Origin of the sequence: Mycobacterium sp. 1245111.1 (assembly GCF_001673405.1) — a bacterium.
In the GTDB taxonomy this organism is placed as follows: Bacteria; Actinomycetota; Actinomycetes; order Mycobacteriales; family Mycobacteriaceae; genus Mycobacterium.
On sequence record NZ_LZLV01000136.1, the window covers coordinates 113,263 to 217,978 of the forward strand.

General features: G+C 66.2%; 106 protein-coding genes, 4 tRNA genes and 1 pseudogene (1 of these 111 cut by a window edge). 49 read left to right on the forward strand and 62 right to left on the reverse strand.

What is annotated here, in order from left to right:
- The 4 genes in view from A5658_RS21610 to A5658_RS21625 are tightly spaced (each overlapping or abutting the next) and all read right to left on the reverse strand, a layout consistent with a single transcriptional unit that may run on beyond the window.
- Window positions 1–161: the 5' end (the start) of an FAD-binding protein gene (locus A5658_RS21610; RefSeq protein WP_067339928.1), read on the reverse strand. 1,567 nt of this gene lie to the left of the window's left edge; only the first 161 of its 1,728 coding nucleotides appear in the window; the start codon lies at window positions 159–161; its stop codon lies off the left edge, out of view.
- Window positions 158–1,075, reverse strand: a complete 918-nt coding sequence (locus A5658_RS21615) for a 3-carboxyethylcatechol 2,3-dioxygenase (protein WP_067339930.1) — start codon at window positions 1,073–1,075, stop codon at window positions 158–160. The genes A5658_RS21610 and A5658_RS21615 overlap by 4 nt, the downstream gene beginning before the upstream one ends.
- Window positions 1,020–2,729, reverse strand: a complete 1,710-nt coding sequence (locus A5658_RS21620) for a bifunctional 3-(3-hydroxy-phenyl)propionate/3-hydroxycinnamic acid hydroxylase (RefSeq protein WP_156751590.1) — start codon at window positions 2,727–2,729, stop codon at window positions 1,020–1,022. Before A5658_RS21620 ends, A5658_RS21615 begins: the two co-directional genes overlap by 56 nt.
- Window positions 2,726–3,589, reverse strand: coding sequence for an alpha/beta fold hydrolase (locus A5658_RS21625; protein ID WP_067340159.1), 864 nt, complete (start codon window positions 3,587–3,589; stop codon window positions 2,726–2,728). Before A5658_RS21625 ends, A5658_RS21620 begins: the two co-directional genes overlap by 4 nt.
- Before the next feature lie 143 nt (window positions 3,590–3,732).
- Between A5658_RS21625 and A5658_RS21630 the strand changes: the two genes are divergently transcribed.
- Both A5658_RS21630 and A5658_RS21635 read left to right on the forward strand, forming a co-directional pair.
- On the forward strand, window positions 3,733–4,422 hold the full coding sequence (locus tag A5658_RS21630; protein ID WP_067339934.1) for an IclR family transcriptional regulator: 690 nt from the start codon (window positions 3,733–3,735) through the stop codon (window positions 4,420–4,422).
- A 24-nt stretch (window positions 4,423–4,446) separates the two neighbouring features.
- Window positions 4,447–6,057, forward strand: a complete 1,611-nt coding sequence (locus A5658_RS21635; RefSeq protein ID WP_067339936.1) for an FAD-dependent oxidoreductase — start codon at window positions 4,447–4,449, stop codon at window positions 6,055–6,057.
- A gap of 16 nt (window positions 6,058–6,073) precedes the next feature.
- Here A5658_RS21635 and A5658_RS21640 read toward each other — a convergent pair whose 3' ends face one another.
- A complete protein-coding gene (locus tag A5658_RS21640) occupies window positions 6,074–6,916 on the reverse strand; it encodes an SDR family oxidoreductase (protein ID WP_067339938.1) in 843 nt (280 codons plus the stop codon).
- Window positions 6,917–7,018: 102 nt separating this feature from the next.
- Between A5658_RS21640 and A5658_RS21645 the strand changes: the two genes are divergently transcribed.
- Window positions 7,019–7,783 (forward strand): SDR family NAD(P)-dependent oxidoreductase, encoded by a 765-nt coding sequence (locus A5658_RS21645; protein ID WP_067339940.1) that lies wholly within the window; start codon window positions 7,019–7,021, stop codon window positions 7,781–7,783.
- Between the two features lie 75 nt (window positions 7,784–7,858).
- On the opposite strand, the gene A5658_RS21650 is transcribed toward A5658_RS21645, so the two are convergent.
- The 4 genes from A5658_RS21650 to A5658_RS21665 are packed head-to-tail and all read right to left on the reverse strand — an operon-like array spanning window position 7,859 to window position 11,989.
- Complete coding sequence (locus tag A5658_RS21650; protein WP_067339942.1) at window positions 7,859–8,626, reverse strand: enoyl-CoA hydratase/isomerase family protein; 768 nt, start codon at window positions 8,624–8,626, stop codon at window positions 7,859–7,861.
- Between the two features lies 1 nt (window position 8,627).
- On the reverse strand, window positions 8,628–9,716 hold the full coding sequence (locus tag A5658_RS21655) for an acyl-CoA dehydrogenase family protein (protein ID WP_067339944.1): 1,089 nt from the start codon (window positions 9,714–9,716) through the stop codon (window positions 8,628–8,630).
- Window positions 9,703–10,608 carry an acyl-CoA dehydrogenase family protein gene (locus tag A5658_RS21660; protein ID WP_067339946.1) on the reverse strand — a complete coding sequence of 302 codons (906 nt, stop codon included), beginning with the start codon at window positions 10,606–10,608 and terminating at the stop codon, window positions 9,703–9,705. Before A5658_RS21660 ends, A5658_RS21655 begins: the two co-directional genes overlap by 14 nt.
- Window positions 10,586–11,989: a class I adenylate-forming enzyme family protein gene (locus tag A5658_RS21665; protein WP_067339948.1), complete on the reverse strand. Its 1,404-nt coding sequence runs from the start codon at window positions 11,987–11,989 to the stop codon at window positions 10,586–10,588. Before A5658_RS21665 ends, A5658_RS21660 begins: the two co-directional genes overlap by 23 nt.
- A gap of 72 nt (window positions 11,990–12,061) precedes the next feature.
- Between A5658_RS21665 and A5658_RS21670 the strand changes: the two genes are divergently transcribed.
- Both A5658_RS21670 and A5658_RS21675 read left to right on the forward strand, forming a co-directional pair.
- Window positions 12,062–13,078 carry a ferredoxin--NADP reductase gene (locus A5658_RS21670; RefSeq protein ID WP_067339950.1) on the forward strand — a complete coding sequence of 339 codons (1,017 nt, stop codon included), beginning with the start codon at window positions 12,062–12,064 and terminating at the stop codon, window positions 13,076–13,078.
- Window positions 13,079–13,114: 36 nt separating this feature from the next.
- A complete protein-coding gene (locus A5658_RS21675) occupies window positions 13,115–13,567 on the forward strand; it encodes a TIGR03618 family F420-dependent PPOX class oxidoreductase (protein ID WP_067339952.1) in 453 nt (150 codons plus the stop codon).
- Here A5658_RS21675 and A5658_RS21680 read toward each other — a convergent pair.
- The gene (locus A5658_RS21680; protein ID WP_067340161.1) at window positions 13,564–14,457 is read right to left on the reverse strand and encodes an SDR family oxidoreductase; all 894 of its coding nucleotides are present in this window, start codon (window positions 14,455–14,457) and stop codon (window positions 13,564–13,566) included. The two genes, A5658_RS21675 and A5658_RS21680, sit on opposite strands and share 4 nt — an antisense overlap.
- Window positions 14,458–14,621: 164 nt before the next feature.
- Here A5658_RS21680 and A5658_RS21685 point away from each other — a divergent pair, with 164 nt between their 5' ends.
- A complete protein-coding gene (locus A5658_RS21685; RefSeq protein ID WP_067339954.1) occupies window positions 14,622–15,509 on the forward strand; it encodes a LysR family transcriptional regulator in 888 nt (295 codons plus the stop codon).
- Here A5658_RS21685 and A5658_RS21690 read toward each other — a convergent pair.
- The 4 genes from A5658_RS21690 to A5658_RS21705 all read right to left on the reverse strand — a co-directional run bounded on the left by A5658_RS21690 (window position 15,506) and on the right by A5658_RS21705 (window position 18,481).
- On the reverse strand, window positions 15,506–16,462 hold the full coding sequence (locus A5658_RS21690; protein ID WP_067339956.1) for an LLM class F420-dependent oxidoreductase: 957 nt from the start codon (window positions 16,460–16,462) through the stop codon (window positions 15,506–15,508). The genes A5658_RS21685 and A5658_RS21690 overlap by 4 nt on opposite strands.
- A gap of 90 nt (window positions 16,463–16,552) precedes the next feature.
- A complete protein-coding gene (locus A5658_RS21695) occupies window positions 16,553–17,365 on the reverse strand; it encodes a class I SAM-dependent methyltransferase (RefSeq protein WP_067339958.1) in 813 nt (270 codons plus the stop codon).
- Window positions 17,366–17,452: 87 nt separating this feature from the next.
- Complete coding sequence (locus A5658_RS21700) at window positions 17,453–18,109, reverse strand: M15 family metallopeptidase (protein ID WP_067339959.1); 657 nt, start codon at window positions 18,107–18,109, stop codon at window positions 17,453–17,455.
- 24 nt (window positions 18,110–18,133) lie between these two features.
- Entirely contained in the window at window positions 18,134–18,481 is a 348-nt protein-coding gene (locus tag A5658_RS21705; protein ID WP_067339960.1) for a hypothetical protein, read from the reverse strand.
- 138 nt (window positions 18,482–18,619) lie between these two features.
- Here A5658_RS21705 and A5658_RS21710 point away from each other — a divergent pair, with 138 nt between their 5' ends.
- Window positions 18,620–19,846: a cytochrome P450 gene (locus A5658_RS21710; protein WP_067339961.1), complete on the forward strand. Its 1,227-nt coding sequence runs from the start codon at window positions 18,620–18,622 to the stop codon at window positions 19,844–19,846.
- Here A5658_RS21710 and A5658_RS21715 read toward each other — a convergent pair.
- Entirely contained in the window at window positions 19,843–20,643 is an 801-nt protein-coding gene (locus A5658_RS21715; protein ID WP_067340164.1) for a PPOX class F420-dependent oxidoreductase, read from the reverse strand. The genes A5658_RS21710 and A5658_RS21715 overlap by 4 nt on opposite strands.
- A gap of 167 nt (window positions 20,644–20,810) precedes the next feature.
- On the opposite strand from A5658_RS21715, the gene A5658_RS21720 reads away from it, so the two are divergent.
- Window positions 20,811–22,247 (forward strand): TIGR00366 family protein, encoded by a 1,437-nt coding sequence (locus A5658_RS21720; RefSeq protein ID WP_067339963.1) that lies wholly within the window; start codon window positions 20,811–20,813, stop codon window positions 22,245–22,247.
- Between the two features lie 23 nt (window positions 22,248–22,270).
- On the opposite strand, the gene A5658_RS21725 is transcribed toward A5658_RS21720, so the two are convergent.
- The 6 genes from A5658_RS21725 to A5658_RS21750 all read right to left on the reverse strand — a co-directional run bounded on the left by A5658_RS21725 (window position 22,271) and on the right by A5658_RS21750 (window position 24,366).
- A complete protein-coding gene (locus tag A5658_RS21725) occupies window positions 22,271–23,011 on the reverse strand; it encodes an SDR family NAD(P)-dependent oxidoreductase (RefSeq protein ID WP_067339965.1) in 741 nt (246 codons plus the stop codon).
- A 63-nt stretch (window positions 23,012–23,074) separates the two neighbouring features.
- Window positions 23,075–23,437, reverse strand: coding sequence for a nuclear transport factor 2 family protein (locus A5658_RS21730; protein ID WP_067339967.1), 363 nt, complete (start codon window positions 23,435–23,437; stop codon window positions 23,075–23,077).
- Window positions 23,438–23,475: 38 nt separating this feature from the next.
- Window positions 23,476–23,985 (reverse strand): MarR family winged helix-turn-helix transcriptional regulator, encoded by a 510-nt coding sequence (locus tag A5658_RS21735; protein WP_231997407.1) that lies wholly within the window; start codon window positions 23,983–23,985, stop codon window positions 23,476–23,478.
- An 81-nt stretch (window positions 23,986–24,066) separates the two neighbouring features.
- Window positions 24,067–24,140, reverse strand: a tRNA-Phe gene (locus A5658_RS21740).
- 37 nt (window positions 24,141–24,177) lie between these two features.
- A tRNA-Asp gene (locus tag A5658_RS21745) sits at window positions 24,178–24,254 on the reverse strand.
- Window positions 24,255–24,293: 39 nt separating this feature from the next.
- A tRNA-Glu gene (locus A5658_RS21750) sits at window positions 24,294–24,366 on the reverse strand.
- A gap of 112 nt (window positions 24,367–24,478) precedes the next feature.
- Between A5658_RS21750 and A5658_RS21755 the strand changes: the two genes are divergently transcribed.
- Window positions 24,479–24,554, forward strand: a tRNA-Lys gene (locus tag A5658_RS21755).
- Here A5658_RS21755 and A5658_RS21760 read toward each other — a convergent pair.
- On the reverse strand, window positions 24,527–25,117 hold the full coding sequence (locus tag A5658_RS21760; protein WP_082993346.1) for a TetR/AcrR family transcriptional regulator: 591 nt from the start codon (window positions 25,115–25,117) through the stop codon (window positions 24,527–24,529). The two genes, A5658_RS21755 and A5658_RS21760, sit on opposite strands and share 28 nt — an antisense overlap.
- A 40-nt stretch (window positions 25,118–25,157) precedes the next feature.
- On the opposite strand from A5658_RS21760, the gene A5658_RS21765 reads away from it, so the two are divergent.
- Both A5658_RS21765 and A5658_RS21770 read left to right on the forward strand, forming a co-directional pair.
- Window positions 25,158–25,577: a nitroreductase/quinone reductase family protein gene (locus A5658_RS21765; protein ID WP_067339971.1), complete on the forward strand. Its 420-nt coding sequence runs from the start codon at window positions 25,158–25,160 to the stop codon at window positions 25,575–25,577.
- Window positions 25,578–25,704: 127 nt separating this feature from the next.
- Window positions 25,705–26,181 carry a nucleoside deaminase gene (locus A5658_RS21770; RefSeq protein ID WP_067340166.1) on the forward strand — a complete coding sequence of 159 codons (477 nt, stop codon included), beginning with the start codon at window positions 25,705–25,707 and terminating at the stop codon, window positions 26,179–26,181.
- Here the strand turns inward: A5658_RS21770 and A5658_RS21775 are convergent.
- Entirely contained in the window at window positions 26,178–27,164 is a 987-nt protein-coding gene (locus A5658_RS21775) for an oxygenase MpaB family protein (protein ID WP_067339973.1), read from the reverse strand. The two genes, A5658_RS21770 and A5658_RS21775, sit on opposite strands and share 4 nt — an antisense overlap.
- Window positions 27,165–27,202: 38 nt before the next feature.
- Here A5658_RS21775 and A5658_RS21780 point away from each other — a divergent pair, with 38 nt between their 5' ends.
- The 5 genes from A5658_RS21780 to phoU all read left to right on the forward strand — a co-directional run bounded on the left by A5658_RS21780 (window position 27,203) and on the right by phoU (window position 33,283).
- A complete protein-coding gene (locus A5658_RS21780) occupies window positions 27,203–27,817 on the forward strand; it encodes a TetR/AcrR family transcriptional regulator (RefSeq protein ID WP_369830555.1) in 615 nt (204 codons plus the stop codon).
- A 111-nt stretch (window positions 27,818–27,928) separates the two neighbouring features.
- Complete coding sequence (locus tag A5658_RS21785; RefSeq protein WP_067339977.1) at window positions 27,929–28,948, forward strand: acyl-ACP desaturase; 1,020 nt, start codon at window positions 27,929–27,931, stop codon at window positions 28,946–28,948.
- A gap of 6 nt (window positions 28,949–28,954) precedes the next feature.
- Window positions 28,955–30,088, forward strand: a complete 1,134-nt coding sequence (gene dusB, locus A5658_RS21790; RefSeq protein WP_067339979.1) for a tRNA dihydrouridine synthase DusB — start codon at window positions 28,955–28,957, stop codon at window positions 30,086–30,088.
- 285 nt (window positions 30,089–30,373) lie between these two features.
- On the forward strand, window positions 30,374–32,521 hold the full coding sequence (locus A5658_RS21795; protein ID WP_067339981.1) for an LCP family protein: 2,148 nt from the start codon (window positions 30,374–30,376) through the stop codon (window positions 32,519–32,521).
- A 93-nt stretch (window positions 32,522–32,614) separates the two neighbouring features.
- Window positions 32,615–33,283: a phosphate signaling complex protein PhoU gene (phoU, locus tag A5658_RS21800; protein WP_067339983.1), complete on the forward strand. Its 669-nt coding sequence runs from the start codon at window positions 32,615–32,617 to the stop codon at window positions 33,281–33,283.
- Window positions 33,284–33,289: 6 nt separating this feature from the next.
- Here phoU and pstB read toward each other — a convergent pair whose 3' ends face one another.
- The 6 genes from pstB to A5658_RS21830 all read right to left on the reverse strand — a co-directional run bounded on the left by pstB (window position 33,290) and on the right by A5658_RS21830 (window position 38,801).
- Entirely contained in the window at window positions 33,290–34,066 is a 777-nt protein-coding gene (pstB, locus tag A5658_RS21805; protein ID WP_067339984.1) for a phosphate ABC transporter ATP-binding protein PstB, read from the reverse strand.
- On the reverse strand, window positions 34,059–34,991 hold the full coding sequence (pstA, locus tag A5658_RS21810; protein WP_067339986.1) for a phosphate ABC transporter permease PstA: 933 nt from the start codon (window positions 34,989–34,991) through the stop codon (window positions 34,059–34,061). Before pstA ends, pstB begins: the two co-directional genes overlap by 8 nt.
- Window positions 34,988–35,965, reverse strand: coding sequence for a phosphate ABC transporter permease subunit PstC (gene pstC, locus A5658_RS21815; RefSeq protein WP_082993347.1), 978 nt, complete (start codon window positions 35,963–35,965; stop codon window positions 34,988–34,990). The genes pstA and pstC overlap by 4 nt, the downstream gene beginning before the upstream one ends.
- An 88-nt stretch (window positions 35,966–36,053) precedes the next feature.
- Window positions 36,054–37,151, reverse strand: a complete 1,098-nt coding sequence (gene pstS / locus A5658_RS21820) for a phosphate ABC transporter substrate-binding protein PstS (protein ID WP_067340169.1) — start codon at window positions 37,149–37,151, stop codon at window positions 36,054–36,056.
- Between the two features lie 16 nt (window positions 37,152–37,167).
- Window positions 37,168–38,043 (reverse strand): mycothiol synthase, encoded by an 876-nt coding sequence (gene mshD, locus A5658_RS21825; protein WP_067339990.1) that lies wholly within the window; start codon window positions 38,041–38,043, stop codon window positions 37,168–37,170.
- Window positions 38,040–38,801 (reverse strand): response regulator transcription factor, encoded by a 762-nt coding sequence (locus tag A5658_RS21830; protein WP_067339992.1) that lies wholly within the window; start codon window positions 38,799–38,801, stop codon window positions 38,040–38,042. The genes mshD and A5658_RS21830 overlap by 4 nt, the downstream gene beginning before the upstream one ends.
- 157 nt (window positions 38,802–38,958) lie before the next feature.
- Here A5658_RS21830 and lmeA point away from each other — a divergent pair, with 157 nt between their 5' ends.
- The 6 genes from lmeA (at window position 38,959) to A5658_RS21860 (ending at window position 42,796) form a co-directional block, all read left to right on the forward strand.
- On the forward strand, window positions 38,959–39,765 hold the full coding sequence (lmeA, locus tag A5658_RS21835; RefSeq protein WP_067339994.1) for a mannan chain length control protein LmeA: 807 nt from the start codon (window positions 38,959–38,961) through the stop codon (window positions 39,763–39,765).
- The gene (locus A5658_RS21840) at window positions 39,762–40,169 is read left to right on the forward strand and encodes a thioredoxin family protein (protein WP_067339997.1); all 408 of its coding nucleotides are present in this window, start codon (window positions 39,762–39,764) and stop codon (window positions 40,167–40,169) included. Before lmeA ends, A5658_RS21840 begins: the two co-directional genes overlap by 4 nt.
- Window positions 40,170–40,371: 202 nt before the next feature.
- On the forward strand, window positions 40,372–40,833 hold the full coding sequence (locus A5658_RS21845; RefSeq protein WP_067339998.1) for a DUF4395 domain-containing protein: 462 nt from the start codon (window positions 40,372–40,374) through the stop codon (window positions 40,831–40,833).
- Between the two features lie 21 nt (window positions 40,834–40,854).
- On the forward strand, window positions 40,855–41,688 hold the full coding sequence (locus A5658_RS21850) for a sulfurtransferase (RefSeq protein ID WP_067340000.1): 834 nt from the start codon (window positions 40,855–40,857) through the stop codon (window positions 41,686–41,688).
- 2 nt (window positions 41,689–41,690) lie between these two features.
- A complete protein-coding gene (locus A5658_RS21855) occupies window positions 41,691–41,993 on the forward strand; it encodes a DUF1416 domain-containing protein (protein ID WP_067340002.1) in 303 nt (100 codons plus the stop codon).
- 122 nt (window positions 41,994–42,115) lie between these two features.
- Window positions 42,116–42,796 (forward strand): FABP family protein, encoded by a 681-nt coding sequence (locus A5658_RS21860; protein WP_082993349.1) that lies wholly within the window; start codon window positions 42,116–42,118, stop codon window positions 42,794–42,796.
- A gap of 262 nt (window positions 42,797–43,058) precedes the next feature.
- Here A5658_RS21860 and A5658_RS21865 read toward each other — a convergent pair whose 3' ends face one another.
- Window positions 43,059–43,940 carry an aminodeoxychorismate lyase gene (locus tag A5658_RS21865; protein WP_067340004.1) on the reverse strand — a complete coding sequence of 294 codons (882 nt, stop codon included), beginning with the start codon at window positions 43,938–43,940 and terminating at the stop codon, window positions 43,059–43,061.
- A gap of 260 nt (window positions 43,941–44,200) precedes the next feature.
- Between A5658_RS21865 and A5658_RS21870 the strand changes: the two genes are divergently transcribed.
- On the forward strand, window positions 44,201–45,283 hold the full coding sequence (locus A5658_RS21870; RefSeq protein ID WP_067340007.1) for a folate-binding protein YgfZ: 1,083 nt from the start codon (window positions 44,201–44,203) through the stop codon (window positions 45,281–45,283).
- Window positions 45,284–45,418: 135 nt separating this feature from the next.
- Window positions 45,419–45,586, forward strand: a complete 168-nt coding sequence (locus A5658_RS27735) for a DUF3073 domain-containing protein (RefSeq protein WP_082993350.1) — start codon at window positions 45,419–45,421, stop codon at window positions 45,584–45,586.
- Window positions 45,587–45,622: 36 nt separating this feature from the next.
- On the opposite strand, the gene purM is transcribed toward A5658_RS27735, so the two are convergent.
- The 6 genes from purM to A5658_RS21900 form a co-directional block, all read right to left on the reverse strand.
- Window positions 45,623–46,705, reverse strand: a complete 1,083-nt coding sequence (purM, locus tag A5658_RS21875; protein ID WP_067340009.1) for a phosphoribosylformylglycinamidine cyclo-ligase — start codon at window positions 46,703–46,705, stop codon at window positions 45,623–45,625.
- Window positions 46,706–46,771: 66 nt separating this feature from the next.
- Window positions 46,772–48,331: an amidophosphoribosyltransferase gene (gene purF / locus A5658_RS21880; RefSeq protein ID WP_067340011.1), complete on the reverse strand. Its 1,560-nt coding sequence runs from the start codon at window positions 48,329–48,331 to the stop codon at window positions 46,772–46,774.
- A gap of 164 nt (window positions 48,332–48,495) precedes the next feature.
- Window positions 48,496–48,900, reverse strand: a complete 405-nt coding sequence (locus A5658_RS21885; RefSeq protein WP_067340013.1) for a sterol carrier family protein — start codon at window positions 48,898–48,900, stop codon at window positions 48,496–48,498.
- 3 nt (window positions 48,901–48,903) lie between these two features.
- Window positions 48,904–50,601, reverse strand: coding sequence for an alpha/beta-hydrolase family protein (locus A5658_RS21890; RefSeq protein ID WP_067340015.1), 1,698 nt, complete (start codon window positions 50,599–50,601; stop codon window positions 48,904–48,906).
- Window positions 50,598–52,871 carry a phosphoribosylformylglycinamidine synthase subunit PurL gene (purL, locus tag A5658_RS21895; protein ID WP_156751597.1) on the reverse strand — a complete coding sequence of 758 codons (2,274 nt, stop codon included), beginning with the start codon at window positions 52,869–52,871 and terminating at the stop codon, window positions 50,598–50,600. Before purL ends, A5658_RS21890 begins: the two co-directional genes overlap by 4 nt.
- A gap of 48 nt (window positions 52,872–52,919) precedes the next feature.
- Entirely contained in the window at window positions 52,920–53,270 is a 351-nt protein-coding gene (locus tag A5658_RS21900) for a VOC family protein (RefSeq protein ID WP_067340018.1), read from the reverse strand.
- A gap of 102 nt (window positions 53,271–53,372) precedes the next feature.
- On the opposite strand from A5658_RS21900, the gene A5658_RS21905 reads away from it, so the two are divergent.
- Window positions 53,373–53,768 (forward strand): nuclear transport factor 2 family protein, encoded by a 396-nt coding sequence (locus A5658_RS21905; RefSeq protein ID WP_067340020.1) that lies wholly within the window; start codon window positions 53,373–53,375, stop codon window positions 53,766–53,768.
- Here A5658_RS21905 and A5658_RS21910 read toward each other — a convergent pair.
- A complete protein-coding gene (locus A5658_RS21910) occupies window positions 53,765–55,024 on the reverse strand; it encodes a M18 family aminopeptidase (RefSeq protein WP_067340022.1) in 1,260 nt (419 codons plus the stop codon). The two genes, A5658_RS21905 and A5658_RS21910, sit on opposite strands and share 4 nt — an antisense overlap.
- A 49-nt stretch (window positions 55,025–55,073) precedes the next feature.
- Between A5658_RS21910 and A5658_RS21915 the strand changes: the two genes are divergently transcribed.
- Together A5658_RS21915 and A5658_RS21920 are read left to right on the forward strand one after the other, a co-directional pair.
- Complete coding sequence (locus tag A5658_RS21915) at window positions 55,074–56,087, forward strand: Dyp-type peroxidase (RefSeq protein WP_067340025.1); 1,014 nt, start codon at window positions 55,074–55,076, stop codon at window positions 56,085–56,087.
- Window positions 56,084–56,881, forward strand: a complete 798-nt coding sequence (locus A5658_RS21920; RefSeq protein ID WP_067340027.1) for a family 1 encapsulin nanocompartment shell protein — start codon at window positions 56,084–56,086, stop codon at window positions 56,879–56,881. The genes A5658_RS21915 and A5658_RS21920 overlap by 4 nt, the downstream gene beginning before the upstream one ends.
- Before the next feature lie 10 nt (window positions 56,882–56,891).
- Here the strand turns inward: A5658_RS21920 and A5658_RS21925 are convergent, their stop codons facing one another.
- Window positions 56,892–58,604: an MOSC and FAD-binding oxidoreductase domain-containing protein gene (locus A5658_RS21925; protein ID WP_067340029.1), complete on the reverse strand. Its 1,713-nt coding sequence runs from the start codon at window positions 58,602–58,604 to the stop codon at window positions 56,892–56,894.
- Window positions 58,605–58,928: 324 nt separating this feature from the next.
- Between A5658_RS21925 and A5658_RS21930 the strand changes: the two genes are divergently transcribed.
- The 10 genes and pseudogenes from A5658_RS21930 to A5658_RS21975 all read left to right on the forward strand — a co-directional run bounded on the left by A5658_RS21930 (window position 58,929) and on the right by A5658_RS21975 (window position 66,811).
- Window positions 58,929–59,801, forward strand: a complete 873-nt coding sequence (locus A5658_RS21930; protein WP_067340031.1) for an alpha/beta fold hydrolase — start codon at window positions 58,929–58,931, stop codon at window positions 59,799–59,801.
- A 70-nt stretch (window positions 59,802–59,871) separates the two neighbouring features.
- Window positions 59,872–60,558 (forward strand): TetR/AcrR family transcriptional regulator, encoded by a 687-nt coding sequence (locus A5658_RS28970; RefSeq protein ID WP_067340034.1) that lies wholly within the window; start codon window positions 59,872–59,874, stop codon window positions 60,556–60,558.
- Window positions 60,551–61,210: a TetR/AcrR family transcriptional regulator gene (locus A5658_RS28975; RefSeq protein ID WP_231997408.1), complete on the forward strand. Its 660-nt coding sequence runs from the start codon at window positions 60,551–60,553 to the stop codon at window positions 61,208–61,210. Before A5658_RS28970 ends, A5658_RS28975 begins: the two co-directional genes overlap by 8 nt.
- A gap of 89 nt (window positions 61,211–61,299) precedes the next feature.
- A complete protein-coding gene (locus tag A5658_RS21945; protein ID WP_067340037.1) occupies window positions 61,300–62,334 on the forward strand; it encodes a zinc-binding dehydrogenase in 1,035 nt (344 codons plus the stop codon).
- 18 nt (window positions 62,335–62,352) lie between these two features.
- Window positions 62,353–63,051 (forward strand): haloacid dehalogenase type II, encoded by a 699-nt coding sequence (locus A5658_RS21950; protein WP_067340040.1) that lies wholly within the window; start codon window positions 62,353–62,355, stop codon window positions 63,049–63,051.
- A 29-nt stretch (window positions 63,052–63,080) separates the two neighbouring features.
- Complete coding sequence (locus A5658_RS21955; RefSeq protein WP_067340042.1) at window positions 63,081–63,608, forward strand: methylated-DNA--[protein]-cysteine S-methyltransferase; 528 nt, start codon at window positions 63,081–63,083, stop codon at window positions 63,606–63,608.
- Window positions 63,609–63,610: 2 nt separating this feature from the next.
- Window positions 63,611–64,105, forward strand: a complete 495-nt coding sequence (locus A5658_RS21960; RefSeq protein ID WP_067340044.1) for an RNA polymerase sigma factor — start codon at window positions 63,611–63,613, stop codon at window positions 64,103–64,105.
- Window positions 64,092–64,694: a methylated-DNA--[protein]-cysteine S-methyltransferase gene (locus A5658_RS21965; protein ID WP_067340047.1), complete on the forward strand. Its 603-nt coding sequence runs from the start codon at window positions 64,092–64,094 to the stop codon at window positions 64,692–64,694. Before A5658_RS21960 ends, A5658_RS21965 begins: the two co-directional genes overlap by 14 nt.
- The gene (locus tag A5658_RS21970; RefSeq protein ID WP_067340049.1) at window positions 64,691–65,299 is read left to right on the forward strand and encodes a hypothetical protein; all 609 of its coding nucleotides are present in this window, start codon (window positions 64,691–64,693) and stop codon (window positions 65,297–65,299) included. The genes A5658_RS21965 and A5658_RS21970 overlap by 4 nt, the downstream gene beginning before the upstream one ends.
- Before the next feature lie 40 nt (window positions 65,300–65,339).
- Window positions 65,340–66,811, forward strand: a pseudogene (locus A5658_RS21975) (NAD(P)/FAD-dependent oxidoreductase).
- Window positions 66,812–66,901: 90 nt separating this feature from the next.
- Here the strand turns inward: A5658_RS21975 and A5658_RS21980 are convergent.
- Entirely contained in the window at window positions 66,902–69,583 is a 2,682-nt protein-coding gene (locus tag A5658_RS21980) for an adenylate/guanylate cyclase domain-containing protein (RefSeq protein ID WP_231997409.1), read from the reverse strand.
- Window positions 69,584–69,634: 51 nt separating this feature from the next.
- The gene (locus tag A5658_RS21985; protein WP_067340052.1) at window positions 69,635–70,693 is read right to left on the reverse strand and encodes an NAD(P)-dependent oxidoreductase; all 1,059 of its coding nucleotides are present in this window, start codon (window positions 70,691–70,693) and stop codon (window positions 69,635–69,637) included.
- A gap of 105 nt (window positions 70,694–70,798) precedes the next feature.
- On the opposite strand from A5658_RS21985, the gene A5658_RS21990 reads away from it, so the two are divergent.
- Together A5658_RS21990 and A5658_RS21995 are read left to right on the forward strand one after the other, a co-directional pair.
- On the forward strand, window positions 70,799–71,614 hold the full coding sequence (locus tag A5658_RS21990; protein WP_067340176.1) for a lysophospholipid acyltransferase family protein: 816 nt from the start codon (window positions 70,799–70,801) through the stop codon (window positions 71,612–71,614).
- Window positions 71,615–71,680: 66 nt separating this feature from the next.
- Window positions 71,681–73,117: a wax ester/triacylglycerol synthase family O-acyltransferase gene (locus tag A5658_RS21995; RefSeq protein ID WP_197503182.1), complete on the forward strand. Its 1,437-nt coding sequence runs from the start codon at window positions 71,681–71,683 to the stop codon at window positions 73,115–73,117.
- Here the strand turns inward: A5658_RS21995 and purQ are convergent.
- From purQ to A5658_RS22010, 3 genes are all read right to left on the reverse strand, one after another.
- Entirely contained in the window at window positions 73,114–73,788 is a 675-nt protein-coding gene (gene purQ, locus A5658_RS22000) for a phosphoribosylformylglycinamidine synthase subunit PurQ (RefSeq protein WP_067340057.1), read from the reverse strand. The two genes, A5658_RS21995 and purQ, sit on opposite strands and share 4 nt — an antisense overlap.
- Window positions 73,785–74,024, reverse strand: coding sequence for a phosphoribosylformylglycinamidine synthase subunit PurS (gene purS / locus A5658_RS22005; protein WP_067340060.1), 240 nt, complete (start codon window positions 74,022–74,024; stop codon window positions 73,785–73,787). The genes purQ and purS overlap by 4 nt, the downstream gene beginning before the upstream one ends.
- Before the next feature lie 66 nt (window positions 74,025–74,090).
- Window positions 74,091–74,765, reverse strand: a complete 675-nt coding sequence (locus A5658_RS22010) for an ATPase (RefSeq protein ID WP_369830556.1) — start codon at window positions 74,763–74,765, stop codon at window positions 74,091–74,093.
- 33 nt (window positions 74,766–74,798) lie between these two features.
- Here A5658_RS22010 and A5658_RS22015 point away from each other — a divergent pair, with 33 nt between their 5' ends.
- Window positions 74,799–75,437 carry an MBL fold metallo-hydrolase gene (locus A5658_RS22015; protein WP_067340062.1) on the forward strand — a complete coding sequence of 213 codons (639 nt, stop codon included), beginning with the start codon at window positions 74,799–74,801 and terminating at the stop codon, window positions 75,435–75,437.
- Between the two features lie 76 nt (window positions 75,438–75,513).
- Here the strand turns inward: A5658_RS22015 and A5658_RS22020 are convergent, their stop codons facing one another.
- From A5658_RS22020 to A5658_RS22030, 3 genes are all read right to left on the reverse strand, one after another.
- A complete protein-coding gene (locus tag A5658_RS22020; protein WP_067340064.1) occupies window positions 75,514–77,166 on the reverse strand; it encodes an FAD-binding dehydrogenase in 1,653 nt (550 codons plus the stop codon).
- A gap of 27 nt (window positions 77,167–77,193) precedes the next feature.
- Window positions 77,194–77,898 (reverse strand): DUF2334 domain-containing protein, encoded by a 705-nt coding sequence (locus A5658_RS22025; protein WP_067340067.1) that lies wholly within the window; start codon window positions 77,896–77,898, stop codon window positions 77,194–77,196.
- A gap of 79 nt (window positions 77,899–77,977) precedes the next feature.
- A complete protein-coding gene (locus tag A5658_RS22030) occupies window positions 77,978–78,466 on the reverse strand; it encodes a glutathione peroxidase (protein ID WP_067340070.1) in 489 nt (162 codons plus the stop codon).
- A 75-nt stretch (window positions 78,467–78,541) separates the two neighbouring features.
- Between A5658_RS22030 and A5658_RS22035 the strand changes: the two genes are divergently transcribed.
- Entirely contained in the window at window positions 78,542–80,128 is a 1,587-nt protein-coding gene (locus A5658_RS22035; RefSeq protein ID WP_067340072.1) for a DHA2 family efflux MFS transporter permease subunit, read from the forward strand.
- A 111-nt stretch (window positions 80,129–80,239) separates the two neighbouring features.
- Here the strand turns inward: A5658_RS22035 and A5658_RS22040 are convergent, their stop codons facing one another.
- Together A5658_RS22040 and A5658_RS22045 are read right to left on the reverse strand one after the other, a co-directional pair.
- Entirely contained in the window at window positions 80,240–82,387 is a 2,148-nt protein-coding gene (locus A5658_RS22040) for a S9 family peptidase (RefSeq protein ID WP_067340075.1), read from the reverse strand.
- On the reverse strand, window positions 82,384–83,277 hold the full coding sequence (locus A5658_RS22045) for a phosphoribosylaminoimidazolesuccinocarboxamide synthase (protein ID WP_067340077.1): 894 nt from the start codon (window positions 83,275–83,277) through the stop codon (window positions 82,384–82,386). The genes A5658_RS22040 and A5658_RS22045 overlap by 4 nt, the downstream gene beginning before the upstream one ends.
- A 63-nt stretch (window positions 83,278–83,340) precedes the next feature.
- On the opposite strand from A5658_RS22045, the gene A5658_RS22050 reads away from it, so the two are divergent.
- Window positions 83,341–83,961 (forward strand): hypothetical protein, encoded by a 621-nt coding sequence (locus A5658_RS22050; protein ID WP_067340081.1) that lies wholly within the window; start codon window positions 83,341–83,343, stop codon window positions 83,959–83,961.
- Here the strand turns inward: A5658_RS22050 and A5658_RS22055 are convergent.
- On the reverse strand, window positions 83,958–85,178 hold the full coding sequence (locus A5658_RS22055) for a cytochrome P450 (RefSeq protein WP_067340083.1): 1,221 nt from the start codon (window positions 85,176–85,178) through the stop codon (window positions 83,958–83,960). The two genes, A5658_RS22050 and A5658_RS22055, sit on opposite strands and share 4 nt — an antisense overlap.
- A complete protein-coding gene (gene purB / locus A5658_RS22060; protein ID WP_067340183.1) occupies window positions 85,175–86,602 on the reverse strand; it encodes an adenylosuccinate lyase in 1,428 nt (475 codons plus the stop codon). Before purB ends, A5658_RS22055 begins: the two co-directional genes overlap by 4 nt.
- Before the next feature lie 53 nt (window positions 86,603–86,655).
- Here purB and A5658_RS22065 point away from each other — a divergent pair, with 53 nt between their 5' ends.
- Entirely contained in the window at window positions 86,656–87,513 is an 858-nt protein-coding gene (locus A5658_RS22065) for a DUF429 domain-containing protein (protein ID WP_067340086.1), read from the forward strand.
- Between the two features lie 35 nt (window positions 87,514–87,548).
- Here the strand turns inward: A5658_RS22065 and A5658_RS22070 are convergent, their stop codons facing one another.
- Complete coding sequence (locus A5658_RS22070; RefSeq protein ID WP_067340185.1) at window positions 87,549–88,172, reverse strand: TetR/AcrR family transcriptional regulator; 624 nt, start codon at window positions 88,170–88,172, stop codon at window positions 87,549–87,551.
- 201 nt (window positions 88,173–88,373) lie between these two features.
- Here A5658_RS22070 and A5658_RS22075 point away from each other — a divergent pair, with 201 nt between their 5' ends.
- Window positions 88,374–89,273: an alpha/beta hydrolase-fold protein gene (locus A5658_RS22075; RefSeq protein ID WP_067340089.1), complete on the forward strand. Its 900-nt coding sequence runs from the start codon at window positions 88,374–88,376 to the stop codon at window positions 89,271–89,273.
- A gap of 89 nt (window positions 89,274–89,362) precedes the next feature.
- Window positions 89,363–90,073, forward strand: coding sequence for a TetR/AcrR family transcriptional regulator (locus A5658_RS22080; RefSeq protein WP_067340188.1), 711 nt, complete (start codon window positions 89,363–89,365; stop codon window positions 90,071–90,073).
- Here the strand turns inward: A5658_RS22080 and A5658_RS22085 are convergent.
- The 3 genes from A5658_RS22085 to A5658_RS22095 form a co-directional block, all read right to left on the reverse strand.
- A complete protein-coding gene (locus A5658_RS22085) occupies window positions 90,056–91,654 on the reverse strand; it encodes an NAD(P)/FAD-dependent oxidoreductase (protein WP_067340091.1) in 1,599 nt (532 codons plus the stop codon). The two genes, A5658_RS22080 and A5658_RS22085, sit on opposite strands and share 18 nt — an antisense overlap.
- Window positions 91,647–92,123, reverse strand: coding sequence for an SRPBCC family protein (locus A5658_RS22090; protein ID WP_067340190.1), 477 nt, complete (start codon window positions 92,121–92,123; stop codon window positions 91,647–91,649). The genes A5658_RS22085 and A5658_RS22090 overlap by 8 nt, the downstream gene beginning before the upstream one ends.
- A gap of 163 nt (window positions 92,124–92,286) precedes the next feature.
- Entirely contained in the window at window positions 92,287–93,462 is a 1,176-nt protein-coding gene (locus A5658_RS22095) for a thiolase family protein (protein ID WP_067340094.1), read from the reverse strand.
- 121 nt (window positions 93,463–93,583) lie between these two features.
- Here A5658_RS22095 and A5658_RS22100 point away from each other — a divergent pair, with 121 nt between their 5' ends.
- Window positions 93,584–95,164, forward strand: coding sequence for a gamma-glutamyltransferase family protein (locus A5658_RS22100; RefSeq protein ID WP_067340097.1), 1,581 nt, complete (start codon window positions 93,584–93,586; stop codon window positions 95,162–95,164).
- 19 nt (window positions 95,165–95,183) lie between these two features.
- On the opposite strand, the gene A5658_RS22105 is transcribed toward A5658_RS22100, so the two are convergent.
- The 3 genes from A5658_RS22105 to purD all read right to left on the reverse strand — a co-directional run bounded on the left by A5658_RS22105 (window position 95,184) and on the right by purD (window position 97,984).
- Window positions 95,184–96,008 (reverse strand): hypothetical protein, encoded by an 825-nt coding sequence (locus A5658_RS22105; protein WP_067340099.1) that lies wholly within the window; start codon window positions 96,006–96,008, stop codon window positions 95,184–95,186.
- Window positions 96,005–96,631, reverse strand: coding sequence for a TetR/AcrR family transcriptional regulator (locus tag A5658_RS22110; RefSeq protein ID WP_067340102.1), 627 nt, complete (start codon window positions 96,629–96,631; stop codon window positions 96,005–96,007). The genes A5658_RS22105 and A5658_RS22110 overlap by 4 nt, the downstream gene beginning before the upstream one ends.
- A gap of 84 nt (window positions 96,632–96,715) precedes the next feature.
- A complete protein-coding gene (gene purD, locus A5658_RS22115) occupies window positions 96,716–97,984 on the reverse strand; it encodes a phosphoribosylamine--glycine ligase (RefSeq protein WP_067340104.1) in 1,269 nt (422 codons plus the stop codon).
- Between the two features lie 175 nt (window positions 97,985–98,159).
- Here purD and A5658_RS22120 point away from each other — a divergent pair, with 175 nt between their 5' ends.
- Both A5658_RS22120 and A5658_RS22125 read left to right on the forward strand, forming a co-directional pair.
- Window positions 98,160–99,338 carry a cytochrome P450 gene (locus tag A5658_RS22120; protein ID WP_231997412.1) on the forward strand — a complete coding sequence of 393 codons (1,179 nt, stop codon included), beginning with the start codon at window positions 98,160–98,162 and terminating at the stop codon, window positions 99,336–99,338.
- A gap of 17 nt (window positions 99,339–99,355) precedes the next feature.
- The gene (locus tag A5658_RS22125; protein WP_067340107.1) at window positions 99,356–99,961 is read left to right on the forward strand and encodes a TetR/AcrR family transcriptional regulator; all 606 of its coding nucleotides are present in this window, start codon (window positions 99,356–99,358) and stop codon (window positions 99,959–99,961) included.
- Window positions 99,962–100,000: 39 nt separating this feature from the next.
- On the opposite strand, the gene A5658_RS22130 is transcribed toward A5658_RS22125, so the two are convergent.
- Complete coding sequence (locus tag A5658_RS22130; protein WP_067340109.1) at window positions 100,001–100,402, reverse strand: MarR family winged helix-turn-helix transcriptional regulator; 402 nt, start codon at window positions 100,400–100,402, stop codon at window positions 100,001–100,003.
- Between the two features lie 82 nt (window positions 100,403–100,484).
- On the opposite strand from A5658_RS22130, the gene A5658_RS22135 reads away from it, so the two are divergent.
- Window positions 100,485–101,570 (forward strand): aldo/keto reductase, encoded by a 1,086-nt coding sequence (locus A5658_RS22135; protein WP_067340111.1) that lies wholly within the window; start codon window positions 100,485–100,487, stop codon window positions 101,568–101,570.
- Window positions 101,571–101,580: 10 nt separating this feature from the next.
- Here the strand turns inward: A5658_RS22135 and A5658_RS22140 are convergent, their stop codons facing one another.
- The 4 genes from A5658_RS22140 to A5658_RS22155 form a co-directional block, all read right to left on the reverse strand.
- Window positions 101,581–102,009: a carboxymuconolactone decarboxylase family protein gene (locus tag A5658_RS22140; protein ID WP_067340113.1), complete on the reverse strand. Its 429-nt coding sequence runs from the start codon at window positions 102,007–102,009 to the stop codon at window positions 101,581–101,583.
- The gene (locus A5658_RS22145; protein WP_067340115.1) at window positions 102,009–102,866 is read right to left on the reverse strand and encodes an NAD(P)-dependent oxidoreductase; all 858 of its coding nucleotides are present in this window, start codon (window positions 102,864–102,866) and stop codon (window positions 102,009–102,011) included. The genes A5658_RS22140 and A5658_RS22145 overlap by 1 nt, the downstream gene beginning before the upstream one ends.
- The gene (locus A5658_RS22150; RefSeq protein ID WP_067340118.1) at window positions 102,863–103,615 is read right to left on the reverse strand and encodes an SDR family oxidoreductase; all 753 of its coding nucleotides are present in this window, start codon (window positions 103,613–103,615) and stop codon (window positions 102,863–102,865) included. The genes A5658_RS22145 and A5658_RS22150 overlap by 4 nt, the downstream gene beginning before the upstream one ends.
- A gap of 80 nt (window positions 103,616–103,695) precedes the next feature.
- On the reverse strand, window positions 103,696–104,716 hold a 1,021-nt coding region (locus A5658_RS22155), incomplete at its 5' end, for an aldehyde dehydrogenase family protein (protein ID WP_067340120.1).

Below are 104,716 nucleotides of genomic sequence, written 5' to 3' on the forward strand. Positions count from 1 at the left end.
ACCCAGATGCCGCCGCCGGACAGTGCGGTGGAACCGCCGAATTGGCTGGACTTTTCGACGATCAGCGTCGTCAGCCCGGAGGCCTGCGCGGCCAGCGCCGCCGTCATCCCACCGCCGCCGGAGCCGATCACCAAGACGTCGACCGTGCTATCGAAAGTCATGCCGGCACCGCCGTTCGGACCGCGAAGCCCGCGATCAACTCGGGAGCGGGCCGGTAGTACCGGATGCCTGTCTTATAGGGACCGGCGGCCGCCAGCGCGCCGAAAGCCGCTACCCAGGTGCGGATTTCGTGGGCGGAGTTGCCGCCCTCGCCGGCGATGAACGCATTCGACCACTTGTCCAATTCCTCGAGATCTCCGCTGTCGACGATCTCGAGGAATTTCTGGTCGAATTCGGGGTTGAGCGGTTGCAGCGGGCTCTCGCCGCCGGCGAAGGCTTTGGCCGCCTCGATCACCGCCGACTGTCGTGCCGAGCGTTGATCGGCAGTCATCGGCTGGCCGTGCACGATCCGCTCGACGACCTGCGGTGTCGCGGTCGCCAGGGTCGGAACCGGCGGATCATGGGACAGCCCACCGGATCCCACCACCAGGACTCGCTTGTTCAGCGTGGCCAGGTAGCTGCCGACCGCCCTGCCGAGGGTGCGGCAGCGGTGCAGTGGGCCCAGCGGGGTGGCGACCGAGTTGATGAAGATCGGAATCACCGGGCGCGCCGTAGCTTTGCCGAACAGCTTCTCCAGCGGTTGCACGGTGCCGTGGTCAACATCCATGCTCGCCGAGATTGCGACGTCGACCCCGGCCGATAGCACCGCTTTCGCACACCCGACCGCGGTGGCTTCGGGCACATCGAGCGGACCCTTATGGGTGCCGTAGTCGCCGACGCCTTGGGCCTCGGTGCCGATGCAGAACGGCGGCATCGTCCGATAGAAGAAGCCGTTGTAATGGTCGGGGGCAAAGATGGCGACGATCTCGGGGTTGAAGTCCGCGACGAAATCCCTTGCCTGCGTGAGGACGGCGTCGATGTCATTGAGAAGGTCCTGCGACAGCCCGGGCAGATTGAGTAGTGGGCTGTGAGACATACAGCACAGGGCGAGTGGCACTTTGAGAATCACCGCCTCCCGCTGTCAAGGTGAGGACCTCGAAGAGCGAGGCGCTCAGTTCGGGGGCGAGTTGAGCGATGCAGGCACCTGCGATGCATCGATCGGGGCGCAGAAACAGCACGGATTCGCGGTGCCCGTCGAAGAAGGCCTTGAGCTGGCCGGTCCGGTCGCCGACGACGACCACGTCGGGATCGTCGTCGCCGTCCCAGTGCAGCTGGGTCAACGGGCGGGCCGCGACGAGCTTCGCCCCCAGCGCCTGCCAATCAGCAAATGCCTTGGCGCCGAGGATCTCCCGCGGTTTGTTGTTCCAGCACATGACGGCGAACCCGTTACCCAGTACATCGTCGAGCAGGACGTCCTGCTGCTCGCGGGTATCGACTCTCGGCTGTAAGAACAGCGTTCCGACCGGCGAATCGGCCCGCCGCGGCTCGGGATGCACGACCGCGCCCTGCTCATATCGCGGCATCGGCTTGAACCGCATCTCCAGCACATATCGCTTGAGCGAAGGCACAATTGACGCCGAACGCACCAACAGGTCGCGGGCCGCCGCGATCCGTCGATTGGTCGGCGAGATGACACGGCCGACCATCGTCGACAGGTCGATCATGGCCCGGGCGTGCTTGCGGCGCTCGACGTCGTAGGTGTCGAGGAGGGCTTCACCGGCGTAACCGTTGACCACGGCGGCGAGCTTCCAGCCCAGGTTGGCCGCATCGCGGATACCGCTGTTGTAACCCTGCCCCTGCCACACCGGCATCAGGTGCGCGGCATCGCCGGCCAGCAGCAGGCGGCCCTTGCGGAACGCGCCGGCGATCCGGGAGTGATGGGTGTAGAGCCGGTGACGGATCACGTCGACCCGGTCGGGATTCGGCACCATCGACGCCAGCATCTGGGTGAGGAATGCCGGGTCTTCGGCCTGCTCGTCGGTCTCGTCGGCGTGAATCATGAATTCGAACCGGCGAATTCCGTGCGCGATCGAGATCGAGGCGTAGGGGCGGGCCGGGTCGGCGCCGACTTCGCTGTTGGGGTGTCCGAGCGGATCGTTGGCGATGTCGACCACCAACCAGCGCGTCGGCGAGGTGGTGCCGTCGAAGGACACCCCCATCAGTCGTCGGGTGGCACTTCGGCCGCCGTCGCAGCCGACGACGTACTGGGCCCGGACGCTTTTACGTCCACCCTCGCCGTCCAGGTCGACGGTGACCGCGTCAGGCGCTTCGGTGTAGGACGCCATGGTGCTGCTCCACTGCACCTCGACGTGCTCGAATCTATCGAGGCCGCGCAGCAATTCGGCGTCGACCAGCGGCTGGACGAAGCCGTTACGTTTCGGCCAGCCGAAACGTGCGTCGGGCGGCGCCATTTCGGCGAGTATCCGGTGTTTGGCGTCGACGAATCGCAGGATCTGGTTGGGCACGGTGTGCGGCAGCACGTGGTCGACCAGTCCGATCGCCTGGAACGTGCGCAATGACTCATCGTCGAGCCCGACCCCGCGGGGATAGTCGATCAGCGTGTCGCGCTCCTCGACCACCAGAGTGCTGACCCCTTGCAGGCCAAGGATATTGGCAAGCGTCAGGCCGACCGGTCCCGCGCCGACGATCACGACGTCGACATCCACCTCCTGGTCGCCTTCCACAGTCAACGGCCCAGCAGAAAGTCGATGTGCAGACGGTCGAACGTCTTGGTGTCCTCGTACTGCGGCCAGTGGCCACAGCCGGACATCACCTCGAAGCGCGCGCCCGGGATCATCGACGCGATGCGTCGGCCCTCGGTGACGTCGGCGGTCGGGTCGTCGCTGGTCCACAACACCAGGGTGGGCGCGGTGATCGATCCATAGTCTTTGGCGCCCAGTAGGTTACGGGCCCGGATCTCGGGATCCTGCAAGGCCATGATGTCGCGCATCGCGGAAACGAAGCCCGGCTGGCGGTACACCCGCTGCCGGCTCGCGACGAGGTCGTCGTAGTCCTTGGTCTTGTCGGCCATCAGCCATTTGATTCGTGCCTGCACGGTTTCCCAGGTCGGGTTCTCCGCGGCCGCCATCGACAGCGCGATGATCCGCTTCATCACCTCGGGGTCGGCCTGCGAGCCTCCGGCGGTGTTGAGCACCAACCGGTCGACTTTGTCAGGGTGATCGGCGGCGGCGCGCGAAACGACCCAGCCGCCCAGCGATTCGCCGGACAGGTGAGCGCGTTGGACGCCGATCGCGTCCATGAACGCGAACAGGTGATCGACGTAATGATGAATCTCCAAGGGGTGGCCGGGTTTATCGGTGTAGCCATGCCCCAGCATGTCGATCGACCAGGTCGAGAAGTGCTCGGCGTGGGCCTCGAGGTTGCGGACGTACGCCTCGGCGTGGCCGCCGGATCCGTGCAGCAGGATCAGGGGCGGCCTACTCTCGTCGCCGGCCTGCAGGTAACGAGTTCGTACACCGCCGGCGTCCAGGTAGCCCTGCACGAACGGCACACCCTGCAGATCACTCCAGACGCTCTCGTGCTCGGCCACCTGATCCTCTCTTGCCGTGTGCGCGGAAATTTGGTTCTCGTATTGCGTCAACAATGTGTGCTAAAATCGCACACTAATGTGCACTATCTATAAAGCATCACTCTCTGCGGGGTGTCTGTCAAGCAAGATCGTGGGCCACTGACGTGGGCGAGGTCCCGACCACCACCGCCCCGGGGTCGCAAACGCTGGCCCGCGGGCTCACCGCGTTGCAGCTGGTGGCCGACTCTCCGGCGGGCATGACCGTGCAGCAGGTCGCCGACGGTGTCGGCGTGCATCGGACCATCGCGTATCGCCTGTTGTCCACGCTGGCGCAGTTCCGATTCGTCGCGAAGGGCGAGGACGGCCGGTACCGCCCGGCCGCCGGTCTGGCGCTGCTCGGTGCGTCGTTCGATCGCAATCTGCGACAACTCAGCGTGCCGATCCTGCGGGCCCTGGCCGAGGATCTCGGCACCACGGTCTCGCTGCTGGTGGCCGAGGGCGACCAGCAGGTGGCAATCGCGGTGATCGTCCCGACCCAGGTCCCCTATCAGTTGGCGTTCCACGAAGGCAGCCGTTACCCGCTCGATCGCGGTGCCGCGGGCATCGCGTTGCTGGCCAGTCTGCCGCCGCGTCCGGACGAACGTGATCTCGTGGCCAGCGCCCGTGCGCAGGGTTGGGTGATCACCCATGGCGAAATCGAGCCCAACACATACGGCTTGGCGGTGCCGGTACACCGCGATCCGCCGTCGCCGCCGGCGTGCATCAACCTGATCTCGCACCGCGAGGACGTGGTGATGAAAGGTAAGGACGCAGTTGTCAAGGCGGCCAAGGAATTGTCGGCGGTCCTCGGCTGACCCGGCAGAAAGGAATTCAGAGCTATGCCGTCTTGGGACGATGAGGTCGACGTCGTCGTGCTGGGCAGTGGCGGGGCCGCCCTGGCGGCCGCACTGACGGCCGCCGCCAGCCGAGCCTCGGTGGCGGTCTACGAGAAGGCCGCGACTGTCGGTGGCACCACTGCGGTTTCGGGTGGCGTGGTGTGGATACCCGCGCACGACCGCTCCCCCGACGGCGAACTGTCGGTCGATGATGCACTGCGCTACCTCAGCGCGCAGGCACTCGGATCGATGGACGACGCCCTCGTCGAGACTTTCGTGCGAACCGGTCCGGCGATGCTCGATTTCATCGAGGCCCACAGCGGTCTGCGATTCGAAATTGCCGCCGGGTTCCCGGATTACAAGCCGGAACTACCCGGCGGCCAGCCGGGCGGCGGGCGCTCGTTGAGCGCGGCCCCCTTCGATCTCAACCAGCTCGGTGAGTGGAGCGACCGGATCACCGCCTTTCCACAGGACTGGTCGAATGTCGGGTTCGACGCCGAGACGCGGGCCCGGCTGTACGCCGGCGGCGATCCGAATGCCGACCTGTGCGTGGCAGGCACGGCGCTGATCGCCGGGCTCCTCAAAGGGTTGCTCGACGCGGGCGTCATCCCACACACGAATGCCCGGGCCGAGGAACTGATCGTCGAAGACGGCCGCATCGTCGGGGTTCGAATCTCGTCCGCCGGCGGACAATTGGCCGTGCACGCCCGCCACGGGGTCATTCTGGGAACCGGCGGATTCGAGTGGGATCCGGTTCTGGTCAACGCTTTTCTGCGCGGACCGATGCACGGCGCGGTCTCGCCGCCCAACAACACCGGCGACGGGCTGCGCATGGCGATGGCTCACGGCGCCGACCTGGCCAACATGGGCGAGGCATGGTGGGTGCCGATCGTGCAGATCCCCGGCGACACCATCGACGGCCATCAACGCAGCCGCAGTGTGCGGCTGGAACGCACCCGGCCACGAAGCATCATCGTCAACCGGCTCGGCCGGCGATTCGTCAACGAAGCCTGTGACTACAACTCGATGGCCGGCGCCTTCCACTACCTCGATCCGCGCGAGGGCTACGTCAACGACCCGGCCTGGATGGTGTTCGACTCCCAGCATCTCAAGCGCTACGGGTTTTTGGGGATCGACCCCGACGGTCCGGTGCCGGACTGGTTCTGCGAATCCGCGGACCTGGCCGAGCTGTCCGCCAAAACCGGGATCGCCCTCGACGGGCTCAACCGCACTATCGAGGCCTGGAACCACAACGTCGGCGACGGCGTCGATCCCGACTTCGGCCGTGGCTCAAGCGCTTACGACGGCTACTGGGGCGACGAGCACGCGACCACGCCGGCCGGCAAAACGCTCGGCCCCATCGACACCGCGCCGTTCTACGCCGTTCCGGTGTCGGTGGGCGCGATGGGCACCAAGGGTGGGCCACGAACCGACCGCGACGGTCGCGTCCTGCACGTCAGCGGCGAGCCGATCCCGGGCCTGTTCGCCGCCGGCAATGCGATGGGCGGGGTGACCGGGCGGGCGTACGGCGGCGCCGGCGGGACCATCGGCCCGGCAATGGTTTTCGGCTACCGCGCGGGTTATGCCGCTGCGACCGGGAAGTCGGTCGACTAGCCGGGGCAGGCCGGCCTCAGCGCTCGGCGAGTGCTTTCGCCAGATCGATTGTGCCGGTGCTGATCGCGGCGACCACGCCGCCGTCGACCAGCAGGTCGGCGCCGGTGATGAATGACGCGGACGGCCCGAGCAGGAACTCGGTGGCGGCGGCGATGTCCTCGGGTGTGCCATATCGCCGAGTTCCGGAGTTGGCGACCATCGCCCTCATCAGCGCGCCCGATTCGCTCTCGAGTTCGAGGCGTCCCATCGCCGTCGAAATGACACCGGGGCTGATCGAGTTGATCCGGGCGCCACGCTGCCCCCAGGTCGCGGCCGCCGCGGCAACCCGAATCTGGTTGGCCCGCTTGGCAAACGGATAGGCCATCTGACTGCTGGTGATGCTCGTGCACGCTTCGAGGCCGAGCAGCTCCTCGGCGGGCAAGCTCGCCAGCTGGCGCGCGACCTCGGGATCCGGTAGCGGCATCATGTGGCCGGCCATGCTGGCGATGACGACGCCCGCGCCGCCGGGCTCGATCACCTTGCCGAATTCGTCGAGACTCAGCGCGACGCCCAGCAGATCGACAGCCAGGACCGCCTCCGTGGATGCCTGTTGGGGCGAGAGCCCCGCGGTGTGCACCACCGACATGACGCGCCCCGCGACCCTCGCGGCCTCCGCCACCGTGGCCACCGAACTGCGTGAGGTGACGTCAACCTGTCGGGTCAGCACCTGATGACCGTCGTCGGTGAGCGCCGCGGCCGTCGCCTCGAGACCCTCGGCATTGATGTCGGCCAGCACGATGGTGCGGCCCGCCCCACAACGGCGGGCCACCGAGACCCCCATGCCGCCGGCCCCGATGATGACCAGAACGTCGTTGCTCACCGCTGACTCCAATTCGGCAAACAGGGGCCCGGGGCGCCTGAGGCGATATGAGAACATTATTCTCACAGATCGAGAGTAAGAGTTGCAAGAAGGGAAATAGCGATGCAGATCAGCGGGAGTTCGGCCGTAGTCGTCGGCGGCGCGGGCGGCCTTGGTGAGGCCACTGTCCGCCGACTGCACGCCGCGGGAGCGAAAGTAGTGATCGCCGACCTTGCCGACGAAAAGGGCGCGGCGCTGGCCAAGGAGCTCGACGCCCGCTACGTCCGCACCGACGCGACCAAGACCGAAGACGTCAACGCGGCCCTGGCCGAAGCGGAATCGCTTGCTCCGCTACGCATCTCAGTGGACGCGCACGGTGGGCCCGCCAGCGGTGGACGGCTGATCGGCAAGGACGGCTCACCGCTGGACCTGGACGGCTTCAAAACGACCATCGACGTGTACCTGACCGGTGTGTTCAACGTACTGCGGCTGGCCGCAGCGGCCATCGCCCGGCAGGAGCCGATCGACGAGGGCGCCCGCGGCGTCATCATCAACACCGCGTCGATCGCCGCCTACGAGGGCCAGATCGGCCAGCTGCCGTACGCGGCGGCCAAGGGCGGGGTCGTCGGTATGACGCTGGTGGCGGCCCGCGACCTGTCGCCGCTCGGCATTCGGGTCGTCACCATCGCGCCCGGTACGTTCCTGACGCCGGCGTACGGCAAGGCCGGCGACCAGCTCGAGGCGTACTGGGGCCCGCAAGTTCCGTTCCCGAAGCGAATGGGCCGCTCCTCCGAGTACGGCGCATTCGTGCAGAGCATCGTCGAAAACGACTACCTCAACGGCGAAGTCATCCGGTTGGACGGCGCACTGCGCTTCCCGCCGAAGTAGACGGGCCAGGCCGAGCGTGACGCCAGCGTCACGCTCAGGGCCGAACGTGACCGCAGTGTCACGCTCGGGGCGGGTTTAGTTCTTGCCCGCCGACAGCTTGGCAACGATGGCGCGGAAATCCTCGGTCTGCATGGTCTGGCTTTCCGCCGTCAACGCGTAGTCGATGGTGTCTAGCACCGCCCGTTCCAGATGCAGGTTGAGGACGCGCTTGGTGCTCTCGACGGCCTGTTGAGGTAGCTGAAGAATCTTCTTCGCCGCATTCACCGCCTCGGCAACCGGATCGGCCACCACATGGTTGGCCAGGCCCAATTCGACGGCTTTCGCGGCGGGAATCCGCGCACCGGTCAGCGCGTATTCCTTGGCCAGCAGCAGGCTGATGTGCAGCGGCCAGGTCAGCGGTCCACCATCGGCGGCGACCAATCCCACCTGCACATGCGGGTCGGCCAGGTAGGCGTCTTCCGCGATGTAGACGATGTCACTCAATGCGACCAGGCTGCAGCCCAACCCGACGGCCGGACCATTCACCGCGGCCAGCACGGGAATTCGGCACCGGGCCATGCCCAGCACGATCTCGCGCCCGTCGATGATGGTCTTGGCGCGCAGCTGAGCATCCCCGGCCAGCTCGTTGAGATAGACGAAGTCGCCACCAGCCGAAAACGCCCGTCCAGCACCGGTTATCACCGCAACGCGGGCACTCAGGTCATCGCTCAGCCGTTGCCACAGCTTGGCCAGACCGTGGTGCAGCGAGTCGTTGACCGAGTTGAGTGACTCGGGACGGTTCAATGTGATGATCCGCAGCGGACCGTCGGCCTGGACGTCGATTTCCTTTGGCATGTCGTACATGTCAAGCTCCCAGTCCGAGGATTCGTGAGGCGATGATGTTTTTCTGGATCTGCGATGTGCCGCCCATGACGCTTTGCGCGCGGCTGTAGAGGTAGGCGCTCAGCAGGTTCGGGTCATCGATGCCGCCCACCGCCAGCGCGGCATGTCCGACGGACTGTTCGACCCAGGTCATCAGCAGTTTGTCCAGCGAGCCATCCGAGGTATGGGTAACGCCGTCGAGTTGCTCAGACAACCGCCGCCGAACGTGATGCGTCAGCATCTCGGTTTGCACTGCGGCCCAGGCGAGTTCCTCATTCACCGATCCGCCGGCGCGGGCGGCGAGCTGACGGACGAGCTTGCCGTAGCGCGCCGCGTAGCCCAACGTCGACGGCTCCCGCTCGTGGCCGACCACCGTCATCGCCAGCGGCCACCCCTCACCGGGTTCGCCGACCATGTTTTCGGCCGGCACGGTCGCGCCGTCGAAAAGCACCTGGCCAAATTCGGTGGTGACGCCATTGATCATCTGGAGCGGACGCTGTTGCACCCCAGGCTGTTTCATCGGGATGATGAAAGCCGAGATGCCGCGGTGCCGTTTGGCCTCGGGGTCGGTGCGCGCCAACAGCAGGCACCAGTCCGCGACGTCGGAGTAGCTGGTCCAGATCTTGTGCCCGTTGATGACGTAGGTGTCGCCTTCGCGGGTGGCGGTGGTGGTCAGTGACGCGAGATCGGAGCCGGAGCCCGGTTCGCTGAAGCCCTGACACCACCGCTCGGTGCCGTTGATCATCCCGGGCAGGAAACGGGTGCACAGCTCCTTGCTGCCGTGCCGGCTCAGACCCGCGACCAGATAGCCGAGGCTGGGCCGCGGCGGGGCCTCGGCACGCGCCAGCTCCTCGTCGAGGATGACGTCGTAGACCGGTGGTAGTTCTTGGCCGCCGTATTCGCGGGGCCAGGACAGCCCGAAGAAACCGCCCTCGTACAGCGCGCGGTGCCACTCACCTTGGCGAGCCCAATACTCGTCGCCTGAGCTGGGAAACTCCTTGGCGTGCACCGAAAGCCACGATCGCAGACGATCCCGGAAGGCGGCTTCGTCAGTGGAGTCACGGAAGTCCAACGCTGATCTCCTCCAGCTTGACGGGCCACAGTTGAGTGGAGGTGAGCGCGCGGCGCAGGAAGACGTGAGCCAAGCACTCCCAGGTGTTGCCGATGCCGCCGTGCACCTGAATCGCGGTCTCGCAGACGGTCCGCGCGGCGCGCGCGCAATAGACCTTGGCGAACCGTCCGGCCCGGATCGCGTCGGCCGGGTCGAGCTCGTCGACCGCCCAGGCGGCGTGCCGCAGGATGCTGACCGACCCCTCGATCAGGGCCAAGCTTTCGGCGAGCAGGTGCGCGATGGCCTGATACGAGCCGATCGACTTGCCATACTGCTCACGGATTTTCGCGTATTCGACGGCGAGGGTGTGCGCGCCGCGGGCGGCGCCGACCAGGTCGGCCGACGTGGTAGCCAGCGCGAGGGCCAGCCAGCGCTGCGCAGCGTCGGCGTCCAAATCGGCTAGGGTCGCGGCGTTTCCGCCGAGGTCTGCGGCGCTGCGGGTGAGGTCGACGGAGTCGCGAGAATCGCCGACGTCGACGGCCGAGACCGTCACGCCGTCCAGCGTGAGGGCGCGTCGATAGCCGCGCGCATCGACCGCCCGACCGTCGACGGCGATGGTCGACCCGGAGCCGTCGTCACCGATCCGCCGGGCGAGATCGTCGGCCAGCACGGGGCCCAGGAAGGGGGCGTCGACCAATCCGCGACCGAATTCCTCTGCGACGATCGCCACCTCGACGGCCGACGCTTCGTCGGAGCGCAGCGATCGCCACCCGGTCAGCTGAATCTGCTTGTCGAGCCTGGCGATTCGTTCGCCGTCGTCGAGGTCTTGCACTGACCCCGGGCCGAGATCGTCGGCCAGTTTCGCTGCCGCGTCCCGCAGTTGTTGTTGTTCAGCTGTCAGACGTACATCCATAGCGCTCCTTGAGAGCTCGGCGCAGCACCTTTCCCGAAGGCAACCGAGGTATTTCAGGCACGAACACGACACGACTCACACGCTTGTACGACGCCAGGCGGTCACTGACCTGAGCCGCGAGCTCGGCGGCGTCGACCGGCTCACGCGTCGCCACGGCGGCCACCACCAACTCCCCGTCGGCTTCGTCGGGAACGCCGAATACCGCGCAGTCCTGCACGGCTGGGTGCTCGTGCAGCACGGTCTCGATCTCCGCGGGCGCGACCTGAAACCCACGTACCTTGATCATCTCCTTGGACCGGTCGGTGATCCGCAACCAGCCGCCGGCATCCAGGTAGCCGATGTCACCGGTGCGATACCAGCCGTCGCACAAGACATCTCGCGTCGCCTCGGCGGGGAGGTAGCCGGCCATCAGCGACTCGGCCCGCGCCTGGATTTCGCCGACCTCACCCGGACCAACCGGCTCGCCGGTCTGCAACGACGTCACCCGCACCTGCACACCGGGCACCGGTCGGCCAACGGAGTCGAGCCGCGCGCCATCGAGCGGGTTGCAGGCGATGACCGGCAACTCCGTGGTTCCGTAGGCCGGAACCCACCCGACGCCGGTGCGACGGGTGACGGTCTCGGCGATACTGGCACTGACCGGGGTCGCGCCCCACATGATGAACCTCAGCGACGACAGGTCGTACGACTCCAACGTCGGATGCGCGGCGATGGCCAAAGCGATTGGAGCGACAGCCATTTCGACGGTGATCCGGTCGTCCTGGATGTGCTGCAGCATGCGGTCGATGTCGAAACGGCGGTGCAGGCGCATCCAGACGCCGGTCTGCAACGCCGTCACGATGTTGAGCAAGCCGAGGATATGCGACGGCGGCGTGGCGATCTGAATGCGGTCGTTGGCCGTCAAACCCATCGCGTCGCGCCAGTGCCCCACCGCGGCCTGCAGCGAACGATGGGTGTGCCGAACGGCTTTCGGCAGACCGGTGGTTCCGGAACTGAAGGCCAGCACCGCATCGGCATCCGTCGGCGGCTGCGGGAACGCCCCAGACGCCCCGGGCAGGATCGGCTCGTCGAGATGCAGCATCGGCATCAGCTCCGACAGCACGTCGTGGTCGCCGACGGCGTGCGACGGGTTCGTCAACGCCAAGGCGTGCTCGACTTCCTGGCGCTTCCACGCCGGGCTGATCAACACGGCGACGGCGGCCAGCCGCCAGATGGCGTGCAGCGCGACCACGAACTCAGGACGGTTGGACGACATCAACGCCACCCGCCCGCCGGCCCTCACCCCCCGCTCCCGCAAGCTGGTTGCCAGGCCGTCGGCCAACGCCTCGAGCTGCGGCAACGTGTAGTGCCGCTCCTCGAAGACGAGCGCCGTCGGAGACATTGAGAAGATCCTATCGTTTTGAGAGAATAGTATTCTCTCAAGCGAAGAACGCAAAGTGTGGAAGGTATGGGGATGGCGGAACGCCACGTGTTCCAGCGGGCCACGGTGACTCGGATCATCAAGGAGACCGCAGACAGCCGTACCTACGTGCTCGCCCCCGAGGAGCAGCCGTTTACCTACCGCGCCGGGCAGTTCTGCACGTTCAAGGTCACCGTCGACGGCGAGGACCTGTACCGGTCGTACTCGATGTCGAGCGCGCCGGAGACCGACACCGAACTGATGACCACGGTCAAGCGGGTCACCGGCGGCAAGGTGTCGAACTGGCTCATCGACAACGTGGTCGAGGGCGACGAGCTGACCATGACCAGGGCCGCGGGGACGTTCGTACTGGGTACGGCGACGGGCCCGCTGCTGGCGTTCGCGGGCGGTAGCGGCGTCACGCCGATCCTGTCGTTGGCCAAGAGCGCGTTGGCGAGCACCGGGCGCACGGTGCGCCTGCTGTGCGCCGACCGTGACCGGGGTTCGGCGATCTTCGACGCGGTTCTCGACGACCTGGTCGAGCGTTTCCCCGGCCGGCTATCGGTGCTGCGCCACCTCGACGACCAGCACGGCCTGCTGGATGCGGCGGGCGTGGCGAAGTTCGTCGGCGCGGACGGCAACGCGGACTGCTACGTCTGTGGGCCGGAGGGATTCATGACCGTCGTGCGGGCAGCGCTGCCGGATACCGCGCATGTTCTCGTCGAGGATTTCGATGCGTCGCCGTCGGTCAAGGCTCCGGCCCCGGCGGTCTCCGAGTCGGCCGGCGACGTGGATGCCGGCGGCACGGTGACCATCCGGCTGGACCGCAAGAAGGCGTCGGTGCCGCGAGTGCCCGGGGAGACGCTGCTGGAAAGCGCACGACGGGCCGGCCTGTCACCACCATTCAGCTGCGAGGCCGGCAATTGCGGGACCTGCATGGCCAAGCTGATCGACGGCGAGGCCACCATGCGGACCAACGACGTGCTCGAGGACGACGAGATCGCCGACGGCTACATCCTCACCTGCCAGGCCGTGCCGGACACGGCGTCGATCACGGTGGAGTACGAGTAGGGGAATGTAACGCGGCTTTTGTGGGCTAAAGCACACATGACCGATCTTCCTGCTTTCGAGAAACTTGCCTCCGCCGATCAGGGGCTCGTTGTCTTCACCACGCTGCGGCGCGACGGCAGCGCCCAGTCGTCCGTCGTCAACGCCGGGGTGCTCCCCCACCCGCTGACCGACGAGCCGGTCGTCGGGCTGGTGGCCATCGGCGGCGCACGCAAACTCGACCACCTGCGCGCCGACCCGCGGACCACCGTCACCGCCCGCAGCGGATGGCAGTGGGCCACCGTCGAGGGGACCGCGCAGCTGATCGGACCCGACGACCCACATCCAGACGTGGACGCCGAGCGGCTGCGGGTGATGCTTCGCGAGATCTTCACCGCGGCCGGCGGCACCCATGACGACTGGGACACCTACGACCGGGTGATGCGCGAGGAACGCCGCACCGCGGTGCTGATCTCGCCGACCCGCGTCTACACGAACCCGTCGCGGGGCTAGACGTCGAAGTAGTGGCCGGCTTCCAGGTCGGCGAGCAACCCCGGGTGCTCCGGCTTCCAGTCGAGGATTTTTTGGGTCAGTTCGCTGGAGGTCGCGTTGTCCAGTGTGGCGAACGGGGCCAGGAACCCGAAGTGGTCGGGCGCCTGCTCGACAGTGATGCTCGTGACCGGCAGGTCCAGGTGGCGACCGACGACCTCGGCGATCTCGCGGAACGGCACGCCTTCGTCGGCGATGCCGTGCAGCCGCGTGCCCGCGGGCGCGGATTCCAATGCCAGCCGGTACAGCCGCGCGGCGTCGAGCGTGTGCAGAGCCGGCCAGCGGTTCGCGCCGTCGCCGATGTAGGCGGACACCCCGGCCTTGCGGGCGCAGTCGATGATGTGGTGGGCGAAGCCGTGGTGGTCCAGGTCGCTGTGCACCAGCGGCGCCAACCGCACGACAGACGAGCGAACGCCGCTGTCCGCCAACGCAATTGCGGCATTCTCGGCGTCGATGCGCGGACCGGCGGGCAGCGTGTCGTTCTCGGTGGCAAGTCGGCCCTCGACAAACGCGACCATGAGCGTGCCCGATGTGCCGACGAAGGGCTTGCCCGATCCGACCAGTGCCTCGCCGATCGCCTCGACGGCTCGCCGGTCAGCTTCGACCGAGCCGAGGAAGTCGTCGAAGTTGTGCTTGAAGGCCAAGTGGATCACGCCGTCGGAGGCGGCAGCCGCCTCGCGCAGACCGTCGAGGTCGTCGAGGTCGCCGCGATGCACCTCCACGCCCAGGGCCGCCAGGGCGGCAGCACCGTCGTCCGAGCGGGCCAAGCCGACGACCTGGTGTCCGGCCTGCAGCAACTCGGGTACGACGGCCGACCCGATGTGGCCCGTCGCCCCGGTGACGAAAACTCGCATGATGAACTCCCTGAGATAGCGGTGAAGCGGTAACACCACCCTGCGTCGCGGCCTCGAATGCGTCCAAGACTCGTTTCGAATGGCTCAATACCGATCAGGCATCACCGCAGGACAGCTCGCAATGGGAAGCGCTGTGTCCTCCCGAATGTGATTACCATTCGGGTATGGACGACACCTCAGCCGATCTCGACCTGCGGCTGGTGCGCTATTTCGTCGTCGTCGCCGAACACCGGCACTTCGGCCGCGCCGCCACCGCGCTACGGGTGGCGCAGCCGTCGCTGAGTCGCCAGATCCGCCGCCTGGAACAACAATTGGGTGCCCGGCTGCTGGACCGCACCCCGCAAGGCACCCAGCTGACCGAAGCCGGCGAGGTCTTCTTGACGTCGGCCAAGGCACTGCTGCGTTCTGCGGGCCGGGCCGCCGCGCAGACCCGCGCGGCCGCCCAACCCAGTCGGATCACCATCGGTTACACGACTGGGCTGATCATCACGCCAGCGGTGCGCGAGATGCGGCGTCAGCACCCGGACGCCGACGTGAAAGCCGTGCACCTGGACTGGGACGAGGCCCGCCACTCGCTGCTCGATCATCGGGTCGACGCGGTAGTGACGCGCTTGCCGTTTCCGACCGACCAGCTGCACGTCACGATCTTGTACGACGAGCCACGGGTGCTGATCGTGCCGCATGATCATCGGCTGGCCGGGAAGGAGTCGATCACGATCGACGACATCGCCGACGAGCCGATGCCGCAGATCCGCGACTCGGATCCGACGTGGAATGCGTTCTGGCGCATCGATCCCCGTCCGGACGGACGACGCGCCCCCGGCGGGCCGTTCATCGAGGCGCTCGAGGACAAGTTCGAAGTGATCGCGGCCGGGCAGGCGGTGGCAATCTCCGCGGGCTCGCACATCAGCGCCTTGCGCCCGGATCTGACCACGATTCCGCTCGAAGGCGTGGAACCCTGCCACGTCGTAGTGGCGTGCCGGGCCGACGATCGCAGCCGACTGGTGGCGGCCTTTCGTAAACTCGCCCAGCAGCACCTCACCGCGCCTTAGCGAAGCTGGGCGCCCAGCTCCGAAATCACCTCGCGGGTGCGACGTTTCGAGGCGATCAGCTCGTCGCGGTTGTCGCCGATCGGCAGCAGCCGCACCGACAGGTCGGTCACCCCGGCATCGGCGAACCGGCGCATCCGCGCCAGGATGGCATCTTCGTCGCCGGCCGCGCAGATGTCACCGACATCGCGGGCGTCGCCGTAATCGAGCAGCCGCTGGTAGTTCGGCGACACCTCGGCCTCACCCAGGATCCGGTTGGCACGCTCCTTGGCCGCATCGACTTCGCTTGCGGCGCAAAGACATACCGGGATTCCGGCGACGATGCGCGGCGCCAGGCGGCCGGCATTGTCGGCGGCCTTGGTGATACGGGGAACCACGTGGTTGGCGACGGCACGCTCGTCGGCCATCCACAACACGGTGCCGTCGGCGTGTTCGCCGGCCAGCGCCAGCATCACCGGGCCGAGCGCCGCGACCAATACCGGCAGCGGCCCGACCGGGGCGAGGTCGTTGGGATTGTGGACGGTGAAGTGGTCGTTCTCGACGTCGATCTGCCCCGGGCCGGCGAACGCGGCGTGCAACACCTCGAGGTAGTCGCGGGTGTAGGCGGCCGGTTTCTCGTAGGGCAGCCCGAGCATGTCTTGGATGATCCAGTGGTGCGACGGTCCGACGCCCAGTGCCAACCGACCTCCGGTCGCGGCATGCGTCGACAACGCCTGGCGCGCCAGCGCGACCGGGTGCTGCGCCTGCAGCGGCACGACGGCGGTGCCGAGTTCGATGCGGGTGGTGCGGGTACCCATCAGCGCGACGGCCATCAGCGCATCAAAGTCGTTGGGCACCTGCGGAATCCAGGCGGTGTCCATGCCGGCGTTCTCGGCCCACTGGATATCGGCGAGCAACCTGCTGACCTTGCGCGCGGAATCACCGCGCTCGGCGCCGATCATTACTCCGAGACGCACGGCTCCTCCAAAGTATCGTTATCCATCATCGATAACGTACTTGCCAAAAAAGAGAATGCCAATACCGTATTGTTGACCAGCGGAAATGCGTCAGGCGCGACAGAGGATCTCGCCGTGCGGGATGCCGATCCAGCCGTCGGGCGCGGCAGCCCACTCCCGCCACGCCGCCGCGATGTCGTCCAGCTCGGCAGCAGTGGCCATCCCGCTGTCGACCAACTGCAAGGCCAGGGCGGACTCGACGATCCGGTCCGCCCACATGCCGCCCCACCAGTCACGGGTTTCCGGCGTGGCGAAGCACCACAGGCCACCGCTCGGCGTCACGTCGTCGAATCCGGCGTGCTGCGCCCACGACAACAGTCGACGGCCCGCGTCGGGTTCGCCGCCGTTCGCTCGCGCGGCCGCGGAGTAGAGCACCGCCCAGCGATCCAGCCCCGGAAGCTGCGGGTACCACGTGAATCCCGCGTAGTCGGCATCCCGCGCGGCGACGAGGCCGCCCGGCTTGCACACCCGACGCATCTCGCGCAGGGCCTGAACCGGGTCGGCGACGTGCTGCAACACCTGGTGGGCGTGCACGACATCGAACGTGTCGTCGTCAAAGACCAGAGCGTGGACGTCCGACGTGACGAAATCGATGTTCGACTGGCCGCGTGCCTGCGCCTCGGCGCGAGCCAAATCCAGGGCGGCATCGGTCATTTCGACTGCGGTTACCCGTCCGGGCTCGATCCGCGCGGCCAGGTCGACCGTGATCGTCCCGGGCCCGCAGCCGACGTCGAGCAGTGCCATTCCGGCCCGAAGATGCGGCAGCAGATAGCCCGCCGAGTTTTCTGCCGTGCGAACCCGATGACCCCGCAACACCGACTCGTGATGCCCATGGGTGTAGACGGCCTGATATTCACTGGACATACGCGGACTCCCTTGAATCTCGTTCGTCGCCAAGGCTACCGCCGCTTGTTTCAGGATGCGAAATAGATATCTTATATTTTGAGATGACTAATTGACCGGAACGTTGAGGATGGGTCGTTGCACGCCGGCCCCGGCGCCGTCGAAATGCCACCACTCGCCCGAGTACACCGACAACCCGCCGGCGCTCATCGCGTCGCGCAACCGTCGCCGGTTCGCCTGCTGCGCCGCGGTAACCCCGTCGGTCGCGAAAGCCGTTGCATGCGGCGAGAAGTCGTCGAAGTCGGTACCCATGTCGACCAGACAGCGGGGGCACTGCTGGGACGGGTCGGCCAGCGTCACGTCCACGGAGCGCCCTGACTCGTGGCTCTTGGCGAAGTTCCCGGGCCTGGCTACCCAGGCCGGGTTCGGAACGAGGTCGAACATCTTGACCTGAACGTCATGTGGTCGATAGCAATCCCAGAAGACGAGAACATTGCCCTGCGCCGCCAACGCCTGGGCCGCGGAGGCCAATCCCGGTGCCATGGATTCGTGGACCAGACAGCGGGCGTCGGCGGGATAGAGCTGGGCGTGGGTGAAGTTGTTCGGCGTCGCGTAGCGCAAGTCGATCAGCGCGTTCGGGACGACCGAGCGGACATCGACGAACCTCGCCGCGCGTGCCTCGGGGCTCAGCGGCGGCACGTCGGCGTTGGCCACCGCAGCGCAAGTCGAGGCGAGCAGAACGACGGAGGTCAGGAACCGAAGCATGGCTTCAGTATGCGGCGGCGATGGTCAGCTCCAGTCGATGGCCGCGGCGCGCTGCTGGACGCCCTCGACACGGGCCGCGACCTGCGCGGCGACCGCGCGCTGTTCGTGTTCCATTGTGCTGGCTAATGTTTCGGCCTCGGCGACGATCTGCTTGAGTAGGTCGCGATGGTCCTCGATCATCGTGATGGTCGCGTTTCGGATCGCCACCACCGCCGAGCCGCGGGCCTCCGACGGGGAGAAGCCGCAGGTGAGCAGTGGTGGCAGCATCTGCCGCTCGAAGTCGGTCATGTCGCGGGAGAGGTGCACCTCGAAGGTCGCCAGGAACGGATCCCGGTCGTCGAATTCCACACTGCAAATCTTCAGCTGCTCCATGGCGTTCCTTCTGCCGGCGAGGGCGCGTTGCCCGCGTCACCGCGAATTACATGTCTGTAGTTTACCGGCGTTCCCGAGTGGGCGGCGATGACGGATTTATGCTGGCAACGATTGTCGGGCGCGTCAAAGGAGACCGTCATGACCGCCAGTACCGCCGCACGACGGCTCGCCGACGCCGATCTGCCGACGCTGGACTACAGCGCCGACGACCACCCGGCACAGGTCTATCCGCGCTTCCGGGAGGCTCAGGAACAGGCGCCCATCGCGATCGGCCCGTTCGGGCCCGAAGTGCTCTCCTACCACATGGTCCGAGCCGTGTTGCGGGACAAGCGATTCGAAGTACCACAGGGTATTGCGCTGCAGGCGCAGGGCGTCACCTCCGGCCCCTTGTGGGACAAGGTGACCGCCAGCCTGCTGTGCCTGGAGGGCGACGCGCATCGGCGGTTGCGCGGCCTGTGCTCCAGGGCGTTCACGCCGCGAACGGTCGCGCGGCTGCACGACACGATGATCGGGGTGCTGGACGAGCTCGTCGATCGGGTCGCCGACCAGGGACACTGCGATGTCGTCGACGACATCGCGCGCCCCTATCCCGTCCCGATCATCGCGGCGCTACTGGGCGCACCGCGGCAGGATTGGCAGCGATTCGCGTCCTGGGCCGACGTGATCTTCCAGGCGTTCGACTTCACCGCCGACATCCCCGCGCTCGAGGGGAGCGTGATGCGGGCCTGGGGCGAACTCGACGACTACGTCGACGACATGATCGCGCAGCGCCGGCACAGCCTGTCCGACGACTTGATCTCCGACCTGATTCGGGCCGAAGACGACGAGGATCGACTCGACGCCGCCGAGTTACAGATGCTGGCGGGCGGCTTGCTGTTGGCCGGCACCGACACCACGCGCAACCAGGTGGCCGCGTCGGTGCAGGTGCTCTGCGAGCATCCCGATCAGTGGAAGTTGTTGCGCGACAACCCCGACCTGGCCATGCAGGCGGTGGAGGAGACGATGCGGCATTCCCCGATCGCGGGTGGTGTGCTGCGGCTGGTGGCCGAGGACGCGGAGCTCGACGGCTACATCTTTCCGGCCGGGTCGATGGTGTTGGTGAATACCTTTGCGGCCAATCGTGATTCGAGTGTCTACGACGATCCCGATCGCGTCGACATCACGCGCGAGGGAGTGCCGCCGATCCTGACCTTCGGCGGCGGCGTGCATTACTGTCTGGGCGCCAACCTGGCCCGGCGTGAGATCGCCGAGGCGCTCCACGTGCTGACGGCCCGGCTGCGCAACCCGCGGATCGCCGGGCCGGTGCCGTGGAAACCGATTGTCAGTCTGAGCGGACCGAAAAGCCTGCCCATCGAATTCGACTAGCTGCCAGACGGAATCAACTCGGCATGCACCGTGTGTCCGTATTTGGACGGCATAAGGCGATGGATCGAGGGCACCACCACACCGTGAAGCACCGGATACTTGCGCCGCAGCAGACGCGCTGCGTGGCGATACTCGGCTCCCTCCAGTAGGCGCGCCTGTGCCGGCAGCATCGGCCCGATCGGCTTGCCCGACATGGTCGCCGAGCCGAACTCGACGTTCGGGTTTCGACGTATCCGGCGTGCCTTGATCGCGCTTTCGTATGTGCGGAAGTACGCACGCTCTCCGTCCACCGCGATGCTGACAGGACTGGTCCCAGCGGTTCCATCCTTGCGAAATGTGGTGAGCCTGATCGTTTTCTGCCGAACGAACGGGACAAACAGCGGGTCGGTCGCCACGCTGACGTTGCCCAGGACGTAGCCGAGCTGGCGTAACCGCAGCAACAACGCGACGATCAACAACACTGACGCCGCGCCGAGCGCCCACGCTTGGAGGGCCGAACCGCCTAGGTCGAGGTCGACGACGTGGTTTGCGGTGTGCACGGTGTTCGCCACGATGTATCCCACAAGTACGGTCGCCATCGCATCCGACCAGATCAGTGCGAGCAGCAGCATGATGCCAAGGCCCACCTGGAACGCGCCGACGTCATGCACGAAGTGCTCATGCGCGGGAAACGCGACCACCCGCGCGAACGAACGGGGATCGATCAGACACCACACCCCTATCGCGGTATTGAGCAATCCGATCAGTGCGGTAATCGTGACCACGTACACCCGCGCCGGAGTCCCAATGGGAATCATGTGCCGTCCTCCACTCTTCTCGTCTTCGATTGCTAGACGAGACTGCTCACCGATGTGTGACACGGAGGCGTCCGACGCTTTGCAGCGATCGTCAAACAACACGTGAACAGACGGAATCATCGGCCGAAGCCGGGGTGTCAAGCGGTGCCGTGAGCGAGGGTAGGCCCATGACGACGCATGAAGACCAGAAGACCGCGAACGAGGGCGCGGAAACTGAGCCCAAACGCCGCGGCGTGATGCAGTCCCTCACCGCTCTATGTGTCCGGTACGTCGAGCGTCTGATGCCGGACCCGTACCTGTTCGCCGTCATCCTGACCCTCATCGTCGCCGCGCTGGTCGCCGCCTTGGTCAGCGGCGCCTCGCCCAGCGGCATGCTCAAGGCGTGGTACGGCGGGGTGTGGGGATCGCAGAACATCTTCACGTTCGCGTTCCAGATGGTGCTGATCCTGGTGACGGGGTACACGCTCGCCGAAGCACCGGTCCTGAAGCGGGGCATCGTCTACATTGCCGGCAAGCCAGCGAACCAGATCCAGGGAGCCCTGCTCTGCTTCGGCGTGAGTGCTGGTCTCTCCCTGCTGAATTGGGGACTCGGGCTGGTCGCCGGCGCGCTGGTCGCCCGGCAGGTCGCCAAGCGCTTCACCGACGCACATTTCGGCTACCTCATCGCGGCCGCGTTCATGGGCTTTATCGTTTGGACGCAAGGACTTTCGTCGTCGATTGCGCTGGCGAACACGGACAACGGCAGCCCGATCAACGTGATTCACAAGCTGACTGGCATCACGGTGCCGCTGAATTTGACAATTTTCCAGCCGTACAGCTGGCTGTCGGCGATCGTCGTGCTGGCACTGCTCGCGTTGGCGATCTGGCGCATGGCGCCGGCGGAGAGCCTTGCGCCCGATCCCGCGGTGTTCGAAGACGAGGACCAGCCGGAGGCAAAGGCCGAGGGCGGCAAGACATTTGCCGAATGGCTAGAGAACCTGTGGGTCCTCAATGTGCTCGTGTTCGCGGCGGGCATTGCGTATTTCTGTATCAGCGGTTTCGCGCTGAACATCGCGTCGATGATCATGCTGTTCACGATCACCAGTGCGTTGCTGCACCGCACGCCGATCCGCTTTATCCGCGCCTTCACCGGCGCCGCGAAGGTGTCCGGTCCATTGCTATTGCAATATCCGCTCTACGGCGGCCTGGTCGGCTTGCTGGGTTACGCGCCCTCGCATGCGGCCAAGCCGCTGCAGACCGTCCTGGCACAGGCGCTCGTCGACGGCGCGACGCAGTACACGCTGCCGTTCCTGACCTTCGTCGGCTCGTTGATCATCAGCCTGTTCGTGCCGTCGGGCGGCGGGCACTGGGCCGTGCAGGGCCCGATCGCGGTCGACTCGGCGCTGGCGCTCGGTCAGCGCTCGCCGGCCTATCTGGGGTTGATCTCGATGGCGGTCGCCGTCGGCGAGGGGGTGGCGAACATGATTCAGCCGTTCTGGTTGCTGCCCCTGCTTGCGATCGCGAAGCTCAATGTCCGTCAGGTGATGGGCTTTACGATCGTCGCGTTCGTGATCGGGTTGGTGGTTTTGGGTGCTACCACTCTGATCGCGCCTTACGTGATTTGACGCCGAATGCCACGCCCGAGAACCTAGAGCTGTATCTGCCCGCCGTCGACAGCCAACTCGGCCCCGGTCATGAAGCTGCTCTGATCCGAGGCCAGGAACAGCACCGCGGATGCGATTTCATCGGGGCGGCCCAGCCGCTTCATCGGAACCTGGGCGGCCATGCCGTCCAGCAGGTCCTGCTTCTGGTCGGCAGGCGCCAGACCGGTGAGACCGGGGGTTTCGACCGGGCCGGGAACGATGGTGTTGACCCGGATCTTGCGGTCGGCGAGCTCGGCGGCCCACGTCCGGCCGAGCGAGCGGATGGCAGCCTTGGACGCGGCGTAGAGCCCGAATGCCGGTACTCCTTCGGACGCGGCGGTGGATCCGGCCAGCACCACGGAGGCGCCGTCATTGAGCAACGGCAGCGTTTTCTGCACGGTGAACACCGTGCCCGCCACGTTGCGGTCGAAGTTGTCCCGGTAGTGCTGTGGCGTCACATCGGCGAGGGTGGCGAAATCGCCGCCGCCCGCGTTGGCGAAAAGTACGTCAAGACCCTTACCGTGCTTGGCGATCTCGGCGGCCAGGCTATCGAGTTCTTCGGGCTTGCTCATGTCGCTCTGCACACCGTGGGCGCCGATGGACACCGCCGCTTCGTCCAGGCGAGTGCGATCGCGACCGGTGATGAAGACGTACGCGCCTTCATCGGCCAGCCGCCGGGCGGTCGCCAGGCCGATGCCTGATGTGCCTCCGGTGACCAATGCTGTCTTGCCGTCGAGCTGTCCCATGGTCGCGCCCCGTTCTGGTGTGGTTCGTGCGATTCACCCTCTACAACCTAGGTGATGTATCACCTATTCCGGCGCGTTCAGCACCGTCCACATCCGGGTGATGCGTTCGTCGGCTATCTCGGCGACATCGAAGCCGGACGCCACTGTGACGTCGTCGGGGGTCCGGACCTCCCAGGCGAGGAAACCCAGGCCGCGGGTCTGGCGCACCGGGCTTGCCTTGACGAAGTGCATGCCGGGCAGCTTTTCCTGCAGTTCAGCAGCCTTGGCGTTCAACGCGTCATGCCCGGTGGCCGTGCCTTCGTCATCAATCCACTCCACGTCATCCGCGTAGGTCACGGCGATCGCAGCGGCGCGCCGGTGCGGATCCCGTTCGTCAAATACGGCGAGCAGATTGGCTTCCATCAGGCGGGTGATGACTTCGCTCATTGTCCCTATCCACATTTAGGTGATAATTCACCTAAATACTACCTTGGCGCGGGCGGGAGTGAGCTGTGGTGATCGAGGTTTACGTGAATGTGCTCCAGCGCGGCAGTGAAGGAGGGGAGCAGATTCTCGGGCAGCGGGTCGAAGAACAGGCTGCGCACCAGGTCGACATGCCCGGGCGCGGCATCGGCGATCGCCTGCCGCCCCTTCGCGGTGAGCACGACGTTGCTCGTGCGGCCGTCCTCAGTGCTGGGGCGACGCCCGGTGAGACCACGTTCTTCCATGCGCCGCAACTGATGTGACAGCCGGCTACGTTCCCAGCCGATTTCCGCGGCCAGGTCGCTGACACGCAAGCCCTCGTCGTTGTCGCCGCTGAGCGCCACCAGCACGTCGTAGTCGGACAGCGACAAACCCGACTCGGCCTGCAGCTGACGGTTCATCTCGTAGCTCATACGTAGCTGCACTCGCATATAGGCGACCCAGGCGCGATGCTGTTTCGGCGTCAGCCATCCCCGCTTCGGTGATGTGTCCCGCATTTTTCTGGGCGTCACGTTTGTCAGTATGACAACCGCCCGCCGGGACGCGATTGAGATTGACTCACCGAAGACCGGACAAGAACCGAACGAACTCGGTGGCCAGGGCCGGGATCGAACCGGCGACCTTCCGCTTTTCAGGCGGACGCTCGTACCAACTGAGCTACCTGGCCGGAAGACACCGTCTGTAACTGAAGTGCCTCACAACGATGGCGACCCTGACGGGACTCGAACCCGCGACCTCCGCCGTGACAGGGCGGCGCGCTAACCAACTGCGCCACAGGGCCTTGCTCTACTGCTCGCTCCGGCGTTGCCGCCGCCGCGCGTACCCCCAACGGGATTCGAACCCGTGCTACCGCCGTGAAAGGGCGGCGTCCTAGGCCACTAGACGATGGGGGCCAGAACCGAATTTCTTCGGGGGTACTCACGACGTGGTTCGTCGGAGCCTCGCTAGCTTAGGGCACCGGGGGCCGAATCCTCAAACGAGCACCCAGTATCCTGATGCGTCGCCGCCCCTATAGCTCAGTTGGTAGAGCTACGGACTTTTAATCCGCAGGTCCTAGGTTCGAGTCCTAGTGGGGGCACCAGTAACCGATAGGTGTAACTCGATCACTTCAGCCAGGTGACGTCCGACGTCGTCGAGCGCATCCGTCGATCCGTTGGCCAGCGCGACAATGACAGCGCCTTCGATGGCCGCGACAATCAGCGTCGCGAGCGAACGGGCGTTGTCCCGTGCGGCACCGGAATCGACCAATCGTTGGGCCAGGATCCGGCGCCAGTCATCGATCGCCTCGGCCGCTGCGTCCGCGGCTGCCGGAGCTTCCGAACGGCCCAGGATCGCCGCGACGATCGGGCAGCCGGCTTCTATCTCGGTCGCGCGCAGCTGGACTTTCCACTGGTCGATGAAGGTCTGGACGACCTGGATCGGGTCTGCCCCGTCATCGGCCGACCGGATCACGTCGCTGAGTCCCTGGCCGGCGATGCGGGTCGCTTCGGCCACCAGCTCGGCTTTCCCGCCTGGGAAGTTCAGATACACCGTCCGGCGCGCGACGCCGCTGTCCTCCAGCAGTGCGCTGAGGCCGGCTCCGGCCACACCGCGTCGCTGCATCAATCCCGTGATGCTGGCAATGAGAGCTTCGCGGGCAGTCATGGGTTGAACTATACCGATTGGTCTACTACCGTGGGCATCCATGACGAACACCGACAAGACGTTGCGGAAGTTTCGGCGAGAACGTGCGGTCGGGCGCATCCTCAATCCGGCCGTCGCATGGTTGGGCAAACTCGGGCTGCGCACTGCGATGGCCACCGAACTGGAAACCACCGGCCGCAAGACCGGACAACTGCGCCGCGTGCCAGTATCGGTGCAGTTCGACCATGACGGGGCGTGGGTCATCTGCCAGCACGGCACCCGCTCCGGGTGGGGTAGCAATATTCTCGCCAACCCCAACGTGCGTGTCCGACAAGGGAATCAGTGGCGCACCGGTGTGGCGAAATTCCGACCCGACGATGACGTCGTGGCCCGCGGTCGCAAGTTCGGGTTGGTCGGGTCCAAAGTCGCCAAGGCCTTGGAGACGACTCCGGTGTCGGTCCGGATCGACTTCACCGACTGACGTCTCGGCGCCGGCCAACTCCGCGCCGACTGTGTAGCTTGTGCCTGCGAAACGGCCGGCTTCGCGCACATAACCCGCACAGTCGACGCGCTAGTTATCTGCCCGGCTTTCGGATGGAGGACCCGTGATCGACTTCGCCCAGCGGACCATCGACCTGGCACGCCAAAACGTCGAAGAGGGCGGCCGCCCGTTCGCGACGGTGATCGTCAGGGACGGCGAAGTCCTCGCCGAGAGCGCCAATAAAGTTGCGCAGAGCCATGATCCGACGGCCCACGCCGAGATCCTCGCCATCCGCGAGGCATGCATCAGACTAGGCACCGAGCATCTGACCGGCGCCACCATCTACGTGCTGGCCCATCCGTGCCCGATGTGCCTGGGCTCGCTGTACTACTGCTCACCGGATGAGGTCGTGTTCCTGACGCAGCGCGACCAGTACGAGCCGTATTACGTCGACGACCGCAAATACTTCGAGTTGGCGACGTTCTACGACGAATTCGGCAAAGACTGGCAACGGCGGCGATTGCCGATGCGCTACGACCGGCGCGACGACGCCATCGACGTGTACCGGCTGTGGAACGAACGCAACGACGGCAAAAGGCCTTAGACGTTGGGGCAGTAGTGCTTTGGATCGCCCCGCTCGTCGAGCGGCGGCAGGTTGCGGGCCGGCGTCTGCACCAGCGGAGTGTCGGCGGGAATCCGGCCGTTGGCCCGGTCGAAGCCGGCCCGGGCGCGTGGATGCTTACGGTATCGCGGGGGCACGACGGCGAAAACCAGCCGGACCAGGTCGCCGAAGCGGCGGTGCAGCCACTCGTCGCGGCGTGACCAGGTGTAGCCCATCAGCTTTCGCACCGCCGGGTGGTACAGGCCGACCGTCAGCCAGACGAAGAACGGGGAGAGCAGTTTGCGCTGCAACGCCCAGAGCGGGTCCGGAATCCATTCCGCGAAAGGCGGTTTCGGCAATTCCGTCAGGTTGAGTACCTCGCGGGCGGCGTAGTTGTTCTCCAGCACCTCGCTGCACATGTGGTCCCAGTAGACCTGGAAGTCCTCCCAGGTCTTGGGGACCGGGCGCATGCTCATGCCATACATCCGGTACCAGTCGACGTGTTCGTCGAACAGCTGGCGCTTCTGCGCTTCGGTGATCCCGCCGCAAAACCGTTCTGCCACATGGATTGTGCCCATGAAGAACGTCGAGTGGGCCCAGTAGAACACATCGGGGTTCAGCGCGTGATAGCGCCGCCCCTGACTGTCGGTGCCCTTGATCTCGATGTGGTAGTCGCGAACCTCGGCCCCGGTGGTCGGCGCGCGGTCGCCGTCGAACACCACACCGCCGATCGGGTACAGCGACCGCAGCAACCGCGGCCAACGCTCACGGAAGAACGTCGAGTGATCTTCGACCGCCGCGCCGAGTTGTGGGTGCATGTTCTGCATCGAGCCGGCCCACGGGCCCTGCAGCATGCCACGCCAGTCGCCGAAATACCGCCAGGTCAGCGAGTCCGGGCCAAGCGGCCGCGGCGGGGACTCGTATCCCAGCGGCGAAACCGGGCAACCGGACGCAACCGGGGACGCCTCAGACGTATCTTGAGTCACTAGCGAAAGTTCCTGTCCATATCAGGCAAACTGACTACATGCGTTGTCAAGAGCAGTCTAGGAGGGCCGTGCCGTCCGGTCAACGTGCGCGCCGATGGTCCGGCGTCCCCTTGCAGGACCGCCAGGCCCTGCGGCGCGATGAACTCGTCGCCGCCGGCGTGCAACTGCTCGGCGAGGCGAGTGGTCCGGCCGTCACCGTGCGCGCGGTGTGCCGGCAGGCCGAACTGACCGAACGCTACTTCTACGAGAGCTTCAGTGACCGCGACGAGTTCGTGCGGGCCGTCTACGACGACGTGTGTTCCCGGGCGATGTCGGCGTTGATGTCGGCGGCGACGCCGCGCGAGGCCGTCGAGCGATTCGTCGCGCTGATGGTCGACGACCCCGTCCGCGGGCGGGTGCTGCTGTTGGCCCCAGCGGTCGAGCCGGTGCTGGTCCGCTCGGGCGCGGAGTGGATGCCGAACTTCATCGACCTGCTGCAGGGCAAGCTGACCCAGATCGGCGACCCGGTGCGGCAGAAGATGGTGGCCACCAGCCTGATCGGCGGTCTGACCGCACTGTTCACCGCCTATCTGGACGGCCGTCTGGCGGCCACCCGCGAGCAGTTCATCGACTACTGCGTCGACATGCTCCTCAGCAGGGCTGCGGCGGGCTAACACCACCGCCCTTGGGACACGTAGTGTCTAGACGGCAAGAAACTTGATGTCACCGACGTACACAGATATATTGACTGAAACCGTCAGACACAGATAACTGGGAGGTGTGCTGTGCCGGATCCTAGGGACCTGGACCTGCTACGTGAACTCGAGCCGGTTGTCGAGAAGTACATGAACCGGCACCTGAGCGTGCACAAGCCGTGGAACCCCCACGACTACATCCCGTGGTCCGACGGTAAGAACTTCTACGCCCTCGGCGGCCAGGATTGGGAACCCGGACAGTCCAAGCTGACCGACGTCGCGCAGGTCGCGATGGTGCAGAACCTGATGACCGAAGACAACCTGCCGTCGTATCACCGCGAGATCGCGATGAGCATGGGTATGGACGGAGCCTGGGGTCAGTGGGTCAACCGCTGGACCGCGGAGGAGAACCGGCACGGCATCGCACTGCGCGACTACCTCGTGGTCACCCGCGCCGTCGACCCCATCGAGCTGGAGAAGCTGCGTATGGAGGTGGTGAACCGCGGCTTCAGCCCGGGCCAGAACCGCCAGGTGCGCGACGACCTGTTCTGCGACAACCTCTTCGACTCGATCGTCTATGTCACGTTCCAGGAGCTGGCCACCCGCATCTCACACCGCAACACCGGCAAGGCCTGCAACGAGACCATCGCCGACCAGCTGCTGGCCAAGATCTCGGCCGACGAGAACCTGCACATGATCTTCTACCGCGACGTCACCGAGGCCGGCTTCGAGATTGAACCGGACAAGGCGATGCGCTCGCTGCACAAGGTGCTGCACAACTTCCAGATGCCCGGCTACCAGGTGCCTGAATTCCGCCGCAAGGCCGTGATGATCGCGGTGGGCGGTGTCTACGACCCGCGCATCCACCTCGAAGAGGTGGTGATGCCGGTGCTGAAGAAGTGGCGCATCTTCGAGCGCGAAGACTTCCGCGGCGAGTCCAACCGGTTGCGCGACGAGCTGGCGGTGCTGATCAAGGAGCTCGAGGTGTCCTGCGACAAGTTCGAGATCTCCAAGCAGCGCCAACTCGACCGCGAGGCCCGCACGGGCAAGCGGGTCACCGCCGAGGAGCTGCACCAGACTGCGGGCACGCTCACCCTCAGCCGGCGGTAGCCCGCCGTGCGGATAGGACCCATCGAGCTGGCCAGCCCGGTGGTGCTGGCGCCGATGGCCGGCGTCACAAACGTCGCCTTCCGGACGCTGTGCCGGGAACTCGAGCAGGAGCGCGTCGGCACCGTCAGCGGACTGTACGTCTGCGAAATGGTGACCGCGCGGGCCCTCGTCGAGCGGCATCCCGTCACCATGCACATGACGGCGTTCTCCGCCGACGAGACGCCGCGGTCGCTGCAGCTCTATACCGTTGACCCCGCCACCACCTACGCGGCGGTCAAGATGATCGCCGACGAGGGGCTCGCCGACCACGTCGACATGAACTTCGGCTGCCCGGTGCCCAAGGTCACCCGCCGCGGCGGCGGCGCCGCGCTGCCCTACAAACGGCAGCTGTTCGGCCAGATCGTCGCGGCCGCGGTCCGCGGCACCGAAGGCACCGACATCCCAGTGACGGTCAAATACCGGATCGGCATCGACGACGAGCACCACACTCACCTCGAAGCGGGCAAGATCGCCGAATCCGAAGGCGCCGCGGCGGTCGCGCTTCATGCCCGCACGGCCGCGCAGCGCTACTCGGGGACCGCCGACTGGGAGCAGATCGCCCGGCTCAAGCAGCACGTTCAGACCATCCCGGTGCTCGGCAACGGCGACATCTTCGAAGCCAACGACGCGCTCACCATGATGGCCATGACCGGCTGCGACGGCGTCGTCATCGGTCGCGGTTGCCTGGGCCGGCCGTGGCTGTTCGCCGAACTGTCCGCGGCGTTCACCGGCACCCCGGCGCCCACGCCGCCGAATCTGGGCGAGGTCGCGAACATCATCCGGCGGCACGGCGAGCTGCTCAGCGCACACTTCGGCGAAGACAAGGGCATGCGCGACATGCGCAAACACATCGCCTGGTATCTACACGGCTTCCCGGCCGGCTCGGATCTGCGGCGGGCGCTCGCCCTGGTCAAGACCCGCGAGGAACTCGACCGGCTACTGGATCAGCTCGACGGCGATACGCCGTTCCCGACCGCGGCGAACGGTCCGCGCGGCCGGCAAGGATCGCCGGCCAAGGTGGCTCTGCCCGACGGCTGGCTGGCCGATCGCGACGACTGCACGGTTCCATCCGGCGCCGACGTCATGCACTCGGGCGGCTAGCCTCCGGCGGCGATGCAGGCCGGACGGGCCTGAGGGGGTACCGCCCAGCCGCGCAGCGGCGAGGGGGCAAGCCGGACAGTCGATCGATACTGTCCTGAGATCGCGTTTCCGGTGCCGTCTCTATACGATGTGGAACTTGTTGCATCATGCGCCGGTGGCCGAGACCAAAGCCATCATCGCGGTACGGCTGTACTGGCACAACACGACCGCAACGTTGCGGCTATACGTTGCGATGCGTCGACGAGCGTGCCTGAGCGACATCTGAGATTCGGAGGCCGGTAGGACATGAGTGACGGCGATTCAGCCACTCACGGCCCCGACGCCGACGACATAGGGCTTACCGGCGCGCCGCCGGGATCGCGAAGCACCGCGCCGTGGGAACGGTTCGGCACCGCGCAGACCGCCACCATTGCCCACCGCTGGGTCGGGCCGTCAGCGACGCCCGAGCGCCACGAAACGCCCCCGCCGGTCGAACGCGCCGGCAACGGTAATGGCCGCGGCAACGGCGACGGCGGCAGCCACGCCGAGGGTGGACTCAGCGTCGCCGATCTGATCGCCAAGATCGGCGGACCGGTCGCCGACCGCCCGCGCCATCATCACGCCGCCCCGGAAGACAGCGAGACGCTGCGCCCCGCGCCCTCGCCCCCGGCCGGGGAGCCCGCGGACTACGACGCGTTCGAGTTGCTCAGCCCGGCGGACTACGCCGACGAGACGCCCGACCTTGACGCCATTCGCCGCACGGCGCTGTTCGGCGACGCCGACGTCGAGCAGACCACGGTGCTGCGGCCCGCCGCGGCGCGCCTAATCGACCCCGCCCCGCCCGAACCCGATGAGGACGACCACCTCAAGCCCAAGCCGAAACGTCGCCGGCACGGCGGGATGATGGTGGCCGGCCGCATGCTGGTCGCCACGATTGCGGCGGCGGCGCTGGCGATGACCGGCGGGGCGTACCAGTGGAGCACGTCGAAAAACCACCGGCTCAACAAGATCAGCGCGCTCGACATGAGCTCACGCGACATCGTCGACCCGAACGCGCAGTTCGGCGACGAAGACTTCCTGATCGTCGGCATGGACTCGCGCGCCGGCGCCAACGCCAACCTGGACGTCGGCACCACCGAGGACGCCGGCGGGGCCCGCTCGGACACCATCATGCTGGTCAACATTCCGGCGAACCGCAAACGTGTTGTCGCAGTGTCGTTTCCGCGGGACCTGGCCATCACGCCGATCCAGTGCGAAGCGTGGAACCCCGACACCGGCGAGTACGGCCCGCTCTACGACTCCGACACCAAAAAGTGGGGGCCGAAGAACGTCTACACCGAGACCAAATTGAACTCGACGTTCTCGTTCGGCGGTCCGAAGTGTCTGGTGAAGGAAATCCAGAAACTGTCCGGGTTGAGCATCAACCGCTTCATCGCCGTCGACTTCGCCGGCTTCGCCAAGATGGTCGACGCGCTCGGCGGCGTCGAGGTGTGCAGCACCACCCCGCTGAAGGACTACGAGCTGGGGACCGTGCTGGCGCACGCCGGCCGCCAGCTGATCGACTCGAAGACCGCGCTGAACTACGTGCGGGCCCGCAACGTCACGACCGAGAACAACGGAGACTACGGCCGCATCAAACGTCAGCAGCTGTTCCTGTCCTCGCTGCTGCGATCGCTGATCTCCAAGGAGACGTTCTTCTCGCTGAGCAAGCTCAACAGCGTCGTGAACATGTTCATCAGCAACAGCTACGTCGACAACATCAGGACCAAGGACCTCGTCCAACTCGGCCAGTCGGTGCAAGGCATGAACGCCGGCCACGTCTCGTTCGTGACCGTGCCGACCGGCGTCACCGACGAGAACGGCGACGAGCCACCACGCACAGCGGACATGCGGGCGCTCTTCGACTCGATCATCAACGACGACCCGCTGCCGGGCGAGAACAACATGAACGCGACCTCGAGCCCGCCGACCAAAGCCCCGACCGGCGAGACGGGCCGAGGCACCCAAACCAACCAACAGGCCGACACGCACCCGCAGCACGTGCAGGCCGCGGCTGCCGCACCCCAGAACGTCACCGTGCAGGTGTCCAACTCGACCGCCAAGTCGGGGCTGGCCGGCACGGCCAGCGGCCAGCTGAAGCGCCGCGGATTCCGGGTCAAGTCGCCCGACGACTACCCGAGCCCGCTCAAGACCACCAAGGTGCTGTTCTCCCCGGGCAATGAGGGAGCCGCCGCCACCGTCGCGGCGTCCTTCCCGAACTCCACGGTGGAGCGGATCACCGGGACCGGCAACGTGGTGCAGGTGGTCCTCGGATCGGACTTCAGCACCGTCGCCGCTCCCCCGCCCGTCGGCTCACAGGTCACTTTGCAGGTCGAGCGCAACGCGAGCAGCCCACCCAGCAAGCTGCCGGACGACCTGTCGGTGACCAACGCCGCCGACACCCACTGCGAGTAGCGCGTAGCAGGTCAACCCGCATTCACCCCGAGTTCATGCGTCACTTCGGGCCGGTTCACGCCCCTTGCCGGATTCGGAACGTACCCTTGCGATATGCGCACCGCCTACCATGAGCAGCTCGCTGAGCTCTCCGAACAGCTGGGAGCGATGTGTGGGCTGGCCGGTGCCGCGATGGAACGGGCAACCCAAGCGCTGTTGCAGGCCGACCTGGTTCTCGCCGAACAAGTCATCTCCGACCACGAGAAGATCGCCGAACTGAGCGCGCAGGCCGAGGAGAGCGCGTTCGTGCTCCTGGCCCTGCAGGCCCCGGTCGCCGGCGACCTTCGCTCGATCGTGAGTGCCATCCAGATGGTCGCCGACATCGACCGGATGGGGGCGCTGGCCCTGCATGTCGCCAAGATCGCCCGCCGACGTCATCCACAGCACACGCTGCCCGAGGAAGTCAACGGCTACTTCGCCGAAATGGGCAGGCTCGCAGTCGAATTGGGCAATAGTGCGCAGGAAGTGCTGCAGTCGCGCGACCCGGAGAAGGCCGCTCGCATCCGCGAAGAAGACGACGCGATGGACGACCTGCACCGCCACCTGTTCACCGTGTTGATGGATCGGGAGTGGAAGCACGGCGTGGCCGCGGCCGTGGACGTGACGTTGCTGGGCCGGTTCTACGAGCGCTTCGCCGATCACGCCGTGGAGGTCGCGCGCCGAGTGATATTCCAGGCGACCGGCCACCTGCCCGAAGACGAGACCGTCGCGCAGTCGGGCTAGGTCGGCTCAGCCGAAGCGGCCCGAGATGTAGTCCTCGGTGGCCCGCTGGGTCGGGTTGGAGAAGATCTTCTCGGTGTCGTCGATCTCAACCAGCCGACCCGGCTTGCCGACCGCTTCAAGGTTGAAGAACGCGGTGTGATCGCTGACCCGGGCCGCCTGCTGCATGTTGTGGGTGACGATCACGATCGTGTATTCCTGCTTCAACTCTGCGATGAGGTCTTCGATCGCCATCGTCGAGATCGGGTCCAGCGAGGAACACGGCTCGTCCATCAGCAGCACGTCGGGCTGGACGGCGATCGCCCGCGCGATGCACAGCCGCTGCTGCTGACCTCCGGACAGGCCACCACCGGGCCGGTCCAATCGATCCTTGACCTCGTCCCACAGGTTGGCGCCGCGCAGCGCGTACTCGGCGGTGTCGTCGAGCAGTTTGCGGTTGCGCACACCCTGCAACTTCAGGCCGGCCACCACGTTGTCGCGAATCGACATGGTAGGGAACGGGTTTGGCCGCTGGAACACCATGCCGATCGCCCGCCTCACACCGACCGGGTCGATACCGGAGCCGTAGATGTCGTCGTCGTCGAGTAGCACGCTGCCCTGCATACGCGCACCGGGCGTCACTTCGTGCATTCGGTTGAGCGTCCGCAGCACGGTGGTCTTGCCGCAACCCGACGGCCCGATGAACGCCGTCACGCTGCGCGGCAGGACTGTCAGCGAGACATCGGCGACCGCCTGGAAAGCGCCATAGAAGATGTTGACCTCTTTGAGGTCCAACCGCTTAGCCACCGGAACTCCTGCCTAACCTCTCGGGAGCAAAGACTTTCGAGACGATCCTGGCCACCAGGTTAATGACGGCGATCAGCACGATCAGCGTCAGGGCGGCGCCCCACAGCCGATTAGTAGGAATCGGACTGGTGCCCGCCCCGGCCGAGTTCTGGTCGTACATCATTCCCGGCAGCGAACCCATGAAACCGCCGAAGATGTTGAAGTTCATCGCCTGCGAGTAGCCGACCAGGATCAGCAGCGGCGCCGTCTCGCCCATCACCCGGGCCAGGGCCAGCAGGATGCCGGTGATGATGCCGGACATGCCGGCCGGAAGCACGATCTTGGTGATGGTCCGCCAGGTCGGCACGCCCAGCGCGTAGCTGGCTTCGCGCAGTTCCACCGGGACGATGTGCAGCATCTCCTCGGTGGTGCGGACGATCACCGGGATCATCAGCAGCACCAGCGCCAGCGATACCGCGAGGGCGGATCGCGGAAGGCCGAACGTGGCGACGAACAACGCATAGATGAACAAGGCGGCCACGATCGACGGCACCCCGGTCAGGATGTCGACCATGAAGCTGGTCAGCTTGCCCATCGTGCTGTCGCCGCCGTACTCGACCAGGTAGATCGCGACGAAGACACCGATCGGAATGGAGATCGCCGCGCACACCAGGCCTTGCAAGACTGTCCCGACGATCGCGTGGTAGGCGCCGCCGCCGGCCATGAATGCCGTCATATCGGCTTGCGAATGTGTCCACCACACAGTGGATTTGACCGTGTCGAAGCCCTTGGCCACCACCGAGTACAGCAGCCAGATCAACGGTCCCAGAGCCACCCCGACCGACAGCGTCACCAATACGGTCGCCACGGCATTGGCGGCCCGGCGGCGCAGACTCAGCCCGGTGAACCTTCGCGCCTTCAGCGGGCGATCGAGTATCGACGTCATCGTCGAGCCCTGCCCGTGACGGCGGCGCGCGCCATCGCGTTCACCAGCAGCGTGAGCAAGAACAACACCAAACCGGCGGCGATGTAGGCGCCGGCCCTGTACTCGTCGTTGAAGTCGTATGCCGTGGCCGCGATCTTGGTGGCGAAGGTGTAGCCGCCGTCGAACAGCGACCAACGGAACGGTGACTGGGTGCCGCGCAGGATGATCAGCAACGCAATCGTCTCGCCCAGCGCACGGCCCAGACCCAGCATCGCGCCGCTGACGTAGCCGGACCGTCCGAACGGCAGCACTGCGGTCTTGACCACCTCCCAGCGGGTGGCGCCGAGCGCCAGCGCCGCCTCGATCTGACCCTGCGGCGTCTTCATGAAGACCTCGCGGGTGACCGCGGTGATGATCGGCAGGATCATCACCGCCAGCACGATCCCGCCGGTGAAGATCGTGCCGCCGCCGGACACCGACGCGTTGCCCGTCGCGAATAGGAACACCCCGCCCAGATGCTGGTTGAGCCACGTCGCGACCGGTCTCAGCCGCGGCGCCAGCACGAAAAGACCCCAGACGCCGTAGATGATCGACGGGACCGCCGCGAGCAGTTCGACGATGTAGGCCAGCGGTCCGGTGATTCGCCGCGGTGAGTACTGGGCCAGGAAGATCGCGATTCCCAACGAAATAGGCATCGCCAGGATCAAGGCGAACAGCGCCACCATCATCGTCACCTGAACCAGGTCGAACACACCGAACCACATCGACTCGGTGTTCGAGGTGTCCCAGTTGCCGCCGTAGGTGAAGAAGTTGGCCCGGTTGCGCGACAGCGCGGGGATTGCGCGCATCAGCAGGAACAGCCCGATCGCGGCGATCAACACGACGATCAGGGCCCCGGAGCCCTCCGACAAACCGCGGAACAGTCGATCACCGCGGCTGTGTTTGACCACTCCCCAGCCCAGCGGGGCCGAGCTGCGAGACGATTCGACGACCATCGCTCCCGAGCCGGTATCGGCTGGATTCGGTGTCGTCACTGTTTCCCCATCGGTCGGCAGCCCTCGGACAAAAGGGTAATTCGTCCGATCACCGGATCGCGTTGATAGCCGTGAGCAGCCGCCTTTTGAACTTGTCCGGCAGGGGAACGTAGCCCGCGCTGGACAGGCCGGCCTGGGCGTCGTCGGCGGCGACAGTCAGCAGCGACTTGATCGCGGCGCTGGTCGCGGGGTCATAGCCCCGCGAGCAGACGATCTCGTAGGTGGCCAATACCAGCGGATAGGCGCCGGCGGCCTGGGTGCGGTAAATCGACTTCATGTTGAGTCTCAGATCGTCGCCGACCCCGGCGAAGGTGGCGCCGTCGATGGCCTTGCGGGCCGAGTCCTCGCTGAGCGCGACTGCACCCGCGCCGTCGTTGAGCTGCGCGTACGGCATTCCAGCTTGATCCGCGAAGCCCTGTTCGACGTAGCCGATCGCGCCGGGCGCGGCGTGCACGGCCTGGATGATGCCGGCGGACTTCTGCGCGCCCTCGCCGACGCCGCCCTGAAACTCACTGCCGGTGCCGCGGGTCCAGCTGCCGGGGGCGGCCGTGGCGAGGTATTTCTGGAAGTTGTCCGTGGTGCCCGAGGAGTCCGAGCGGTAAATCGGCGAGATCCGGGTGTTCGGCAGCGACGTGCCGGGATTGAGTTGGGCGAGCGCCGCGTCGTCCCATGCGGTGATCGAGCCGCTGAAGATCTTGGCCAGCACGTCAGCGTTGACGACGAGCTTGTTGATCCCCTCCAGGTGGTAGACGATCGCGATCGGGCCGAACACCATCGGCAGGTGCCAGGCGGGATTTCCGTTGCAGCGCGCGGCAGCCGGACCGATCTGCTCTTGGGTGAGCGGCGAGTCCGACCCGGCGAAGTCCACGTGCTTGGCGATGAACTGCTCGCGTCCAGCGCCCGACCCGGTTGGGTTGTACGCCAGCTGCTTGCCGGGGCACAGCTGTGACCAGGCCATGTTGAACAGTGCGATGGCGTTCTGCTGAGCAGTCGAACCCTCGGCGGTCAGATCGGGTTTACCGGCGCAGTCCACCGGGCCGGACGGCGCCGCCAGCCCGTGCAGGTTGTTGTCGCTGCCGCAGCCGGTGGCCAGGGTGCCCGACACCACGACGGCCGCCAGTGCGCCGCGCAGCGGGTGGAGCTTCACACGGCAGGGGAACACGTTAGCCCTGCGCGTAGGCGGTGTCGACGCGGTACTGGGAGAACCCAAGCCGGGCATACGTCCGCAGCGCTGCGGTGTTGTCCGACTCGACGTAGAGCATCACGGTCGGATGCGGCTCGCCGGCCAGCCTCTGCGACAGGTGGGCGACGCCGACCGCGGTCAGCACGCCGCCCAGCCCCCCTCCTTGGGAGGCCGGGTCGACGCCGACGACATAGACCTCGCCAAGACCTTCCGCGTCGGGATGCACCTTGGTCCAGTGGAACCCCAGCAGGGCGCCGGTCTGTTCGCTGAAAGCAAGAAACAGGCCCTCGGGATCGAACCAGGCCTCGGCGCGCCGCTCGGCGAGATCGGCTTCGGTCCAGCCGCCCTGCTCTGGGTGTGTCGCGAAGGCAGAGTTGTTGACCCGCAACAGCTCTGCGTCGTCGGCGGTGCCGGCGTAGGTCCGGATGCGCACGCCGTCTGGCACTACGGGCTCGGAGATCCCGTCGAGGCTGCGGCGCATCTGGACGAGTTCGCGAACGCTCGACAACCCCAGCGCCGACGCGGTCGCGCGCGCCGGCTCCAGGGTGCCGTGCGCCCAAAAGTGGCTCTTGCCATCGGTTTTCGACAGTGCAGCGTTGATCATTGCCGCGCCGATGCCTTTTCGGCGGGCAGCGGGGTGGACAACCAGTTCCGCTATCGCAGCGAGGTTCAGATAGCCGACGATGGCGCCACGGTCGGTAACCAGCAGATGTTCCGTACGATCGTGCGGCAACTCACGCAGCACCTGCTCGCCGACGGGCGCTACGGTATCGAATTCGGTTGCAGCAGTGATAAGTTCGCGAATCTGGTGCTGCTCGTCGGCCGCCAGCGCCGCGCGCCATTGCGGCGCCGTCACTGGCTGTGCAGCGGATCGGCCAGCGGCTCTGCGTGAGAGTCCGCGTCGTCCTCGTCGTCGTCAGCCGTCTCCGGGCTCGGCGGCCGACCCCTGGTCGGGCGCACCGCCTTGTAGCCCACATTGCGGACCGTGCCGATCAGGGCCTCGTACTCCGGCCCGAGTTTCGCGCGCAGCCGCCGCACGTGCACGTCGACGGTACGGGTGCCACCGAAGAAGTCGTAACCCCATACCTCGTGCAGCAATTGGGCCCGGGTGAACACCCGACCCGCGTGCTGGGCGAGATACTTCAGCAGCTCGAATTCCTTGTAGGTGAGATCGAGCGGACGGCCGCGCAACCGGGCGGTGTAAGTGCCTTCGTCGATCACGAGTTCGCCGAGGCTGATCTTGCCGACGCCTTCCTGATCCTGCAGGTTGCCTCGCCGGCCGACGAGCAGCCGCAGCCGGGCATCGAGCTCGGCGGGCCCGGTGCCGGGCAGCAGGATCTCGTCAAGCCCCCAATCCGCGTTGACGGCCACCAGACCGCCCTCGTTGACCACTACCACCACCGGGATCGACCGGCCCGTGGAACCCAGCAGGCGGCACAGTCCCCGCGCGGCCGGCAAGTCCAGACGCGCGTCGACGATCAAGATGTCAGCGCTGCCGGCCTCCAGCAGCGACGACACATCCGGCGGCGCGGTGCGCAGGGCGTGTGCGAGCAGCGACAAGGACGGCAGAACCACATCCGGATTCGGCTCGGCGGTCAACAGCAACAGGTCCAAGCAAGCCCCTCCAGCTTTCGTGGGAAAGGCGTCTCCCAAAATTCATGGCGAGATACGAAGTTTAACGGCCAGGTCATTAAACGATAGCTTGCAACCAGGTCTTTCGCGCGCCGACGCCGGTGACGATGCACACCCGAGGCCGCGCGTAGGCCACAATATGCGGATGCGTAAGGCGCTGGTCGGAGCGACGGCCGTGCTGTCGGCTGTGGTGGTCGTGGTGCTGGCGGCCGTCGGCACCGACTTCGGGACCAGCATCTATGCCGAGTATCGACTGGCACGGACGGTGCGCGAAACGGCCCACCTGGGCTTCGACCCGTTCGTGGCGATCATCGCGTTCCCACTGATCCCGCAGGCGATGCGCCACCGCTACGAGGATGTCGAGATCAAGGCCGGCGGGGTCGAGCGCCCGGTGATCGGCAAGGCCACGTTGGAAGCCACGATGCACTCGGTCGACCTGACCGACGCGTCATGGCTGATCAGGCCGAATGCCAAGCTGCCAGTCGGCAAGCTGGAGAGCCGGATCATCATCGACTCGCTGCATCTGGGCCGTTACCTGGGCATTCGGGACCTGATCGTCGAAGCGCCCGCCAAAGACACCAACACCGCCAGCGGCGGCACCACCGAGTCCGGGATCTCAGGCAGCAACGACCTGGTGTTCAGCGGCACGCCCAAAGCCTTCGGCAAGCGCGTCAGCGTCGCGGTGGACCTGTCGATGACCGGCGATGACGACTCCACGCTGGTATTCACCCCCACCGGCGTCCTGACCGGCCCTAACACCGCCAACGAACCGGTGCCGGACGACAAGCGTGATGCGGTGCTCGCAGCGTTCGCCGGCAAGCTGCCCGACCAGAGATTGCCGTTCGGGGTGGCACCGACCACCGAGGGCGCCCGCGGCTCTGACGTGATCATCGAGGGCATCACCACGGGATTAACGATCACCCTTGACGGGTTCAACCGGGCATGACTTCGGCTGTAGTCGCGGTGCTCGTGGCGTTGGCCGCCGCCGCGCTCATCGGCTGGCTGATGACCCGCCGGTCCGGTGCCGTTCGCGCGGCGGCCGACGACGTCGACACCACCGACCTCGGCCTGTCGTCCCAGGGTCCGACCGTCGTGCATTTCAGCGCATCGTGGTGCGGACCCTGCGCTCAGGTGCGCCGCGTGGTCAACCAGGTGTGCGACGGCCTCGAGCAGGTCGCGCACGTCGAGATCGACATGGACGCCAATCCGGCCGCCGCGCGCCGTCTTTCGGTGCTGTCGCTGCCCACGACCTTCATCTTCGACGCCGAGGGCCGGCAGCGTTATCGCACCTCGGGTGTGCCCAAAGCCGACGACCTGCGGTCGGCCCTGACGCCGCTGTTGGCTTCATGACGTCGGCATTGGGTAAGCTGCATGGCGTGTCCGCCCGCGTCGAGCTCATGCTCACCAACCGCCGCTCAGTCGTACTGTGCCGCGTCGCAGGCTGCTGCTGTTGTTGTAGCTGCTGAGTAGCCGCGCCTTCTCGCGCCGCGCTCGGAGCAACCAGAACCCCGTGGCGCGTCGCCACATAAGTCGTGCAATCAGGAGCAGCATCATGTCGGACACCACGAACCCCGATCAGGTGGACGTCCGGGGACCGCGCTTCGCGGCCTGGATCACCACCGCCGTCCTCGTCATCACCCTGCTGGTGTCCGGCGTCAGCCCGTTCGCCGCCGCCCAGATCCTCGGGCTGCAGTCCGTCGTGTTCGCGATCGGGGCGCTGGCTGGACCGCGACGCCACCCCTACGGCCAGGTGTTCGCCAAGCTGGTCGCGCCGCGACTGAGCCCGGTGCGTGAGCGGGAGCCCGTTCCCCCGCTGAAGTTCGCTCAGCTGGTCGGCCTGATTTTCGCCGCCCCGGCCGCGATCGGGTTCGCCAACGGCGCTGTACTCTTCGGGGTCGTGCTCACCGGGGCGGCCCTGGTAGCCGCCTTCCTCAACGCAGCCTTCGGCATCTGCCTGGGCTGCCAGCTCTACCCGCTCGTGGCGCGCTTGAAGCCGGTCCACAGCACCTCATAGCGATCGAAAGGAACTTCCCCTATGGCCCGCTCCGACGTCCTGGTCTCCGCCGACTGGGCCCAGAGCAACCTTGACGCTGACCACGTGGTCTTCGTCGAGGTCGACGAAGACACCAGTGCCTACGACGACGGACACATCGCCGGCGCGGTCAAGCTGGACTGGCGAACCGATCTGCAAGACCCGATCCGCCGCGACTTCGTCGACGCCGCGCAGTTCTCCAAGCTGCTCAGCGAGCGTGGCATCGGCAACGACGACACCGTGGTGCTCTACGGCGGCAACAACAACTGGTTCGCCGCCTACGCCTACTGGTACTTCAAGCTCTACGGCCATGAGGACGTCAAGCTGCTCGACGGCGGCCGCAAGAAGTGGCAGCTCGACGGCCGCCCGTTTTCCACAGAAAAGGTGAGCCGGCCCGCCACCAGCTACACCGCGAAGCCCGCGGACAACACGATCCGCGCCTTCCGCGACGAGGTGCTGGCCGCGATCAACGCGAAGAACCTGGTCGACGTGCGCTCACCCGATGAGTTCTCCGGCAAGATTCTGGCGCCCGCACACTTGCCGCAGGAACAGAGCCAACGGCCCGGTCACATTCCCGGCGCGATCAACGTGCCCTGGAGCAGGACCGCCAACGACGACGGCACGTTCAAATCGGACGAGGAGCTGGCCAAAATTTACGCCGACGCCGGCCTCGACGGTTCGAAGGAGACGATTGCTTACTGTCGAATCGGGGAACGGTCGTCGCACACCTGGTTCGTCCTGCAGGAACTGCTGGGACACCGGAACGTCAAGAACTACGACGGCAGTTGGACGGAATACGGCTCCCTGGTTGGAGCCCCAATCGAGTTGGGAAGCTGATTATGTGCTCTGCGCCAAAGCAAGGACAGACTCTGCCGGCCAGCGTCGACCTGGAGAAGGAAACGGTGATCACCGGCCGGGTCGTCGACCGTGACGGCCAGGTCGTGGGCGGCTCTTTTGTGCGACTGCTGGATTCCTCGGGCGAGTTCACCGCCGAGGTAGTGGCTTCGGCCACCGGCGACTTCCGTTTCTTCGCGGCCCCCGGGTCGTGGACACTGCGGGCGCTGTCGGCCGCCGGCAACGGCGACGCGATCGTCGAGCCCAAGGGCGCCGGCATCCACGAGGTCGACGTCAAAATCGCGTGATCGGTCCGCCGAACTAGACTCGTCATCGTGGTTCTGTTCTTCGAGATCATCCTCGTCGCGTCCGTCGTGGTCATCTCCTGGTTCGCGCTGTACACGCTGTATCGCCTGATCACCGACGAATCGTGACGTCCTCCCCCGACGACGACTCCGACGCCATCGACTCGGGCCGGGTGCCGGGCTCCGGTGATCGCGCGGTAGCCGCAGCGGCGCAACGCGCCAAGGAGACAGCGACGCGCAACGTCCCGGTCTTCGACGACCTGCCGATCCCCGCCGACACCGCCAATTTGCGCGAGGGCGCCAACCTGCACGACGCGCTGCTGGCATTGCTTCCGTTGGTCGGCGTGTGGCGCGGCGAGGGCGAAGGGCGTGGAGCCCACGGCGATTACCGGTTCGGCCAGCAGATCGTCGTCTCCCACGACGGCGGCGACTACCTGAACTGGGAGTCCCGTTCGTGGCGGGTCAGCGAGGCCGGTGAGTACGAGGCGCCCGACCTGCGCGAGACGGGCTACTGGCGCTTCGTCAACGAACCCGACGACCCCTCGGAGTCGCAGGCCATCGAACTGCTGCTGGCGCACTCCGCGGGCTACATCGAGCTGTTCTACGGCCGCCCGCTCAACCAATCGTCGTGGGAGCTGGCCACCGATGCGCTGGCCCGCAGCCGCTCGGGCGTGCTGGTCGGCGGGGCCAAACGGCTCTACGGCATCGTCGAGGGCGGTGATTTGGCGTATGTCGAAGAGCGGGTGGACGCCGACGGCGGGCTGATTCCGCACCTGTCGGCGCGGCTGTCTCGTTTCGTCGGCTGATCCGATACCGACTGCCGGACAACGCATTTGCGGGCTGCCCTAGAAATGGGCAGCCCCCGAGCCGTAGTTCCAGGTTGGACAAACCGGAGGCTCGGGGGCCGGGTGGCTGCGGGGAATTCGCCAGCGCGCGCAGGTGATTCCTCGCCTGGTACTGCTAGCGGGCAGCCACCTCACAAGTCCAATAAGCTATCAATTTCTCGGACCACCTCCTCTCCTGTGTACTGGCGAAGGTACCCGCTGCGCGCCACGCCGACAACCGATTTCAGCGATCGCTGACGATCGCGGCGTCAACTAGCGCCGCGAATTCAGCCGTCAGCGAAGCGCGCGGCAGTGGCTGGCCGTCGAGGGTGTGCACCCGCGCCGCCAGCGTCATACTCGAGACCAGCCAAATTCCTTGCGCGGCAAGCAGATCTGCGATGCGCAATGCGCGGTAGTCGCAGTCGTAACCTTTAGCGCGAGCTACGGCGAACAGGGCCTGCTGCGTCGTGCCGCGCAGGATCGGATACCAGGGCGGCGGAGTCAGCAGGCACACGTTGCCGTCGTCCCCGGCGGTGGCGATCACCACCGTCGAGCGAGGTCCTTCGAGGATGTAGCCGTCGGCGCTGAAGAATATGACGTCGCCCGCGCCGTGGTGGTCGGCATACCGCAGCGCGGCCATGTTGATGGCGTACGACAGGGTCTTGGCGCCGGCCAGCAGCCAGGGCATGTTCTCGACGCCGGACGAGGGCAGTTCGCGGGGCAGTGTGATCGCGGCCAGCCCGTCGCGGCGAACCGTCGCGATCCGGTCGGCAACCGGATTGACCATGACGTATGCCGTTGGCGCCGAGCCGCGCTCACGGCCGCGGCTGTAGACCAGCCGCATCATGGCCTCGTCGCTGGTGTCGCCCACCCACTGCTCGGTCGCTAGGTCGATCGCGTGCCGCCACGCGGACAGGTCCGGCTCCGGCAGCTCGACCAGCTTCGCCGAATGGGTCAACCGGCCCAGGTGCGCGTCGACCAGACAAGCACGGCCGTCGCGGACCAGCAGCGTCTCGAAGACGCCGTCGCCCCGCACTGCCGCGAGGTCGTCGGCGAACAGCAGCGGCGCGCCGGGCGGGTGCACCTCGCCGTCGAGCGTCACGATCACGCCCGGGTGGCCAGTCATGGGGCAAAACTTTAGTGGTGATCGCAAGCGCGGCGAAGCCGGGCGCAGCGGGTCACCACCAGAAACCCCAGCGTGATCGCAAGCGCGGCGAAGCCGGGCGCAGCGGATCACCACCAGAAACCCGCGCGTGATCGCAAGCGCGGCGAAGCCGGGCGCAGCGGATCACCACCAGAAACCCCCGCGTGATCGCAAGCGCGGCGAAGCCGGGCGCAGCGGGTCACCACCGAAAACCTAGCCTCGCAGACCCGTAGAGTTGATACGTGTCCGCAGTTCCCGCACCCGAGAGGAGCCCAGACGCCGGTGCCGTTTGGCACTACGGCGACCCACTGGGCGAGCAGCGCGCCGCCGCAACCGGTGCCGCGCTGGTGGATCGGTCGCATCGCGGTGTGCTGACGCTGACCGGCGCCGATCGGCAGACCTGGCTGCACAGCATCTCCACCCAGCACGTCAGCGAGCTCGCTGACGGCGCCAGCACGCAGAACCTGAGCCTCGACGGGCAGGGCCGGGTCGAAGACCACTGGATTCAGACCGAGCTCGATGGTGTCAGCTATCTCGACACCGAGCCCTGGCGTGGCGAACCGCTGTTGGCCTACTTGCAGAAGATGGTGTTCTGGTCGCAGGTCACCCCGGCCGCCGCCGACCTGGCGGTGCTGTCGCTGCTGGGACCACAACTCGGCGAGCCTGCGGTGCTCGACGCGCTCGGCGTCGACGCGTTGCCCGCCGAGCTGACCGCGACTCCGCTGAGCGGCGGCGGCTTTGTGCGCCGGATGGCCGGTGCCAACCCGAGCCAGATCGAGCTCGACGTCCTCGTTGGCCGCGGTCGTTCGGCGGATCTGCAGCAGCGGTTGACCGCCTCGGGGGTGCGCCCGGCCGGGGTGTGGGCCTACGAAGCCCACCGGGTGGCCGCGGTGCGCCCACGACTCGGCGTCGACACCGACGAACGCACCATCCCGCACGAGGTGGGCTGGATCGGCGGCGCCGTCCACCTCGACAAGGGCTGCTACCGCGGTCAGGAGACCGTTGCCCGGGTGCATAACCTGGGTAAACCGCCACGAATGCTGGTGCTGTTGCACCTGGACGGGTCGGTGGATCGGCCCGCGACCGGCGATCCGGTGCTGGCCGGTGGCCGCGCGGTCGGCCGGCTGGGAACGGTCGTCGAACACGTCGACCTCGGTCCGATCGCGCTGGCGTTGGTCAAGCGCGGCATCCCCGCCGACACCGCCCTGAGCACCGGCGGCGACGCGGAAGTGGCGGCGACGATCGACCCCGAATCGCTGCCGGCGGACGGTGGGCCGGGCGCCGGTCGGGTGGCGGTCGAGCGGTTACGGGGAACGGCTCGATGACGGCTGCTGGACCCCGCGGGGCGCAACAGCACGCGGCCACCGGGCACGCTAAACTGTTCGACAGGACAATAAAGACAAGAGATCGGAGCCGCCTACTTGTTGGGCCGCTCCGTTATTGCGCGAGGGGGTTCCCCCATGGGCCGTGGCCGGGCTAAGGCGAAGCAGACCAAGGTCGCTCGAGACCTTAAATACAGCTCACCGCAGACCGATTTCGAACGGCTACAGCGCGAGCTGTCCGGTTCCGATACTGACGACGCGGACCAGTCGGAGGGCGACGATCCCTGGAGCGACGTGCGCCACTAAGGCTCTACCCGGCTCCCCGCATCGGCGGGCCGAAATCTAGAACCTGGGGTGCTGCCCGACGAGTTTCGCTCGCGGACCGCCTTTTCCACCTTTGTTGATCGTGCCGAGGACCCAGCAGTCCAAGTGCCGGGCGGTCAAGATCGCCAGCGCCCGGTCGGTGTCTTCGGGCGCCACAACGGCAATCATGCCTACGCCCATGTTGAAGGTCTTCTCCATCTCGGCGCGCGAGACGCGGCCTCGCTGAGCGATCATCGCGAAAACCGGCGCGGGCGTCCAGGTTCCGCGGTCCATCTCGGCGAGCAGGCCATTCGGGATGACCCTCTCCAGATTGCCGGCCAAGCCGCCACCGGTCACGTGGCAGAACGTGCGAACTTGCGTTTCGGCGGCCAGGGCCAGGCAGTCTTTGGCGTAGATGATGGTCGGCTCGAGCAGCTCTTCGCCGAGCGTGCGACCGAATTCCTCGACGTAGCCCTCGAGGTTGCCGCGGTCGATCTCCAGCAGCACCTTGCGGGCCAGCGAGTAGCCGTTGGAATGCAACCCCGACGATCCCATCGCGATGATGACGTCGCCCGGCTTGACCCGATCAGGTCCGAGCACGTCGTCGGCTTCCACGACCCCGACGCCGGTGGCGGAGATGTCGTAGTGGTCGGGCTCGATCAGGCCGGGATGCTCGGCGGTTTCGCCGCCGAGCAGCGCGCAGCCCGCTCGCATGCAGCCCTCGGCGATCCCGCCGACGATCGCGTTGAGGCGTTCGGGCACGATGCGGCCGAGCGCAATGTAGTCCAGCAGGAACAGCGGCTCGGCCCCGCAGACCACCAGATCGTCGACGACCATCGCCACCAGGTCCAAACCGACCGTGTCGTGCTTGTCCATCGCCTGTGCGACGGCCAGCTTGGTGCCCACGCCGTCGCTGGAGGCGGCCAGCAGTGGCTCACGGTAGTCGCCGCGCAGCGCGAAAAGTCCGGCGAACCCGCCGAGCTTGCTTACCACCTCAGGTCGGGTGGCCTTGGACGCCAATGGCTTGAACAGTTCGACTGCGCGGTCCCCGGCTTCGATATCGACTCCGGCAGATGCATATGTCGCGCCCGGAGGGGCCGGGTCTTTTCCGCGGGCGGTCATCGCGCTAAAGGCTACCGGTCGACGCCAGGCACGGGTATCTCACACCGTGCAAGAACACCGTCAAGGTCAGGGATGCCGCAGCACGGCGGCCTGCTCGGCCTCCGGTGAAAGCTCGGGGACGATCTCCGAGTGCGCGGCCCCACGCGCGGCATTGGCGAGCATCTGCTCGATGACGTTCTTGCCAAGCGCTGTCTCGCTTGGCAATTCGATCGGGTACTTGCCGTCGAAACACGCCGAGCAGAGTCGCGAGGTGGGCTGCTCGGTGGCGGCGACCAGGCCACGCAGCGAGATGTAGCCCAGCGTGTCGGCGTTGATCGCGTGCCGCACGGCTTCCAGCATCTCGTCTTCGTCTTCGACGGCGTTGGCAATCAGCTCGGCCGGCGATGGGAAGTCGATGCCATAGAAGCACGGCCACTTCACCGGCGGCGACGCGATCCGGACGTGCACTTCGACCGCTCCGGCCTCGCGCAGCATGCGGACCAGGGCGCGCTGCGTGTTGCCGCGCACGATCGAGTCGTCGACGACGATCAGCCGCTTGCCGCGGATGACTTCCTTCAGCGGATTCAACTTCAGCCGGATTCCGAGCTGACGAATGGTCTGCGAGGGCTGGATGAAGGTCCGCCCGACGTAGGCATTCTTCATCAGGCCCTGGCCGTAGGGGATACCGGCCTCCTGCGCATAGCCGACCGCGGCGGGTGTGCCGGATTCGGGGACGCCGATCACCAGGTCGGCATCGATCGGGTGTTCGCGGGCCAGGCGGCGGCCGATCTCCAACCGGGCGCCGTGCACGGAACGACCGGAAATCGTGCTGTCCGGTCGCGCCAGGTAGACGTATTCGAAGATGCAGCCCTTGGGTTCGGGGCTGGCGAACCGGGACGATCGGACGCCGTCGGCGTCGATCGCCAGCAGCTCGCCGGGCTCGATTTCGCGGACGAACGATGCGCCGACGATGTCCAGCGCCGCGGTTTCCGACGCAACCACCCAGCCGCGGTCCAGCCGTCCCAGGCACAGCGGCCGCACACCGTATGGATCGCGCGCGGCGTACAGCGTGTTCTCGTCCATGAACGTCAGGCAGAACGCGCCGCGCACGGTCGGCAGCAGTTCCAGGGCGGCCTGCTCCAGGCTGGAGTCGGCGGCGCCGTGGGCCAACAATGCGCCCAGCATGTCGGAGTCGGTGGTGGCCGCACCCGGCACCTTGCTGTTGAGCAGTCCCGCGTCGCGGCAGCGGGTGACCAGCTCGGCGCTGTTGACCAGGTTTCCGTTGTGTCCCAACGCAACTCCGGTGCCGGCCGCGGTGTTACGGAAGACCGGCTGGGCGTTCTCCCACGTCGGCTGGCCGCTGGTGGAGTACCGGCAGTGCCCGACCGCGACGTGGCCCTCCATGGCCGCCAGCGTCTGCTCGTCGAAGACCTGACTGACCAGGCCGAGGTCTTTGAACACCAGCACCTGCGACCCGTCCGCGACGGCGATGCCGGCGGCCTCCTGGCCGCGGTGTTGCAGAGCGTAGAGGCCGTAGTAGGTCATCTTGGCGACTTCTTCGCCGGGGGCCCAGACCCCGAATACACCGCATTCTTCGCCCGGAGGGTTCTCCAGATGCTCGGAGGCATCAGCTGCATGAACGGTCACGGTGCGGCGGCTCCCCAGGGAACGGATGGTGACGTGGTGAAGTCTACGGAAACGTTGCACGTCTCAACGAATTGGTCGCGCGTGTTGCCGCACCTTCCAACCGGTTTCTGCAGCTCAACAGTCCCATCAGGGCTCAAATGTCGCATGTGCCACAACGGCCACGATCAAGTGTGATCGGAATCGCTCAATCGCACCACCGGCAGCCAGGCCGCGACCTCTCCGGCCCGCGAACCGGACAGCCGCAGGGCTCCCGTCGTCGTCGCGTCCGGCACCTGCAGTAGTCCGGTGGCCAACAGCAGCCAGGTTCGGGGATCGGCCTCCACGACGTTGGGCGGCGTGCCGCGAGTGTGTCGTGGCCCCGCAATGCATTGCACGGCAACAAATGGCGGGATGCGGACCTCGACGCTGGCACCGGGCGCTTCGGCGGCCAGCGTGCGTGCGGTGAGTCGCACGGCGGCCGCGAGGTCGGTACGACTCGGCGCAGGGCGGCTGTCGTCGCGCAGCCAGCCTTCGACAGCGCGGACCGCGTCGCGGGTCTGGGCCGAGTCGGCGTTTTGACGGGGTGCCATGGCTCAGAGTTTCAGTGCGGCACGAACGCGTTCGGTGTCGGCCGGGGTCCAGCCGTCCGGCGGCGCCACCGCGGCCCAGCCGTCGAGAATGTCGTTGCTGTAGTTGTGGCCGTGCCCGCCCGGCACCCCTTCGGCGTTAGTCAGGTCGGCGCTGACCTGCCAGAACGTGACCACCGGGGTCCATCGCATCGCCGGGCTGCGGTCGTGGCCGCGTGGTTCGACGAGCCAGTCGGGCCGGCTGAACAGCAGGTCGGGCGACCACCACACGACCGGGTCGGATGGGTGCTGCAGGAACAGCACCCGGGTGCCCTCCCACGGCGGGCCGGTGACGCGCGTGACGTCGGCGGGGTCGTTCCCCTCGGAGAATCGCACTGTTCGCCCGTTGTCGTAGCGCGGCTGGACTTCTGTGCTGCCGGGATCGCGCCGCGCGATCAACGCGTGCCACAGCGTGCTCTCCTGCGGCGGTCCGACCCACAGCACGGCGTCGAAGCCCATCCGCCGGATGTCGGGCAGCCACCCGAACGCGGCCTGGCCGGCCATCGAGCCCAGGCTTTCGCCGTAGAGCGCCAGCTTCGGCCGATGTTTCGCGGCTAGTTGAGCCCATCGATCATGGACGGTGTGGATCAGCGCCCGCCCCGCGTCCATGGATTTCTGCCGGTCCGCCAGGAACGAAATCCAGCTCGGCAGAAAGGAATACTGCAAACCGACGATCGCGGTGTCACCGTTGTACATCGTCTCCACAGAGCTCGCCGCCACCGGGTCGATCCAGCCGGTGCCGGTGGTCGGCGCGATGACCAGGACTTTGCGATCGAACGCGCCGGTGCGCTCGAGCTCGTCGACCAGGACATCCAGGCGCCCCTGGTCGTCGGGGGCGGTGTGCAGCCCGACGTAGATCCGGATCGGCTCCTTGGCCGGTGCGCCGTTGATCTTCGTCAGCTCCGCGGCATGGGGACCGGTGCCGACGAAGTCGCGGCCCTGAAATCCCAGTGTGGTCCACGGCGCCAACGACTTTGGGCTGCCGGACTTTTCCGGCAGCTGCGGCTGCGTCACCCCGTCGGGTGTGGCACTGTCTTGTGGCTGGAACATCGCGTTGGCGCCGGCGAAGAAGCCGCGGACGAGGACACCGTCGAACAGCAGGATCAGCACCGCCACCACGAGCGCGGTGCCGATGAACAGTGCCACCTCGTCGTGGAGATGCCAGCGTCGAATCAGCGTGCGCGCCAACGTTTTAACGACGTCGACCAGCACCCGGACCGCGGACACCAGCGCCGCGCCGACGAGGATCGCGACGGCCAGCGTCCGCAGGTAGCCCGGGTTCGTCGGCCCTTCGATGCCCATCAGCCCCGACAACTGCCGCTGCCAGGCCGCGGCCGGGATCAGCATCAGCACGCACGCCGTCGGCGCGAGCACCACGACCGCCGCTTTCATCCACCACAGCACTCGCGGCGACGGCGGCCACCACCGGGCGCCGCGGAGCACGAATCGGTATGCGAGCCTGCCGATCAGCACACCCAGGCCGTAACCGAATGCGGCGGTCACACCGCCAATCAGGCCCTGGAACAACCACTCTCGCGGTACCAGTGACGGGGTCAACGACAGACAGAAGAACAGCGCGCCGAACGCCACCCCGACGAATTTCAACCGCAACAGACTCCACGCCCAGACCAGCAGCGAGTGGCGTCGGCGCTGCTCGGTGCTCATCGCAGTAGGGCGGCCAGCACCCCTTCGGACGTGCTGCGCAGCTCCGCCAGTGGCACCGTGAACAATCCCTGAACCTCGACCGCGTCCGAGCCCTGGTCGACGACCCCGATCCGGGTGGCGGGCAGGCCGCGCGCCTCACACATCGAGGTGAAGCGGCTCTCCTCGGTCCGCGGGATCGCCACCAGCACCCGGCCAGACGATTCGGAGAACAGCATCACGAATGGGTCGGCGCCTTCGGGAAGTACGATGCGGCAACCGGTTTCGCCGGCCATTGCCGATTCGACGATGGCCTGAGCCAGTCCACCTTCGGACAGGTCATGCGCCGCGGACACCAGGCCGTCGCGGGAAGCGGCGCCGAGCACGTCGGCCAGTAGTCGCTCGCGGGCCAGGTCGACAGCGGGAGGCACCCCGCCCAGATGGTCGGCGGTGACCTGCGCCCAGATCGACCCGTCGAATTCGTCGTGGGTGTCGCCGAGGAGGATCAGCGTCTCGCCCGGCTCGGCGCCCATCGCTGTCGGGATGCGGCGGGTGACGTCGTCGATCACGCCCAGCACCCCGACCACCGGGGTGGGCATGATCGCCGTCGTCCCAGTCTGGTTGTAGAAGCTGACGTTGCCGCCGGTCACCGGAATGCCAAGGGCCGCACAGCCATCCGCCAGGCCGCGGACCGCCTGCGAGAACTGCCACATCACACCCGGGTCCTCCGGCGAGCCGAAGTTGAGGCAGTTGGTCACCGCGACCGGCGTGGCACCGGTGACCGCGACGTTGCGGTACGCCTCGGCCAGCGCCAGCTGCGCGCCGGCGTACGGATCGAGCTGTGTGTAGCGGCCGGACGCGTCGGTCGACACCGCGATGCCGCGTCCGGTGGTCTCGTCGACGCGCAGTACACCGCCGTCGGCATGCTCGGCCAGCACCGTGTTGCCGCGCACGTAGCGGTCGTACTGTTCGGTGATGAACGCCCGGCTGCACAGGTGCGGACTACCCAGCAGCGCAAGCAAAGTCGCGCGTAGCTCGTCGCCGGTCTTCGGTCGCTGCAGGCCGGCCGACGTGTCGGCGATCAGCGCGTCCTGCGACTCGGGGCGCGCCACCGGGCGCTGATAGACCGGGCCCTCGTGGGCGACGGTGCGCGGCGGAACGTCGACGACGGTCTCGCCGTGCCAGGTGATCTGCAACCGGTCGCCGTCGGTGACTTCGCCGATGGTGGTCGCCAGCACCTCCCACTTGCGACACACCGCCATGAAAGCGTCGACGTTCTCTGGCGCGACCACCGCGCACATCCGTTCCTGCGACTCGCTGGACAGGATCTCGGCGGGCGTCATGTCCTTGGCCCGTAGCGGCACGGTGTCCAATTCGATCGCCATCCCGCCGTCGCCCGCAGAGGCGAGTTCCGATGTGGCGCAAGATAATCCAGCACCCCCGAGATCCTGGATACCGATTACCAAGCCCGCGGCATACAGCTCGAGGCAGCATTCGATGAGCACCTTCTCGGTGAACGGATCGCCGACCTGCACCGAGGGGAGTTTCTTGCGGCCGGAGCCAGACTCGTCGCCGCCGAAGGTTTCCGACGCCAGCACCGACACCCCGCCGATGCCGTCGAGTCCGGTGCGGGCGCCGAACAAGATGATCTTGTTGCCCGCACCCGAGGCGAAGGCCAGGTGCAGGTCTTCCTTGCGCAAGACGCCGACGCACAACGCGTTCACCAGCGGGTTGCCCGCGTAGCAGGCGTCGAACACGGTTTCGCCGCCGATGTTGGGCAGGCCGAGTGAGTTGCCGTAGCCGCCGATGCCGCGGACCACGCCGTCCAGCACCCGACGGGTATCCGGGGCATCCGCAGCCCCGAAGCGCAGCTGGTCCATCACCGCGACCGGCCGGGCGCCCATCGCCATGATGTCGCGGACGATGCCACCGACCCCGGTGGCCGCACCCTGGTAGGGCTCCACGTAGGACGGGTGGTTGTGCGATTCGACCTTGAACGTGACGGCCCAGCCGTCACCGATGTCGACGACACCGGCATTCTCGCCGATGCCGGCCAGCATGGCGGCCCGCATCTCGTCGGTGGTGGTCTCGCCGAAGTACCGCAGGTGCACTTTGGACGACTTGTAGGAGCAGTGCTCGCTCCACATAACCGAGTACATCGCCAGCTCGGCGTCGGTCGGCCGGCGACCGAGGATGTCGCGGATGCGCTGATATTCGTCGTCTTTGAGACCGAGTTCGCGGAACGGTTGCGGCTGGTCAGGGGTCGCCGCGGCCCGCTCGACGGTATCGATCACGTGAGTGAGCCCAGACGTCACAGCGAACAGTCTAGGTGGCGCGGCCGATTAGCCGGTGCCGGCGACGCAGAAGGCGTTGCCCGCCGGGTCGGCGAGCACTACCCAGCGGAAGCTCTCGCCGATGCTGTGCCGACCGACTTCGGTCGCACCCGCGGCCTTGAGCCGGTCCGCCTCGGCGTCGACATCGGCGGCACCGAAGTCCAGGTGCACCCGGTTCTTGCCGGGGGTCGGATCGCCGACTTTTTGGAAGCCCAGCCGCGGCCCGTCCTTGCGGATGACCGCGACGAACGCCCCCGGTATCAATTCCTGTGTCTCGCCGTCGAACTGCTCCGCCCACCACTGGGCAAGCTGCCTGGGGTCGTCGCAGTCGAAGGTGACCATCTCCACATTGAGTGCCATACCCGCGACCCTAGTCCGGCGTCGATGACCTCGGAGGTAATTGTGCGGCCGCACCGGCGACGACAGACTTGCTCTCGAACCACTCAAAACCTGGAGGGAATCGTGACCGATACTCAAACCGCTTCTCCTACACACCGATTCAGCGTCGAGATGTTCGCCGCGTTTTGGGCGGCGCCCACCATGTCGAGCGGGATGGACATCCTGGCCGACGACATCGTCGGGTATTGGCCCGGTGACAGTGAGCCCGTCCGGGGATTCGAGGCCTACACGCAGAAGATCGCCGACATTCTCACCTTCGCACCGGATTTCAAGCTCGAACTCGTCGACAGCGCCACCGCTGCCGGCGCCGTCGAGGGCGAGGAATTGTTCTTCCTGCACTACGTCGGGCACGGGACCGGACCGGACGGGCCGATCGAGATCCGGGGGCTGGATCGCGTCCGCACCCGCGACGGCGTTGTCGTGGAGAACGTAATCCGCTACGACCCCCAGTTCGTCTAGCGGTCGGGTGCCAGAAACGCTTGCAGCGCCGCGGCGTAAGCCGCAACGTCGTTGGCGCCCATCAGTTCTCGTGCGGAATGCATCGCGAGCTGAGGGGCGCCGACGTCGACCGTCGCGATGCCGGTGCGGGCCGCCGTCAGCGGCCCGATCGTCGAGCCGCACGGCAGGTCGGCGCGGTGCTCGTAGCGCTGCAGCGGCACCCCGGCCTGGCGGCAGGCCAGCGCGAACGCGGCGGCGGTCCGGCCGTCGGTGGCATACCGCAGATTCGGGTGCACCTTGAGCACCGGTCCGCCGTTGATCGCAATCAGATGCCCCGGCTCGTGCCGCTCCGGGTAGTTGGGGTGGGTCGCGTGCGCCATGTCCGCCGAAGCCACCATCGACGCCGGTAGCCTGCGCAGGAAGTCCGCGCGCCCGCCACCAGCCGCCAACTCGATGCGTTCCAGGGTGACCAGCAGCAGGTCGGAGTCGGCCCCGTGATCCGAGGTCGACCCGACCTCCTCGTGGTCGAAGAGCGCGAGCACCGGCAGGTATTCGGCCGCCGTTACGCCAAGAAACGCCTCCAGGCCCGCGTAGCAGGACGCCTGGTTGTCCAGCCGGGGCGCGCTGACGAACTCGCCGCCGACACCGGTGACGGTCGACGGCGTCAGATCGTGGGTCATCAGATCGGCGCCCAGCACGTCGTCGGGATCGACCCCCGCCCGCTGGGCGATGTAGCCGATAAACGAGGCAACTCTGCCGGCGCCCCACACCGCGTTGACGTGTCGCTGCGGGTCGAGCGTGAGCGACTTGCGGTCCTCGGCCAGATGGATCGCCAGCTGCGGCACCCGCAGGATCGGGTCGTCGATGCGGACCAGCCGGTGGGCAATACCCGCGCCGTCGTGCACCGAAAGACGTCCGCTGATGCCCAGGTCGCGGTCCAGCCACGAGTTGAGCCAGGCACCGCCGTAGGGCTCCAGCGCGATCATCTGCCATCCGGCGACCTCGCGATCGGGATGTTGCTTGACGCGAAGGTTGGGGCTGTCGGTGTGGCCGCCGACGACCCGAAACGGTCGACCGCCGGCGTCGTCGCCGCTGTTCCAGGCCACTAGTGAGCCGGCCCGAACGATGAAGAACTTGCCGGCGGCGGGCCACTGATCCGCCTCGGCGAGCTCGGTGTAGCCGGCGGAACGCAGCCGCGACGCCACGGTGGCGCAGACGTGAAACGGCGACGGGGAGGCGTCGATGAATTCGCAGAGCCCCTGCGGGGTGGCCACCATAGGCTCAATCTTTTCATCGCGCGCTGGGCGGAGACGTTAGGGTCAACACGTGCCCGATCCGCAGCCGGTTCTCGCGCCGTTGACACCGGCCGCGATCTTCCTGGTGATCACCCTCGACGAGGGCGGGGAGGAGGCCGTGCACGACGCGCTGCCCGGGATCTCGGGCCTGGTGCGCTCCATCGGCTTCCGCGATCCCACCAAACAGCTGTCGGTGGTCACGTCGATCGGGTCGCACGCCTGGGACCGGTTGTTCGACGGCCCGCGACCGGCCGAGCTGCATCCGTTCGTCGCGCTGGACGGCCCCACGCACTCCGCGCCAAGCACGCCAGGCGACCTGTTGTTCCACATCCGCGGCGAGACGCTGGACGTCTGCTTCGAGTTGGCCAATTACCTGCTGCGATCCATGGCCGGCGCGGTGAGCGTGGTGGACGAGGTGCACGGCTTCCGTTTCTTCGACAACCGCGATCTGCTCGGATTTGTCGACGGAACCGAAAACCCGGGCGGCACACCGGCGATCGCGGCAACCGAAATCGGCGACGAGGACCCCGAATTCGCCGGCGGCTGCTACGTGCACGTCCAGAAGTATCTGCATGACATGGCGTCCTGGGATTCGCTGTCGGTCACCGAGCAGGAGCGCGTGATCGGCCGAACCAAGCTGGAAGACATCGAGTTCGACGACGACGAGAAGCCGGCCAACGCCCACATCGCGCTCAACGTCATCAACGACGCCGACGGCAACCAACTTCAGATCGTCCGGCACAACATGCCGTTCGGCGAACTCGGCAAGGGCGAATTCGGCACCTACTTCATCGGCTACTCGCGCACCCCGCAGGTCACCGAACAGATGCTGCACAACATGTTTCTCGGCGATCCGCCCGGCAACACCGACCGGATCCTGGACTTCTCCACCGCTGTCACCGGCGGACTGTTCTTCTCCCCCACCGTCGACTTTCTCGACGACCCGCCGCCGCTGCCGATCTCGGCGGCACCGACTCCGGCGGTACGCACCACATCCGCGGATGGCTCGTTGGCGATCGGCAGTTTGAAAGGAACCCCGCAATGAACAATCTGTACCGCGACCTCGCCCCGATCACCGAAGAGGCTTGGGACGAAATCGAAGTGGAGGCGAGGCGAACCTTCAAGCGGCACATCGCCGGCCGCCGGGTGGTCGACGTCAGCGAGCCGGCCGGACCGGCCGCCGCCGCGATCAGCACCGGACGGCTGATCGACGTGAAATCCCCGTCCGAGGGCGTGGTCACCCATCTTCGCGCGAGTAAACCGCTTGTTCGCCTTAGGGTTCCGTTCGCGTTGTCCCGTTCGGAGATTGACGATGTCGAGCGCGGCTCGCAGGACTCGGATTGGGACCCGGTGAAGGAGGCCGCCAAGAAGCTGGCGTTCGCCGAAGATCGGGCCATCTTCGAGGGTTACGCCGCGGCGTCGATCGACGGTATCCGCAGCTCCAGCAGCAACCCGGCATTGAAGGTGCCCGACGACCCGCGCGCGATTCCGGACATCATCACCCAGGCGCTGTCCGAGCTTCGGCTGGCGGGCGTCGACGGTCCGTATTCGGTACTACTGTCCGCCGATGTCTACACCAAGGTCAGCGAGACCACCGAGCACGGTTATCCGATCCTCGAACACATCAACCGGCTGATCAACGGCGACATCATCTGGGCGCCCGCTATCGATGGCGCATTCGTATTGACCACGCGCGGAGGCGATTTCGATCTGCAGCTCGGCACTGACGTCTCGATCGGCTACCTGTCACACGATGCCGACTCCGTGCAGCTGTACATGCAGGAGACCTTGACGTTCCTGTGTTACACCGCCGAGGCCTCGGTCGCGCTGACCGCGTAGGAGCGAGTGGCTACAGGTCGAGGACGAGGTCGGTTGCCGGAGCCGCCGAACAGATGAGGACCGATTCCGGTCCAGGCGCTTCGAGCGGTGCCTGCACGTAGGTGATTGCGCCGTCTAAGATTCCGGTTTCGCACTCATGGCAGACGCCGCTTCGACAGGCGAACCGGGTTGGCACATCGCAGGCTTCCGCAAGGTCGAGAATGCTTTCGTAGTCGGGCGACCAGTCGACGCTGAGTCCGCTGCGGGCGAAGGTGACCGCGGGCCCCGCCCCAGGGCTGCCGGCGGGCGGATGAGGCGGTGTGTGCGGTCCCTCGGCAACAACGCCTGGGTTGATTGCAGGCAAAGCTCCGAACAGTTCGGTGTGGACGGCCGCCGGATCGAGTCCAGCCGCAACGAGCGCATCGCGAATGTCAGCCATGAATTGGGTTGGGCCGCACAGGTATGCCGAAGCATTCGCGGGCAGCTCGAGCGCAGCGATCGCCGATTGGGCCATCCGGCCGTGCGTCTGGGTGTAGAACACATGCTGCCGGGCATGTGGCAGAGACTCGATCAGTGCACCGACTTCGGCTGAAAACGCTTGGGATTCAGCATTGCGAACGGTGTGCACCCACCAGATATCGCGTGCGCTGTGTGCCGTCGCCAGGGCATGCAGCATCGCCAGTACGGGGGTAACGCCGATGCCGGCCGAGATCAACACCACCGGACCGTCGCCGTCAGAGAGGAAGAAGTCGCCCCGCGGGGCTGCAGCCTCAATGATCGACCCGGTCTCGACGTGAGTGTGCAGCCATCGGCTTACCAAACCCTGGTCTTCGCGTTTGACGCTGATCCGGTAGTCCATCGCACCGGGTTCGTCCGACAGCGAGTAGCTGCGCACCGGCGTCGGGGTGCCGGCCTCGGGAATGCGCACCGTCAGATATTGGCCGGCAAGCGGGCGAGGTAGCGGAGTGCGATCTTCGGTTTCCAGACGAAACGAGGTCACCTGTGGGCTTTCCCGGTGAACTTCGCTGACTCGCAACGGCCGAAATCCGCTCCACCCCGACTCCGCTCCGATCGGTGGAGCCTGACTTGCCGGCATGGCATCGGGCCCGGCAAGCAGGTCGCTGAACGATTGCATCCAGCCGGGGCTGAGCGCCGGAACGTCGACAATCTGACGGAGCTGTTCGACGTCGCGGTTCGGCAGGTACAACAGAGCGTCGACGTCGGCGACAGTGAGCTCGTGGCGGCCGCGGCGCGTCAGCACGATGTCGTCGCCCGCGCGGACGTATCCCTCTTTGAGAACCCGAAAGTAGAAGCCCGGACGGTGCTCAGCGACAAGCAATTTGGGCATCTCCGGCTCGTTTAGTCGCAGGCCGACCCGGTAGCACGTGACCCGCGGCTGAGTGACCTCGAATTCGGCGCTGCCGATCCGATAGCGATCACCGATGCACACGTCGTCGTCGGGAAGCCCGGTGACCGTGAAATTCTCGCCGAAATGACCGGGCTTCAGGTCTTCACGATGCAGGTAGCTCTTCCAGAAGTCGTATGACTCGAGCTGGTACACCATCACTGCACGTTGTTCACCGCCGTGACCGGCTAGGTCGCCCTGGCCGTCGCCGTCGAGGTTGAGACGTCGCGCCATGACCGGTCCATCGACCGGCTTTTTCCAGATCCCTGTATAGACGGCCTTGTCGTGCCATTGAACATTCTTAGGCAAGCCAACGTTGACCGAGACAAGCGTGCCCACTTCGGCTCCTCTCGAGGGCCCTGCTGGTTGTCTACACCAGCGGCTCGCCGCCGTCTACCCTCAGCGCCATGCCGGTCGATGCGGTCCGTGAGGTTGCGTACCGGTGATGCGGGCCAAGTAGTCGGGTTGCCGTTGACACAGTCACTGCCCCCGCGAGGTCGCTGCCGCGGCCGGCAACCAGAATCGTTCTGTCCTGCAAAGCATTAGCCATCGGCCGGCGGATGGTCAACGTCTGCCAACAACTATTGCCAGGCGGCCGTCGAAGTGCATAATGGGTTGAACATCCCATAACCGCGAATGACCGAGCGTCGCAGGAGGCGTCCCATGCCAGTCGTCCACTATCGCTACGCGAGGGTCGATGGTCGCCGGTTGTTCTTTCGCGAGGCCGGCGACCCGAACGCGCCCGCGGTGGTTCTGTTGCACGGATTCCCCACTAGCTCATACATGTTCCGCGATCTGGTTCCCGCACTGGCCGACCGCTATCACGTGATCGCACCGGACCATCTGGGCTTCGGCCTCTCCGATGCACCATCGGTCGACGAGTTCGACTACACCTTCGATTCCTTGACCGGATTGACCGAGGGCCTGCTCGACAGCCTCGGCATCAACAAATACGCAATGTATGTGCAGGACTACGGTGCGCCGATCGGCTGGCGGCTGGCACTGCACAACCCGTCCGCGATCGCGGCGATCATCACCCAGAACGGCAACGCGTACGACGCCGGCTTCGTCGAGGACTTCTGGAAAGGCGTGCGCGCCTACCAAGAACAGCCAACTCCCGAAAACGAGGCTCCGATAAGGCAATTCCTCACCCTCGATGCCACCCGATGGCAATACGTGACCGGTGTGCCCGAAGAGACGCTGGTGAACCCGGAAGCCTGGCATCACGACTACGCGCTGCTGTCCCGGCCGGGCAACGACGCGATCCAGCTCAAGCTGTTTCGCGACTACGCCACCAATTCGCCGATGTATCCACGCGTCCACGAATACTTCCGCTGCAGCCGCGTGCCGCTCCTCGCGGTCTGGGGTCGCGGTGACGAAATTTTCGGTCCGGCGGGCGCTCAGGCCTTCGCCGACGATCTGCCCGATGCCGAGGTCCATCTTCTCGACGGCGGGCATTTCCTGCTGGAGTCGGCCCTCGACGAGACGACCGAGCTGATCCGCACTTTCCTGGCGAAGGCTCATTCGGCCGCTTAGCGAAGACACTGACAAACTGTATGGGTTAAACGTCCCATAATCCGGTGCGCGAGCGGACTAACCTGACGCTATGGTTCAGGCCGAGCTGCAGGATAAGCGGCGTCTGACGGCCAAAGGGCAGGCCACCCGCGAGCGGATCGTCAAGGTCGCCGCCGAACTCATCCTGCGCGAGGGACTCTCCACGCTGAGCATGGATGCTTTGCGCAGGGCCGCGTCGGTGAGCGGGTCGCAGCTTGCCCACTACTTCGCCGACAAGCAAGCGCTGATCCGCGCGGTCGTGATCCGCCAGCTACACGTCGTGCTGGATTTTCATCGGCAGCCCAAGTTGGGCGGGCTGGAGACGTTCGACGACTTCGAGCGGTGGATCGACCTGAACATGAAGTATCTGCGACGCGTCGGCTATTCCGGCACGCCGACCTATCACGCGCTTGCCGGGCAACTCGGCAAATCAGAGCCCGCCACGCGCGAGACACTCGCGCAGGGGTACCGCGAGTGGATTGCGGTGCTGGAGAGCGCAATCCAGCAGATGAAAGATCGTGGCCTGCTCGTCGCAGCAGCCGACCCGCACGATTTGGCGCTGGTTATCGTCAGCGCCCATCAGGGTGGCGGCACCCTGGCCTTCACCTATCATGCCGATTGGCCGCACGCCGACGCCGTGCGATTCGCGGTCAACTATCTGCGAATGTTCGCCGCTCGTCCCGCCGAGCGAGTGCCGCGGCCCCCGCGACGCCCACGAGCGAGGCGACCCGTTGCCTGATGACGCCATCTCGCGGCTGACCCGAAAGGGCCGCGCAACGCGCGCACGCATCATCGACGCGGCCGCCCGACTCATGTTCGAGCGCGGGGTCGGCGGAACCAGCATCGACGAGGTGCGCGCGGCAGCGGCCGTCAGCGGTTCGCAGATCGCGCATTATTTCGACGACAAGCGCGATCTGACCCGAAACGTGATCGCCGCACGCCGTGATCACGTCCGGGAATTTCACGCCCAACCTCAGCTGGGCGCGCTGGACACCCTTGCGGCGCTGGATGCCTGGGTCGAGGCCGTCCTTGCCGACCTCGACCCGGTCTACCGTCGCGGTGGATGCGTATACGGTTCGCTCGCAGCCGAATTGGTCGAGGCCGACGCCGATATCCACGCCGATCTCGCCGACGGCTACGACCAGTGGATAGCATTGTTCCACCGCGGCCTCGCCGAGATGCGCCGTCGCGGCGAGCTTCGCCAGGACGCGGACCCGCGCCATCTCGCCGCATCGCTGGTCGCAGCGCACCAAGGCGGCGCCCTGCTCACGTTCGTCACCGACGACCCCGAACCGTTGCGTGCGGCATTGACGGCAGCCGTCGACTACGTCCGTTCGTTCGCCGCCACCCCCAAGCGCCGCAGATCTGTACCGCGCAAGCGGACTGGCTGAAGCAATCGTTCGCCGCCGTAGACAAATGGGTTGCCTGGCCCATAATATTGGGTGGATTGTCCCAATACGTCGACCTGAGGAAGACGCGCATGACCAACGCACTGCCCACCGCACCGGCGGTGGTGCGCGAACGACCGGGCGGCGAAACCATGCGCGCGATCGTGCTGGAAAAATTCGGCGGACTCGACAGCCTCGTCTACACCGACATCCCCAAGCCGCTGCCCAAGGCCGGCGAGGTCGTCGTCAAGATCCATGCATTCGGGGTCAACCACGCGGAGATGCACATGCGCCGAGGCGAATGGGCGGAGGCCGCGGAGGTCAGCGGCATCGAATGCGTCGGCGTGGTCGACTCGTGTCCGGGCGGAGAGTTTGAGGTCGGAGCCAAAGTCGCCGCATTCATGGGCGGGCTCGGGCGCACCGTCAACGGCAGCTATGCCGAGTACACCCGGGTACGCGCGGCCAATGTCGCGCTCATCGAGTCCGACTTGCCGTGGTCGCAATTGGCGGCGCTGCCGGAAGCGTTCTCGACGGCGTGGACGTGCCTGTTCCACAATCTAAAACTGACCTCAGGTCAGACCATCGTAATCCGTGGCGCCACATCATCATTGGGCCAGGCGGCCGTCAAGATGGCGGTGGCCGCCGGTGGTCGCGTCATCGCCACGGCGCGAAAGCGCGAGCGTTTCGGCCTGCTGGAATCGCTGGGCGTGGCACGGGTCGAGTTGGAGTCAGAGACGCTGGCGGCGGAGATCGCCGAAGCCAAGCAGATCGACGCGGTGCTCGACTTCGTCGGCAACAGCACCATCCTCGACTCGCTCGACATGCTCCGACGCGATGGCACAGCCTGTCTGGCCGGGTGGCTTGGTGGACTTGATCCGATCGGGGATTTCAACCCGCTGCTGCGCATGGCCAGCGGCGTGAACTGGAATTTTTTCGGGAGCTTCGTATTCGGTGAGCCGGGTTTCCCGCTGTCGGATGTACCCCTCCAGGACATCGCCGACCAGGTGGCCCACGGCCGGCTCGATGCGACCCCGTCGCGAGTTTTCTCGTTCGAGCAGATCCGCGAAGCGCACCAAATCATGGAGGCCGGCGAAGCTGGCGGGAAAATGGTGGTGGTTGTCGAATAAGCGCCAGATGATGGAAGCATGAGCCCATCCGTCCTGGTCTTCGACGTCAACGAGACGCTGATCGACATCGATTCCATCACACCGGTTTTCGAGAGAATCTTCGGCGATCCCGGGGTGACGCGCACGTGGTTTGGTCAGCTGGTGACGTACTCGATGACGGTCACGGCGTCAAGACATTACGTCGACTTCTTCACGCTCGGTCAAGGCGTTCTGCGGATGCTCGCGACCAGCCGCGGAGCGGACATCAGCGACGACGACGAGGATGCTCTCAAGCATGCGATGCTCACGATGCCGGCCCATCCCGATGTCGCGGACGGCCTGATAGCCTTGCGAGACAAAGGTTTTCGGCTCGTCACACTGACGAACTCGCCGCCTAGCCCGTTCGCTCCGACCCCGATCGAACACGCGGGGCTGGGTCACCTGTTCGAGCACCAGTTCAGTGTCGATGCCTGCCGGGCCTTCAAACCCGCACCGGCGCCGTACCTGTACACCTGTGAACAGCTCGGCGTTGCCCCGGCTGACTGCATGATGGTCGCCGCGCACATATGGGACACCATCGGCGCGCAGGCCGTCGGATTCAGCGGTGCATTGATCACCCGGCCCGGTAATGCGGCGCTACCGATCCCCGACTTGCCACAGCCGACGGTCATCGCGACCGATCTGCGGGATTTGGCGGCCAAGCTCACAAATCGGGCGGGTCCGACGTCTACCGGTTAGATAAGTGTCAACAAACACCGGAGGACATCGTGAACGCCACTACGACAACGACTCGTCACGTCGTCATCGACTCACCGATCGGACCGTTGACCCTGGTGCGTGACAACGACGGCCTGACCGGCCTGTACTACCCGGGACACTGGACCCATCCGGACGAGGCCGGCTTCGGGCCCCGGGTTGACCCGACTGACGACCACGGCTTCGACGACGCGATCACGCAGTTGAACGAGTACTTCGCCGGCACACGGCGCGACTTCGACCTGCCGCTCAATCCCGTTGGCAGCCAACGCGCTCGCAAACTCTGGCAGCTACTCGCCGAGATCCCCTACGGCCACACCACCACCTACGGCGCGCTGGCCCGCAGGATCGGTGATGGCATCAGCGCTCGTGTGATCGGCGGATTCGTCGGCCACAACCCGTTGTCGATATTCATCCCATGCCACCGGGTGGTCGGATCTACCGGCAAGCTCACCGGATATGCCGGCGGCCTGGACCGCAAGAAGTATCTGCTCGAGTTAGAGAAGGCCATACCCGTTGCACCGCAAGCACTCTGGTAGTTATGGCGAAGCTACCATTCGAGAGTGTAGTGGCCGGGCACGGCGCCACCGTCCTGCGGGTGGTACGCGCGGTGCTCGGCCACGCCGACGCCGACGACGCCTGGTCGGAGACTTTCCTAGCGGCGATGAAGGCCTACCCGGATCTGCCGGACGACGCCAATGTCGAGGCCTGGCTGGTCACCATCGCGCACCGAAAGGCCATCGACGTCACCCGCGGCACCGCCCGCCGCGCGACCCCGGTGCCGCAGACTCCGGACCGGCCGTCGCCGAACCACGCCGACGATGAGCATTCAGACCTCGCCGACGCCGTGGCGGCGCTGCCGCCCAAGCAACGCCAGGCGGTGGCCTACCACTACCTGGCCGGACTGCCCTACGCCGAGATCGCCCCACTCCTCGATAGCAGTGCCGCCGCAGTCCGCCGCGCCGCGGCCGACGGAGTTGCCACGCTACGACGCACCTACCCGCTCAACCCGGAGTCCGACCATGAACGGCATTGACCTGACAACGCATTACCCGGTCGACGACCACGACCTCACCCGACTGCACGCCCGCCTGGCGGCAGCCGCCGAGCAGCACGACCTGCTCGACATCGCTTATCGCACAGTCGATTCCCCCGTCGGCCCGTTGCTGCTCGCCGCGACACCAGTCGGCCTGGTGCGCGTCGCATTCAGCAACGAGAGCCACGACGATGTGCTGCAGAGCCTGTCCGACCGGATCAGCCCACGCCTGCTGCGCGCCCCGGCGCGCCTCGATGCGGTCGCCGGCCAACTCGACGAGTACTTCGCCGGACAGCGACACAACTTCGATGTGCCGCTGGATTGGCAGCTCTCCAAGGGCTTTCGCCGCGTCGTGCTCGAACACCTGGCCACCGACATCGGCTACGGCAGCACCGCCAGTTACGGCGCACTCGCCCGACTGTCGGGTTCTCCCAAGGCCGTTCGGGCCGTCGGGAGCACCTGCGCGACCAATCCCATCCCGGTCGTGGTGCCGTGCCATCGGGTGGTCCGCTCCGACGGCGCGATGGGCAACTACCGCGGCGGGCCGGCCGCCAAACGTGCGCTGCTGGACCTGGAAGGCGTCGCGTGACGCCCGCGCGCAACCGAGTCTCGCCGCGCGGCAACATCATCGCGGTCGCCGGTCGCGGAGCGTGGATGGGTAATCGCGGGCGGTTGCACGAAGGCAGCGGAACCCGCGACATCGTGCGCAACTACCGAAGCAAGGCCTGGATCACTTGCCTGCTGGAATTCAGGGGCCGCCACACCCGGCAGTGGGACCCCACGCACTACACGCCGTTGTTCTTTCTCGACGAGGCCGTCGCATTCGCCGTGGGCCACCGGCCCTGCGCCGAATGCCGTCGCCGCGACTACCACACCTACCGGCGGGCATGGCAGCAAAGCCGTGGTGGCGCAATGCCTTACGCCAAGGACATGGACGCCGTCCTGCACCGTGAGCGCACCAGCGGCCCGCACCCGATGCCGTGGCGTGCGCTGCCCGACGGTGTGTTCGTCGAGACCTCCTACGCGCCCGCCGTGGTCACCGCCGGTCAGCTCGCGGTGTTCGACGAACAGGCTTACGCGTACACGCGGCGGCTGCCCCGGCCGGTCGACGGCCATGCGTCGGTGCTCACCCCGTCCTCGAACGTCGCCGTGCTGACGGCAGGCTATCCTGTGCAGATCGCCAATTTGGGTTAGATGACCCATTCGGCGGTCCGCCGCAGTACGCTGTGAACGCATCCGAAAGGGAAGGCCGAAAGTGGGCGCAGCCGAACATACTTACGACGTCGTCGTGCTGGGAGCCGGTCCGGTCGGCCAGAACGCCGCCGACCGCGCGCGAGCCGGTGGACTGAGCGTCGCGATCGTCGAACGCGAGCTGGTGGGCGGCGAATGTTCGTACTGGGGGTGTGTACCCAGCAAGGCGCTGTTACGTCCGGTGCTCGCGATCGCCGACGCCAACCACGTGGACGGCGCGCGCGAAGCGGTCACGGGTGCGATCAGCCCGGCCGCAGTGTTCGGTCGCCGGAATCGCTACGTCACTGACTGGGACGATGCGGGGCAGGCCGACTGGGTCGACGGGGTCGGGGCCACCCTGGTGCGCGGTCACGGACGACTGGATGGGCCTCGCCGCGTCACGGTCACCACGTCCGGCGGTGCGTCATCGGTGCTCGTCGCCAGGCATGCGGTGGTGATCTGCACGGGAAGCCGCGCGGCCCTGCCGGATATTCCGGGGATCGCCGAGGCGAATCCATGGACGAACCGGAGGGGAACCGACAGCAGCTCGGTGCCGAGTCGCCTCGCTGTCGTCGGGCGGGTGGTGTCGGCGTTGAAATGGCCACCGCCTGGCGCGGTTTGGGCGCCAGGGTAACGTTGCTGGCCCGCGGAAATGGCTTACTGCCGCGGATGGAACCGTTCGTCGGTGAGCTGATCGAGCGCGGGTTCCGGGAATCCGGTGTCGACGTGCGACTGAATGTGTCGGTCACTCGGATGCACCGCCCAGATGTGAACGGTCCGGTCACCGTCGAACTGAGCGACGGCGGCAAGCTCGAGGTCGACGAGGTGCTCTTTGCGACCGGTCGCGCGCCGCTGAGCGACGACATTGGCTTGGAGACAGTCGGACTCACTCCCGGCAGCTGGCTCGATGTCGACGACACCTGTCGCGTCCGGTCCGTCGACGACGGCTGGCTTTACGCGGCCGGTGACGCCAACCACCGAGCACTGCTCACCCACGAGGGCAAGTACCAGGCGCGGATCGCCGGCGCGGCAGTCGCGGCGCGGGCCGCAGGCCGCCCCTTGGACAGCGCGCCGTGGGGCGCACATGCGACCACCGCCGACCACCACGCGGTGCCGCAGGTTTTCTTCACCGATCCCGAGGCCGCGGCGGTGGGACTTTCGGCCCATCAAGCCGAGCAAGCGGGTCACCGGGTCCACAGCGTTGACGTCGAAATCGGCGAGGTGGTGACGGGAGCGAAACTCTATGCGGACGGCTACACCGGGCGGGCACGAATGGTGGTCGACGCCGACCGGGGCTATCTGCTCGGCGTGACCTTCGTCGGCCCGGGTGTCTCCGAGCTGCTGCACTCCGCGACCATCGCTGTCGCCGGACAAGTGCCCGTCGAACGGCTGTGGCACGCCGTGCCATGCTTTCCCACGATCAGCGAAGTGTGGCTGAAACTCCTTGAGGCATACCGCGATTCGACGGCTGTCTAGTCAGCAACGTCCGGCCTCGGATCGCCGAGCCGCGGGCGAATCGGCCTGCGCCGAATGCCGTCGCGGTGACGACTACGCCCAAGCGTTCGTCTACTTCGAGGCGGCCTTCAATTTCATTTGAGCCTGATTGATTTGGTCAAACGCATACGCGACCATGTCGGCGGTGGTCATGGTTTCGCCCGTGCGGGCCAGCGACTCGTACGTCCGGTCGCCGAGAATGTCACGCAGGTGCGCAATCGCCGTGTTCAGTTGGGGATAACTCGCACGCGAGAAGAGACTTGCGGCGAATCCGCTGATGATCGCGGCCTGTTCGTGGTGTCCGAACCGGTCCAATAGGGAGACGAGTATTGCCAGCGGGTTGTGTAAGAGAGCCATGTTGCCGACGTCGTAGTAGCGGCCGATCAAGAGCAGCAGAGTTTCGAAACATTCGATGGGGTCACCGTAGCTAGTCGCAACAAGTAACACAGTTGACGCTGACGCCGATTCCATCTGTAGGTTGCCGCTCTCCTGAGCGATCGCCAGCGATCGGCGTAGCGCGTTGTGGGCCGCGGCAGGATCAGCCTCGTAATACGCGAGGCCGTGCGCCAACAGCGCGAAGCAAGCTGTACTGGGACTGCGTGCGGCGTCGGCGGCGGCGAGTAGGCCTTGAGATGCCGCCATCGCTTCATCGCCTTGACCCAAGAAGTAGAACGCCATGACCAGACATGCGCGGGTGACCGTTAGAGGCCCGGTCCCTTGTTCAATCGCACTGCGGCACAACTGCGCCCACCGCTCGCTCTGACCGGCGTGGGTGTACACAATTCCGGAAGAGTATTGCGTCTCGTAGGGCACCTCGTCGAAATCGCCGCCCTCCGTTAACTGGCGGCTGGCGTCGAGATAGCCGACGGCGTCGTCTAAGCGGCCGGCGGCGTAGCACTGCGCGGAGACGACCAACAGCTGCGGAAGCCGCCGATGTCTCGTCCTGCGTGCAGATTCGATGAGTTCCTCGGCCCACGCGCCGGGCTCGTACTGTTCGACCCACATGCCGAGGGCGGCCGCGCAGATCGCGAGAGCCACGGCGCTATCGAGATCGCCTTCGTCGGCGGCCCAACGGAATGCCGTTCGTAGGTTGGCCAACTCGGCGGTGAACCAGTCGTAGGCCTCACGTTGCCGAGGGCTGTCCCACAACGCCATGATGTCGGCTTCCCGACCGGCAAAGTACCGCGAGTGGCCGGCCCGAATGTCGGATGCTTCGCCACGGGCGACGAGCTGTTCCTCGGCGAACTGGCGGATGGTCTCCAGCATCGAATACCGAGTACGCCCTGATGATCGGTCGGCGACCAGCAATGATTTGCGCACCAGTGCGTCGAGCAGGTCGAGGACGGCGAGATCGTCGGCGTCGTCGAATCCTGCCACCGCGCAGGCGCTTTGCAGGTCGAATCCACCGGCGAACACCGAACACCGCTCCAACAGCGCCTTTTCGGTGTCGTCAAGGAGTTCGAAAGACCAGGCGACGGCATGGCGCAGGGTGTGGTGACGCTCCAGAGCGCGTCGCGAGCCCACCAGTAGCCGAAACCGCTGGTCGAGACGATCCCTCACCTCGCCGGCAGTCATCGACGCCATCCGGGAAGCCGCCAGCTCGATGGCCAACGGAATCCCGTCCAGGCGGCGGCAGATCTCAACCACCGCGGCCGCCTCGTCGGGCGTGGCCACCGAGAACTGCGAGGCCTCGCCTCGTGCGCGTTCGACGAACAGTGCCACCGCAGCAGAGTCGGTACCCCCGCTGACGTCCAGGGACGGCACCAGCCACACTTGCTCATCGGCGACCCTAAGTCCCTCGCGGCTGGTTGCCAAAACCTTCACCGTCACCGATTGCGCCAAAATCGCATCGACCAGATCAGCCACTGCCTCCCGCACGTGTTCGCAGTTGTCGATCACCAACAACCGGATCGTGCCTTCCATCGCGCCGGCCACCGACTCGCTCACACTCTTGCCCGGTTGCTGAGCAATGCCCAGCACCGCCGCAACCGCGTCCGGCACCGCCGTGGGATCGGTCACCGCGGCCAACTCGAAAACCCATACGCCGTCGGGGAATTCATCGGCGAGACGTCTCGCGACCTCCAACGCCAGCCGGGTCTTGCCGACGCCGCCGACACCGGTCAACGTCACGAGCCGATGACCTTTGACCGCCGTCTGCACCTCGTCGAGTTCGGACTCGCGTCCGATGAAGCTGCTGGTGGCAAACCGCAGATTCCCAGGACTGGTATCCAGCGTCCGCAACGGCAGAAAATCGGCCTCCAGGCCCTGGGCTCGGACCTGAAACATCCCGACCGGCGTCGGCACATCCCGCAACCGTCGCGGCCCCAGATCGACCAGATCCACTCCGCTCAGCAAACTCGCCGTCGACTCGACCAGCAGAATCTGACCGCCGTGGCCGGCGGCCATCACCCGCGCCGCGCGATTCAGCACCGTACCGAAGTAATCCCCCTCGCGTAGCTCAGCTTCGCCGGTCGCAATACCCATCCGCACGGGTAATGCGAGTTCGCGCTGCGCGGCAACCGCGGCATCAACCGCCGCTCGAGGCGAGGCAAAGGCAGCGCACACACCATCGCCGGTGTGCTTGAACAGGAAGCCGCCCTGCACCTCGATTGCCGTGCGCAATACGTCGTCATGCGCGGCCAGCGCCCGTCGCATCGCATCCGCATCGGCCTCCCACCGACGGGTCGAACCCTCAATATCGGTGAACAAAAACGTCACCACCCCCGAAGGTGCGGCCGCGGCTGACACGCTCACAGGATTTCACAAGGAAACCCGTCTTGCCCCCATGATCGACGGAGTAATCGATCAGTCCGGCCTCGGATCGCCGAGCCGCGGGCGAATCGCGTCCCATGGGTTGGCGTAGCGGCCCGGGGTATCGCGGTACGCGGCTTGGCGTTTGAGGAAAATCCGCGCGGCGGGTGCGATCAACGCCATCGGGTAGCGTCGCCATCCGGCAATCGCATGCATCTCGGCCAGCATGTCGGGCCACGAGTGGTGTTGGAAAGACAACGCCTGCTGCGCGCGCGACGTGTCCAACCAGTCTGTGACAAACCAGTTTTCGTCGCTATTTGGATCGCCGGGACGACCGGCGGGCAGCACATTCGACAGCCCCCGTGCCGCCGCCAGCGCCGGCCCCACATCCCGCTGCCGCTGCAAATGCGAGTCGTCTCCGGCTATCAACAGCGTTTCTCCGACGACGTCGGCCGTGGTCGCCGCGCCGAACGCGGTCGCTACGTCCCGGACGTCGACGGTATGGATGCGTCCATCGGTTGGCAACGTGTTCTCGAAGAACAGCGCGTCGCGGCTGAACGGGATCGCGCCCGGCACGACACTCAGCACCCCACCGAGCCGCAGGATCACCCACTCCAGACTCGAAGCGCGGACCAGGTTTTCGGCCTCGATCTTGTGGGCGCCGTAGAGATCCGCCGGCCGCAGCGGAGAGTCCGCGGTCAACCGCTCGGGATGGCGATGCGGATTGCGCGACCCGTACACGGCATTGCTGGAGGCCAAGACGAAGCGTGGCGGCCGCGGGAGCGACTGCGCAGCGCGCAGCAACTCCGCGGTGGCCTCCACGTTGACCCGCCGACCGAGTTCGCGAATGCGGTAGATGGCCGGCGGAATGACCGCGGCCAGGTGCACGATCGCGGCCGGCGACACCTCGGCGACCAGCCGGTCGACGTCATCCGGGTCGGTGAGATCGGCCCACCGGACCTCGGCGCCGGCCGGCAGCGCCGCGGCCGCCTTGCGCTGCTCCGGGCTCCCGAGGTCGGTGGCGACGACGCGGCGGCCATCCGCAGCAAGCCTGGCCACGACCTGCGATCCGACCAAGCCGAATCCGCCCGTGACAAGCACCTTCTCGGTCATGGTCCCTCTGATATGCGTCGACTCCAGCAAACGAACATGACATTCTCCAAAAGCGAGAGTATCATGCTCCATACGACGATCAGTGACGATTCGAGGGGCTCCAGCATGGCCGGCAGCAACGCGAACACGCCGGAGAATCGCGAGACGGCCAAGTGGGATCCGGAGTTCACCCGGCAGGTCGCCAACACCATCGGATCGGTGATCAAGCAGTACCACCGCGCCGAGGTCCGCAACATCGACAACATCCCGCCGACCGGTGGCGCGCTGGTGGTGTCCAATCATTCCGGTGGGATGCTCACCCCAGATGTATTCGTCTTCTCGCCGGCTTTCTACAACGAGTTCGGTTATGACCGGCCCGTCTACACGCTCGGCCACTACGGCATCTTCCTGGGTCCGCTGGACGGCGTGCTGCGCCGCCTCGGGGTCATCGAGGCCAGTCGCGAGAATGCTTCCGTCGCGCTGCATTCGGGTGCGGTGGTGCTGGTGTTCCCGGGCGGCGACTACGACTCCTACCGCTCCACGTTCAGCGCCAACGTCATCGACTTCAACGGCCGCACCGGTTATGTACGGACCGCGATCGAAGCCGGCGTGCCGATCGTGCCGACGGTGTCGATCGGCGCCCAGGAGACCCAACTGTTCCTGACGCGCGGCAATTGGCTGGCTAAAAAGCTGGGAATCACCAAGGCGCGCATCGACATTCTGCCGATCAGCGTCGGCTTCCCATTCGGGCTGAGCATGATCTTTCCGCCGAACCTTCCGCTGCCGTCGAAGGTGGTCACCGAGGTCCTCGAGCCGATCGACATCACCGCGCGATTCGGTAAAGACCCCGACGTCGACGATGTCGACGAGTATGTCCGTTCGGTGATGCAGGCCGCGCTGGACCGACTGGCCAAGCAGCGCCGATTTCCGATCCTGGGCTGAATCGGTCATTCCCGCGAACGGCCACCTCGTAAGTGCTTGCATGAAGACGTCGGCACGGAGGTGGGCGTGAAAAGACTCAACGGCATGGACGCCATGCTGCTTTACAGCGAGACACCCAACCTGCACACGCACACGCTGAAGGTGGCGATCGTCGACCCAGGACTAAGCGACGCGGGAGACCCAGCGTTCAGCTTCGACGCCTTCCGCCACCACCTTCTCCGGCGACTGCATCTGCTGGAACCGTTGCGCTACAAGCTCGTTGACATCCCCTGGCGATTACACCATCCGATGTGGCTGGAGAACTGTGACGTCGACCTCGACTACCACCTGCGCCGGGTCCAGGTGCCCGCCCCGGGTGGACGCAACGAACTCGACGCCGTCATCGGCGAAGTGGCGTCCACGCCACTGGACCGAAACCGACCACTGTGGGAATTCCACGTCGCCGAGGGGCTGACCGGCGGGCGGTTCGCGCTGATCGGCAAAATCCACCACGCACTGGCCGACGGCGTCGCGTCGGTCAACCTGCTGGCCCGCGCGATGGATCTCAAGGATGCCCAGACCGACGAGCGCGACAACGACGAGGCCGGCGTCACCCCGACGACCACGGATCTGCTGCTCGCCGCCGGACGAGACCACGTCCGCCAGATCGCCCAATTACCCGGCCTGATCGGCGACGCCGCCAAGGGCTTCGCCGGAGTGCGCCGGCGCGCCCGGGAGCGCGGCGACCACCCCGATCTCGCGGACGCGTTCGACGCTCCGCCCACGTTCCTCAACCACGTGGTGTCGCCGCAGCGCCGATTCGCCACTGCCGCATTGCGACTCGACGACGCCAAGGCGACCGCCAAGGCCCTGGGAATCACGTTCAACGACCTGATCCTCGCGATGGCCGCCGGCGGACTGCGGCGGCTGTTGCTGAGCTACGACGGCAGGGCCGATCGCCCTATCATCGCGTCGGTGCCCACCGCCACCGACAAGTCCGAGCGCGTCACCGGCAACGAGATCAGCGGCCTGTCGATTTCGCTGCCGGTGCACGTCGCCGACCCGGCCGAGCGGGCCCGACTGGTCGCGTTGGCCACCAAGATCGCCAAGGAAGACCACGAGATTTTGGGCCCCCGCCTGTACGGGCAGCTGATGGGTTATCTGCCGACGGCGATCGCGCCGGCGGCGTTCCGGTGGCTGGGTCGGCGCGATGCGCCGAACAAGATCATGAACGTCGCGGTCTCGAGCGTTCCCGGGCCACGCGAACGCGGACACTTCGCCGGGGCGCCGGTCAGCGAGATTTACTCGACGGGTGTGCTATCGCCCGGCGCCCCGGTCAACATCACCGTGTGGAGTTATGTCGACCAGCTCGGCATCGCGGTACTCACCGATGACCAGACCTTCGACGACGCCCACGAGGCGACGCAGGCGCTCAGCGAGGCCTTTAGCGAATTACGTAGCGCCGCAGGGCTTTCAGTCGGCAACAGCACGGTCGGCTTGATGGCCGAGCACGCACTGCGCTAAGCGGTCAGGACCGCGTCCAGCGCCGAGTAGAACAGCCCCAACCCGTCATCGGACGGCCCGGTCAACGCCTCGGTAGCGTGCTCCGGGTGCGGCATCAACCCGACCACGCGTCCGTTGGCCGAGCTGATGCCGGCGATGTCGCGCAGCGAACCGTTGGCGTTGTCGTGGTAGCGAAACACCACGCGGCCTTCGCCTTCCAACTCGTCGAGCACGTTGTCGGGGGCCACGTAACGGCCCTCGCCGGACTTCAGCGGGATCAGCAGATCGGCACCGGGCTCGTAGCGCGACGTCCACGCCGTCGACGTCGACTCCACCCGCAGCCACACGTCTCGGCAGATGAAGTGCAGACCCGCGTTTCGGGTCAGCGCGCCGGGTAGTAGGCCGGCCTCGCAGAGCACCTGGAAACCGTTGCAAATACCCAGAACCGGCAATCCACGCCCGGCGGCGGCGATCACTTCGCCCATCACCGGAGCGAACTTCGCGATGGCGCCGCAACGCAGGTAGTCGCCGTAGGAGAAGCCGCCGGGCACCACCACCGCGTCGACGCCCTTGAGGTCGGCGTCGGCATGCCAGAGGCTGACCGATTCGGCGCCGACGGCCCGCGCCGCCCGGGCCGCGTCGACGTCGTCCAGCGTTCCGGGGAACGTGATGACGCCGATTCGCGCCGTCACTGCGGTTCTCGGCTAACTGTCCAGTCTTCGATCACGGTGTTGGCCAACAGCGACTCGGCGATCTCGGCCAGCGCCGAGTCGTCGACACTGTCGTCGACCTCGAGCTCGAATCGCTTGCCCTGCCGAACATCTGAGATGCCGTCATGACCTAGTCGGCCCAGCGCGCCGACGATCGCCTGGCCCTGCGGGTCGAGAATCTCACCCTTGGGCATCACGTGCACAACCACCCGGGCCACCCGCAATCCTCCTAGTGTTTCGGCTGCTCGGCGCCAACTCTACCGGTCAGCACCCGCAGCGTCGTGCTAGCACGAGCCGAGGTAGGCCGCACACAGCGACGACGTCATCGCGTCCAGCACCTGGGCGTCCGAGATGATCGGCCAGGACAGCTGGACTGGGTCCGACGCCCACAACGTCAATTCGCTGATCGTGCCGTTCTCGGGCCGCGCGACCAAGTAGACATGCAGCACCGTCGGCCCGCTGACCACCGCAGAGAGCCGGTTCGGCTCGTCGACGGTGACCGACGGCGATTCGGCGGGCGCGCCCAGTTGACAGCCGCGCAGCGCGGCGGCGGCGATGTCGAACACCGAGGTCGCACTTGGTCCGGCACGGCCCGTATCGCCACGCCAGTGCACGACTTCGGCCCGCAGCTGCCATTGGCCCTGCGGTTGGTCCACCGTCGCGCGGCTGGCGACCGCAGCGTTGCGGGTGTCCTGCGGGAATGTCGGCGTCGCGCACACCTCTTCGAACCGGAACCGTGGCGTCGCAGCGCCGGTCATCGACACGGCCGACCCGGCCGGCGCCGGCCAGTGGTAGGTCGAGTTCAGCGGGATGGCCTCCGGCGAAATCCACGCCGTGTCGGGAATCTGGTCGCACACCGGCGGGCAGGTCTGCGCGTCGGCGCGGGCGGGGTGCGACAGCGACGTACGCGTGGCCAGCAGGACACTCGCGATCAGCGTCGCTGTTACGAATAGGCGCATGCCGCCGCACCTCATGAGCGCACAATCGTAGACATGCAACTCACGCATTTCGGTCATTCCTGCGTTCTTGCCGATTTCGGCCACACCACGGTGTTGTTTGATCCGGGCAACTTCTCGCACGGCTTCGAGGGCATCACCGGCCTGTCCGCGATCGTCATCACACATCAGCATCCCGACCACGTCGACCAGGAGCGGCTGCCCGCACTCCTCGACGCCAACCCGGGCGCCGCGCTGTACGCCGACCCGCAGACCACCGAGCAGCTGTCCGCGCCGTGCCAGGCGGTGCACGTCGGCGACGAGCTGGCGGTCGGCCAGCTGACCATCCGCGCGCTCGGCGGCAAGCATGCGGTCATCCACCCGGAAATCCCAGTGATAGACAACATTTCGTACGTCATCGACGAGGGCGGCCAACGCGCCCGCTTCATGCATCCCGGTGACGCGCTGTTCGTCCCGGACGAGCCGATCGAGGTGCTCGCCACCCCGGCCGCGGCACCCTGGATGAAGATCTCCGAGGCGGTCGACTACCTACGGGCGGTGGCGCCGGCCCGCGCCATCCCCATCCACCAGGCCGTCGTCGCCCCGGAGGCGCGCGGCATCTACTACGGCCGGCTCACTGAGATGACCAACACCGACTTCCAGGTGCTGCCCGAGGAAACCGGGGTCGCCTTCTAGGTCTGGGCGCCGAGCGTGCGTGCGGCCAGACGCACACAGGGCGTCGAATGTGCGGCTGGGCGCACACTCCTTGGTTCTAACCGATGTCGGCGACCGCACCGCGGCCCGCGGCACGACCGGAGAAGATGCAGCCGCCCAGAAACGTGCCCTCCAGCGCCCGGTAGCCGTGCACCCCGCCGCCACCGAAACCGGCCACCTCGCCGGCCGCGTACAGCCCGTCCAGCGGACTCCCGTCGGCACCGAGCACCCGGGAGTCCAGATCGGTCTCCAAGCCTCCCAACGTCTTTCGCGTCAAGATGTGCAGCTTGACCGCGATGAGCGGACCGGCCTTGGGATCCAGCAGCGGATGCGGGGCAACCACCCGGCCCAGCTTGTCGCCCAGGAATTCGCGGGCGGCGCGGATCGCGGTGATCTGACCGTCCTTGGTGAATTTGTTGACCACTTCGCGGTCGCGGGCGGTGACCTCGTCGGCGACCGTGGCGTAGTCCAGCGGCGTCACATCGGGCAGCGTGTTCATCGCAGACACTAACTCGCGCAACGACTTTGCAGTGACGAAGTCGACGCCTCGATCGACGAAGGCCTGCACCGGTCCCGGTGCGCCCGATCCGGCCCGCGAGGCCAGCAGCTGCCGCACGCTGCGGCTGGTCAGGTCGGGATTCTGCTCCTGACCCGACAGGCCGAATTCCTTGCCAATGATCTTGCTGTTCAACACAAACCAGGTGTAGTCGTGGCCTGACTTGGCGATGTACTCCAGGGTTCCCAGGGTGTCGAAGCCGGGATACAGCGGCACCGGCAACCGCTTCCCGGTCGCGTCCAGCCACAGCGACGACGGGCCCGGGATGATCCGGATGCCGTGCATGGGCCAGATCGGGTCATAGTTGGTGATGCCCTCGGTGTAGTGCCACATCCGATCCGGGTTGATCACCCGGGCGCCGGTCTTCTGGGTGATCGCGATCATCCGGCCATCGACGTGGGCGGGCACACCGGCGAGCATCTTCTCCGGGACGCGACCCATCCGGGTGGGCCAGTTGGCCCGCACCATGTCGTGGTTGCCGCCGATACCGCCGCTGGTGACGATCACCGCTTGCGCGCGAAACTCGAACTCGCCGACTACTTTTCGCGACGACGAGACGCCGCGCGGCTCGGACGACGGCTCGAGCACGCTACCGCGCACGCCGGTCACCGCGTTCCCCTCGACGATCAGCTCGTCGACCTGATGCCGGTAGGCGAACTGCACGTTCGGGTGGTCGACGAGCCGGCGCGCGAAAATGTCGACGATGGCGGGCCCGGTGCCCCAGGTGATGTGGAAGCGCGGCACCGAATTGCCGTGCCCCTGAGCGCCGTAGCCGCCGCGCTCGGCCCAGCCCACCAACGGGAAGATCTTCAAACCCCGCTCGCGCAGCCAGCTCCGCTTCTCCCCGGCCGCGAAATCGACGTAGGCGTGCGCCCATTGTTTGGGCCAGTAGTCCTCTTCGCGGTCGAAGGCCGCGGTGCCAAGCCAGTCCTGCAGTGCGAGTTCGTGGCTGTCGTGCACACCGAGTCGACGCTGCTCGGGGCTGTCGACGAAGAACAGGCCGCCGAACGACCAGAACGCCTGCCCGCCGAGGTTGGCGCTGTTCTCCTGGTCGACGATCAATACCCGTTTGCCGCGTTCGGCCACCTCGCAGGCCGCCACCAGGCCGGCCAGGCCCGCCCCGACGATCACGACATCAGCTTGGGTATCGCTCATGGCGCTACACAGTAGCGACCGCTGCGGTCAGGCCGCGTCGAGAATGGCCTGATCCGGCCGCCATTGGTATTGGGTCGGTTCGCAGCCCTGCAGCCGTGAGATGTCGACCGCGTCCAGCATCGCTTGCAGCGGACCAGGCTTGCGCAAGTGACTGGCCGCCACCGCGACCCGGACGACGCCGTCACGGCGCGCCACGCGCTCGGCCGACAGCACCAGCATCCGGCACCACCACGGCTCGGACAGGAAGCCTTCACCGATGCCCAGCACCCGCGCCCGCACGCTCGTCTGCCGGACCAGGTCGGTGATCTCGTGCAGATCGGCAAGCAACCGGAAACCGTTGCGCGGCAAGGCAGTAACTGTTCCGGGCGACGCGGTCCAGCGCGGCGCCGCGAAGAGCCGGGTGCGCAGGCCGAGGTGTTCGAGCACCCGGTCCGCGGCCATCAATCGCAGGTTGGCCTCATGCGCCGGCAGGCTGGCGAATTCGCCGCGGCGCTTCTTGGTGGCTGCGTCGTCGTATCCGTTGAGCAGGATGGCGTCACCGCCGGCGCGTCGGGCCGTCAGCCACTCGACGGTCACCGGGTCCTGATCCAGCTTGTAGCCACCCTTCAACCGAGGGGCAACCAGCAGCGACACCGGCACGGAGCGGGTGTCCATCTTTTCGCAGAACTCGGCGACGTCGTCCAACGTGCGATCGCGAATCCCGGACACCGAGACGATCAGCTTCCCAGACACATCTCAATTTTGACGATGTCAGGTGTCCGGACAGTGACATACACGCGGACAGAAAGCGTCAGTTCGATAGGTCCACCAGCTAATTCGGGAGGACGGCCTCGACTGCCGCGATCACCTCGGGCGCATCGGGCACGGTCTGCGGCCGGAATCGGTTGACCACCTGGCCGCCCGGTGCGATCAGGAACTTCTCGAAGTTCCACTGCACGTCACCGGCGTCGCCGGCAGCATCGGGTGTCTTGGTCAGCTCGGCGTACAACGGGTGCCGGCCCGGTCCGTTTACCTCGGTTTTCGCCAGTAGCGGAAACGTCACACCGTAGGTGGTGGAGCAGAAGGTCTGAATCTCCTCGGCGGTGCCGGGCTCCTGGCCCATGAACTGGTTGCACGGCACCCCCAGGACGGTGAGACCGCGCTCGCCGTAGTCGCGCGCCAGCTGCTCCAGCGCGGCATATTGCGGCGTCAGACCGCATTTGGATGCCACATTGACGACGAGCACGGCGCGGTCGTTGTAGTCGGCCAGCGATAAGGATCCGCCGTCGAGGCCGGTCAAAGGGATCTCGGTCACAGTCATAGTCGGAGGCTACCTGCATCGCATCCCCCGCAACTTAGATTGATCACCAGCTAGTCTGTCGTTACGCTGGCCCATATGGTTTCTCGCGCGGCACCGCCGACGGACACGGCACCGGACGCCGACGACCCACCCGACTATCCCGACTCGCTCGATGCCGGGCTGCTGAGGATCGCCGGGGTCTGCATCCTCGCCTCGGTGATGGCGATTCTGGACGGCACGGTGGTCAGCGTCGCGCAGCGCACGTTCATCGGGGAATTCGGCTCGACGCAGGCCGTTGTCGCGTGGACGATCACCGGCTACACGCTCGGGCAAGCCACCGTCATTCCGCTGGCCGGCTGGGCGTCTGACCGATTCGGCACCAAGCGGCTGTTCATGGGCGCGGCCCTGTGGTTCACGTGCGCGTCGCTGCTGTGCTCGCTGGCATCGAATATCAATCAGCTCATCGCTTTTCGCGTCATCCAGGGCCTGGGTGGCGGGATGCTGGTGCCGTTGACGCTGATCATCCTGACCCGCGAAGCCGGCCCGAGACGACTCGGCCGATTGATGGCGGTACTCGGTATCCCGATGCTGCTGGCCCCGATGTGCGGGCCGGTTCTGGGCGGCTGGCTGATCAGCGCCTACGGGTGGGAGTGGATCTTCCGGATCAACCTGCCGGTCGGTGTGATCTTGCTGGTATCCGCGGCGTTGATCTTCCCGAAGGATCGACCGCGCCCGTCGGAGGCATTCGACTTCGTCGGGATGTTGTTGCTGTCACCGGGATTGGCGTCACTTCTGTTCGGGATCTCCTCGGTGCCGCGGCGGGACAGCTTCACCGACCACCACGTGTGGATACCGGGACTGATCGGCCTCGCGTTGGTCACCGCGTTCGTCCTACACGCGTTGCATCGCTCCGACCATCCGCTGATCGACCTGGCCTTGTTCAAGAACCGGGCCGTGACATTGTCCAACATTTCGATGTTCTTGTTCTCGGTCGGGTTTTTCGGCGCAGTCCTCGTGGTTCCGAGCTATCTGCAGCAGCTTCTGCACGAGACGCCGCTGCAGTCCGGGCTTCAGCTGATCCCGCAGGGGCTCGGCGCGATGCTGACCATGCCGCTGGCTGGCACCTTGATGGACAAGCGCGGACCCCGCAACGTACTGCTGGTCGGGCTCGCCCTGATCTCCGCCGGGTTGAGCGTATTCGCCTACGGCGCATGGCAACAGGCAGATTACCTACCGACCCTGATGCTGGGGCTGGTGACGACCGGTATCGGCCTGGGCTGCACCCTGACGCCGCTGTCCGGGGCCGCGGTTCAGACTCTGGCGCCGAACGAGGTGGCCCGCGGTTCGACGCTCCTCAGCGTCAACCAGCACGTCGCGGTCGCGGTAGGCACCGCGTTGATGTCGGTGATCTTGACCAGTCAGTTCAATCGCAGCGAAACCATCGGTACCGCAGAAAAACTCGGCATCCTGCGTGGAAAGTTCACCAGACACGGTGTACCCGTTCCATCACATCACCAGGTCTCCGCCGAATTCACCGCGCGGCTGATGCACGACCTGACCCACTCCTACACGCTCGTCTTGGCGGTCTCGATTGTCGTTGTGGCGGTGACGCTTCTGCCGGTGGCGTTCCTGCCCAACAAGCCACCGCCGCCCGGTCGCGCCCAGTCCACGGTGCCCGTCTAGAGCGCTACTCGTCGACTGTGCAGTTTATCGATGCCGATCCGCGATTTTCGCGACCACAACATGCACACTCGACGCCGGATGCCCAACCCGCCGGCGTCGATGACGACCCGGCTACCCCTGCGCACCGCTGAGGAGATCGTCTACCTGGCCGCTGCCGTAGTTGTCGCGATCGGCGGCTGCTAGCAGCCATGCGTATTGGTAGGCCGTCTCTTTCCAGCGCTCGTAGCGTCCGCTGATGCCACCGTGGCCCGCGGTCATCTGGGTTTTCAGCAGCACCGGGTTACTGCCGACTTTGGTATGCCGTAGTGCGGCAACCCATTTGGCTGGCTCGACGTAGTAGACCCGGGTGTCGTGCAGCGACGTCATCGCCAGAATCGCCGGATAGTGCTGTGCGGTGACATTCTCGTACGGCGAATACGATTTCATGTAGTGGTAAACATCGCTGTCGCTCAACGGGTTTCCCCATTCGTCCCACTCGGTAACGGTCAGCGGCAGCGACGGGTCCAGGATCGTGGTCAGCGGATCGACGAACGGCACCTGCGCCAGAATCCCGGCGAACAACTCGGGCGCCATGTTGGCCACCGCACCCATGAGCAGGCCGCCGGCGCTTCCACCCAGCGCCACCAACTGCTGCGGGCGGGTCTGCCCACTGTCGACCAAATGCTGTCCGACGGCGATGAAGTCGGTGAAGGTGTTCTTCTTCTCGAACAGCTTGCCGTGCTCGTACCACAGCCGGCCCATCTCGCCGCCGCCGCGGACGTGGGCGACCGCGAAGATCATGCCGCGGTCGAGCAGCGACAGCCGAGCGATGGAGAACCGGGGGTCCTCACAAATCTCGTAGGCGCCGTAGCCGTAAACCAATGCCGGAGCCGGGAATTCAATGTCGGCGCGGTGCACGATCGAGATCGGGATCTTGGTTCCGTCCGCGGCGTGCGCCCATTCCCGGCGCTCGACGTAGTCTTCGCGGCGATAGTCGCCGAGCACCGGTTGCTCACGCAGCAGCGTGCGCTCGCCGGTGACCAGGTCGAGGTCGTAGATCCGCACCGGCGTCACGAACGATCCGGCGCCGATTCGCAGCTTGGGCGAGGCCCAGTTCGGATTCGCGCCCAGTCCGGCCGACATCAGTTCGGAATCGAACGAGATCTCCTCCGGCCGGCCATACCCGTCATCCTCGATCGGCCACAACTGGATTCGCGGCAGCGCCTCACCGCGATAGCTGACCACCAAGTGGCCGGCGAAGGCATCGACGCCGTCGAGCCGCACGTCGTCGCGGTGTTCGATCAGCGTGCGCTGGTCGGCGGGGTCGTCGACCGGCGCCTCGGCCAGCTGGAAGTTCACCGCATTCTCGTTGTGCAGGATCAGGAATCGATCCCGACCGCCGACGATCGCGTGCTCCACCGAGTACTCGATGCCGTCGCGGCGCGGCAACACCGTGACAAATTCGGCCTCCGGGTCGGCGGCGTCGGCGTAGCGTACCTCCGAGGTTATCGCCGATCCCGCGGCGATCAACACGTACTTGTCGCTGCGGCTTCGACCTACGGCGAGCCAATATTTCTCGTCTGCTTCGTGATACACCTTTTCGGCCGGCAGGCCGGACGCCAGTCGGTGCCGCCACACAGTGTCGGGCCGCCATGCGGCGTCGACGGTGACGTAGTAGACGGTCCTGTTGTCGGTACCCCAGGTCACGCCCGCGCCGATGCCGACGATCTCATCGGGATACTGCTCACCCGTGACAAGATTCCTGAACCGCAACGTGTATCGCTCGTCGCCGACCACGTCGACGGAGTATGCGAGCACGTTTCCGTCCGGGCTGATGCTGGCCGCACCGAGGGAGAAGAAGTCGTGCCCGTCGGCTTCGACGTTCTCGTCGAGCAGCACCTGCTCGCCTGGGATCTCGGTGTGTTCGTCGAGCACCGGCGGATCCCAGTCGGTCGGATCAGTTACCGGGCAACGGCATTGGACCCCGTACTGCTTGCCTTCGAAACTGCGGGCGTAGTACCACCAGTCACCGCGGCGGACCGGAACCGAGAGGTCAGTCTCTTTGGTTCGCGCTTTGATCTCGTCGAAGATCTTCTGCCGCAACGGCTCTAGTGAGGCGGTCTGCTGGTCGGCGTACTCGTTCTCGGCCTCCAGGTAGCTGATCACCTCGGGGTTGGACTTGTCCCGCAGCCACTCGTAGGGGTCGACGAAGACGTCATCGTGAAACTCGCGCCGCGAGTCGACCCGTTTGGCGACCGGCGGTTCAATACGAGAACTCATGCGGCCGAACCGATCCAGTCGTCGAACTTCAACCCGGAAATGCGTTCGTACGCTTCGATATAACGGGCGCGGGTGGCGTCGACGATGTCATCCGGCAGTGGGGGTGGCGGCTGCGTTCCGCCGCGATCCCAACCCGATTCGGAACTGAGCAGCCAGTTGCGGACGAACTGTTTGTCGAAGCTGTTCTGCACCTCACCGACCCGATATTCGGCGGCTGGCCAGTACCGCGACGAGTCGGGGGTGAACACTTCGTCGGCCAGTATCAGGTTGCCGTTGCCGTCCACGCCGAACTCGAACTTGGTGTCGGCGATGATGATTCCCTTCGTCAGCGCGTGGTCGGCCGCCTGCATGTAGGTCTGCAACGTGCGGTCACGCAATTGGTTGGCGCGGACGCCGCCGACCATCTCGATCACCCGGGGGAACGTGATGTTCTCATCGTGTTCTCCCAGCTCGGCTTTCGTCGCGGGGGTGAACAGCGGTGTGGCGAATCGGCTGGCCTCGACCAGGCCCGGCGGCAGGGTGATGCCGCAGACCTTGCCGGTCGCCTGATAGTCCAGCAGCCCCGAGCCGGTGAGATATCCACGCGCAACACATTCGATGGGCATCATCTCGAGCTGCCGCACCACCAGGGCGCGGCCCAGCACCTCGTCGGGAATACGGGCGTCGTCCGGTGGGCCGGCCAAGTGGTTGGGCGCCTCGACGAGGCCGAAGAAGAACACGCTCATCGCGGTCAAGATGCGTCCCTTGTCGGGGATCACGCTGTCGAGCACGTAGTCGAACGCCGAGATCCGGTCGCTCGCGACGAATAACAGGTGACCGTCGTCGATACGGTACAGCTCGCGGACTTTGCCACTGGCCAAGTGCTGGTAGTCGGACAGAGCGGGACGCATCGGGACAGCCTAACGGTCTACCGAAAGCCGACTCGCAGACCGACCCTGTGCTGGGATCAAGATATGAAATCGCGGTTCATCCCCTACGCCAACACCCCGGGCCGGCTGCTGGCTCAGTTGTTCAGCGACACCGTCGTGGTGATCTGGTCGTTCATCTGGGTGATCGTCGGCCTGGCGGTGCACGGCGCGGTCTCCACGATCGCCGATGTGGGCCGACAGGTCCAGGGCGGCGCCGACGGTGTCTCCGAGAGCCTGAAGTCGGCCGGCCACAGCGCCGACCACATCCCCCTGGTCGGCAAGGCCGTCAGCGAGCCGCTGACCGCGGCCAGCAAGGCCGCGCTCGACATCGCCGGCGCCGGCCACAACCTGGACACCACCGCGAGCTGGCTGGCCATCGTGTTGGCGTTGGCAGTCGCGGCGCCACCGACACTCGGGGTGGTGGTGCCGTGGCTGGTGTTGCGCATCCGATTCGTCCGGCGCAAGTTGACCGTGGGAGCGCTGGCCGCCACGCCTGCCGGCGCGCAGCTGCTGGCGCTGCGCGCCTTGGCCAACCGGCCGTTGGCCCGGCTCACCGCCGTCACCCCCGACCCGGTCGGGGCGTGGCGGGCCGGGGACCCGCATGCCATCCACGGCCTGGCCGCCATCGAATTGCGTTCGGCGGGAATGGCCGTCAGAACGCGCTAGCGCAGTTCCACTACCAGGTGCCGAATGCCCGTGTGCCGGTTGCTGCGCGTCCATTCGACGTCACGCACGACTCGGACGTCGGCGAAGCGGGTCAGCAGTTCTTCGAATAACACTCGCAGTTCCAGCCGCGCCAGGTTTGCACCCAGACAGTAATGTACGCCTTGGCCAAAACCCAGGTGTGGGTTGGGCTTTCGCGCGATATCGAATTCGTCGGCGTGGTCGAACACGGAATCGTCGCGGTTGGCCGAGCCTTCCCAGATCTGCACCTTCTGCCCCGCTGCGATCGAGACGTCGCCGAGCACTACGTCGCGGGTGGCGGTGCGCCGCTTGGACGGCGACGGCGATGTCCATCGGACCATCTCTTCGACCGCGACAGGCAGCGCATCCAAATCGTCACGCAGCGAGCGCAATTGCTCCGGGTGCTGGGCCAGCGCCAGCAAGCCACCCGCGACGGCATTGCGGGTGGTCTCGGCGCCGGCGCTGAACAGCAGACTGAAGAACAGGTAGAGCTCGAGATCGGACATCGCCGGCCCGTCGGCGGTATCAGCGTTGGCGACCACTGACAACATGTCGTCGGTCGGCTGCGCCCGCTTCGACGCGATCAGTTCCTGCCCATAGGTATACATGCGCGAGCTGGCTTCCTCGGCCGACAACTGAGACAGTGCCGCCTTGCGCGAGCCACCGAAGTCGAATTGCGGCTCGATCGCTTCGAACAGCCAATGCCGTTCGGATTCTGGCACTCCCAGCAGGATGCAGATCATCTGCATCGGCAGCTCGGCGGCGACGTCGACGAGAAAGTCGAAGGGCTCGCCGGGCACCACCGCGTCCACCAGGCGACGGGTTCGGGCCCGCAGATCATCTTCGACCAGTCCGATCATCCGCGGGGTCAGCCCGGAGCTGACCAGTCGCCGAATCTGCGAATGCCGCGGATCGTCCATCATGTTGAGTACCTGTCCCGCGATCGACAGATCCTGCAACAGGGTCCCACCGAACGGCCGGTCACCACCGGTGACCGACGAGAAGAGTATCGGATCCTTGAGTACCGCAAGCGTTTCCGCGTAGGAAGCGATCGACCAGAAGCCCTCCCCGTCGGGGGTGTGCTCGGTCGGGTGGTGCCAGTACACCGGTGCCTCGCGCCGGTGGATGGCGAACAGGTCGTGGGGAAAACCGCTGGCGAAGTTATCCAGATCGGTGAAGTCGATCTCCGCGAGCGTCACAGGATGGCGCCCGGCGTGTACTTCGCCGCGTCGGGGTAACGCGCGACCAGCGCATCGACCTCTGCGATAACCGCGTCGACCTGGTCACCGGCCGCGCCGATGAACGCCTTGCGGTCGGCCAACGCGGCGTCGATCGCGGCTCGGTCCAACGGCAGTCGCGGATCAGCGGCCAACCGGTCCAACAGATTCGGGTCGACACCCTGCTCCCGCATGGCCAGCGCCGCGGCGACCGCATGCTCCTTGATCACCTCATGCGCCGTCTCCCGGCCCACGCCGGCACGTACCGCGGCGATCAAGACCTTGGTGGTGGCCAGGAACGGCAGGTAGCGATCCAGCTCGCGCTGGATCACCGCCGGGTATGCGCCGAATTCGTCGAGCACGGTCAGCATCGTCTCGATCTGCCCGTCGATGGCAAAGAAGCTGTCCGGCAACGTTACTCGTCGCACGACGGAACAAAAGACGTCACCCTCGTTCCACTGCGCACCCGCCAGCTCGGCCGCCATCGAGCCGTACCCACGCAGGATGACCTGCAGCCCGTTAACCCGCTCGCAGCTTCGAGTGTTCATTTTGTGCGGCATGGCCGACGAGCCGACCTGTCCTTGCGCAAAGCCTTCGGTGACGAGGTCGTGGCCGGCCATCAGCCGGATGGTGTGCGCCAGCGATGATGGACCTGCGCCCAGCTGCACCAGAGCCGACACCACGTCGTGGTCGAGCGAGCGCGGATACACCTGGCCCACACTGGTCAAAACTGTTGCGAATCCCAGGAATTCAGCGATGCGTTGCTCGAGGTCGGCAAGCTTGGCCGCGTCGCCGCCGAGCAGGTCCAGCATGTCCTGTGCGGTCCCCATCGGGCCCTTGATGCCGCGCAGCGGGTAGCGGTCGATCAGGTCGCGCAACCTCGTCAACGCGACCAGCGTCTCCTGTGCCGCCGAGGCGAACCGCTTGCCCAACGTGGTGGCCTGCGCGGCGACGTTGTGGCTGCGGCCGGCCATCACCAGGTCGCGGTAGGTCGCGGCGCGCTCGGCGAGCCGGGCGACCACGGCGACGCCATGAGCGAACACCAACTCCAGCGACCGGCGCACCTGGAGCTGCTCGACATTCTCGGTCAAGTCGCGACTGGTCATCCCCTTGTGGACGTGCTCGTGGCCGGCCAACGCGTTGAACTCCTCGATGCGGGCCTTCACGTCGTGCCGCGTCACCCGCTCCCGGGCGGCGATCGAGGCGAGGTCGACATCCTCGAGCACCCGTTCGTAGTCGGCAATCGCGGCCTCAGGCACCACAGTGCCTTCCACGCCCAGTTCGATCTGGGCGCGCAGCACGGCCAGCCACAGTCGCCGCTCGGCGACGATCTTGGCCTCGGGCGACCAGATCGCCACCATCTCGGCGCTGGCGTAGCGGTTGGCCAGCACATTCGGGATCGTCACAAACACACAGCTTAACGGCGCCGCGCCGGGCGCGAATCAGGCACAGTGACCTCATGCACTTTGTCGGGCTCGATCTGGCCTGGGGCGAGAAGAACAACACCGGCGTTGCCGTCGTCGACTCGGACGGCCGATTGCTGCACGTCGGTGCCGCGCACGACGATGCCAGCATCGAGGCGGCCATCGAGCCCTACGTCAGCGACGACTGCCTGGTCGCGATCGACGCTCCCCTGGTCGTCACCAATCCGGCGGGATCGCGGCCGTGCGAGGCAGCGCTCAACCGCGACTTCCACCGCTTCGAGGCCGGCGCGCATCCGGCCAACACCACGAACCCGGCGCTCGCGCATCCGCGCGCGGCCCGCATCGCGGGCGCGCTGACCCTCGACATGGATCCGGCGTCGAATTCCCCGCGGCGGGCCATCGAGGTCTATCCGCATCCGGCGACCATCGCGTTGTTCGGTCTGGAGAAAACCCTGAAGTACAAGAAGGGGTCGTTCGAAACGCGTCAGCATGAGCTGCTGCAGTTGATGACGCTGATCGAGGGGCTCGACAACGCGACGCCGCGGCTGCGGGTCAACCACAACATGTCCTGGGTAGAACTTCGCAAACGGGTGGCGGCCGCGGCCCGGCCGGTGCAACTCGACCGCGACGAAGATCCCGTCGACGCCGTGCTGTGCGCCTACGTCGCGCTGTATTGGTACCACCGGCCCGAAGACGTGACGATCTACGGCGATTACGCGAGCGGCTACATCGTCACCCCCACTTTGCCGTCCGACGTATCCGCGCGCCGCGGACGCGTTGCGCCGCAGCGGGATAACGACGAATTACGTGAACGCGTCACGCAGGTCGCCGCGCTCCTCGACCAGGCGCAGCGGGGGCTGGCCGAGATCCGCCGGCAACTCGACAGCAGTTAAAGACCGGTGCGACAAGCCATTTCAGCGAAGCGAAATCAGATTTGCACGGGTCGCCGGTCGAACGGCGCCACTGCGTCGATGACATCGATCACCGTGGCTCGCGCCACGGCTCGCGGGTCTTGAAGCTCGTCGACCAGCGCCGAGACCACCGCCCCGTCGACGGTGCAGATCAATGCCGAGACGAGCTCCGGACGCACCGATCGTCCCGACCGCTCGATCACCTCCGCGACGGCATCGACCCGCTGTCGCATGTTGCGGCGCTGGATGTCACGCAGCCCCGGCAAGCGGGCGCAGGCGATGTGTCGTTCGTAGCGGGATATCAATTGCTCGGTCAGGCCCGAGTCGGATTCGTGGCCCACGAGCAGATCGACCAACAGGTCGGCGGTCTTGTCCGCGCTGCGGCGCCGGCGGGACAACGTGGCGACCTGAGCGCGCAGCTGCGCGACCTCCAGCATTCCGATGTGCGCGACCGCGCTGGCGATCAGGTCGTCGAGGCTGGAGAAGTAGTACGTGGTCGACGCCAGCGGCAGGCCGGCGCGCCGGGCTACGGCGCGGTGCCGGACCGCATCGAAACCGCCTTCACACAGCAGTTCGGCGGCAGCACTGACGAGCGCGTACCGTCGGCGTTCTCCCTTGGGAGTGACGGCGCCCTTCGGCACGACGACGGCCTTCGGCGCGGCCGGCACCGGTGAGGAAGCGACCTGGTTGGCGGCGACGGCGACCTGGGGAGCGAAGGCCCCCTCGGAAGCCACTGCTGCTGTCACCTAGGACATGGTGCCAGCCAAAATGCCGCCGCATCGGGCTTTCGAGATAAACCGTCGTCAGTCGTTCGGCCGACGGAGGCCCCGAACCGGCGCTTTATGATGGCCGGCATGCCGGAGATGAGTCGTCGCACCGTGCTGCGCCTGGGCACCGGCGCGGCCGCCGGAGCGCTCGGCGGCTATGCGATCGACCGGCTGCTTCCCGGCCGCCCTCCGGTGGCCCCGCCGGTCGCGATGACGGGCACCGGAATCCCACTGGCACCGCGCCCGCCGCTCGACCAGCCGCCGGCCCCTACGATGGTCACCGGTTCGTTCGTGTCGGCAGCGCGCGGTGGGGTCGCCACCAATTGGGCGATCGCCCGGCCCCCGGGTCAGAGCAAACCGCTGCGACCGGTGATCGCGCTGCACGGCAAAGGCAGCAGCGCGGCCACGGTGATGGAGGGCGGTGTCGAGCAGGGGCTGGCCCAGGCGGTCGCTGCCGGTCTACCACCGTTCGCTGTGGTGGCTGTCGACGGTGGCGGAAGTTATTGGCACAAAAGGGTTTCCGGCGAGGATAGCGGCGCGATGGTGTTGAGCGAGCTCATCCCGATGCTGGGCGGGCAGGGCCTGGACACCTCCCGGGTCGGGTTCCTGGGGTGGTCGATGGGCGGCTACGGCGCACTACTGCTCGGCGGCCGACTCGGGCCGGGCCGCACGGCGGCGATCTGCGCGGTGAGCCCCGCGCTGTGGATGTCATCGGGGGCGGCGGCCCCAGGCGCATTCGACGGCCCCGGTGATTTCGCCGCCAACTCGGTGTTCGGCATGCCCGCGCTGGGAGCGATCCCGATCAGGGTGGATTGCGGCAACAGCGATCCGTTCTACGGCGCCACCAAACAATTCATCGCGCAGTTGCCCAACCCGCCGGCGGGCGGGTTCTCCCCCGGCGGCCACGACGGGGCGTTCTGGAGTTCGCAACTGCCCGCCGAACTGACCTGGATGGCACCACTGCTGACGGCATAACAACGCCCTGCACGCCCTACCAGAAGCCTTACTATATTTGTTACGATAACGCGCCATAAATCATGGCCGCAGTGCACGGAGGTGACGAATTGGCGAGGCAGGCCGTCGCGGACAAGCGACAACGCCGTGAACGCGGATCGATCAGCGTCGACGAAATCATCAACGGCGCGTTTGAGGTCGCCGGCGAGGTGTCAGTCGACGGATTGAGCATGCCGCTGCTGGCCAAGCACCTCGACGTCGGCGTCACGAGCATTTACTGGTACTTCCGGAAAAAGGACGATCTGCTCAACGCGATGACCGACCGGGCACTGGGTCAGTACGACTTCGCCACGCCCTTCGTCGAGGGCCAGGACTGGCGGACCTCGTTGCGCGACCACGCCCACAAGATGCGCCAGACGTTTCGGGACAACCCGATCCTGTGCGATCTGATCCTGATCCGTGGCACCTTCGGCCGTGAGGCGACGCTGGCGGCCTTCGAGAAGCTGGAGAAGGCGATCGCCGCGTTGGTGGAGGCCGGCCTGTCGCCCGAGGACGCGTTCGACACCTATTCCAGCATCGCCGTTCACACCCAGGGCGCGGCGGTTCTGGAACGGCTACAGGACAAATCCGACGGAGCCGAAACCTACCGTCGCAGTGGGCCTTCGGTGATCGACCCCGAGACCATGCCACTGATCGCACAGTTGACCCAGAAGGGTCACCGCATCGGCATCGCCGACGACATCAACTTCGAGTACGGCCTGACGTGCATTCTCGATCACGCCAGCCGGCTGATCGAGCAGTCGTCACCGGACGGTCAGTGAGACCACCGCGCGGTTGATTCTCCGTCGCGGCCAGCCCTTCCAACCCGCCGCGGCCAACGCCGCGTTTGCGGCATTGCGGCCACACATACCGTGCACCCCACCGCCCGGGGATGCGCCGGCGCTGCCGAGGTAGACGTTCTGCACGGGGGTTTCGGCGCGACCAAGTCCCGGCACGGGGCGAAAGATCAGCTGCTGGAAGAGCTGGGAGGTGCCCCCGTTGACCGCACCGGTGTGCAGGTTCGCGTCGCCGGCCTGCAAATCGGACGGACGTTGAATCGCCTTGGCGACGATCTGGTCATGGAAACCCGGCGCGTACGCTTCCAGCACACTGTCGACACGCTCAACCAAGATGTCGGCCGCGTCGTCGCCTGCCACACCCCGAGGTAAATGTGTGTAGGCCCAAGCACTTTCGGTACCCGTCGGCGAACGGGTGGGGTCTGCGGTACTCATCTGCCCGAACAACATGAATGGGTTCTGCGGGATGGTCGCCGTGTTCAGGTCGGCCATCCATCGGATCAAGCCGTCGTGGCCGGCGCCCACGTGGACCGTCCCGGCCTTGTTCAGGTTTTTCGAACGCCACGGGATCGGCGCGCTCAACGCGTAGTCGATCTTGAGCACCGGTGTGTCCCAGACGAAGCGCTCGAAGCTGCGCAGCAGGGCCGCCGGTAGAGCGTCGGCCGGCAGCAGCCGTTGGTAGAGCTGCGGCGCAGACGTGTCTGCGATCACCGCTCGGCGGACGCGAACGCAGTCACCGTCAGAGGTCCGGACCGCGACCGCACGCCCGTGACGAACTTCGACTTTGTCGACCGGCCGGCCGCATTCGATGTGCGCCCCGGCGGCGGTGGCGCGAGCTACCAGTGCGGCCGTCAGCTGACCCGCGCCGCCCACCGGCACGGGGAACCCGCCGTCCTGGGCCATCATGATCAGTAGGTAACCCATGATCCCGCCGCCCGGCGCGTCGATCGGCACGTCGGCGTGCATTGCGTTGCCCAGCAACAACAGTCGCGCGGCTTCACCTTTGAACAGACTCTGCGCCATCAATCCTGCGGGCAGCAACAATTGGTGGACGAATCGCAACGACCCGCCGGTCCCCAGTCGGCGCAGTAATTGCAGCGCTCCACGCACGGGTGGAAACGGCGCGAAAAGACTCGTCAGCAGCGGGTCCTTGATGCGTTGCCACTGCTCACACGCCTCGCGCCAGCGTGCGCCATCGCCGGGCTCATGCTCGTCGAGAGCCGCGGCCGTTTCGTCCAGGTCGCGGTAGATCATCGCCGCGTTCTCGTCGTCCGAGGATCGGGGATGACCGACGACGGCTGGCGCATGGCTCCAACGCAGGCCGTAATCTTCCAGGTTGAGCGACCGCAACGCGGGTGATGCGACCGCGAGGGGATAGAAGGCGCTGTAGAGATCGGTGGTGTACCCGGGGGTCAGTTCGGCGCTTTTCACCGCGCCGCCTGGCTCGTTTTGGGCCTCGAGCACCATCACGTCCCAGCCCGCGTCGGCAAGCATCGCCGCGGCAACGAGGCCGTTGTGGCCGGCCCCGATCACGACCGCGTCGGCGCTCGACGCCGCTCTACCCATCGACGGGTGATTCGCGTCGCTCGGCCAGCCGCGCCAGCCGCCACGTGCACTCCCGGTTGCGCGGCCACGCCGCCGCGAGTGCGAGGCGTTTGGGCACCAGGTTCATCGGTCCCCCGACCGGCACCTCGGCCATCTCGATGCGGCAGCCCCCGTCGATATCGAAGAGGCGCATGGTGATTCGCGCGGATCCGAGCGGCCTTAGTTTGGCCAAAAGGACCAGCCGTTCCAACGGCACACATTCCTCACTGATGGTCTCGTCGTTGATAACCGCGGGCCAGATGCCGATCGAGTGCGAGATGGTGCTGCCCGGTTCGGGCCACGCGGGATCGACGGCGCGCATCCTGCTGTTGCCTACCACCCATTGCACATACATCCAGCCGTCGGCCATGACGTCCCACACCCGTTGCCGGCTGGCCGAGGTCTCCCGACGCACGGTCAACGAACTGAATGCTTCTTCTGGAGTGCCCATTTGCTCGTCCGTCCACGGGGTTTCGAGGTCAAGCGATCGGCAGCCGTCGAAGCGCCATTGCCAGCGCCACTGCGCGTTGCCGCGCCATCGATCCCAGCTACCCGGCAGCACCGGATGCGAAACCCGACGCTGGTCAAGCGCCGGTCAGAGAGAGCCGATTCGGCTAGACCTCGATCACGACGGCACCGCCCTGGCCGCCGCCCGCGCACATCGCCGCGACGCCGATTCCGCCTCCGCGACGGCCCAATTCATGCACCAGCGTGGTCAGCATCCGCGCGCCGCTGGCGGCAATCGGGTGACCCAGGCTGCAGCCGCTGCCGTAGAAATTGACCAGCTCTTCGTCGAGGCCGTACTCACGGCATGCGGCGATCGGCACCGACGCGAACGCCTCGTTGATCTCCCACAGCGTGACGTCACCCGGCGCCAGGCCTGCCCGGTCGAGCACCTTGCCGATCACCTTCACCGCGCCCAGCCCGGTGTCCCGCGGCTCGACGGCGGCCGAGGCCCAAGCCTTGACCGAGCCCAGCACCTTCAGTCCATGAGACGTGGCGAAGTCCTCGTCGGCCAGGGTCAGCGCGGCGGCTGCGTCGTTGGTGCCGCTGCTGTTGCCCGCGGTGATCGAGAATCCCTCGATCTCCGGGTGCAGCACCTTCAGCGACGCGAGCTTGTCCAGGCTGGTCTCGCGACGAGGGTGCTCGTCGACGCTGAACTCGATCAACGCGTCGTCGAGGCCCTTGATTTTCAGCGGCACGATCTCGTCGACGAAGGCGCCGCTGTCGATCGCTCCAATCGCCCGCTGGTGCGAACGGAATGCCCAGGCGTCCATCTCTTCGCGGGTGATCCCGACGGCTTGCGCGGTGTTCCAGCCGACGGTGATCGACATGTCGCGGCCGGGAGCGTCGGGCGTCTCGACGTGGGTCGGCGGAATCCACCGCTCCTCGAATTCCAGGGTCGGACCGGGGATGCGCCAGTTCATCATCGGGGTCATCGACAGTGACTGGACGCCACCACCGACGACGACTTTCTCGGCACCTGAGCCGATCTGCGCGGCCGCGTTGGCAACCGCGGTGAGGCTGCCCGCACAGTGCCGGTTGACGGCCTGCCCTGGCACCGCGGTCATCCCCGAGGCAGCCGCGGCATAGCGGGCCATATCACCTCCGCCGTAGTGAGATTCGGCGAAGATCACGTCGTCGATGTCGGACACCTCGACGCCGGACCGGCGGACCGCCTCCTGAAGGATCGTGGTCGCGAGGAACTCGGGCGTGGTGTTGACCAGCGAACCCTTGAACGACGTCCCGATGGCGGTCCGGACTGCGCTGACGATGACGGGCTTGGGCATGTGATCGACCTTCGGTTCGGCTGAGTGCAGGGTTACAAATCAGGCTTAAAGCGTAAATCGTATCAGCTACCGTTGCACCGACGATATCGGCCGTCGAACTGCAGGTCCGTAGGCTGGCGGCGTGCTGCCGTTTGGATGGGAACTCCCTTACGCCTGGCCACGAAAGCCCGTGCTGGCCACCAACGTGGTGTGTACCTCGCAACCGCTCGCTGCGCAGGCCGGTCTTCGGATGCTCGCCGACGGCGGCAGCGCGGTCGACGCGGCCATCGCCACCGCGATCACGCTGACGGTGGTGGAACCGGTGTCCAACGGGATCGGGTCGGACGCCTTCGCGATCGTGTGGGACGGACGTGAGCTGCACGGGCTCAACGCGTCGGGACGGTCCCCCGCGGCGTGGACGCCGGAGTACTTCGGCAGCGGCGGCGTTCCAATGCTCGGGTGGAATGCGGTGACCGTGCCGGGCGCGGTGTCGGCCTGGGCCGAGCTACACGCCAAGTTCGGCAAGCTGCCCTTCGATCGGCTTTTCGAACCGGCAATCTCCTACGCCTGCAACGGCTTTCCGCTCTCGCCGACGATCGCCGACCAGTGGGCGGCGCAGGTGCCGCTGTTCGAGGCACAGCCCGGCTTTGCCGAGGCGTTCATGCCGAATGGCCGGGCACCGCATGCCGGCGAACTGGTCAGGCTGCCCGACCACGCCGGCACGCTCGAGACGATCGCCGCCACCAACGGCGAGGCGTTCTACCGCGGCGAACTCGCGGCCAAACTTGAAGCCCACTCGACCGCGAACGGCGGCGCGATGCGAGCGAGCGACCTGGCCGAGCATCGGGCCGACTGGGTCGGCACGATCTCGCTCGACTATCGCGGTTACACCGTGCACGAGATACCACCCAACGGCCAGGGCATCGTCGCGTTGATCGCCCTCGGGATCCTCGCGAACTTCGATATGGCGTCGCTGCCAGTCGATTCCGCCGAGAGTGTGCACCTGCAGATCGAGGCCGTGAAACTCGCGTTCGCCGACGCACAGGCCTTCGTCTCCGACGTCGACCACATGGCGGTGAGTCCGCACAGCCTGCTGGACGAGGACTACCTGCGTCGGCGCGCCGCGCTGATCAACATGGAACATGCCAAGCCGGCGTCGGCCGGTACGCCCCGCGGGGGGACGGTGTATCTCACCGCCGCGGACTCCTCGGGTGTCATGGTGTCGATGATCCAGTCGAACTACCTGGGTTTCGGCTCCGGCGTCGTGGTGCCCGGCACTGGAATCGCACTGCAAAACCGCGGATCGGATTTTGTTGTGCAACAAGGACATCCGAATCAAATCGGGCCACGCAAGCGGCCGTATCACACGATCATCCCGGGTTTCCTGACCAAAGACGGCGCCCCGGTGATGAGCTTCGGGGTGATGGGCGGTCCGATGCAGCCACAAGGTCATGTGCAGGTGGTGACGCGCATCGTCGACTACGCCCAGAATCCGCAGGCTGCCTGCGACGGCCCGCGGTTCCGCTGGGCGCACGGCCTGCAGGTCTACTGCGAGCCAGGCTTCCCGACGTCCACCCTGGACGGGCTGCAACGACTCGGCCACGAATTGGCGACCACCAACGACTACAACCAGTTCGGTAGTTGCCAGGCGATCTGGCGGATCGACGACGGATACCTCGCGGTCAGCGACCCACGCCGGGACGGCCAGGCGGCCGGCATCTAAATCCTTCCCTCAGACCCTTTCATGGGTGTGTGACGAGATAGGTGTCATTCTTCAAGCCGGCGTCCAATTCGCGGACGTCGAACGGCCGGCCGAGGCGGGCGTTCAGCTTTTCCCAGCCGACGAGCAGGCCGATCTCCGCGGTCTGACGCGCGAAAAGCTTTGCAATAAAGGGGTACACGCGCCGCATCACGGCCCGCTCCGCGGAGGTGCACTGCGATGCGCAATAGCCCACGTGTCCGATCTCGTCCGTCAAGATTTCGCTGTACAGTGACTCGATTCGCTCCGCGACTTCGGGCTCGTCGGCAAACAGTTCGACCCCGACCCGGCGCAATTCATCGAACATCACACAACCAGCCATCTCCGAGGCTCCCACAAAAGCGAATCCGAGCCTTTTCGGAATGAACACCGCGAGTTTGACGAATTGGCGCATGACGAGCGGCGGTGGCACAACCTGAAATGTCAGATCGAACATGTCCAAAACGTATGCGAGCAAACGGGTGTGGTAATGCTCCTCAAGCTCGAGATAGACGCGTTCCGGCGGCACAGTGTCATCGCTGTTCTGCCCGTATGTCTCTCCAAGCCCCACACCGAAACGCTCCGCTTGGTTCAGCTTGGCGGTGGCCAAGAGGAACAGCATCTTGCCGTCCAGCCCCCGCTCCGGTTTGCGGCGATGAAGATTACGCGTGAACGTCGCCCGGTCGGCGGGGGTGTGCGACCGGACGGGATCGGTTACCAGCCCCTCGAAGTATTGTTCGCGGTTCGCCAATCGCCGGTTGAGCAGGTCCGCTTCGCCGTCGCGCTCGCGCAGAAAGTCCCGATAGCCTTCGATCGTGTTGACGCTCATCGTGTCTCCATTCCATGGACAATCGTTGTGATGTAGCGGCTCAAAACTGCGTCAGAAGTTTCGGAATCGTGCACCCCGGTCGCAAGGAGCGCGAACAGGCCGGTCAGGACGAAGGTCGCGAGTTCGGCGGCGTGCGTGTCCTCGACCACCCGCCCGACGGCTTGGGCATTGGCAAGAACTTCAATCAAAAACTCCGCAAGGGGGTGCTGGGTCAGTTCGTCTTCGATCGGTCGGGTCGACGAGAAGTGCAATGCCAACATTTCGCGAAATAAGACAGGTCCCAGCCGTCGCTCTGCGGCAAGTACGCCGCGCACGAGCGCCGAGAGCACTGACTCCATATCGTTGTTCTCGACATCGACACCGTCGAGGTCCGCCACAATCTTGATTTCTTCGTTCCGCTCGAGCTCGACCAGCACGTGTTCCTTTGTCGGGAAGTGAAAGTAGAAGGTCCCCCGCACTACACCCGCCGCGTTGGCAATCGCGGTCACGTCCGCGTCAGCCAATCCTGATCGCGCAATCTCGGCCAGGGCGGCGTCGAACACTCGCGCCCTAGTTCGGAGGCGTTGAGCCTCGCGGGTGTTGCCGTGATTCGCGCCCCGCTTGCGAACGGCAGAAGGACTCACATCTGTGACAGTACGACATTCACTGACGACCGTCAATGAGTTGTCACGGCCGACGTATCGCAACGACAGCCAGGCCGCCGGGGTCTAGACGCGGATCTTGCCTTCGGCGGCGGCGAGGCCGATATCGGTGCGAAAGTGGCTACCGGGCAATCGAATTGACCCGATGATGTCATAGGCGGCCGAGCGGGCAGCAGCCAGATCGGGGCCCGTGCCGACGACCGACAGCACGCGCCCGCCCGACGACACGATCGCACCGTCGTCGCGGCGAGCGGTGCCGGCATGCAGCACACCGGCGACCTCCGAGCCGACGATCGTGTCGCCCGTGCGCGGCGGGCCCGGGTAGTTCTCTGCGGCCAGCACGACGGTCACTGCCGCGCCCTCGCGCCATCGCAGTGCGCCGAAGTCCGCCAGCGTCCCGGTTGCCGCGGCGTTGAGCAGCTGACCGAGCGGCGACTCGAGCAGCGCCAGCACCGCCTGCGTCTCCGGATCGCCGAAGCGGCAGTTGAATTCGATGACGGCAGGCCCGTTAGACGTGATCGCCAGCCCGGCGTACAGCAGCCCGGAGAACGGAACGCCGCGTCGAACAAGCTCGCCGGCAACGGGTTTCACGACATCGTCGACGATCGACTGGTAGACCTCGGCCGGCAGCCACGGCAGCGGCGCGTAGGCACCCATACCACCCGTGTTGGGGCCGGCATCGCCGTCGCCGACACGCTTGAAGTCTTGAGCGGCCAGCAAGGGCACCACGGTTTCCCGGTCGACAACGCAGAACAGCGATACCTCGGGCCCGTCGAGGAACGACTCCAACAGCACCGGGTGCCCGGACTCGAGCAGGCTCGCGGCGTGAGCACGTGCGACGTCGCGGTCCGGGGTGACTACCACTCCCTTGCCGGCGGCGAGGCGATCGTCCTTCACCACCCACGCCGGGTCGCCGCCGCCGGGCCCAAAGCGGTCCAGCGCGGCGTCCAAACCCGCTGGGCTGTCGACAATCTCACTGGACGCGGTGCGCACTCCGGCGGCAGCCATCACGTCCTTGGCGAAGGCTTTCGAACCCTCGATCTGCGCGGCGTCCTTGCTGGGCCCGAAGCAGGCAATCCCCGCAGCGCGCAGTGCGTCGGCCACGCCAAGCACGAGCGGGACCTCGGGGCCGACCACCACCAGGTCGGCGTGGATCTGACGAGCCAGTGCCACCACGGCATCGGAAGACGAAATGTCGACCTGATGCTGGTCGGCTAACGATGCGGTGCCGGCGTTACCCGGTGCAATGGCCACCGCCTCGACCTGCGGATCGGCCCGCAGCGCCAGCAACAAGGCGTGCTCGCGGGCACCGGAGCCGATCACCAGAACGCGCATGAGACGTCACCCTATCGGTCCGGACGTCATGGCGGCCGGGCATCCGGCCATACACTTGACAGCAAGGTGTATGGTCGGGAGAAATGTGCATCAGATCACCTGGGAGGTGACGCGTGTGACGGCAGCATCGAACGTCTGCCCGTTCGGATCCGGTTTCGACTTCACCGATCCGGACATGCTGCAACGCGGCGTGCCGGCCGCCGAGTTCGCCGAGCTCCGCAAGACCGCGCCGGTCTGGTGGAACGAGCAGCCCGGCACCAATGTCTTTGATGACAAAGGGTATTGGGTCATCAGCCGACACCGGGACGTCAAGGAGATCTCCCGGGACAACGAGCTGTGGTCGACCAACGACCGCGGCGTCGTGATGCGGTTCCCCGACGAGATGACGGCCGACCAGCTAGAACTCACCAAGGCGTTGTTGATCAATCACGATCCGCCCGAGCACACCCGGCTGCGCAAGCTGGTCTCCCGGCTCTTCACGCCACGATCGGTCGCATCGCTGGAGGACAAGCTCGCGTCGGCCGCGCATGACATTGTGCGGGCCGCAGCCGAAAAGGAGAGCGGCAACTTTGTCGATGACATCGCGATGAAGTTGCCGCTGCTGGCGATCGCCGACCTCCTCGGGGTCCCCGAAGCCGACCGCGAGCGGCTGTTCGCCTGGACCAATGCCGTGATGAACAACGACGATCCGGAATTCGACACCGATCCCATCGTCGCCAACGCCGAGTTGATGGGCTACGCGTACAACATGGCCGACGAGCGACGCCGTTGTCCGGCCGACGACATCGTCACCAGGCTGGTCCAGGCCGACGTCGACGGTGAAGTGCTGGGTGACACCGAGTTCGCGTTTTTCGTCATCCTGCTCGCCGTCGCCGGCAACGAGACCACCCGCAACGCCATGACGCATGGGGTCAACGCGTTTTCCGAGTTTCCCGACCAGTGGGAGCTTTACAAGCGCGATCGGCCGGAGACCGCGGTTGACGAGATCGTCCGCTGGGCTACACCGGTGCATTGTTTCCAGCGGACCGCTCGCAAGGACGTCGAGGTTGGCGGTGTGACGATACGGAAAGGCCAGCGGGCCGGCCTGTTCTACAGCTCGGCCAACTTCGACGAAGATGCCTTCGACCGACCTTTCGAATTCAACGTTTTGCGCAATCCCAACCCGCACCTGGCATTCGGCGGAAACGGTGCGCACTACTGCATTGGTGCCAACCTTGCGCGAATGGAGATCAAGCTGATCTTCAACGAGATTGCCGAGCAGCTCCCGAATATCTCGACCGTCGCGAAGCCCCGTCGGCTGCGGTCGGGCTGGCTCAACGGCATCAAAGACCTGCAAGTCGCTTACCACGGGTAGCCGCATAGGATTTCGGTGTGCGCACCCACGGGTGGGCGGGTGCAGCCCCGGCTACCGACCAGGAGGCCGTCGCCCGTATCTTGGCGGCGGCCAGCGAGGCGATCGATAATCGCGGCGCCGATTTCAGCATCGCCGACGTCGCACGCACGCTGGGTGTCACACGTCAGACCGTCTATCGGTATTTCCCCAGCACCGACGCCCTGCTGGTCGCGGCGGCCACGCGAGCGGCAACGGGCTTCCTCGATCGGATGGCGGAGCACCTGTCCGGGATCACCGACCCGGTCGCAGCGGTCACCGAAGGAATCGCCACCGCACTCGAATGGCTACCTCATGACAAACACATCGGCCTGCTGCTTGCCCGCGACCACGACAACAGTTTCACCGCGGGGGTGACCTCAGATGTGGCCCTGCGCTTCGGCGAGGCGATGTTGCGACGGTTCGACGTCGATTGGGCGGCAGCGGGTTTGACCGACGACGAGGTGGCCGAGCTGGGTGAGCACTTGCTGCGCATCATCCAGTCGTTCGTCATCGATCCCGGACGGCCACCGCGGCGCGGTAAAGCCCTCCGCGATTACTTGCGTCGCTGGGTCGGTGCGGCGGTGTATCCCGTCGTGCGCAGCTGAGCTACCGAAAGCCCTCGCCCAGCGGCCGTGTCAGGGCCGTCAGATGATTTTTTCCAGCAGGTTCTTGAGCTCTTTCTGCTGCGAGGCGGTGAGTCGCTCGAGGCGCTTGTCAAACTCCCCGGACACTGCCGACATACCGCCGGTGGCGGCTCTGCGCCCGCTCGCGGTGAGCAATAGGCGGTGACGCCGAAGATCAGCGGGATCGATCTCGCGGCGCACGAAGCCCGCCGCCTCCAGTCGTTTGAGGTAGGCGGTGACCGTCGCCTTGGGCATGTTCAACGTCGTCGCCAATTCGGCCGGGTAGGGATGCTCGTCGATCTCGGCCAGCAGGAAAAGTTCCTTCGATTCCAAGCCCAACGAGCAGATTTCGTCCTCGGCGCAGGAGATGACCGACAACAAGACCCGGTAATTCAGGGACCAGATTTTGGCGGCGTCAGACATCGGGTTGCCAGATCGTTCAGTTATGAACTAGTTTAGTTTGGAACAAACGCATAGCTGAACAATTTACCAGAAAGACGTCATCATGCCTCTGGATCAATATGTGACACTCGGACGATCCGGCCTGCGCGTCAGCCCGCTGTGCCTGGGCGCCATGACTTTCGGTGAAGACCTGGGCTGGGGCACCAGCGTCGAGGAGTCGCAACAGATCATCGATCGGTACACCGAACTCGGCGGCAACTTCATCGACACCGCGAACTTCTACACCCGCAGCCATTCCGAGAAAATCATCGGGGACCATATCGGCCGTCACGCGGCTCGTCGCGATCGTCTGGTGATGGCCACGAAATTCAGCGGCAACCTGTATCCGGGTGACCCCAACGGGGGCGGCTCCGGACGCAAATCGGTGATCAACGCTTGCGAGAATTCCCTGCGGCGATTGCAGACCGACTACATCGACCTGTACTGGCTGCATATCTGGGATGCCAACACCCCCATCGAAGAGACGATGGCGGCGCTCGACGACCTCGTGGCCGCCGGCAAGGTTCGCTACATCGGCGTCTCGGACACCCCGGCGTGGAAGATTGCGCAGGCCAACCTGATTGCGAATTTTCACGGTTGGTCGCGCTTCATCGGCCTGCAGGTCGAATACTCGCTCCTCGAGCGCGCGATCGAGCAGGAGCTGGTCCCGATGGCCGACGAATTCGGCCTCGGTATCACGCCATGGTCGCCACTGAAGGGCGGGGTGCTGAGTGGTAAGTACACCCGGGCCAACAGCGGCGCGAGCAAAGCCGACCGCGGAGCGATGGTCGACTCGTTCCTCGACGACAAGGCCTACGCCGTGATTGACGAATTAGAGGTCATCGCCCAAGCACACGAGACGAACGTCGCGAGTGTGGCGCTGGCCTGGGTGCACGCGCAGGCCGGAGTCTCGTCGGTCATCATCGGCGCGCGCAGGCTGTCGCAACTCGACGACAACATCCGGGCTGTCGACGTGGAGCTCACCACTGACGAGCTGGCCCGGCTCAGTGCGCTCACCAAACCGAAGTTCGGTTTCCCGAACAACATGCTGGAGATGGCACCGGGCATTCTCAACGGCGGGACCAGTGTGAACGGCGCATCGGCGCCCATCTCGGAGTACGTGATGCCGAAAGGCGTTGAACCGTACTGAGATTGGCGGGCTATTCGCCCGAGTGCATCTTCAGTGCGCCCTCGACGTTGGCCTTCTTGTCTTCGCCGGCGCCCTTGGCCGCGGCCTTCTTCCGCTTCGCCACGACGCTGTCGACAGCGCCGTTGAGCGCCGAACCCAGCGGGAAGCCGAGATAGTGGGTGAGGAACACCGCCATCTCCTTGAGCTCGCTCGCGGTGAGTTCTTCGTTGAGGAGTGCGGCGTTGATCTGAATCTCGGCCAAGTCGCGGTTGCCGATCGCGGTCACCGCGGTCAGCGTCATGATGCGCTTGTCGCGCATCGACAGGCCCGGCCGGTTCCAGATGGTGCCGAACAGGTGGTCGACCGTCAGGTCGAAGTACGGGTCGCCCTCGACGTTGGGCATCTCCCAGCCGTAGACCTCGTTCATCTTGGCGAGGCCCTTGCTGCGCAGCTCGTCCATCACGCCTCCTTATCTGTATGCGGCACTCCGAGTCCGGCTGCCAACCCGCGGTAGGCCAGTTGCGCCAGAGGCAGATCGACCGACATCGATTCGCCCAGCGCCAGAGCCAGGCTCAGGTCCTTCTCCCCCAGCCCGCGGGCGTGCACGAAGGATTGATACAGAAAGCTATCCGGCTCAATGTCTTTCATGTCGTCTCGCACCATGATCGCGCCCGGTCCGCTGGTGAGAGCGTCGGTGTGGCGAACGACCCGGCCCAGTGCCTGTAGGTCCAACCCGGCCGCCTCGGCGAGCTTCATCGCCTCACACGCAGCCACGTAGGACGTGAACGTCAACATGTTGCGGACCAACTTCATTCGGGTGCCCGCGCCCGGCTCACCGGCGTGCACGACCATCGCCGCCCAGTGTTTGAAGGCCGGTTTGATCCGTTCGTACACCTCGCGGTCGGCACCCACCATGGTGGCCAGCTTGCCTTCGGCCGCCGCGGCCGCGCCACCACTGACCGGGGCGTCGACGATGTGGATGCCTTGAGGCTTGAGCTCGGCGGCCAGTTCCGCGGCCGTTGCGTCCTTGATGGTCGAGTGGATCGCGATGACCGTGCCGGGCTTGGCGTGGGCCGCCAACTCACCGACCACCTCGCGCACCTGCGCGTCGTCGAGCACCGTGATGTGGATGATGTCGGCGTCAGCGACGTCGGCGACGGTGTCGGCCAGGCTCGCGCCCTTCTCGGCCAGCGGCGTCATCGCTTCGGTCCTGATATCGTAAACCGTTACGCCGCCAGGCCATTCGGTCATCCTGGTGGCCATCGGCGCACCCATGTTGCCCAGACCGATGTAGCCGAGCTTCGGGTCGTCACTCATGACCGGATCACCTGCCCTCCGTCGACGTTGAAGATCTGGCCGGTGATCCACGAAGCCTCGTCGGACAGCAGGAACAGGCACATCCCGACCAAGTCCTCCGGTGTCCCCATCCGGGACAGCGGCAAACCCTTGACGATGTCGGCGACGATTTCCTGCGGGGTGGTGGTCCGGTTGGCCTCGGTGTCGATGGGACCCGGAGCGATCGCGTTGATCCGGATGTTCTGCCCGCCCAGCTCGCGGGACAGCTGCTGGGTCAACCCGTTGACGCCGACCTTGGCCAGCCCATAGAAGTTCGAGTACAGCCATGCGGCAGTGGATGATTGGTTGACGATCGCACCGCCGCCGCGCTTGGCCATCTTCTTGTAGACCGCGCGCGTACACCACAGCGCGCCATCGAGGTTCACGCTCATGAACTTCCGGTAGTACTCGGGGTCGACGGTGAGCAGGAAGTCGAGCTTCATGCCACCGAAGATCGCGGCGTTGTTGACCAGGTAGTCGATGCCGCCGAATTCGGCGAGCGTTTGGTCGGCCATCGCCTTGGCCGACGCGGGATCGGACACGTCGACCGGAACGCTGAGCGCGGTGCCGCCGTCGGCGGCGATCTGCTTGGCAACCCCTTGCGCCGCTTCGGCGTTGATGTCGGCCACCACGACCGCCGCCCCTTCGCGGGCCAGCGCCTCGGCGTAGGCCTGGCCGATGCCGCCGCCGGATCCGGTGACGATGGCGACCTTGTTCTCAAAGCGCCCCATGTTGCTTCCTTCCTCTGGCCGAGTGGCCACTTATTGCGCGAGAACTACGAAAGTAGGTGTCACAACTGGTTACTCGACTACTAGACCGCTGTCGCAATGGTTTTGATTTCCAGATACTCCTCGAAGCCGGCCAGACCCATCTCGCGTCCGTTACCGGATTGCTTGTAGCCCCCGAACGGCGCATCCGCGGAGTACCAGACGCCGCCGTTGACGTTGACCGTGCCCACCCGCAGCCGGGACGCGAAGCCGGCGGCACGCTCAGGGTCGGCGCTGAACACGGTGCCCGACAACCCATATGGCGAATCGTTGGCGATGCGCAACGCGTCCTCGTCGCCGTCATGCGCGATCACGGTGAGGACCGGTCCGAAGATCTCTTCACGGGCGGGCCGGGCGTCGTTGGTCAGACCGGCGATCACGGTCGGCTCGATGAAGAACCCGGTGTCACGGTCGGCGGGGCGCCCGCCCCCGCACGCGAACGTTCCGCCCTCGGCGATCGCCAGGTCGAGGTAGCCCTGCACACGATCCCGTTGCCGCGCCGAAATGACTGGCCCGCATACGGTTCCGGCATCGTTCGGGTCGCCCGGCTTGATCGAGCCCATGGTGCCCGCCGCAATGGCGACCGCCTCGTCGTACTTGGCCCGGGGTACGACGAGCCGGGTCGTGATCGCGCAGCCCTGCCCGGCGTGCATGGACGCGGTGAACGCCGAGACCGAGCAGGCGCCGTTCAGGTCCGCGTCGTCGAGCACGACGAACGCCGACTTGCCACCCAGTTCCAGGAAGACCTTTTTCAGCGTCGCCGCGGCGTCGCCCATCACGGTGCGGCCGGTGGCGGTGGAGCCGGTGAACGAGACCATGTCGACGCGTGGATCGGTGGCGAGTAGCGCACCCACACTGTGGTCGCTGGAAGTGATGATGTTGACGACGCCGGGCGGGAAATCGGTGTGCTCGGTGATGATTTCGCCGAGCACCGCCGCGCACCACGGCGTGTCCGGGGCGGGCTTCAGCACGATGGTGTTGCCCGCCGCCAGCGCGGGGCCGAGCTTGGCGAGGTTGATCTGGTGCGGGAAGTTCCACGGGGTGATCGCGCCGACGACGCCGACG

What these genes read in the sequence shown, in the direction of transcription:
- A5658_RS21900 (WP_067340018.1), bottom strand. Translation starts at nt 53,270, where the DNA reads ATGGCACTCAATGTGGAGATGGTCACCTTCGACTGCGACGACCCCAGG.
- purM (WP_067340009.1), bottom strand. Translation starts at nt 46,705, where the DNA reads ATGACCGCCCGCGGAAAAGACCCGGCCCCTCCGGGCGCGACATATGCA.
- A5658_RS22145 (WP_067340115.1), bottom strand. Translation starts at nt 102,866, where the DNA reads ATGAGTGACGACCCGAAGCTCGGCTACATCGGTCTGGGCAACATGGGT.
- A5658_RS21765 (WP_067339971.1), top strand. Translation starts at nt 25,158, where the DNA reads ATGACGAACACCGACAAGACGTTGCGGAAGTTTCGGCGAGAACGTGCG.
- A5658_RS21720 (WP_067339963.1), top strand. Translation starts at nt 20,811, where the DNA reads ATGACGACGCATGAAGACCAGAAGACCGCGAACGAGGGCGCGGAAACT.
- A5658_RS22010 (WP_369830556.1), bottom strand. Translation starts at nt 74,765, where the DNA reads ATGCGCCTATTCGTAACAGCGACGCTGATCGCGAGTGTCCTGCTGGCC.
- A5658_RS22090 (WP_067340190.1), bottom strand. Translation starts at nt 92,123, where the DNA reads ATGGGCACTCCAGAAGAAGCATTCAGTTCGTTGACCGTGCGTCGGGAG.
- A5658_RS21665 (WP_067339948.1), bottom strand. Translation starts at nt 11,989, where the DNA reads ATGTCTCCGACGGCGCTCGTCTTCGAGGAGCGGCACTACACGTTGCCG.
- A5658_RS21670 (WP_067339950.1), top strand. Translation starts at nt 12,062, where the DNA reads ATGGCGGAACGCCACGTGTTCCAGCGGGCCACGGTGACTCGGATCATC.
- A5658_RS21950 (WP_067340040.1), top strand. Translation starts at nt 62,353, where the DNA reads ATGAGCCCATCCGTCCTGGTCTTCGACGTCAACGAGACGCTGATCGAC.
- A5658_RS21725 (WP_067339965.1), bottom strand. Translation starts at nt 23,011, where the DNA reads ATGGGACAGCTCGACGGCAAGACAGCATTGGTCACCGGAGGCACATCA.
- A5658_RS22150 (WP_067340118.1), bottom strand. Translation starts at nt 103,615, where the DNA reads ATGGGGCGCTTTGAGAACAAGGTCGCCATCGTCACCGGATCCGGCGGC.
- A5658_RS21845 (WP_067339998.1), top strand. Translation starts at nt 40,372, where the DNA reads ATGTCGGACACCACGAACCCCGATCAGGTGGACGTCCGGGGACCGCGC.
- A5658_RS21760 (WP_082993346.1), bottom strand. Translation starts at nt 25,117, where the DNA reads ATGACTGCCCGCGAAGCTCTCATTGCCAGCATCACGGGATTGATGCAG.
- A5658_RS22065 (WP_067340086.1), top strand. Translation starts at nt 86,656, where the DNA reads ATGCACTTTGTCGGGCTCGATCTGGCCTGGGGCGAGAAGAACAACACC.
- A5658_RS22015 (WP_067340062.1), top strand. Translation starts at nt 74,799, where the DNA reads ATGCAACTCACGCATTTCGGTCATTCCTGCGTTCTTGCCGATTTCGGC.
- A5658_RS22020 (WP_067340064.1), bottom strand. Translation starts at nt 77,166, where the DNA reads ATGAGCGATACCCAAGCTGATGTCGTGATCGTCGGGGCGGGCCTGGCC.
- A5658_RS21615 (WP_067339930.1), bottom strand. Translation starts at nt 1,075, where the DNA reads ATGTCTCACAGCCCACTACTCAATCTGCCCGGGCTGTCGCAGGACCTT.
- A5658_RS21695 (WP_067339958.1), bottom strand. Translation starts at nt 17,365, where the DNA reads ATGTCCAGTGAATATCAGGCCGTCTACACCCATGGGCATCACGAGTCG.
- A5658_RS21990 (WP_067340176.1), top strand. Translation starts at nt 70,799, where the DNA reads ATGGCCGGCAGCAACGCGAACACGCCGGAGAATCGCGAGACGGCCAAG.
- A5658_RS21850 (WP_067340000.1), top strand. Translation starts at nt 40,855, where the DNA reads ATGGCCCGCTCCGACGTCCTGGTCTCCGCCGACTGGGCCCAGAGCAAC.
- A5658_RS21700 (WP_067339959.1), bottom strand. Translation starts at nt 18,109, where the DNA reads ATGCTTCGGTTCCTGACCTCCGTCGTTCTGCTCGCCTCGACTTGCGCT.
- A5658_RS22135 (WP_067340111.1), top strand. Translation starts at nt 100,485, where the DNA reads ATGCCTCTGGATCAATATGTGACACTCGGACGATCCGGCCTGCGCGTC.
- A5658_RS21885 (WP_067340013.1), bottom strand. Translation starts at nt 48,900, where the DNA reads ATGGCACCCCGTCAAAACGCCGACTCGGCCCAGACCCGCGACGCGGTC.
- pstA (WP_067339986.1), bottom strand. Translation starts at nt 34,991, where the DNA reads ATGACGTCGATACTCGATCGCCCGCTGAAGGCGCGAAGGTTCACCGGG.
- A5658_RS21945 (WP_067340037.1), top strand. Translation starts at nt 61,300, where the DNA reads ATGACCAACGCACTGCCCACCGCACCGGCGGTGGTGCGCGAACGACCG.
- pstC (WP_082993347.1), bottom strand. Translation starts at nt 35,965, where the DNA reads ATGGTCGTCGAATCGTCTCGCAGCTCGGCCCCGCTGGGCTGGGGAGTG.
- A5658_RS21645 (WP_067339940.1), top strand. Translation starts at nt 7,019, where the DNA reads ATGCAGATCAGCGGGAGTTCGGCCGTAGTCGTCGGCGGCGCGGGCGGC.
- A5658_RS21840 (WP_067339997.1), top strand. Translation starts at nt 39,762, where the DNA reads ATGACTTCGGCTGTAGTCGCGGTGCTCGTGGCGTTGGCCGCCGCCGCG.
- A5658_RS21660 (WP_067339946.1), bottom strand. Translation starts at nt 10,608, where the DNA reads ATGGATGTACGTCTGACAGCTGAACAACAACAACTGCGGGACGCGGCA.
- A5658_RS22045 (WP_067340077.1), bottom strand. Translation starts at nt 83,277, where the DNA reads ATGCGTCCCGCTCTGTCCGACTACCAGCACTTGGCCAGTGGCAAAGTC.
- A5658_RS21865 (WP_067340004.1), bottom strand. Translation starts at nt 43,940, where the DNA reads ATGACTGGCCACCCGGGCGTGATCGTGACGCTCGACGGCGAGGTGCAC.
- A5658_RS28970 (WP_067340034.1), top strand. Translation starts at nt 59,872, where the DNA reads ATGGTTCAGGCCGAGCTGCAGGATAAGCGGCGTCTGACGGCCAAAGGG.
- A5658_RS21710 (WP_067339961.1), top strand. Translation starts at nt 18,620, where the DNA reads ATGACCGCCAGTACCGCCGCACGACGGCTCGCCGACGCCGATCTGCCG.
- A5658_RS22085 (WP_067340091.1), bottom strand. Translation starts at nt 91,654, where the DNA reads ATGGGTAGAGCGGCGTCGAGCGCCGACGCGGTCGTGATCGGGGCCGGC.
- A5658_RS22130 (WP_067340109.1), bottom strand. Translation starts at nt 100,402, where the DNA reads ATGTCTGACGCCGCCAAAATCTGGTCCCTGAATTACCGGGTCTTGTTG.
- A5658_RS21855 (WP_067340002.1), top strand. Translation starts at nt 41,691, where the DNA reads ATGTGCTCTGCGCCAAAGCAAGGACAGACTCTGCCGGCCAGCGTCGAC.
- A5658_RS22120 (WP_231997412.1), top strand. Translation starts at nt 98,160, where the DNA reads ATGCTGCAACGCGGCGTGCCGGCCGCCGAGTTCGCCGAGCTCCGCAAG.
- A5658_RS21780 (WP_369830555.1), top strand. Translation starts at nt 27,203, where the DNA reads ATGCGTTGTCAAGAGCAGTCTAGGAGGGCCGTGCCGTCCGGTCAACGT.
- phoU (WP_067339983.1), top strand. Translation starts at nt 32,615, where the DNA reads ATGCGCACCGCCTACCATGAGCAGCTCGCTGAGCTCTCCGAACAGCTG.
- A5658_RS22140 (WP_067340113.1), bottom strand. Translation starts at nt 102,009, where the DNA reads ATGGACGAGCTGCGCAGCAAGGGCCTCGCCAAGATGAACGAGGTCTAC.
- purD (WP_067340104.1), bottom strand. Translation starts at nt 97,984, where the DNA reads ATGCGCGTTCTGGTGATCGGCTCCGGTGCCCGCGAGCACGCCTTGTTG.
- A5658_RS21675 (WP_067339952.1), top strand. Translation starts at nt 13,115, where the DNA reads ATGACCGATCTTCCTGCTTTCGAGAAACTTGCCTCCGCCGATCAGGGG.
- A5658_RS21985 (WP_067340052.1), bottom strand. Translation starts at nt 70,693, where the DNA reads ATGACCGAGAAGGTGCTTGTCACGGGCGGATTCGGCTTGGTCGGATCG.
- A5658_RS21715 (WP_067340164.1), bottom strand. Translation starts at nt 20,643, where the DNA reads ATGATTCCCATTGGGACTCCGGCGCGGGTGTACGTGGTCACGATTACC.
- A5658_RS21910 (WP_067340022.1), bottom strand. Translation starts at nt 55,024, where the DNA reads ATGGTGGCCACCCCGCAGGGGCTCTGCGAATTCATCGACGCCTCCCCG.
- A5658_RS21890 (WP_067340015.1), bottom strand. Translation starts at nt 50,601, where the DNA reads ATGAGCACCGAGCAGCGCCGACGCCACTCGCTGCTGGTCTGGGCGTGG.
- A5658_RS27735 (WP_082993350.1), top strand. Translation starts at nt 45,419, where the DNA reads ATGGGCCGTGGCCGGGCTAAGGCGAAGCAGACCAAGGTCGCTCGAGAC.
- A5658_RS22095 (WP_067340094.1), bottom strand. Translation starts at nt 93,462, where the DNA reads ATGCCCAAGCCCGTCATCGTCAGCGCAGTCCGGACCGCCATCGGGACG.
- A5658_RS21920 (WP_067340027.1), top strand. Translation starts at nt 56,084, where the DNA reads ATGAACAATCTGTACCGCGACCTCGCCCCGATCACCGAAGAGGCTTGG.
- A5658_RS22075 (WP_067340089.1), top strand. Translation starts at nt 88,374, where the DNA reads ATGATGGCCGGCATGCCGGAGATGAGTCGTCGCACCGTGCTGCGCCTG.
- A5658_RS22050 (WP_067340081.1), top strand. Translation starts at nt 83,341, where the DNA reads ATGAAATCGCGGTTCATCCCCTACGCCAACACCCCGGGCCGGCTGCTG.
- A5658_RS21930 (WP_067340031.1), top strand. Translation starts at nt 58,929, where the DNA reads ATGCCAGTCGTCCACTATCGCTACGCGAGGGTCGATGGTCGCCGGTTG.
- A5658_RS22105 (WP_067340099.1), bottom strand. Translation starts at nt 96,008, where the DNA reads ATGAGCGTCAACACGATCGAAGGCTATCGGGACTTTCTGCGCGAGCGC.
- A5658_RS21650 (WP_067339942.1), bottom strand. Translation starts at nt 8,626, where the DNA reads ATGTACGACATGCCAAAGGAAATCGACGTCCAGGCCGACGGTCCGCTG.
- A5658_RS21680 (WP_067340161.1), bottom strand. Translation starts at nt 14,457, where the DNA reads ATGCGAGTTTTCGTCACCGGGGCGACGGGCCACATCGGGTCGGCCGTC.
- A5658_RS21960 (WP_067340044.1), top strand. Translation starts at nt 63,611, where the DNA reads ATGGCGAAGCTACCATTCGAGAGTGTAGTGGCCGGGCACGGCGCCACC.
- A5658_RS21685 (WP_067339954.1), top strand. Translation starts at nt 14,622, where the DNA reads ATGGACGACACCTCAGCCGATCTCGACCTGCGGCTGGTGCGCTATTTC.
- A5658_RS21795 (WP_067339981.1), top strand. Translation starts at nt 30,374, where the DNA reads ATGAGTGACGGCGATTCAGCCACTCACGGCCCCGACGCCGACGACATA.
- A5658_RS21705 (WP_067339960.1), bottom strand. Translation starts at nt 18,481, where the DNA reads ATGGAGCAGCTGAAGATTTGCAGTGTGGAATTCGACGACCGGGATCCG.
- A5658_RS22040 (WP_067340075.1), bottom strand. Translation starts at nt 82,387, where the DNA reads ATGAGTTCTCGTATTGAACCGCCGGTCGCCAAACGGGTCGACTCGCGG.
- A5658_RS22035 (WP_067340072.1), top strand. Translation starts at nt 78,542, where the DNA reads ATGGTTTCTCGCGCGGCACCGCCGACGGACACGGCACCGGACGCCGAC.
- A5658_RS21965 (WP_067340047.1), top strand. Translation starts at nt 64,092, where the DNA reads ATGAACGGCATTGACCTGACAACGCATTACCCGGTCGACGACCACGAC.
- A5658_RS21730 (WP_067339967.1), bottom strand. Translation starts at nt 23,437, where the DNA reads ATGAGCGAAGTCATCACCCGCCTGATGGAAGCCAATCTGCTCGCCGTA.
- lmeA (WP_067339994.1), top strand. Translation starts at nt 38,959, where the DNA reads ATGCGGATGCGTAAGGCGCTGGTCGGAGCGACGGCCGTGCTGTCGGCT.
- A5658_RS22030 (WP_067340070.1), bottom strand. Translation starts at nt 78,466, where the DNA reads ATGACTGTGACCGAGATCCCTTTGACCGGCCTCGACGGCGGATCCTTA.
- A5658_RS21635 (WP_067339936.1), top strand. Translation starts at nt 4,447, where the DNA reads ATGCCGTCTTGGGACGATGAGGTCGACGTCGTCGTGCTGGGCAGTGGC.